Source organism: Streptomyces sp. NPDC093984, from assembly GCF_044764595.1.
Lineage (GTDB): Bacteria > Actinomycetota > Actinomycetes > Streptomycetales > Streptomycetaceae > Streptomyces > Streptomyces cynarae.
On the sequence record NZ_JBIWIM010000003.1, the window covers coordinates 514,191 to 623,400 of the forward strand.

Consider the following 109,210-nt stretch of genomic DNA (forward strand, 5'->3'; position numbering starts at 1 on the left):
CCGGCTGAAGAAGTTCGTGTGGGTCGGCGACGGGGACGGGCCGGCGTGGATGACCGGCGGCTCCTACCTGGTCGCCCGGCGGATCCGCATGAACGTCGAGACCTGGGACCGGACCTCGCTGCAGGAGCAGGAGGACGTCTTCGGCCGGGACAAGCGCGAGGGCGCCCCGGTCGGCAAGGCGAAGGAACACGACGAGCCGTTCCTGAAGGCGATGAAGCCGGACGCGCACGTGCGGCTCGCCCACCCCGACTCCAACGACGGCATCACCATCCTGCGCCGGGGTTACTCCTTCACCGACGGCACCGACGGCCTCGGCCGCCTGGACGCGGGCCTGTTCTTCCTGGCCTACCAGCGCGACGTGCGCAAGGGGTTCATACCGCTCCAGCGCAGGCTGGCGGCGCAGGACGCGCTCAACGAGTACATCCAGCACGTGGGTTCGGCCGTCTTCGCCATCCCGCCCGGCGTCCGGGACTCCGGCGACTGGTGGGGCCGCACACTGCTGTCCGAGGAGGCGTAGCCCGTGTTCTCCAACTATCTGATCGGCCTGCGCGAGGGGCTGGAGGCCAGCCTCGTCGTCTGCATCCTGATCGCCTACCTGGTCAAGACCGGCCGCCGTGACGCCCTGAGGCCGATCTGGACCGGCATCGGCATCGCGGTCGCCATCGCGCTCGGCTTCGGCTGCGTCCTCGAGTTCGGCTCCCAGGAGCTGACGTTCCAGGCGCAGGAGGCACTCGGCGGCTCCCTGTCGATCCTCGCCGTGGGCCTGGTGACGTGGATGGTCTTCTGGATGCGGCGCACCGCCCGGCATCTGAGGTCCGAACTGCACGGCAAGCTGGACGCGGCACTGGCGATGGGCACGGGCGCGCTGGTCGCCACCGCGTTCCTCGCGGTGGGCCGCGAGGGGCTGGAGACCGCCCTGTTCGTGTGGGCGTCGGTGCACGCGGCGAGCGACGGCACCCCGCGCCCGCTCCTCGGCGTCGCCCTGGGCCTCGCGACGGCCGTCTTCCTGGGCTGGCTGTTCTACCGCGGCGCTCTGAAGATCAACCTGGCGAAGTTCTTCACCTGGACCGGCGGCATGCTGGTCGTCGTCGCCGCGGGCGTGCTCGCCTACGGCTTCCACGACCTGCAGGAGGCCGGCTGGATCCCGGGCCTGACGAGCCTCGCCTTCGACATCAGCGACACCGTTCCGCCGGACAGCTGGTACGGCACGCTGCTGAAGGGCGTGTTCAACTTCCAGCCCGATCCGACGGTTCTTCAGGTCACGGTGTGGCTGCTGTACTTGATCCCGACGCTCGCGCTTTTCCTGTCCCCGGTAGGGTTCGCCTCCGGAAAGGGGAAGGTGAAGGTCACTGATGAGCAGGGAGCGCGGGGATCGCAGCCCTCGAACGCTGCGTAGTCCAGGCCGGTTCGCCCTGGCAACGGCGGCGGTGACGGTTCTGTCCGTGACGGCCAGCGGCTGCGTCGTGGTGCACGGCGAGCGGGAGGTCGTACCGACGGCGACACGCGCCGAGGCGGCCCGCGCGCTGAAGGACTTCCTCACCGCCTACAACAAGGCGGACAAGGCGTACGACCGGTCTCTGGACGCCAGTCGGGTCACCGGTGCGCTCGGCGCCATCGACGGCGGCAAACTGGAGGCCGGCCACAAGATCAGCCCGGGCGGCAACAGCGGCCATGTGCCGCTGAAGCTGACCGGCGCCAAGTTCACGATCCCGAAGAAGGCCGGCTGGCCGCGCTGGTTCGTCGCCGACACCCGCGCCAACAAGGGCAGCGCGGACGCCCATTGGCTGCTCGTCTTCACCCGCTCCGACGCGAGCAAGGTGTGGGCGGTGTCGTATCTGACGATCCTCGCGCCCGGCGACGTACCGGCGTTCAAGACGGACAAGGACGGCTGGGCCGAACCCGTCACCGCGGACGACCCGGCGCTCGCCGTCCAGCCCCGCAAGCTCAGCACCGCGTACGCGACCTATCTGCGAAGCGGCGGGGACCTGTTCGCGCCCGGCCCGCACACCTCGCAGTGGCGGGCCACCCGGCTGGAGAACGCGAGCAAGCCCGGGCTGGCCCGGCAGCACATCGACGAGTCGCTGACGAACGGCGACTACGCCCCGGTGGGGCTGCGCACCGCGGACGGCGGGGCGCTGGTGTTCTTCGCCACACACCACTACGAGAGGCAGACGGCCGCGCAGGGCGTGAACATCAACATCACCGACCCGAACATCAAGGCGCTGCTGACCGGGGAGGTCAAGCAGTCCCTGACCCTGGAGTACGTGTCGAACCAGGCGGTGCTGGACCCGAGGAAGGGCCCGGTGAAGTTCGTGAGCCGGGTGGAGGGGCTCACGGGGGCCGAGGGGGAGTAAGCGGAGGGGGAGTAAGCCGCGGACGAGCAAGGGGAGTGACGCGGCGACGGGGTCGCCGCCGGGGCTCAGCCCCGGTGCGGCCAGCCCGCCAACTCGCTCTCCTCGCCCGCGTACCGCGCGCACGCGTCGGTGAGCACCTCGAGCAGGCTCAGCGGATCAGGCAGCGCGTGCTCGGGCCCCCGCACCCACTCCACGGTCAGCTCCCCCGGCAACTGCGCCGGAGGCACCAGCACATACGACCCCCGGCAGTGCCACCGCAGTCCCGGGTGCTCGTCCATCGTCTCGGGGTGGCAGTCCAGTTCGCACGGCCACCACTCGTCCTCGTCCTCGGGCGTGCCGCGGGTCAGCGTGAAGAACAGCATGCGGCCGTCCCCGGTCGCGGCGACCGGACCCACCTCGACACCGGAGGCGAGCAGTCGGCCCAGGGCCTCCTCGCCCGCCTCGCGCGGGACGTCGAGCACGTCGTGCACCATCCCGGTGGCGGTGATGAAGTTGGCCTGCGGCTGGTGCCGGGCCCATCGCTCGATCTGCCCGCGGTCCGTGGTGGACTGCGTCTGCCAGGCGAAGGAGACCGGGTGCCGGGCGGGCGTGGGACAGCCGACGCGGTCACAGGAACAGCGGTAGCCGGCGGGGTGGGCGGCGGGCGCGAGCGGCAGCCCCGCGGCGGCGGCAGCCAGCAGCATCGCCTCACGGCCGCCGTCGCCGGCGTCCTCCTTGAGACGGGCGGGACGTCGTCCGCGCAGCCACTGGGAGATCCTGCCCTGCACGCTCGTGCGGCGGCCGAAGTCTGCGCTCATCTATCCCCTCGCCTCGCTGCTGTGTCTTGACAGCATGCCCTATGGTCCCACCATCCCGCGCGCCGGGTGACCGCCAGTTGCCTACCGGGACGGGCGGGGCGATGGGCAGGGCGATGCCAACTGCGGTGCGCGATCAGGGGACATCGCGGCATTTCATCCGGTCTGTCCGTGCGCATCGTCGTGGGAAGCGGGCCAGGCGTCGCCCCAATCCGCGTCGCGGGCGGCCCTGTAGAGCGGCCCGTGGCGCTTGGTGACCGTGTCGCGGTGCAGGGACTCGTCCGGGCCGCACAGGTCGAGGAGCACCTGGCCCTTGCGGATCTGGGGACGCCGGACCACTCGGGAGGCGGCGGGGCGCACCGGGAAACGGGCCGCGGCGACATAGCTGAACTTCTCGTCCTCGTACGCCAGCGAGCCGCCCTTGACCTGGCGGTGCAGTGAGGAACGGCTGACCCGGGCCGAGAAGTGGCACCAGTCCTCGCCGGGGGCGATGGGGCAGGCGGCGCTGTGCGGGCAGGGGGCGGCGACGTGGAAGCCGGCGCGGATCAGGCGGTCGCGCGCCTCGATCACTCGGGCGTAGCCGCCGGGGGTGCCGGGTTCGACGATCACGACGGCCTGGGCGGCGGTGGCCGCGGCGTCGACGACGGCGGCGCGGTCGGCTTCGGTCAGCTCGCCGAGGACGTACGAGACCGTGACGAGATCAGTGCTCTCTATGCTGAGCGCCGATCCGATACGAGAGCGGCGCCACTCGGCGGCCTTGAGCGCGGGATGGGCGGCGGCGATCTCCCGGCCGAGCGCCAGCGCGGGCTCGGCCCAGTCGAGCACGGTGACCGGCCGCTCCCCGCCCCAGGTGGCACTCACGGCCCAGGTCGCGGCGCCGGTCCCGCCGCCGACGTCCACGTGGCTCGCGGGCACCCAGCCGGGGGCGGCGTCCGCGAAGGCGCCGAGCGCCGCGGACACCGCCTCGAAGGTCGCGGGCATGCGGTAGGCGGCGTAGGCGACGACGTCGGAGCGGTCCCGCAGCACGGGCGCGTCGGTCGGGGTCCGCCCCCGGTAGTTCGCGATCAGCCGGTCCACGGCCTGCGCGGCCTGCCGGGACGGAAGCCCGTCGAGCAGCCGGGCGAGGGCGGCACGGAGGGCGTCGGCCGGGGAGTCGGGGGCGTTCACGTGCCGATTCTAGGCGGTGAGCGGTGCTCACTTCGGAGAGCGGCGATCCTGACGACGTAGCGGCTCGGACGACGCGAACTCACCGGCCGGTGTGGGCGAAAATGAGGCAAAACCGGCTTGCCGGGAAGAACAGGTCAGAACATGCCGGCTTGTACAGGAGAGCGATGGTGATCAGAAATGGCCCGCCAACGCAAAGTCCCCAGCTCACGCCTGCGTGACGCCGCCCGGCTGGCCCTGGCCGGTGTTCTGGCGACCGTCCTGTCGCTGGGCGCAGGTCCCGCCCGGGCCTCCGCGGACCACGTTTCGACGCTCGACGCGGCGACCCATCGGATGACCGTCACGGATCACGGCCGGACGGTGATGACCTTCACCGTAGGCTTCGGAAAGCCCGGCTTCCGCACGCCGTCCGGAACCTTCCACGTGCTGGGCAAGGATGCGGTCATCAAGATGACCTCGTGCAGCGCGAAGATCACGTGTGATCCGCGCAATCCCAACTACTACGCCCTCACAGTCCACTGGGCGGTGCGCCTGACCAGCGGCGGTGTATTCATCCATGCCGCCCCCTGGAACCATGCCATCGGCCGGACCGACATCTCCCACGGCTGCATCCACCTGAGCACGGCGGACGCCCACCGCTTCTACGATTTCAGCCGGATCGGCGACACGGTGATGGTCAAGAACACCGGCGGCCGCGCCGGCAGCCCGAGCGGCCCGTAGATCGACACAGAGCTACCGCAGGAGACGGAGCCGGCCCACGCCGGCACTCACCTACGTGAGCGGCCCTCTCTCCAGAGAGCGCCGCTCACCCCCGTATCGCCCGAGCCAGCCGATCCCCCGCCCGCGCCCGCGGCCCGTTGTCCGGCCCCCGGCGGCGCGGATGCACGGTGTTCGCCAGCAGGACCAGGAAGGTGTCCGTCGCCGGGTCCAGCACCAGTGACGTGCCCGTGAAGCCGGTGTGGCCCGCCGCACCCCGGCCCGCCAGCTCCCCCATGAACCACGGCTGGTCCACCGCGAAGCCCAGCCCCGGCGGGGTCAGCATCAGTTCGACGAAGTCGGGGCCCAGGATCCGCGCCGTCCCGTACGAGCCGCCGGCCAGCAGTGTGCGGCAGAAGACCGCCAGGTCCCGCCCCGTCGAGAAGAGGCCCGCGTGCCCGGCCACCCCGCCGAGCGCCCACGCGTTCTCGTCGTGGACACGGCCCCGCACCATCCCCCGGTCCGCCTTGGCCCACGGCCGCCGCTGGTCCTCCGTCGCCGCCGCGTGAGGGCACGGTCCGAAGCCCGTCGCGGCCATCCCCAGCGGCCGGGTGATCCCGTCGCGGAAGAGCACGTCGAGGCTGCGGCCGGTGACGCGCTCCAGGACGTACTGCAGAAGCAGCGGGTTCAGGTCCGAGTAGAGGTACGACGTGCCGGGCTCGCCCACCGGGGCCTCCGCCCGCAGCAGCGCGAGCCGCTCCTCCTGTGACGCGCAGTCATACAGCGGGAGTTCGGGCCGCAGCCCGGAGGTGTGGGTGAGCAGCTGCCGTACGGTGATCCCCGCGTGCTCCACCGCCCGGAACTCCGGCAGGTACGCCCCCACGCGCGCGTCGATGCCGAGCGTGCCCCGCTCCAGCTGCTGCACCGCGGCGACCGCCGTGAACAGCTTGGTCAGGGAGGCCAGGTCGAAGGGCGTGTCCACGGTCATCGGCACCCGTTCCTGCGGCGGCAGCTCCACACCCCGGTCGGCCTGCTCGTCGTAGGCGGCGTAGCGGACCGCCCAGCCCATCGCCTCCTCCACGGCGATCACCGGTCCCCGCCCGGCGACCACCACGGCACCGGCCGCCCAGGGGCGCTCCCCCTCGACGGCGGCGTGGACCTCGCGGACGAGAAGACGCAGTTGCTCCGCGTCGAGCCCCGCCTTCTCCGGGGTGTCGACGCGCAGTCTCGGTGCGCTCAGTTCTCCTCCCCCAAGCTCTCGGCTGCGCCCGAGCCGGGGATAGGCCCAGCCTCCGCGCCCGCGCGTGCGGTCCAGGGACGGCACAGTGCCACGAAGCAGGCGACCGCCACCAGTGCGGCCGCCAGTTGGACGACGGCCATCGGGACGGCGGTGTCCTCGCCGGCGACCCCGACGAGCGGCGAGGCGACCGCGCCGATGAGGAACGAGGTGGTGCCGAGGAGCGCCGACGCGGAACCGGCGTGGTGGCGGGTGCGCATCAGGGCGAGCGCCTGCGTGTTGGGCAGGGTGATGCCCATCGCGGACATCAGCACGAACAGGGCGGCGGCGACCGGTGCGAGGCCGACCTCGCCGAGGGCGCCCGTCGCCATCAGCAGCAGCGCGGTCGCGGCGAGGGTGACGACCGTGAGGCCGACCGCCAGGACCTTGTCGAGGCTGACCCGGCCGACCAGGATCTTGCCGTTGACCTGCCCGGCGAGGACCAGGCCGACCGAGTTGAGGCCGAACAGCAGGCTGAAGGTCTGCGGGGAGGCGCCGTAGATCTCCTGGATCACGAACGGGGACGCGGAGACGTACGCGAACAGCGCCGCGAAGGCGAAACCGCCCGCGATGGTGTAGCCGGTGAAGACGCGGTCGGCGAGGAGGGTCCGCATGGCGCGCAGGGCGGCGCCCACTCCCCCGCCACGCCGTCCCGCCGACCCCAGCGTCTCGGGCAGCCGGACCCAAACGAGCGAGGTGAGCGCGATCCCGACGAGCGTGAGGACCACGAACACGCCCCGCCAGTCCGTGACGCGCAGGATCTGGCCGCCGATCAGCGGCGCGACGATCGGAGCCACCCCGGAGATCAGCATGAGTGTGGAGAAGAACCGGGCCATGGCGACGCCGTCGTACAGGTCGCGGACGACGGCCCGGGCGATCACGATCCCGGCCGCGCCCGCGAGCCCCTGGACCAGCCGGAAGGCGACCAGGGTCTCCACCGAGGGGGCGAGGGCGCACAGCGCGGTGGCGAGGACGTAGACGACGAGGCCCGTGAGCAGTGGGCGGCGGCGCCCCCACTTGTCGCTCATCGGGCCGACCAGCAGCTGACCGAGCGCCATGCCGGCGAGGCAGCCGGTGAGGGTGAGCTGCACGGTCGCGGCGGGCGCGTGCAGGGACCTGGTGACCTCCGGCAGGGACGGGAGGTACATGTCCATGGCGAGCGGGGGCGTGGCGGTGAGGGCGCCGAGGAGAAAGGTGACCAGCAGACCGGTACGGCGCTGGACGTCGCCCCGGGTGTGCGGTGGGGCGCCGGACGGTGCTGTCTCGGGCTCGGTTATGTGGATTTCCGGCTGCTTCCTGTCGCGCGTGGTACGGCCACGCTCGAGCATGCGCTCCTCCTCGTCGTACGGTCCGCCCCTTATGTTCTCAGCTCCCACCGGTCGGACGGGATGGTGTACCGAGGGGCGGACACCCCTACGCTGCGGGCCCATGACGAACAGGGAGACGAGGATCGCCGTGGTGACCGGCGCCGGTTCGGGGATCGGGCGCGCGGTCGCCGTGGAGTTGCTGGGCGCGGGCTGGTCGGTGGCGCTCGCGGGGCGGCGGGTGGAGACGCTCGAGGAGACGGCCGCGCTCGTGCCCGGGGGCGACACGCTCGCCGTACGGACCGACGTGTCGCGGCCGGAGGAGGTCGAGGCGCTGTTCGCCGCCGTGCGTGACCGGTTCGGGCGGCTGGACCTGCTGTTCAACAACGCGGGCACGTTCGGCCCCGGTGGCGTCCCGGTCGAGGAGCTGTCGTACGACGCCTGGCGGCATGTGGTGGACACCAATCTCAACGGCGCGTTCCTGTGCGCGCAGGCGGCGTACCGGCAGCTGAAGGAGCAGGATCCGCAGGGCGGCCGGATCATCAACAACGGCTCCGTCTCCGCACACACGCCCCGCCCGCACTCGGTGGCCTACACGGCGACCAAGCACGCCCTGACCGGACTGACCAAGTCGCTGTCCCTGGACGGGCGTCCGTACCGGATCGCGGTGGGCCAGATCGACATCGGCAACGCTGCGACCGACATGACCGCGGGGATGCGGCGCGGAGTCCTCCAGGCGAACGGGGAGGTGGCCGTCGAGCCCGTGATGGACGTGGCGGATGTGGCGCGCACCGTGCGGCACATGGCGGAGCTGCCGTTGGAGGCGAACGTGCAGTTCGCGACGGTGCTGGCGACGACGATGCCGTACGTGGGCCGCGGCTGACGGGTCCGGCGCCCGGAGAGGGCATTTTGTCGACAACTCAACTTCCACAAACGGAATTGAAGACTCCGCACCATCTGGGCCTGTGACGGGCTTACGCTGAGCACATCTACACCAGAGCTTCACACTTGGAGCACTGGGATTCCGTAGGCCACACCAAGGGGGGTGGCAGCCGTTCCGTGGTCCGGCAGGGGGGACCTCGCGGGGGACCGCGAGGTACGCGCCGGACCGCGGAACGGCTGCCCATGATCCGCCCCGATCAACGCCGGTGGCGGCCGTCCTCCGCGGCTCTGCGCCGTCCGCGCCCGCGCCCACGCAGCGCGTAGACCCCGCCGGCCAGCAGTGCCGCCACTCCCCCGGCCCCGCCGACCAGCCCCCACGACGAGCCACCGTGCCCCGCGGCGCCCGCCCCGTGAGCCGACGCCTGCCGCCCCGGCGCGGGCGTCCCCCTCGCCCCGCCCTCGCTGAGCGGCTCCGCCAGGGTGCCCACGGGCTCGACCTTCCCGGCGTGCGCGAAGCCCCAGTCGAGCAGGGAGGCGGTCTCCTGGTAGACGCCGTTGCCACCGGGCTCGGGATGCATGACGGTCACGATGAGGGTACGCCCGCCGCGCGTGGCGGCGCCGGTGAAGGTGTTGCCCGCGTTGCTGGTGTACCCGTTCTTGACGCCGATGAGGCCCTTGTAGGTGCCAAGACCCCAGGCTCCGGTCAGCAGGCGGTCGGTGTTCTGGATCTGGAAGGTCTTCTTCCCGCCCGCCGGGAAGTTCGCGACGCGGGTCGAGCAGTAACCGCGGAAGTCGCCGTTCCTGAGGCCGTGGCGGGCGAACAGCGTCAGGTCGTACGCGGAGGAGAGCTGCCCGGGGTGGTCGAAGCCGTCGGGGCTCACCACATGGGTGTCGAGGGCCTGCATGTCCTCGGCCTGAGCTTGCATCTCGGCGACGGTCTTCGCGATCCCGCCGTTCATATGACTGAGGACGTGGACCGCGTCGTTGCCGGAGCGCAGGAAGACACCGAGCCACAACTGTTCGACGGTGTACGTGATTCCGGGCTTGATGCCGACGAGGCTGGACCCGGCGGGGATGTCCGCGAGGTCGGCGTCGGTCACCGTGTGGGTCTGGTTGCGCTCGAACTTCCTGAGCACGGTGTCCGCGAACAGCATCTTCAGCGTGGAGGCGGGGGCGAGCCGCCGGTGCGCGTCGCACGCGGCGAGCACCTGACCGCTGTCGTGGTCGGCGACGAGCCAGGCGCGGGCGGTGAGCTTCTTCGGCAGCGGGGTGTCCCCCTGTACCTGGACGCCGGCCAGACCCAGCCGTTCGCCACCGATGACCGGGGCCCCGGACGCGGACGCGGTCCCGGGCGCGGCCAGGGCCAGCGGCGCGGCGGCGGCGAGCCCGAGCACGGCGCGCCGCGACAGCCGCGCGTCACACGGGGAAAGCGAAGAGGAAAAACGCACCCCGGGACCGTACAAAGCGAATCCCCGGCGACACGCACCGGGGTGTTAAAGGCACGGCAAAGTCCGGGTCATGTCCGGGAAACGCCCGTGGCACAGAACACACCACCCACCAGGAGTTTCACGGCAGCACACCGTCAACGGCCGAAGAATGCGCTTCCTTGCCGAAAACCCGGTCCCGGGCGTCTTTCTCAGCCCTCACGCATTTCTTACTCAGGACCCCTCAACGGTTTCTCCCCGGCCTGTGCCGCGCCCACGACGGGCGACCGTCAGGGGGCGCGGCACGACCGTCAAGGGGCGCGACAAGACCGTCAGGGTGAGGGTGCGTGACACGACCGTCAGGGTGCGCGACACGACCGTCAGGGTGCGCTCACCGCCCCAGGATCCGGTCCACGTCGGCCAGTTGCGCGGCGGTGAGCGGTCCCTTCGCGAGCGCGCCCGCATTCTCCTCGGCCTGGGCGACCGAGCGGAAGCCCGGGATGGGGACGGTGAGCGGGCTGCGGGCCCAGATCCAGGCGAGGGCGCCCTGGGCGAGCGTACGGCCACCGCTGGTGAGGACGTCCCGGAGCGCTTCGACGCGCCGCAGCCACTCGGCGTCGGCGCCGCCGCCCTCGGTGAAGCCCGGCAGCCACGCGGGCGGCGCGTTGCGGATGTCGCCGGCCTCCAGGGCGCGTCCGGGGGTGTGCTTGCCGGTCAGCAACCCCATGGCGAGGGGGCTGCGGTTGATGCTCGCGAGGTTCGACCCCTCGCACAGGGCGAGGAGTTCGGGCGCGTCCTGGAGGATGTTCAGGCGGTGCTGGACGGCCGTGCAGTGCTCCCCCTCGGCGAACACGGCGGCGCGGGCCGGGTCGTCGGTGCTCCACGCGTACGCACGGATGAGCCCTTCCCGTACGAACTCCTCGCATGTGTCGCGGAGTTCGGCCGCGCGCTCGGGGTCCGCGTCGGACAGGTGCAGCTGGTAGAGGTCGATGTAATCGGTGTCGAGGCGGCGCAGGGAGGCGGTCAGCGCGCGGCGGGCGTACGCCGGTGAGTCGTCGCTGCCGGTGAGCAGCCGGCGTTCCTCGTCGATGAGGTTGCCCCACTTGGTGCCGATGACCACGTCGGCGCGCCGTTTGCCGAGGGCGCGCGCGAGGACGCGCTCGCTGTGGCCGGTGCCGTAGGCGTCGGCGGTGTCGAAGAAGGTGACACCGAGGTCGAGGGCACGCCGTACCGCCCGTACGGACTCCTCGTCGTCGACCTTCCCCCAGCCCAGGGGCTGTCCGTCGAGGGAGGCCCACTCACCCCCGATGGCCCAGCAGCCGAAGCCGAGGGCGCTGACCCGGATACCGCTTCTTCCAAGTGTCCTGACGTGCTCGGTGCTCTCCATGTCGGTGACCGTAGGGGTTGGAGTGCACACGAAGGCAAGCCCTTTCTCGGATGCTGTCCCCGCGGCTCGGGCGGATGCGGTTGCAGCTCGGGCGGATGCGGTTCGCGCGGATGCGGTTGCGGCTTTCGCCACCCGAACGGCGTCGTGAACAGGTCGGCCGGTGTGACGGGTGGGACGGTGAGAACGCGGAGGGGATTGTTCCTGTTGCCTGCCAGGGAGTGACCGTGACCTGTTTCGACCGACGTGACGTGGGGCTGCTGCTGCTCAGGCTGGGCACCGGCGCGGTGCTGGCGGCGCACGGCACGCAGAAGCTGTTCGGCTGGTTCGGCGGGGGCGGGCTCGAAGGCACCGGGCAGTGGATGGAGTCCGTCGGCTACCGGCCCGGGAAGCAGAACGCGCTGGTCTCCGGGCTGGTGGAGGCGGGCGGCGGCACCCTGCTGGCGCTGGGCCTCGCGACACCGGCGGCGGGCGCCGCGGTGGCCGGCGGGATGGCGGGGGCGGCTGCCGTGCACGCCCCGCAGGGGTTCTTCGCCCAGAGCGGCGGTCTCGAATACCCGGTGTCCCTCGGCCTGACGGCGGCGAGCCTGGCGGTCACCGGCCCGGGCCGGCTCTCCCTGGACGCGCTGTCCGGTCACGCCTTCAACCGCGACTGGATGGTCCCGGCGGCGTTCGCAGCGACGGCGGCGGGGACGGCACTGGTGGTCGGGGCACGGGCCAAGCGGCTGCGGCAGAAGTCGGAGGGCGAGCAGGAGGCGCTGTTCGAGGAGTGACCGTTTCCATGGCAGTCTGCGGGGATGACAGAACGGGTGACGTCCGCGGACCTCTTGAAATCGGACTCGAAGTCGGACTCGAAGTCGGACCTCTGGGAGTCGATCGACCGGCTGCACGCGTGGCTGGGCGCGAACCGTGTGCACGACGGCGCCGACGAGCTGCTGCTGCGCGTGCTGAAGCTGTCGGAAGAGGTCGGCGAGGTCGCGCAGGCGGTGATCGGCGCGACGGGCCAGAACCCGCGCAAGGGGACGTCGCACAGCTGGGAGGACGTGCAGGCGGAGCTGTGCGATGTGGTGATCACCGCGCTGGTGGCGCTGCGCACCCTGACGCCTGAGGCGCGCGAGGTGTTCACGGCGCACCTGGAGGCGGTCAGGGCGCGCTCGCTGGGCTCCTCGTCCTGAGCGTCCTGAGATGCACCACGGACACCCGAAGGACTGAGGGTGTGTCAGGAATGACACGTCCTCGTACTGTATCCGCGTGACCACCCCGGCCCTGCGCCCCCAGTCCCTGCTGCTCAGCTTCCTCGGTGACGAGGTGCTGGGCCGGGGGGTGTGCGTGTACACGGGGAGCGTCATCGAGGTGTTCCGGCGCGCCGGGGTCGGCGAACAGGCCACCCGGTCCACCCTCACCCGCATGGTCGGCCGCGGCCTGCTGTCCCGCCGCCGCGAGGGCCGCCGCACGTACGTCGGCCTGACCGACCGCTCGGAGGCGATCCTGCGTGACGGGGAGCGGCGCATCTGGAAGACGGGCGCGGTCAACCGGGACTGGGACGGCACCTGGACCCTCCTCGGCTTCTCGCTCCCGGAGTCCTGGCAGCGCCAGCGGCACGATCTGCGGTCGCAGCTGACCTGGGCGGGATTCGGGGCGCTGTTCAGCGGGCTGTGGATCGCGCCCGGCGAGGTCGATGTCTCCGGCATCGTGGCCGAGCTGGGGCTCGCGGCGCACGTGAAGGTCTTCCGGGCCCGGGCGGACACCGGCACGGACATCGCCGGAATGATCGACGAGACCTGGGACCTGGAGGAACTGGCCGCCCGCTACCGGGAGTTCGAGGCGGCCTGGCGGCCGTTCGCGTCGGGCGGCACGGACATCACCGCGGAGGACGCCCTCGCGCTGCGGCTGCGGCTGACCTCCGAGTGGCTGCAGGTGATCCGCAGCGACCCCCGGCTGCCGGTGCAGCACCTGCCGACCGACTGGCCGGCGGTCGGCGCGGAGGAGACGTTCCGGGCGGTCCACGGCCTGCTGGACGCGCCGGCCAGGGACGCGGCGCGGCGACTGATCGAGACGGTTCCGGCGGAGTAGCGGGCCTGCGGGCTCGCGATCCCGGCCGCGGCGTCGCGAAGTGATGTTGTGCACTCCATTGACGCCCGCAAGAAATCAGCCCTACATTCCCTGACGTCCCGACGTTCAGTGCACTGAGCAATCGAGCCTTCGAGCCTTAAGTCCTCCAGTCTTCAAGCCTTCGAGCCCTCGAGCCCTCGAGCCCTCGAGCAATCGCACGGTCCCTGCCCCCGAGCCGCCAGACAGGAGCCGACGCATGCGCGCCGCCCGCACTCGTCCCCGCACCCGACTCCGCATCGCCCTCGCCGCCCTGGCCACAGTGGCGTCCGCGGCCCTGACCACGCTCCCCGCCCCGGCCGCCCAGGCGGACTCGGGGGCCGCCCACCTCACCGGCACCCTCGCCGACGGCGCCACCTGGATCGCGGACGTCCCCGCCCGCTGGAACGGCACCCTGCTCCTGTTCAGCCACGGCTTCGGCCCCACCGTTGCCAAGGACGCCCCCTCCGACGCCGCGCGCACCGAGCTGCTCGCCGAGGGCTATGCGATGGCCGGGTCGTCGTACGACCCCCACGGCTCGATGTGGGCCCTGAACAGCGCCGAACGCGACCAGTTCGCCACACTCGACGCGGTCACCGCGAAGATCGGCACACCGCGGCGCACGCTGTCCGTCGGCCAGTCCATGGGCGGGCTCGTCAACGCACAGATCGCCCGTGACGGCGTCGGCCGCGTCGACGGCGCGCTCGGGCTGTGCGGCCTGGTCGCGGGCGGTACCGACCTGGACAACTACCAGCTCGACGCCGAGTACACGATCGCCCGGCTGCTCCTGCCCGGACAGGACGTCGACCTGGTCCGCTTCGGGTCGGCCGCCGACGCGGCCGCCACCGCCAAGAAGCTCACCGACGCCGTCACCGCCGCCCAGGCCACCCCACAGGGCCGCGCCCGGATCGCGCTGGCCGCCGCCTTCCTCAACCTGCCCGCGTGGGCACCCGGCGAGACCGCCCCCGCGCCGACCGACTGGGCGGGGCAGGAGGAGCAGCAGTACGCGTGGTTCGCGCAAGGCATCCTCTCCTTCGTCGAGGGCGGCCGGTACGCGATCGAGCAGTCCACAGACGGCAACAACTCCTGGAACAAGGGCGTCGACTACACCCGCCTGCTCGCCGGTTCCGTACACGCCCCGCAGGTCCGCGCCCTGTACCAAGCGGCCGGCCTGGACCTGCGCGCCGACCTGAGGTCCCTGACGGCGGGCGCCGCGATCACCGCCGACGCCGCCGCCGTACGCGCCGCCCAGCGCACGTCCTCCGCCGGCCAGGGCCTCGGCGTGCCGCTGCTGGACGTGCACACCGTCGCCGACAACCTGGTCCCGGTCGAGCAGGAGCGACGGTTCGGCGACCGTGTGCGCGCAGCCGGTGACGGGGCGCTGCTGCGGCAGGCCTACGTCCAGCGGCAGGGCCACTGCACGTTCACCACCGCCGAGACGGTGGCCGCCCTGCACGCACTGGAACACCGCGTCACCACCGGCCACTGGGACGACGCGGCGACGCCGGGCGCGCTCCAGCGGTCGGCGACCGGGCTGGGCCTGGACGGGGCGGCCTACGTCCCGTACCGGCCGGCACGCCTGACGGTCGGCCGCGACCGCCCCTGATCCCCCCGCAGCCCTGACGTACGGCACCCGCCGCCCGGCCCTCGCGCCCCCGCACCACACACCCCTCCCACACACCCCTCCCACCCACCACATCCACCTCCTACTCCCCCCTGCATCACACCCACCACTGACGTTGGGACCCGCTCATGTCCGACACCTCCTCTCCTCCGGCCTCCGCATCGGCTCCCCCGCGTGCGTCGCTCCCGATCGGCACGCTCGTCGCCGGATGTCTCGCCGTCTGCCTGGCGCAGATCGGCCTCGCCATGCCGGCCACGCTCAACGGCCTTTTCCAGGAACACCTCCACCCCGTCGGCTCCCAGCTGACCTGGATCTCGGACGCGTTCCTGCTGCCCGTCGCCGTCCTCGAACTGTCCTTCGGCGTCCTCGGCGACCTCTTCGGCCGCAAACGGCTGCTGGTCGGCGGCGCCGCGCTGCTGTGCGCGGGTGAGGTCGTCGCCGCGAGCGCGTCCGGCATCCACCAGCTGTGGGTGGGCCAGGCGCTGGCCGGCCTGGGCGCCGCCGCCCTGTTCCCGACCTCGCTCGCCATGATCGCGGCCGGCACCCACACCGGCCCCCAGCGGGCCCGCGCCATCGCCGTATGGGCATCCAGCCTGTCAGCGGGCGGCTTCCTCGCCCCGCTGCTCGGTGGCATCACGGGGACGTACGGCTCGTGGCGCTCGGCGTTCGTGGTGGTCGCGGTACTGGCCGCGATCAGCGCGCTGGTGAGCCTGTGGCTGGCCACCGACTCCCGCGCACCGGAGGGCCGATCCCTGGACATCGGGGGCCAGATCACCATCGGCGTCGGCCTCTTCGCCCTGCTGTACGCCGTCATCCAGGGACCGACGGACGGCTGGGGCTCGACCCCGGTGGTCGCAGCCTTCGTGATCGCGGCGGTGTTCGTGGCCCTGTTCGTCTACGCCGAGAGCCGAGCCCGGTCGCCGTTGCTCCGTCTGGACCTGTTCCGCAACCGCTCCTTCGCGATCGCGTCGGTCGTCGCGGTCGTGGGCATGTTCAGCTTCCTGGGCACGGCGTACGCGGCGAGCATCCGGCTGGGCCCGATCCAGCACCAGAGCCCGATGCGGACGGCGTTCGCGTTCCTGCTGCTCAACGCCATCACCCCGGTCCTCACCCCGCTGACCTCGCGACTGCTGCACCGGCTGCCGGCCCGGGCGCTGCTCACCGCCGGCCTGGCGCTGATCGCGGCGGGCGACTTCCTGGCCGCCGGGCTGGACGTCGACGACCGGGCACTGGTCTCGCTGATCCTCCCGCTCGGGCTGGTCGGCATCGGCTTCGCCTTCACGGTGTCGTCGATCACCGCGACGGCCGTCAACACGGTCCCGGTGCCGCTCGCGGGCATGGCGAGCGCGGCCACCAACCTGCTGCGCGACTTCGGCTTCACGCTTGGCCCGGCCGTCATCGGCGCGGTCGCGCTGAGCCAGGCGGCGGCCCAGGTGACCTCATCCCTGGCGACCTCGTCCTCGCTGAGCGCGGAGTCGAAGGCGGCGGCACACGAGGTCCTGAAGGAGGGCGGCCCGCTCGCCCTCAACTCGGTGCCCCCGGCCTCCCCGCCGGGCGCGGCCCGCTCCTACGCCCTGGACGCCCTCGGCCACGGCTACTCGATCGGCTTCGTGGTGTGCGGTGCGGCGGCCCTGTTCTCGGCACTGCTGGTGGTGACGGCACTGCGGGGGCGTACGGCGGAGGAGACGGCGCCGGAGCCGGAGGGGGACGGGAAGGAGCGTGCGGTGCTCGCCGCGGGGTGAGGCGGGCGACGGACGTTGTCGCGAGGCCCTGGGGCTGCTTCGGCACTCTGGGGCTTCGCGTTCGCAGCGGAGCGACGCGGCGAAAGCCGATTGACCGCGTCCCAAGCGGGCACACGATGGACATGGTCGGCGACACGGACGACGACAGGTCGATGCGTCGGCAGGGTTCGAGCGGCCACCGGACGGTGCCGCACACCGCCGATGTACGGATCGAGGCGTGGGGAGTGAGCCGGGAGAGCTGCCTGGCGGAGGCGGCGACCGGCCTCGTGGACTGCTTCGCGGACCTCTCCACAGCACGTCCCACCGCCGTGGAGCGCGTAAGACTCGCCGAGAACGACGACGACGATCTTCTGGCCGCGCTCCTTGAGGAGGTCGTCTACCGGCTGGAGGTCCACGGCCAGGTACCCGTGGACGTGGAGGCCGAGTCCGACGACGACGGGCTCGAGGTGCGGCTGACGGTCACCGGGCTGTCGGACGTGGAGATCACTGGTGCCGTACCGAAGGGCGTGTCGTGGCACGGCCTGCACATGGGCCCGGACCCGTACGGCTGGTCGTGCACGGCGATCGTGGACGTGTGAGGCAGTCGTCGACCTGTGGTTCGGACGTCGTTGCATGTGGTCAGTGGATGCCCCGTTGCCCCAACAGACGAGCCTGTTCCCTCTTCAGATCGGCGAACCGCTGCCGTGCATACGCGGCGAGCTCCTCGCTGGGGAACGGCACCAACGAGAGATGTTGGTCGTAGCTGCCCTGTGTCCACCTGGCAGCTGTGATCTCGTAGCCCGAGACATGGGCACACAGTTGAAGCAAGATCGGCGGCATCTCCGGTTCCTTCAAGAGATCTGCGTGCCTGATGACGAGATCGCGCATGGCCTGGATGTTGGGGAGGAACACGGTCGTGACCCACAGCCGCCACTCGGCGAGTTCTTCCTCGGTGGGCGGAGTCTCATGTACGAACGGCGATCTGCCGTCAGGGCGGGCGTTGCGTTCCTTGAACGCGTGAAAGCTGCGGCTGTTGGCCTCCGTGAGGGCGAACAGAGGTCCGTAGAAGTCGCTGAGCTGGCGGTTGAGGCGTGCCAGACGCTCTTGGCGCTGTGACAGGCGAAGGCCGTTGAGATAGGTGGCGACATAGCCGACGAACGCCAGTCCGATGGTGACGACCAGTGCGATCATGAAGGGCGATGCTACGGAGCAGAGCGCCTCTTGGTCAGCCGGCGGTAGCAGATGAGGGTTGCTGCGATGCCGGCGAGGGCCGGAAATGCAACGACGTCGTACGGGGCTTGTGGGGGGCTGTGGGGTTCAGCCCTTGACCACACCGAGCGGCACCAGGCGGGGCTGTGGGGTTCAGCCCTTGACCACACCGAGCGGCACCAGGCGGGCGACGATGCGGCACAGCCCGGCGCTCTCACTGGCCGCCACCACCTCGCCGACGTCCTTGTACGCCTCCGGGGCCTCCTCGGTCAGGCCGCGCCAGGAGAGCGGACGGGCGGCGATACCGTCCCGCTCGAGCCTGGCCCGCAGCTCCCTGCCGGTGATCGAGCGGGCGGCCTGGTGACGGCTCATCCGGCGCCCCGCACCGTGGCAGGTGGAGAAGAACGCACCTCCGCCAGGCACACCCGCCAGGACGTACGAGGCCGTACCCATGGTCCCGGGGATCAACACGGGCTGCCCTTGCTCGCTCAGGTCCTCGGGAAGCTCGGGATGCCCGGGCGGGAACGCCCGAGTGGCGCCCTTCCGGTGCACGCACAGCCGACGCCGCTGCCCAGCCACCTCGTGTGTCTCCAGCTTGGCGAGGTTGTGCGACACGTCGTACACGAGGGACAACCGGACGTTAGCGGCGCGACGGAAGACCCGCCGGGCGGCTTCGGTGAGCAGCTGACGGTTGGCGCGCCCGTAGTTCGCAGCGGCGGCCATCGCCCCGAGGTACGCCTGCCCCTCCGGTGAGGTGACCGGGGTGCAGGCCAGCTGCCGATCGGGCACGGCGATGCCGTACCGCGCCATGGCCTGGTCCATCACCCGCACATGATCGGTACAAATCTGATGACCGAGCCCGCGCGACCCACAGTGGATCATCACGGTCACCTGACCGCGGGCGATCCCGAAGGCGCCGGCGGCCGCCTGGTCGTACACCTCGGCGACCTGCTGAACCTCAAGAAAGTGATTGGCCGACCCGAGGCTGCCCACCTGCCCAAGCCCGCGCTCACGGGCCCGTCCGCCAACCTGCCCGACATCAGCGTCACCGACCGCTCCGCGGTCCTCACACCGGACAAGATCCCGTTCCTCACCATGCCCCTGCTCGACGGCATAACGGGCGCCGCCCTCCAGGACGCGCTCCAGTTCCCCGGGGCCGCTGGGCTTCCACACGCCGCCAGGTCCCGCGCCACGCGGAATGGCCCGGTCGAGCCCGTCCATGACCGCGTCGAGGACGGGGCGGAGCGCGTCACGATCACAGTCCGCAGCCAGCAACCGCACACCACAGGAGATGTCGAATCCCACACCTCCCGGCGACACGACACCCCCGTCGTCGACGTCGGTCGCCGCGACACCGCCGATGGGAAAGCCGTAGCCCCAGTGAATGTCCGGCATGGCGTAAGAGGCGCCGACGATACCGGGCAGCGTGGCCACGTTGACGACCTGCCCCAGCGCCTGCTGGGCGTCGCTCAGCAGAGCCCGGGAGGCGAAGACGACACCCGGGACGCGCATGTCACCGTGTCGTTCGATGCGGAAGCGGTGGGGGGCTTCTTCGAGGAGTTCCATGGTGATCTCCTGCGGTGCGTACGGCGTGGCCCACCTCGGGGCGGCTGCCGGAGCGGCACCCGCTGCACTCCGAGTTCCGCGCGGGGGCGGGGTGACTCCCCCGGTCGGCAGTGTCGGTCATCTCCGTGGCCCAGGCCCTCAGGGCTCGCCTCAGCCGACTCTAGTCAGCGTAGTGATAGCGAGCCTTGAGGATCTTGACCTCTTTGTCATCGACTCGGTAGACGAGGCGGTGTTCGTCGTCAATGCGCCGCGACCAGTAGCCGGAGAGGTCTCCTTTGAGCGGCTCGGGCTTGCCGATGCCGTTGAACGGATCGCGTTGGATCTCGCCGATGAGACGAACGACGCGGCGCACCATCTTTCGGTCGGTCTCCAGCCAGTACTGGAAGTCGTCCCAGGCGCCTGGGTCGAAGTTGACGTCCCTCACTCCTCACCAGCCAGCTCTTGGAGGTCGTCAAGGCTTTTGGTGATTCCTGTCTGGCCCGCACGGTCGCGGGCGACAGCCTCCATGAGACGGCGTGCGTTGGCCGGCGATCGCAGCAGGTAGATGGTCTCCTGCCAGGCGTCGTAGTCCTCGGCAGACATGAGTATGGCGTCGCCATGCTTGGAGTGGATACGTACGGGCGCGTGGTCGTCGTTGACCTTCTTGATCAGGGGAAAGAGCTCCTTGCGCGCCTCGCTGGCAGTGAAGGCCATGGCACCCTTCCTCTCTTAGACTGGTACGGAAAATCGTACCTGACTGGTACGGAAGTACGTACTGCTTTCACCGGGACTGGCAGCGCGAAGCGCGAACCGGCCCGCATCCGGACAGCGCAGGCCTACGCTGGGGCAACGCCCCGCACACGCCCTCCGGGAAGACCGCTTGGGCAGGTCTCCACTTTCCTGACGGCGAACGCGCCCGTCCAGTATCTGCAGGTGCAGGCACCGCTCAGCGGCCCTAGGACGGGGTCTGGACTATCTGTGGACAGGGTCGTGAGGTGTCTGCCCTACGAACAGGAAGGCCCCTGGACTTGTCCAGGGGCCTGAGACCGGTAGCGTCTGCCGCATACAGGCTGTTGAGCAAGGTGATCTCTGCGCCTCAGCCCGTCGCCGTCCGTTGCTTTGACGAGGCTCGGCGGTGTGTCGCACGGTCCAAATGGACTACCACGGTGGTGTAAAAGCGCTGCACCGCGTCATCGACGCTGCGGATGAAGCCGGACTCGGCGTTGCCGCGGCTACTCCCCATGCCCTTGAGCAAAGACAGGCGGAAGCCGGTGATGCGCGTGCCGCTGTCTTTCGGAAGCAGGTCCGCCGGCTCGGGACGGAGCCGTTCCAGCGTGCCCCGGGGGCCACCTGTCTCTCCCTCGACGAGGGTCTCGATGTGGAGGTCTGCCGGCGCCTCGGCCAAGGATCGGATGAGCCGTTTCGCCCACGCCAAGGGATACCCCTGCTCGGGTGCCGGTATCTCGATAGACGTGCGCAGTTTGCCTGTACGGAGATCCGCGCTGACCGCAAGGACACCAGGCGTTCCCTCGATGCGCAGCTCCGCCTGCAGCTTTCCTTCGCGGCACAGCTGATCGGCGAGACGGCTACGACGCGCTCCCGGATCCGTTCCCCGCTTGGCACGCTGGACCGGCAGTACTTTCTGCCCCAGCTCCCCACCCAGCCCGAGACAAACCTGGCGGATCAACCGCTCCCAACTCTCGACGACCTCCAGTGCGCGCGGATCTCCTTGGCACAGGGTTTCGTCGTCGATTCCGTTGCGCACGGGTACCCAGGCCGGGCCCATGTTCTGAAAACCATGGCAGCCGGAGTTGTCGTGCTGCAAGTAGTGCAGCAGTTCCTGGAGGAGCCAGGCATGCGCCCCACTGCCGACGCCCTCGTGCCGGATCAACATCTGCGCCTGATGCGCGACTTCGGCCCACGAAAGGTGCCAGAGCGCCACCTTGTGCTTGCGCCGTCCGTCGATTTTGACATCGACGAGTGGGCTGCCCTCGAGCGCCACGTCATTCGACAGAGTGATCACGGCCTCGTATCCACGGCGCGCAGCGATGTCCATGTACGCCTGCACCTGATCGGACTTGAGGGCGTTGCCGTTGGTCTTCGTCTCGACCAGCGCTGTCCACAGCTTTCCGGCCCGCTCGACGCGAATCACCCCGTCGGGGCGTCGCGGTGTGTCGCCGTGCGGCAGGGTGACCTCGGTGAAGGTCTCCATACGGCCTGCCGGCGCTCCGAAAGCAGCGGTGAGTCTCCTGCCAAGTTCGGGCACCTGTGCCATCACTGACAGCAGCACCGAAGTGGCCCTCATTTCACGATCCCGGTCGCTCTTGAGCGCCGACACCGGAAAGAGCCTGGCCTCCCTCCACGACTCGTTCTCCGCCAGGCTCCTTTTGGCCGCCTTGGGCAGGGTGACCTTCTTCTTCGCGGTACGCGGTCGGGCAACCGTCTTCGGTGGCTCGCCACCGTCGTCGGGCCGTCGAGGAGTCGGAACCGCCCCCAGCGTTCCTTGTGGGTTCGTCTCGTCGACCGAGGCCGGTACCGTCACGTCCATCTGATCGTCGACCGCCGCGTTGTACTCCGCTTCTACTGCGGCCGCGTCGTCCTCGATGTCGACACCGAAGTCCGTTGCCAGGCCGGCGAGACCGGCGTCGTAGCCCTGGCCGACAGCGCGGAACTTCCACCCTTCTCCGCGCCGATACAGCTCACCGAAGATGATCGCACTTACCGAGTCCACGTCGTCGATGGCAAAGCCAAGGAGGTCCTCACCGGCTCCGTCGGCCAACGACAGCCGGACATCCTGAAGTTCCCCGAAGCGCGCTCCGTCGTAGCGGCTAGCAGCGACGACTATCCGGTCGATGTCAGCCGGGACCGCAGTCAAGTCGAAGCTGATCCGGTCCTCGTTCCCGTCGGCCGTCGGCGTCTTGCCCAGAAGCTGCACACTTCCGTCGGCGGCAACCGGGTTGTTGTAGAAGTAGAAGTCGGTGTCGCTGCGAACCTTGCCGTCGGCGTTCAGCAACAGGACGGAGACGTCCGCGTCGCCCTCTCCGGTCGGGCTCCCCCAGCCCAGACTGACGATCACCGAGCCAACGTTCCCGCTCAGGGCTGCCAGCGCCACGTTCGAGCCCTTGATCATTTCATGCACAATGCCCCCCCACCCAATGCAAGCCAGGCACGAAGCCATTCCGTCCCAGCCGCCTGACACACGACACAATGTGACGCGTCACACACGGGTAACTGTAGTACCCACGAAGCTGAAGTTGGGGCGCTACCCCCTGGTCAGCCGGAGCAACGGCTTGAACCGCCCAAGTCCGGGAAGCCAGGGCTGGCGCCCGCATGGGATCAGCCGGTGATCACGGTATGGCTGCCTCCTTGTGTGGGCGCTGCATATCCCGCTCACCCCCTCGGGGCCGATAAGGGCTTCCGACAAGACCAGGCAACCGGCTCGGGGGGTGTGGTGACCGGCCCGTGCGCCATAGGCGTGTAGGTCACTCATCGTCATCCGCGTCGTCGAGGTCGAAGTCAAAGGCCAGCTGGCCTGACAGAGTGTCGTCCGGCGCGGCCTCAGCCTGGGGCTCCGTCGGGTCCACGGCCTCCTCGATCTCGTGAGGCAGAGCGTAATCGTCCGCGAGTCGCGCAAGATGGAGGATCAAGGGCAGAGCCAACCCCTCGCGACCAGCACGGTAGTCCTCGCTGAAACGCTGCTGGTGGACGAATGCGGCCCATGCCTCCGCGTCGTCACCGGGCTGAAGGCACGCGACGGTCAGTTCCAGGAGGTGCGGGTTCCAGGCGTTCGCCGTCGGCCGGTAGGCGTTGTTGCCCGAGGCGTTGGTGTGCGGAGTCAGTTTGGCGTCGTCGTTGGTGAGGTTCGGCTGCGAGCCGGACTTGCCGGTCGTGCTGTAGAAGACGCGGTCCGAGTCGCCCGGCACCCCGGGCCGCCACAACCCCATCGCGATGCCCCCGCGCTGCTGCCCCTCCAGCGCGGGGGAGAGTTCCTCCGCCTCGGCCCAGCACTGTGCCGTCTCGTCGCGGCTGCCGTCGGCGATCCGGACAACACGAAGCCGCTTGCCGTACAGACCGATCCGCTGAACGGGGCCTCCGTCGAGGCCGAGCCTGTCCCGTTCCAGACCGTCGTTCCTCAGCCACGGCCAGCGCTTCCGGACGTCCTGAGCGTGGGCCAGAACGAGCGTCGGAGTGCTGCGCAGCTGCGCGAGAGTCTTCTTGACGAAGGCCGCCACGAGGCCCGACTGCTCCGCATTGTTCCTCCTGCCTTCGACCCGTCCCGTCAAGGACTTGAGGAGTTCGGGGTACGGCACCCATTCGCGCATGTCGGCCGACTTGCCCAGCACGCACTTCGCGCCCGGCCGGATGAGCACCGCGATCGGAGTGAACTGCTGCTTGCCTGTGGTCCCGTCAAGGCGGCGTTCCACAAGGTGGAAGGCCACCTGGTTCAGGTTCGCGGGGATGCGCGTGTCGCCGAGCGTGTGCTGAGGCACCAGCCGCATACCAGTTTGGCGCAGGCCGTCAGACCAGGCCGCGGCGGCACGCAGACTTGCATCGGCGAGAGCCTCCTCCGTCTCCGCATCCGGGTCCGGTGGACGGATGAACTGGGTCACCAGGCCTGCGTCCGCGCAGCCGAGGCGGATCGCGTGCTTGGGGTCGCTCCGTCGCTTGGCATGACGGAAAGCGTCCTGCCTGTCGAGCTCAGCGTGGTGCCGTTCTTCCACTCCAGCATGGCGACCGCGAAACGCTGCGGCTGCGGGCCGTCGTGGACGAGGGAGTCCTCCGGGAGCAGATACGCGGACACGCCCTTGCCGTACGGCATGTAGACCTTGCCGGTGACGAACCGGCGCACGCCGGCGGCCACGTGGACGCGCGGGACGGGTGAAAAGGGAACGGTGCGCACGGTGATGCGGAGGGTCGCCGCGTAGTAGGCCGGCTTGCCGTCGCCGCCACCGCGCCGCCTGGGTACGTACTCGATCACGTTCGACATCAGCTCGGCGCCCCCGCTTCCCTGCGCCTGGCCCCCGTGCAGCCGGCGACCTGCCGGAACGACAGCTGCTGTTCGTACGGTTCCTGGCGTGCGATCCGTTCGGCGAGGACGTCGGGAAGCAACCGGTACACGTGGGGCGCAGGCAGAGCGGTCCCTCCGGGCGACACCTTCTGCTCGAGGAGATCGACCCTTCCGGGCCGCCAGCTGAGAGCTGCGGTGTCGAGGTCACGGAAGCAGTTCATCAGCAGGGCCGTGGTCTCGGGATCGTCGGCATCGCGCGGGAGGGGGCAGCGGCCGAGAGGACCGCCTGCAGGTCCAGAGGGTCCTGCTCGGTGACAGGCGTCCAGTCGATGTGGAACTGCTCCAGCTTCACCTTCAGGGCCGGGTTGAGCCGCGGCTCCTCGTCGTCGCTGGACCTTAGGCGGGTGCGACCGTTCTTCGCTCGCTCGATGACGACAGGCACCAGGACCAGCGGAGCGTCGATTCCCATCTCCGCTCCGTCCTCACGCCAACGAAGCATGCCGACACCGAGATTGAGGGTCCACAGGCCGTAGGCCGTGGGCCAGGCGGACCTGGTTGCGGTTGCCGTTGCGGAGGTGGGCTCGGATGTTGGAGCCCTTGATCTCGGCACGGATGACTTCGCTCAGTTTGGCGGCGGTCCGTAGCGTAGGCCGGAACTGCTTCTTCAGGACTAGGAAGTCCCAGGTGAGGGCCCGCAGTTCGGACTCCTCGACGACGATGCCGCCGATCACCATGACGGGCGGTGCTTCCGGTGTGGAGGGGCCCACCGTCTGGCCGTCGCCGGACTCATCGACGTAGCACAGGTACAAGCTCTCCTCCGCCGGAAACAACTATGGCCGCCCCAGAATCCTGAAGGGCAGCCATAGGGGTTGCTGCGCTGGGCGCAGCCTTGTTTTGATGCTGCGCCCAGCCTACGACGCCCTCACGCACGCGCGCACTACGGACGGTTACACGGTGGCGGCGATCCGCCGACCGCTCTCGACCAGTTCCCGTAGCTTGGCCCGGGTCTCGGCGTCGGTCGAGTACAGGACCGTGCCTTTCATGCCTCGGGTGAGAAGGACCTTGTAGGTGTTGCGCACGAGGCGGTTCACGACCTCGTCGCTGACGGACTTGCGGCGCAGGTCCGGGTCGCGGGAAGCCGCTCGGGCGACCAGCCAGCCGTTCTCACGCCAGACCAGGTCGGGGCCGATTATGACGCCGTTCCGGTCGTACTCGAAGCCCTGCGCCGTGTACACGCAGCCGACCTGTTCGAAGCCGGCCGGGTCGGTGGCCCACAGCGCGGCCGGAGGCGCACCGGAGACGGAGCGGTCCCCGCGTAGGTTCCAGGGCTTCTTCCAGTTGCCGATGACGACGTCGAGATGTAGCGGCTCACCGTCCCTGGGTTCTTCCTTCGCCCAAGGCCAGCAGTATCCGGCCGTCATGCGTGCACGGTCGCCACCGGCTTGGCGTGCGCGCAGGAACGCCTCGAGTTCCTCTGGGGATTCGGCCACTCGCAGGTCCATCAACCCGTCCGGCTCCCAGACGACCGGGCCGCCGTCCTCGAATCCCAGGAGGCGGTGCGTCCAGTGCACGTATGCCTCACTGCCGCCGCACCGGAACTGCGCGTCCAGTTCGATCAGCTGCCAATCCAGCTTCCGTCGCTCGGCGGCCTCGATGATCTGCGGGACGGTGCCCAGCTCGCCCGGCCGCACCACCTGGTGCTCGTCCAGCAGGAACACCGGAACGCGGGCCGCGTCGATGAGTTCCTCCACCTGCGGCTTGCCCGTGCGCAGGCGTGCCGGGGTCCACCGTTGGTTGGACGTCTCCCGGATGCGGTGCGCCTCGTCGCACAGCAGCACCTCGAGGCCGTTCCTTTCGGCATCCATGAAGTCGTTGAAGTACTTGAACAGCTTCTTCACCGCCGGCTTCCGCGCTCCCGCGACCTGCCGCATGGTGAGGGTGAAGGAGCGCGATCCTGTGGCATGCAGGGCGGTGTGGCCGTTGCATCCTGCGGCTGGTCCTGCTCACCGAGCCGCGCAAAGAGCCGGTACCGACGCTACATGGCGCCCCCGCAAGCAAACTCATGGCCGTCGAACGGATATTTACCTCGGCTTTGCGTGACTCACGGTCGTGAACCACCAGTCGGCGACTACGGTCGAATACCCGGGCACTCGACGGAGGGGGAAGACGCCAACTCATGGGAGGTAAGGACGAGATACTCGACATCAAGGTCGACGACATCAAGGCGGCGGCGCCCGTCTTCCACCGCGAAAGCGTTGCACTTGCACACTCACTGACCAAGCTGAAGCAGGGCCTGGCCGCGGCGGGTGCGCCGTGGGGTGACGACGAGCAGGGGCAGAAGTTCCACACGGCGTACGGCCCGCACGTCACGCGGATCGAGCACTCCGCGCAGATCCTCGTCGACGGCCTGGCCAGCATCCACGCGGGCCTGGTCGACATGGCCGACAAGCACATCGACAACGAGGAACGTATCCGGGGCATGTTCGGCCACCACGCCACGGGTAACGGCAAGTGAGCGTCGCGGACAAGGCCCGCAAGGTCGTCCAGGACCTGACGGGCATGTGGTGGCCGGACGCCGACGAGGACGGACTGCGGGACGCGGCCCGGGCGTGGCGGTCCTTCGCCGACGACGTCGACGACATCACGGCTGCCGCGAACAAGGCCGCCCGTGCGCTGATCGAGAACAACAAGGGCGAGTCGATCGACGCCTTCGATGCGTTCTGGCGCCGCTACTACGACGGCGGCCGGGGCTGGCTGAAGGATCTGGCGGATGCGGCCCGGGACATGGCCAGGGCGCTGGACTCCTACGCCGATGCGGTGCACGGCGCGAAGAAGCACCTGGAACACGAGCTGGAGATCGTCGGTGCCACGCTCGTCGCGGGTACCGCCCTGGCGGTGTTCACCGCCGGCATGTCCGAGGGCGCCACGGTGGCAGCGGCGGCGGGCGTGACCGAACTCGCCGCCTCTCTGGGCGTGGCGGTGACCGAAGAGGTCGCCGCCATCGCCGGCACCACCCTGGCCACCGCCGCCTTCGGTGGGGTGGAGTCCATCACCGTGGACCTGGCCGTCGCGCAGCCCACCGCCATGGCCCTGGGCGAGCAGAAGACCGGCATCAACCTCGACGAGGCCCGGCAGGCCGGCGTCTACGGCGCGCTCACCGGTGGTCTCCTCGGCGGCGCCGGCTCGGCCGTCCCCGCCGCAGGCAACGCCGACGGCTGGACGGAACTGCTGGGCGGGGTACGTATCACCTCCCTCGGGCCGGAGCTGGCCATGCCCGGCGGCGTGACCGCCAGCGCTGACGACCTGGGGGTGGCGCTGCGTACCGGCCAGGGCGGTGGCGGTTACAACGCCATTCGCCAGCCGCCTTCGTACTGCAAGCCGCTTGACGGCCTTGGGCGTGCCCAGGGCGTCGACACGACCATTACCAAGTCGATGCTCAACACAGGAAGCAAGGCCAGCAGGCGCGTGAAGCCTCCCGGCTGGCTGGGAGACGCCGGCAGCCACACGCGAGGACACCTGCTCGCGAAGTCCTTGGGCGGTGACGGGGCAGCCCCGGAGAACATCGTGATCATGTACGACAAAGCAAACAACGTGGTCATGAAGGACTTGGAACAGGAGATCTATAGGGTGGTCGACGCAGGTCACGACGTGCAGTACTCGGCGACACCCGTCTACGCGAACCCCACGGACCTGATCCCCTCCGGCGTTCACGTGACCGCCAAGGGCGGTGGCCTCGGCATCGACCAAACCATCATCAACAAGTAGGCAGCTCATGACGGATCTGGAACTCCTGGCGGCACTCCCGGCGACGGGCGAGGGGGGTGTTGTCGTCAACGACTGGGAACAGGCCGAGGCTGCACTGAAAGTCACCTTCCCCCCCGCCTTCATGCGCTTCCTGGACGTGTTCGGCGGCGCGAAGTTCGACGACTTCCTGCGCGTATATCGGGCGGGTGCTGACAACAAGAACGTCGATCTCGTGTCCCGGACGAAGGAAGTCGGGGAGAAGTTCTTCGAAATCCGTCCGCACATCCGCGAACTCCTGGCCCAACGTGGTGTACAGCCCACCCAGTTGGTCCGCTGGGGTGGAACCGACAACGCGGACGCCTGCTTCCTGATCCCCCACTCCGACCCCACAATGTGGGCCGTCCTCGTCGTGGAAGGCCGCGGCAACGACTACGACCTTTTCGAGGGTCCGGTCGAGTCCTACCTCCTACACGTCCTCCGCGGAGACCTGGTCAGCGAGGTCTTCCCGGACGACTTCCCCGATGAGCACCCTTCCTACGAGCGCAATCCCCGTATCTGAACCGCGAGGGCCCTGATCAACGAGCGGCGTCGTGCATCCCCTCGGGTGTGACTGACGATGGTGCTGCTGGCGACCTACGCGCCCAAGCTGTGCTGTGCGAGGTGGCGACGGTCTGAGGCGACTCCCAGACCGTTCGCCAGGCAAAGCCGCAGGAAGCGGCAGACGAGTCGGGCTGTACGCCGGGTTCTGTCCCGAGAGGTCCTCGCGGTCCTCTCGGTGACGGCCATCCATCTAGGACCGGCGTTGCCGCCGGTCTCGTGCGGCCTACCCGCGGACTCGGGCGGGCAGCCCTCCAGCGTCCGCGCAGAGCGCCTGTTACAGCGCTCCTTTTGACCTTGCTCCGGGTGGGGTTTACCTAGCTGCCCAGGTCACCCTGGGCACTGGTGGTCTCTTACACCACCGTTTCACCCTTACCGTGGACCGAGGTCCCCGGCGGTTTGCTTTCTGTGGCACTGTCCCGCGGGTCACCCCGGGTGGCCGTTAGCCACCACCCTGCCCTGTGGAGCCCGGACGTTCCTCGGGGAGCTCCCCGTCAGGGGGACTCCACGCGGCCGTCCGCCCGGCTCGTCTGCCGTGTGGACCATGGTACCGGGCGTGGCGCCCGCTTCGGTGCCGTGGCCACGGCCGGGCCCGCCGTCGCCAGTACCGAGCCTGCAAGGATCAGGGTGAAGGCGATCAGGATGCCTGCCGTCAGGTGCTCGTCCAGGAGTGCCGCGCCTGCCGCGACCGCTACCGCCGGGTTGACGTACGTGATCACCGTCGAACGGGTCGGGCCCGCCTCCTTGATCAGTTCCAGGAAGGCGACGAAGGCTATCGCCGTGCAGATCACGCCCAGGCCGGCCAGGGCGGCCAGGACCTGGGTGGAGGGGACGGTGGTCGGCCAGGTGGCCGCGGCCGCCGGGGCGTAGACCAGCGTCGCCAGTGTCAGGCAGGGGGCGATGAGCTGGAGGGTGGGGACGTTCTTGAGGTGGCGGGCGGCTATCAGTGGTGCGGTTGCGTAGCCGATGACCGTCAGCAGCACCTCCGCCAGGGAGCGGGCGTCTCCGCCGGTCAGGTGCGGGGCCGTGAGGACGCCGACGCCGGCCAGGCCCAGTGCCAGGCCCGTCAGCCGTCGTATGCCCAGGCGCTCCGTGTCACCGAAGAGCCGGGCCGCGACCACGCCCACTATCGGGACGCCCGCGATCAGCAGGCCCGCCGTCGAGCTGGACAGGTGCCGTTCGGCGTCGGTGAGCGTGAGCCAGGGGCCGATGATCTCGATGCACGCGAAGGCCAGCATGGGGCGCCAGTGGGCCCGTACGACCCGGGGGAGGTTCCCTTGGCGTATCGCGAACGGGAGCAGGAGCGCTGCGCCCAGGGCGCAGCGCGTGAACACCACCATGGTGGGGGACACGGCGTCCACCGCCACCTTGATCATCAGATAGGGGATGCCCCAGATCACTCCCATGAGGGAGAACAGGAACCAGCCGCGTGCAGTCATGCGGCGAGTTTCGGGCCTCTCACCCCGCCGTGTCTTGAACGCTGTTGCGGTATGCCGCCGGGGTCACCCCGAGCACGCGGCGGAACCAGCGCGTCAGGTGGGCCTGGTCGGCGAAGCCGACCAGTGGGGCCACCTCGGCGGGGCGCAGGCCGGTCTCCAGCAGGCCGCGGGCCCTGGCCACGCGGTACTGGGCGAGCCAGGCGTACGGCGGCATGCCCGTTGTCGTGCGGAAGGCGCGGAGTAGCTGGTAGCGGGACAGGCCCAGGTCCGCGGCGAGGTCGGCCAGGGAGGGTGGGGTGAGGAGTTCGTCGGCGAGGCGGTCGCGGACGGTCTGGGTGATCGAGGCGGCGCCGGGGATCGTGTCGGAGACCGGACGGGCCGTGGAGTGGCGGCGGGCCAGGGCCGTGAGCAGCCACGGCAGGCGGGACTCGGCTTCCAGGGGGTCGGGGCAGGCGCTGAGTTCGGTGTGCGTGGCGCACAGGGCGGCGACCAGTTCGGGGTCGTCGAGGAGCGGTTCGCGGAAGTGCGGCAGGCCGCCGAGGACGCCGTCGGAGAGGAGGGCGGGGTCGGCGTACAGGGCGCGGTAGGCGTAGCCGTCTGTGGCTGTGGCGGGGGCGCCGGTGTGGGTCTCGCCGGGGTCGAGGACGACGATGGTGCCGGGGCCGGTGCGGATGTGGCCGCCGCGGTAGTCGATGACCTCGGAGCCGCCGACGCAGACGCCGATGGTGAACTCCTCGTGCGCGTGCGGTGCGTAGCGGTGCTGGTCGAAGCGGGCGGTGAGGAGGTCGAGCGGCGGGCCGCCGGTGCCTAGCCGTGCCCTGGTCCACCTGGCCTGTTCCCGTACGCCCATCTCGCACCCCCGACTCGATGGGATCAGAGGAAGTCGCCGGTGTCCAGTTCGAATGAGAAGGGCTCCGGGAGGGCGAGCGGTTTGCCGAGGGGGCGGGTGCGGTGCTCGCGGTAGTCGTCCTTCTCCGGGTCACTGAACAGTGTGATCGACGAGGCCTCGCGGTCCACCAGCAGGTACAGCGGGATGCCACCACGGGCGTAGCAGCGGCGCTTCGCCTCACGGTCGGTGTTCGGCCTGGTGGCCGTCACTTCGAGGACCATGGCGACGCCGTCGCAGGGCATCCACGAGTCAGCGCCCCGATACAGCCGCAGCTTTCGGGGAGCGAAGGTGCCGTCCGGGATCACGTGGTCCTTCGGGCAGCCGCCTCCGCCCTGCAACTTCAGGCCCTTGTTCCCGGAGAACTGCATGTCGGTCCGGGACCGCCGGTACACCTGGTTCACGATCAGTTCGATGTAGTCCTCGTGGTCCCCGTCCGGCGGCGGTGTCACGACGATCTCCCCCTCGATCAGCTCTGCCCGAAAACCCTCGGGCGTGTCCAGGGCGAGAAAGCCCTCCAGCAGGACCTCTTCCTGCGTGAGCGGCTCATGGGCCATGGCAGTCATGTCACGCCCCTCCTTCGGTCGCTCGCCAGAATGGGACATCGCTGATCACCTGGCCATGAGATCGGGAACCGTTCCCTCGATCGTGGCACACGATCCTTGTTCAGGGGTGCAATGCCTGGAGTCCCCGCTTCCACGCCGCCTCCAGGTCCGCGTCCCCCGGAAACCGGCCGTGGATCTCCAGGATCACCATGCCGTGCGCGAAGGCCCAGGTGGCGCGGGCGAGGTCGAGGTCGCCGGCGCAGGCGCGCAGCAGGGGCAGGGCGGCACGGTCCTCCAGGCCGGGGGGCAGTGCGGCGCGGGGCAGGGGGCGTTCGGTGGCCAGGCAGTACAGGTGGGGGTGGGCGAGGGCGTAGGTCCGGTACGCCTCCGCCAGCGCCTGGAGGGAGCCGGGGGCGCGGGTCTCGGCTGTCTCGAGGGCCTCGGCCGTCTCGTCGAGCATCTGGGCGATCAGCTCGACCTCGACGGCGTGCTTGTCGGGGAAGTGCTTGTAGAGGGAGGGGGCCTTGATGCCGAGGTGGTCGGCGAGGGTGCGCATGGTGAGCGCGGTGGGCCCGGACTCCTCCAGAAGGGTCCGGGCCGCCGCGACGATCTCGCGGGCGCGGGGCGACAGGTGCGCCCCGGCTGTGGGGGCCGGTCGGTCAGCCACGCTGGAAGCCCTCCTTGGTGCGCAGTCCGTAGCCGAAGGCGCGATCGTACGAGATGTGGGCGAGCCAGCCGCACAGGGCCGCGAAGGCGGGCGCCCAGGCGAAGGGCGCGACCGTGTACAGCGCCATGAGGGCGAGCGGGACCAGCGCCCGGTGCATGGCGTTGTAGTACGGCACCGCGCGGGGCGCGAGCTGCCCCTTGGCCATGCGGGGCGCTTCGTCGAGGGCGACCAGGAAGGTCAGGTCGGGCAGGACGAGGAAGACCAGAGCGAGGGAGCCGGCGGTCCAGCCGTGGTTGACGGCTTCCAGGACGGCGAAGGCGGACCAGAAGATCGCGTTCGCGAGCCAGGCCGTACGGCGGACGACGGTGACGGCGGAGCGGGCGGGGCGGGCGGAGCGGGCGGGCGCGGTGGTGGCCGTACTCATGGCTGCCTCCTGGGGCCGGTCGGGCGTTCAGCCAACGCCGTTAGCCGCGACGGTAAGGCTAACGACGTTAGCCAGTCAAGGGTCCAGCGCGGGAACGGCCTTGACCCTGCCGCGACGTCAACGTCTGTACTGGTCCCATGCGGATCGGAGAACTCGCCGCGGTCGCCGGCGTCACCACGCGGACCGTGCGGCACTACCACCACCTCGGGCTGCTGCCCGAACCCGACCGGCTCGCCAACGGCTACCGCGACTACGGCCTGCGCCACGCCGTCGTCCTGGCCCGGATCCGGCGGCTGACGGAGCTGGGCCTCGGCCTCGCGGAAGTGCGGGACGTCCTCGCGGAGGACGCCGGCCGTGACCTCGCCGAGGTGCTGGCCGAGTTGGACGACGACCTGGCCCGTCAGGAGGAGGCGATCCGCGAACGCCGCTCCCGGCTGCGGACGCTCCGCGAAAAGGGCCTGCCCGCCGAGGGCCCGGTCTCCCCCGAACTGGCAGAGCTGTTCGCCGGGATGGAGGCCTTCGTGGACTCCCCCATGGCGGCCAAGGACCGTGAGGTGATGGCACTGATCGAGACGGCGGCGGAACCGGAGGAGCAGGAGCGGCTGAGAGCCGCGCTGGGGAGCGCGTTCGGGGATCCGGGCGCCGTGGAGCGGGCGCGGGAGGCGTACGCGCTCCTCGACGCGCTGGCGGACGCCGCCCCGGACGATCCGCGCGTGGACGAGGCGGTCCGCGCGGTCGCCGCCTGCATGCCCGACGGGTTGATCCCGGAGGAGGGCGTCGACCACGACCACGGCTTTATGCGGGCCCTGTACGCCGACCTGTCCCCGGCCCAGGCGGAGGTGATCCGCCGCGCCCTGCGGCACGCCGGGAAGGGCCGGACATGAACGCGGGCCCCATGAGTGCCGGTCCCGGACGAGCGGCGACCCGAATCCCCTTCGCCCTGCTCCGCCACGAACTCCGGTTGCTCGTGAGCATCGCGCACTGGACGACGCGCCGTACGCACCCCTCGGGCGAGGGGTGTGCGTACGGGTACGCACGTGGGGAGGGCGCGTTGCTGTTCGGACTGGCCTTCGTGTGCGTGGTGGAGGCGGCCGGCGCGGCGGTGCTGCTGAGGGAGTGGCCGGTCGCGCACGGGATCGCGCTCGTCCTGGACGTCTACACGGTGTTGATGGTGGTCGGCCTGCACGCCGCGTCCGTGACCCGTCCGCACGTCCTGACGCCCACCGCGTTGCGCCTGCGCCGCGCCGCCCACGTCGACCTGACCGTCCCGCTGGAGCACATCGTGGCGGTCCGGCGCGAGCTGCGCACCACTCACGAGCCGCGCGAGGGCGAGCTGGATATCCCGGTGGCGGCGCAGACGACGGTGACCCTGGAACTGAACACGCCCATCATCCACGTCTCCCTGCTGGGGCGGCCCAAGGAGGTCCACCTGATCCGGTTCCACGCCCAGGAGCCGGATCGGCTGGTGGTGGCGCTCCGCCGACAGCACCCCCCACCCCGTGACCCCGCACCCCGTGACCCCGCGCCCCCTGACGCCGCGCCCACTGACCCCCGCGCCCCCTGGCCGTGTGATCCCGTAACGCTGTAACCCCGTAACCTGGCGCAGGCCCCCCACCACCCGGTTCAAGGAGAAGACCCGTGCTCGTCCTGTTGCCGCCCTCCGAAGGCAAGGCGCCCTCCGGACGCGGTGCCCCGCTGAAGCTGGAGTCGCTGTCCCTGCCGGGGCTGACCGCCGCGCGGGAGGCCGTGCTGGCCGAACTGGTCGAGCTGTGCTCGGGGGACGAGGAGAAGGCGAGCCAGGTGCTCGGACTCAGTGAGGGGCTGCGCGGAGAGGTCGCGAAGAACGCCGGGCTGCGGACCGCCGGGGCGCGGCCCGCGGGAGAGATCTACACCGGGGTGCTCTACGACGCCCTGGACCTGGCCTCCCTGGACAGCACGGCCAAGCGGCGCGCGGCCAGGTCGCTGCTCGTCTTCTCCGGGTTGTGGGGCGCCGTCCGCGTCACGGACCGCATCCCCTCCTACCGCTGCTCGATGGGCGTGAAGCTGCCCGGGCTCGGGGCGCTCGGCACGTACTGGCGTACGCCGATGGCCTCCGTCCTGCCCGAGGCGGCCGGCGGCGGTCTGGTGCTCGACCTGCGGTCCTCCGCGTACGCGGCCGCGTGGAAGCCGAAGGGCGAGGTCGCCGGGCGTACGGCGACCGTGCGGGTGCTGCACTCCCAGGTCGTGGACGGGGTGGAGAAGCGGTCGGTCGTGAGCCACTTCAACAAGGCGACCAAGGGGCGGATCGTCCGCGCCCTGCTGACGGCCGGGGTCGCGCCGAAGGATCCGGCGGAGCTGGTCGAGGCGCTGCGGGACCTGGGGTACGTGGTCGAGGCCGAGGCGCCGGGGCGGGCGGGGAGGCCGTGGTCGTTGGACGTGGTGGTGACCGAGATCCACTGATCGGCCACCCGCCGACAGAGCGGTGGCGTTGCAGCATGTGCAATGACCTTTGCGCATGCTGTCGTTCCTGGGCAGGATGACGGCCATGACCTCGCCGCTGCCCTCGTCCTCCGCGCCCTCCGCCCCGCCCTCCGCGCCCTCCGCCGTGCCCTCCGCGCCGTCCGCCGTGCCCTCAGCCCACCCGGTGCTCGATCTGGCGCCCGTCATCCCCGTGGTCGTCGTCAAGGACGTCGCCGACGCCGTGCCGCTCGCTCGGGCGCTGGTGGCCGGTGGGCTGCCCGCGATCGAGGTGACGTTGCGTACCCCGGCCGGTCTGGAGGCGATCCGGGCGGTGTCGGGTGAGGTCGCGGGCGCGGTGGTGGGGGCCGGGACCGTCATCACGCCGGAGCAGGTGGGCGACTGCGTGGCGGCGGGTGCGCGTTTCCTGGTCAGCCCCGGGTGGACGGATGGGCTGCTGGCGGCGATGCAGGGCTCGGGGGTGCCGTTCCTGCCTGGGGTGTCGACTGCCTCGGAGGTCGTGGCGCTCCTCGAACGCGGCGTGCGGGAGATGAAGTTCTTCCCGGCGCAGGCGGCGGGCGGCACGGCGTTTCTGAAGTCGCTCGCCGGACCGCTCCCCCAGGCCCGCTTCTGTCCGACGGGCGGCATCGGACCGGCGAACGCCCCGGAGTACCTGGCCCTGCCCAACGTCGGCTGTGTCGGCGGTACGTGGATGGTCCCCGAGGACGCGATCGCCGGGCGGGACTGGGCGCGGATCGAGGGGCTTGCCCGGGCGGCGGCGGAGCTGCGGCGGCCGGTCAGCGCAGGTGCGACGTGTCGTTGAGGAGGCGCAGGCTGGCGTTGCCGTCGGCGTAGTACGCCACCGCGGACAGGGACGCGGCCGACAGCTCCATGCGGAACAGGGTCTCGGGCGGTGCGCCGAGCGCGAGCCGGACCAGGGTCTTGATGGGCGTCACGTGGGAGACGACCAGGACGGTGCGGCCCGCGTGGGAGGCGAGCAGCTTGTCCCGCGCCACGGCGACCCGGCGGGCGACGGCCGCGAAGCTCTCGCCGCCGCCGGTGGGCGCGGCCTCGGGGTCGGTCAGCCAGGCGTTCATGTCGTCCGGGTACCGCTCGCGGACCTCGCCGAAGGTGAGGCCCTCCCAGGCACCGAAGTCCGTCTCGCGCAGTCCGTCCTCGATGCCGACCTCCAGCCCGAGACGGGCCGCGACGACACCGGCCGTCTCGCGACAGCGGGCGAGGGGCGAGGAGACGACGGTCTGCACGGTCCCGCGCGCGGCCAGCACGCCGGCGACCAGTTCGGCCTGCCGTCGGCCGACCTCGGAGAGACCCGGGTCGCTGCCCCCGCTGCCGGAGAACCGCTTCTGCGGGGTCAGCGGGGTCTCGCCGTGCCGCAGCAGCACGAAGGTGGTGGGGGCGCCGAGGTCGGGCGGCGGCGCGGAGGCGACATTACGAGCGGCCCGGATGTCGGCCGCCTCCCGCTCCGTCGGGCCCACGGAAGCGTTGATCGAAGCTGCGGGAGCCTCGCGCCCAGGGCCCGTGGCGCCACCGGCGGTCAGCTCAGCCGTCGAGCCGGACGGTTCCCAGCGCTCGCCCCGCGCCCCCGCGTCCATCGCCTCGTTGGCGAGTCGGTCAGCGTGCTTGTTCTGCTCGCGCGGGATCCACTCGTAGGTAACCTGCCCGGGCGGGAAGACCGCGGCCGCCTCCATCGCCAGGGGTCTCATCGCCGGGTGCTTGATCTTCCAGCGGCCCGACATCTGCTCCACGACCAGCTTGGAGTCCATCCGCACCCGTACCCGCGCACCCGGGTCCAACTCGTGGGCCGCGCGCAGCCCGGCCAGCAGGCCCCGGTACTCGGCGACGTTGTTCGTGGCCGTGCCGATGTACTCGGCCCGTTCCAGGAGCGTCTCGCCGCTCGCCGCGTCGCGCACCACGGAGCCGTAGCCCGCGGGCCCCGGGTTGCCCCGGGAACCGCCGTCCGCCTCGACGATGAACTCCCGCACGCCGTACGCCTCTTGTCGAATCCCTATGGCCCCCATGGCCCCATGGCCCCCATGACCCCTACGGCCTCTACCGCCGCTACAGCCCCTGGTCGCCTCTTACAGGCCGGACTCCGCCGTGCGCACCAGGATCCGGCGGCAGTTCTCGCAGCGCACCACCGTGTCGGGCGCCGCCTTGCGGATCTCGTTCAGCTCGGTGATGGCCAGCTCCTGCCGGCAGCCCTGGCAGGTGCGCTGGTACAGCTTGGCCGCGCCGATGCCGCCCTGCTGCTCGCGCAGCTTTTCGTAGAGCTTGAGCAGGTCCGCCGGCACCGACGCCGCGACGACCTCGCGCTCCTTGGTCACCGACGCGACCTCGCCGTCGATCTCCTCGAAGGCGGCGTCCCGGCGCGCGGTGGCGTCGTCGATCTTCGACTGGACGGAGGCGACGCGCTCGGTCAGCTCCGCGACCCGCTCCTGCGCGGCCTCGCGGCGCTCCATCACCTCGAGGACGATGTCCTCCAGGTCGCCCTGCCGCTTGGCGAGCGAGGCGATCTCGTGCTGGAGGTTCTCCAGGTCCTTGGGCGAGGTGATCGCGCCGGAGTCGAGGCGCTGCTGGTCGCGGGCGGCGCGCTGGCGCACCTGGTCGACGTCCTGCTCCGCCTTGGTCTGCTCGCGGGCGCAGTCGCTCTCCTCCGTCTGCGCGGCCACCAGCAGGTCGCGCAGCTGGACGTGGTCCTTGGTCAGGGACTCGATCTCGGCGTGCTCGGGCAGGGACCTCCGCCTGTGCGCCAACTGCTGGAGGCGTACGTCGAGGTCCTGGACGTCGAGGAGGCGGATCTGGTCGGCGGGCGCGGCGTTCAGTTTGGGGCTCCCGTTGAGCTAGAGGTGGTATTGGACGCCGCGTGGGCGGTCCAGGGGTCGGTGACCGTCTTGGAGACGTGGACGCGAAGGTCCCATCCGTGCCGGTCGGAGATCTCGTCGAGCTGGGCGGCGGCCAGCTCGCACCAGGGCCACTCGGTGGCCCAGTGCGCCGCGTCGAGCAGCGCGAGAGGACTGTGGGCGCGGGCCTCGGACGCCGGGTGGTGGCGCAGGTCCGCGGTGAGGAAGGCGTCGACGCCCGCCGCGCGGACGGCGTCGAAGAGGCTGTCGCCGGAGCCGCCGCTGACGGCGACCGTGTGGACCACCGCCCCGGGGTCGCCGGCGACGCGGATGCCCTGCGCGGTGGCGGGCAGCCGCTCGGCGGCGCGGGCGGCCAGCTCGCGGACGGTGAGCGGGTGGTCCAGCTCGCAGACGCGGCCGAGGCCCCGGCGGCCCTCCGGGTCTGTGGTGTCCGGCACCAGGGGGCGTACGACCCTGAGGTCCAGCGCGCCGGCCAGCGCGTCGCTGACGCCGGGGTCGGCGGTGTCGGCGTTGGTGTGGGCGACGTGCAGCGCGATGTCGTTCTTGATCAGGGTGTGCACGACACGGCCCTTGAAGGTGGAGGCCGCCACCGTCGTCGTACCGCGCAGATAGAGCGGGTGGTGCGTGACCAGCAGGTCGGCGCCCAGCTTCACGGCCTCGTCGACGATCTCCTGGACGGGGTCGACGGCGAAGAGAACCCGGGAGACCTCCTGGTCGGGGTCGCCGACGACCGTGCCGACCGCGTCCCAGGACTCGGCCCGCTCGGCGGGCCACAGGTTCTCCAGCGCGGCGATGACTTCAGACAGACGGGGCACGGGGAAAAGGCTACCTGGCCCGGGGCGGTGACCCATCGGCCGCGGGTCGTTCCGGCGGGCGGCGGGAGCGGCTCGTAGGCGCCAGCTCGCCGAACCGTATGAGCACGGCTCCCGTCCAGATGTCGTCCAGACGTCGTCCAGACGTCGTTCGGTCGTCGTCCACGTCGTCCAGTCCTCGTCCAGTCGTCCTCCAGTCCACGTCCAGTCGTCCTCCAGTCCACGTCCGGTCGTCCTCCAGTCCACGTCCGGTCGTCCTCCAGTCCTCGTCCGGTCGTCCTCCAGTCCTCGTCCAGTCGTCGTCCGGTCGTGCCGAGGTGGTGAGTCGGCCGTCCGCGCGCCCCCTTGTGCAGCACAGCCGCCCCCGTTTATTCACAGGAATCCCCGCACCGACACCCTTACGTGTGAAGCGACGGCCGGGGGATGTCACGCCTGTGCGTACGAAAACTAGCTTTCTCGCCGGAGGTGACCGAATGATGACGGCCTGTGCCTTCACATCCGCCACGGCGAACGGCCCCGAAGGGGCGCCCGCGCCCGGATGCGTGATCACCGCGGACGGTTCCTATGCGGCGCGTCTCGCTCTGGACGGCGCGTCCTGGTACCCGGAGCGCTGGACCCTGGACGGCCCGGAACCGTACGCCGTACCGCTGCCCGTCAACCAGCCCGAGGAGCCCGGCACCGAAGTGCAGCCCTTGGCCGACGGGCGGGTGCTCATCCACCGCGCCGCGGCCGGGCGGCACACGTTCTCGCTGCTGTACCCGACCGGGCCGGGGACCGGGGAGCGGCTGCTGGGCACGGTGGAGTGCCCCACGGAGGAGACCCGGCTGCGGCTGCTGCCGCCCGCGCCGACGGGGGACCGCGCGTTCGCGCTGGAGGTGGGTGAGGGGGCGAGCGCGGTGTGGCTGGTGGCGGGCGGCCCCAGGGGGCCCGAGCGGGTCGCTCAGGTGCCGGGCCGGTGCTCGGGCGGGGTGTGGCTGGACCGCGCGGGCCGGCTGCTGGCCGTGGACCGCACGCCGCCGGACGGGGGTCCCACCAAGACGGTGGTGGTCGATCTGGAGCGGGACGGCGAGGTGTCGCCGCTGCTGCAGATCGCGGACGGCAGCAATGACCGACTGCTGCTCGCCGACCCGGACAGCGGCCTGCTGCTGATCCGGTCGGACGCCCCCTCACCGGGCCGGGAGCGGCTCGGCTGGGGGGTGTTGGGGAGCACGCTGCCGGTGCGTTTCCCTGAGTGCCTGCGGCTCGACCGCCCGGCGACGCCGTTCGCCATTCAGCCGGGGCAGGCGCTGACACCGGAGAGCTGCGCGGTGGCGCTACGCATAGACGGGCCGGCCGGCAGTTGGGTCGGGGTGTGGCGCCCCGCGGACCGCAGGGTGCACCAACTCGCCGCGCCGACGGGCTGGTTGGCGGGGGCGGGGCTGTGGACGCGGGACGGCGTGCTGCGGCTGCCGTACGCGACGGGTGCCGTGCGGTGCGGGGTGGCGCGGCTGGAGGTGCCCGGGCCGGCGGTCGCCGCGCCGGCCCGGGAGACGGAGGAACAGCCGGTTCCGTGGCCGCCGGAGCCCCCGGAGCCGTCCATGACGCGACCGGTCACGTTGCAGCAGGCGCTGTCGCCGCGGCGCGCCGAGGCGGCCTCGACCCCCCTCGTGTGGATCCGCAAAAGACAGGCACCGGTGGGGAGTAAGGACGGGTTCCCCGGGCACGCGCAGGGCCAGGGCGGCAGCCGCAGCACGACACCCCCGGCCCCCGGCACGGCTGTCGTTGCCGCCCGTTAGACTCGCTCGGCTGTACGAACGATCATGTTTTGACGGGGTGGACACTTCCGATGAACGACACCAGCACCACACAGCCACTGTCTGCCGAGGCCCAGGAGATCCCGGGGCACGGCAAGCACCGCGGTCCGGTCTCCGCCGAGGACCACGAGGCGGCGCCGCACGGCCGGCACCGCAAGCCGTCCGGCCAGCAGCAACAGACCGGCACAGCGGCCTGAACCGCGTCCGCTGCGTGAGGTGAGGTTCGGCAGCCGTCGTACCCGTCGGCTGCCGGGTCTCTTCGGCCCCGCCCGTCCCCGCGACGGGCGGGGCCGTCGCACAGGAGCCCCTCGCCGAGCGCTTTCGTGTTCCCCCCACGCCCCGTCGTGCCGATTTAGCTATCCCCCACGCCCGTCGTGCCGATTTCAGCGATCCCCCACGCCCCAACGTGCCGCTTTCAGCGATCCCCCGACGCCCCCTCGTGCCGCAGCCCCAGCACCTCCACCGCCGCGAACGTCTCGCCCCGCGGCCGCTCGGCGTAGTGCGGGGTGAGGAGCGCGTCGAGTTCGTCGTACGTGAAGGCGTCCTGCTTGGTGTCGAACTTCGCCCGCACCCGCGGCCGTTCGACGATCGCCACCATGCCGCCGTGGACGACGAGGAGCTGCCCGTTGACCTGCGCGGCGGCGGGTGAGGCCAGATAGCCGACGAGGGGGGCGACGTGCTCGGGCGCGAGCGGGTCGAGGCCGTCGTCCGGTGGTTCCGAGCCGGCGAACACGTCCTCGGTCATACGGGTCCGGGCGCGCGGGCAGATCACGTTCGCGGTGACGCCGTACTTGGCGAGGGCGAGCGCCGTCGACGTGGTGAGGCCGACGATTCCGCCCTTGGCCGCCGCGTAGTTGGGCTGCCCGGCCGATCCCGCCAGGAACGCCTCCGAGGACGTGTTCACGATCCGCCCGTACACCGGCCCGCCCTCCGCCTTGGAGCGGGCCCGCCAGTGCGCGGCGGCGAAGCGGGTGGTGTTGAAGTGGCCTTTGAGGTGGACCCGGACCACCGCGTCCCACTCCTCCTCGGACATGGAGAAGACCATGCGGTCGCGCAGGATGCCCGCGTTGTTGACGAGGATGTCGAGCTTGCCGAACTCCTCGACGGCCGACTCGACCAGCGCACGGGCCTGTTCGAAGTCCGACACGTCCCCGGTGTGGGCGACGGCCCGGCCGCCTGCCGCGCGGATCTCGGCGACGACCGTCTGGGCGGGGGCCGTGGAGGCCTGCCCCGACCCTCCCCCAAGCTCTCGGCTTCGCTCGAGCAGGGGGGACCCCCATCGCCCGGGCTGTCCATAGTCGTTGACGACGACGGCCGCGCCGAGCCGGGCGAGTTCCAGCGCCTCGGCCCGGCCGAGTCCGCGTGCGGCGCCGGTGACGATCGCGGACAGCCCCTCGAGTGGCAGTGACATGGGTTGCGTCCTCAGGTCTCGATGCACGTACGCAGGGCGGTGCCGGTACGCATCTGGTCCAGCGCTTCGTTGATCTCGGTCAGCGGCACCCGGTGGGTGATCAGCCCCTCCAGGTCGATGCGGCCCGCCCGCCACAGGGCGATGGTGCGCTCGTAGGAGCGCAGCACGTCGCCGCCGCCGTACAGGGACGGCAGGATCCGCTTCTCGTCGAAGAACAGCTCGAACATGTTGAGTTGGAGGAAGTCGTCCATGGCGCCCGCGCCTACGATCACCAGCGTGCCGCCGCGCCGGGTGTTCTCGTACGCCGTGCGGGCCGTGGCCGACTTCCCGACGACCTCGAAGACGTAGTCGAAGCCCTCACCGCCGGTGACCTGCTGCTTGGCGTCGGGCAGCTCGTCCGGTGACACGGCCCTGGTGGCGCCGAACCTCAGCGCCGCCTCACGGCGCGAGGCGACCGGGTCGACGGCGACGATCTCGGCGGCGCCCTTCAGCCGCGCCCCCTGGATCGCGGAGATGCCGACGCCCCCGCAGCCGATGACCGCCACCGACGAACCGGCCTCCAGATCTGCGGTGTTGAGCGCCGCGCCCAGCCCCGTCGTCACCCCACAGCCGATGAGCGCGGCGATGTCGAACGGCACGTCGTCCGGGATCGGGACCGCGCAGCCCGCGTCGACGACGACCTCCTCGGCGAAGGTGCCGGTTCCCGCGAAGCCGAAGACGTCCCCGCCGGGGCGCCTGAAGTTGGGGGTGCCCGCGTTCATGAACCCGGCCAGGCACAGCTCGGTCTGTCCGCGCCGGCAGGCGGGGCACGCGCCGCAGGCGGGCAGCCAGCACACGACCACCCTGTCCCCCTGCTTCACACGGCTCACCCCCTCGCCGACCTCGAGGATCTCCCCCGCTCCCTCGTGCCCGGGCACGAACGGCCCGGGCTGCGGCAGCACCCCGCTCATGGCGGACAGGTCCGAGTGGCACAGCCCGGTGGCGCGCACCCGGATCCTGACCCTGCCGGGGCCGAAGCCCGTCGCCTCGACGTCGTCGAGGACCTCCAGCTTGTCCTGGCCGATCTCGTGCAGTACGGCTGCGCGCATGGTGCGGCTCCCCTCGGAGGCTCGGTGGCTCAGGAGTGTTCGGCGGCTCGGTGACTCAGGACTGCTTGGACGGCTCGGCGGCTCAGCGGCTCGGCGGCTCGGCGGCTCGGCGGCTCGGCGGCTCGGCGGCTCGGCGGCTCAGGAATGCTCGACGACCGTGTCGGCGAGGACCGGCGCATCACCCCGCTCGACCGCGCCCACGGTCACCCGCACCACGCCCTGCGCCTCTTGCGCCCCGTGCGAGCCCTTCGACACCATCGCCCCCTCCGATCCCTCAGACCCCTTCGCCCCCTGCCGCCACATGCGAATGCGCAAGGTCTCCCCCGGGTACACCACCCCGGCGAACCGCGTGGCGTAAGAGCGCACCCGGGTCACGTCGCCGCCGAGCAGCGTGTCGACGACCGTCTTGAGCGTCATGCCGTAGGTGCACAGACCGTGCAGGATGGGCCGTTCGAATCCGGCGAGCTTGGCGAACTCGGGGTCGGCGTGCAGGGGGTTCCAGTCGCCGGAGAGGCGGTAGAGCAGGGCCTGGTCCTCGCGGACGGTCCGTTCGACGACCTTGTCGGGCTCGCCTGTGGGCGCATCCAGCCGGGCCGACGGCCCGCGGTCGCCGCCCCAGCCGCCCTCTCCCCGTACGAAGATCTGCGCGTCGTTGGTCCACAGCGGGCCGTCGGCGTCGGCGACCTCGGTGCGCATGACGAGGACAGCCGCCTTGCCCTTGTCGTACACGGCGGCGATGCGGGAGGTCGCCGTGGCCCTGCCCTTGACCGGGATCGGGCGGTGGATCGTCAGCGACTGGCCGCCGTGCAGGACGCAGGCGAGGTCGACGTCCACGCCGGGCATGGACAGACCGCTGATCACGCCCGGGGAGCCCGCGCCGGCGACGGTGGCGAAGCTGGGCAGGACGTGGAGCCGGGACTCGAGGGTGTAGCGCAGTTCGTCGGGGTCGGTGGCGGGGATGCCGGCGCCGATGCCGAGGTGGTAGAGCTGCACGTCCTTGGGGGTCCAGGTGATCTCGCCGGTCCGGGGTTCGGCCGCGAGGGCCAAGGCTTCGTCGATGGGCATGGGGCTCCTGACGGTCGAGACCTCGGTACGGCCGTCCGCACCGTCGGCCGCACCGAGGTCGTCACGGGCAGAACAGGAACGCGTTCCAGTCCGGCGGACCCTGTATAGCCCAGCGGTCCCGCGTTGTGAAGGCTCCTGACGTCGTGTCAGCTCCGACTACCCGGGACGGGAGCGGGGCCCGGGACGGGAGCAGGGCCCGGGACGGGAGCAGGGCCCGGGACGGGAGCGGGGCCCGGGACGGGAGCGGGACATTTGTCCTGCCGTATCGCTGACAAACGCCTCTGCCGGGCGGTACCGCCCCCCGCATAGCGTCGTACGCATGAAGAAGACGACTGGGACACCACCGGCGGTGTCCTTCACGGGGGCGGTCAAGACCTACGGTGCCCTGCGCGCCGTGGACGGCATCGACCTGCGGCTGGAGCACGGCGAGACGGTCGCGCTGCTCGGTCGCAACGGCGCCGGGAAGTCGACGACGATCTCGCTGCTGCTCGGCCTGAACGAGCCGGACGAGGGGGCGGTCGAGCTCTTCGGCGCGCCCCCGGAGCACGCCGTGCGCGCGGGCCGGGTGGGCGCCATGCTCCAGGAGGCGCGGGCGGTACCCCGGGTCACCGTGCGCGAGCTGGTCTCCTTCGTGGCCGGCCGCTACCCCGACCCGCTGCCCGTCGCCCGGGCCCTGGAGCTGGCCGGGATCGCGGACCTGGCCGGGCGGCGCGTGGACCGGCTCTCCGGCGGCCAGACCCAGCGGGTGCGGTTCGCGGTGGCGCTCGCCGGGAATCCCTCGCTGCTCGTGCTGGACGAGCCGACCGCCGCGCTGGACGTGGAGGCGCGGCACGCCTTCTGGGACTCGATGCGGGCCTACGCCCGGCGCGGCCACACCGTCCTGTTCTCCACGCACTACTTGGAGGAGGCGGACGCGCACGCCGACCGGATCGTCGTCATCGACCGGGGCCGGGTCGTCGCGGACGGCACGGGCGAGCAGCTGAGGCGGGCCGCGGGCGGCAACCTGGTCTCCTTCGACCTGGCCGGGCGCGGCACGGCGGGCCTGGAGCTGCTGCCCGGTGTGCGGTCGGTGGAGGTGCGCGGGGACCGGGCGCTGCTGCGCACGGACGACTCCGACGCGACCGTGATCGCCCTGGCAGGACTGGACGCGATACGAGGCCTGGAGGTCGTCCCGGCGTCGCTGGACGACGCGTTCCTCGCCCTGACCTCACGTGAGAAGGAGACGGTGTGATGTGGGACTACCTGCGGCTCGAGGTGCGCCGGACCCTGCGCGACGTGGGCTTTGTGGTCGGCGGGGTCGCGATGCCGGTGATGATGTACCTGTTGTTCACCAACATCGGTGACAACGACGGCAGTTGGAGGACGGCCTCCATGGTGGGCATGGCCGCGTACGGCGCGGTCGGCTCGGCGCTGAACACCGGTGGCGGGGTGGCCGAGGACCGGGCGATCGGCTGGCTGCGGCAGCTGAGGGTGACCCCGATGACCCCCCGTCAGGTCGTCGCCGGCCGGGCGCTGACCGGATCGGTGACCGTGCTGCCCGCGATCGTCGCGGTGCTCGCGGCGGGCGGACTGGTCAACGGCGTACGCCTGGCGGCCTGGCAGTGGGCGGCGATCGCGCTGCTGCTGTGGCTCGGCTCGATCCCCTTCACCCTGCTCGGCCTCGGCAACGGCTACCGGCTGACCGCCCAGACCACGGGCGTGACGAACATGATCTGCAACCTGGGTCTGGCGGTGCTCGGCGGCCTGTGGTTCCCGCTGTCCCTGTTCCCGGGCTGGCTGCGCTCGGTGTCCGCGTACACACCGACCCACCGCTTCGCCGAGCTCGGCACAGCGGTCGCGGACGGCCATGCCCCGGCCCTGGGCGCGATCGTGGTCCTCGCGGCCTGGCTGCTGGCGTTCGGTTCCTACGCTGTGCTGTCCTACCGCAGGACCGCGGGGACGATCTGATCGGGGGAACAGGGACATGTCCTGGGTGCGAAAGGTCTCGTGCCGTCTCAGTGCCTGGCAGCAGGCGCGGCAGACGTGGAAAGAGGAGACGGAGCGGTTCAAGGCCGAGCGGAAGGCCGCCCGGAAGGCCGGGAAGGTGCCCGAGAACCCGGGGCCACCGCCCACCGGATTCTCCCTGCTGCCCTGGCTGCTGATGGGGATGGGCGCCTTCTCCAACCTCTTCCAGGGCAAGACCCCCAACCCGTGGATCGGCGGTCTGGGCCTGCTCGCCTTCAACTCCTGCTACATCTACGTGGTGTTCCGGGCCTTCCACAAGCAGACGCGTCAGGCCGGGTCCACGCGGGCGGCGCTGGTCGTGATGGGCGTGGTGACCTTCGGCCTGGCCATCGGGTACGGCGGCAGTTGGCTGCTGTTCTTCCCGCTGCTGGGCCTCGCGACGGGAGCGGTCGTGCGAGGCCCTTGGCTCGGCAGGACGGGCCTCGCCCTCACCGCGGTCGCGGGTGCCGTCTCCTGCCTGCGCGACGGCTGGGACGGGCTGAACGTCGCGTACGGCACGTTCCTGTCGACGATGGTGACCGCGGCGATCCTGTCCCTCTCCGAGGCCGTACGGGAACTGCGCGCCGCCCGCGAGGAGCTGGCCCACCGCGCCGTGGAGCAGGAACGCCTGCGCTTCTCCCGGGACCTGCACGACCTGCTCGGCCACACGCTCTCGGTGATCGTGGTGAAGTCGGAGGCGGCCCGGCGCCTGGCCCCGCGTGACCTGGAGGCGGCGCTGGCCCAGGTCACGGACATCGAGTCCGTCGGCCGGCAGGCGCTCACCGAGATACGCGAGGCGGTGACCGGCTACCGCGAGGGCAGCCTCGGCACGGAACTGGACCGGGCCCGCTCGGCCCTGACCGCCGCCGGCATCGAGCCCGTGGTGCGCCGCTCCGGTCCTCCCCTGGTCTCGCAGACGGAGGCCCTGCTGGGCTGGGTGGTGCGCGAGGCGGTCACCAACGCGGTACGGCACAGCGGCGCGAACCGGTGTGAGATCACCGTCGACGGGACCTCGGAGCGCGTCCGGCTGACGGTCGCGGACAACGGGAGCGGCGCGCCCGCCGTGCCGGCCCCGGCGGGTGTCGGCGGGACGGGTCTGAAGGGCCTGACCGAACGGCTCGCGGCGGCGGGCGGCTCCCTGCGGGCCGGCCCGTCGCCGCGGGGCGGCTTCACGGTCACCGCCGAACTCCCGGTGGAGTCCGCGACGCCCGTTCAGCCGCCCCCTCAGTCGCTGTCCGCGGCGGCTACGGCGCCCAGGGCTGACTGACCACCCAGCTCACGTCGTTCGTCCATGACGTTGAGCTGTCCCAGGTGTTCGAGCCGCCGTTGCTCGCGATGTAGACGTTGTAGTCGTAGTGGCGGATGTATTTGCTCGGGTAGTTGTACGAGGCGAACGACGTCCCGGTGCCGCTCTTGCCGGTCCCCGGGCAGAACGTGGCGTCGGCTCTGAACTGCGCGGTGCCGTCCATGGGCTGCCGCAGGAGCTGGTAGTTGTAGTGCCGCAGGAAGTCGCCCGGGTAGTTCCTGGACTCGAAGGAGACGCAGGAGCTGCTCGCGAGGCCCCGGCGGACGATCCAGGTGGCGTCGTTCTTGTCGAGACTCGAACTGCTCGATGTGATCGGGGAGATGACCGCCGTGTTGTTCTGGTGGCGGATGTAGTCACCGGTGCAGCAGGAGGTGGTGGCGCGCAGCGAGATCTCGGAACCGGGGGTGAGGGAGCCGGTGGAGCCGGTCGCGCCGCCGTAGCCGACGGAGACGATGTTCGCCTGTACGGAGTCGTCGGCGGCGTCGGTCGGGATGCCGGAGGTCATCACGCCCTCGAAGAAGGACCCGATGGAGCCGTTGCTGTTGTCGCCGCCGGTGCCGAGGACGATCGCGCCCTCCTGGTGCATCGGCGAGTAGCCGCCGCCGCCCACGGTGGGTTCGCCGCCGGAATAGGTGGTGGTGAGACCGCCGGACTGGGCATTGCCGTATTTCAGCGCGAAATGGTTCTGGCCGTTGTTCTTCAGCAGCGCGGTCACGAAGGGAAGCGGTCCTGTGCCGGTGTTGGAGGTGTTCTTGCTGTAGCCGGAATCCGACTGGAACAGGCCGTTCTCCAGGTCGGCCTGGACCCAGGGGCCCTGCCCGTAGCACGGTGAGAACCAGCACTCGGTGCCGAAGTTGATGGCGTCCATGTGGCCGTTGCCGGTGTCCATGTTGTTGGTCTCGGCGTTGCCGTAGTCGAAGCAGCAGCGGCCGTTGACGTGCGTGCCGGAGGTGACCATGTACATCCCCTCGGCCTGCCCGTTGACCGCGACGCCCGAGGTCGAGTTGTCCCGGTAGCCCATGCCGGCCGAGATCTCCAGGCCGTAGACCTGGTGTCCGCCGACGGTCACCGGCAGCGCGTCCGCGGGCGCGCCGACGTCGGCCGCTCCGGCCCCGCCCGCGCCCTCGACGGTGAGGTCGTTGTGGCGGGAGGACTGGTCGTAGATCTCGGTGATGATGCAGGTCGTGCCGGAGCAGAAGGAGTCCTGGGCGGCCGCGTTGGCGTATCCGCCGGCCGCCAGCAGGCCGATGTTCGTCGTCGCGCTGTCCGAGGCGCGTTTCACCTGGTAGAGCGGGCCGTTGTACGAGGAGTAGAGCGCCCTGACGAGGCTGTGCGCGGCAACGCAGGGGGTGCCGGCGGCGGCGTAGATGTCGCACGGGAGCGAGCCCGCGGCGGCGGCCTGGGGCGCCCCTGCGCCGACCGTGAGGCCGAGGGCGAGCGCGACCACGGTCACGAACGCGGCCAGCGCGGACAGGACCGTGCTTCTGAGGCGCTGTGGCCGTGGGGGCGGGGGTGTGGGGGACACGGTGTACCTCTTCCGATTCTGGTAGGGCCGTGCGGGCGCCTTTCGAAATACCGAACGCCGTTCGGTCGAAATGCCGAACCTGTTCCCTGTCGAAATTCCGAACAGCTGCGGGAGTTGGCACGGCACAGGAATTGCCCAGGAGTTCTCCGAATGCCGAGCCGATTGTTTGACCACGGTCAGAATCCGTCAAGACTCGCGGTACGGAACAATGGAGAGTCTTTGATTGCCGGACGGCGCGGGCGAGTTGGCCGTACGGTCACGGACCCGGTCCGCTGCCCGTACTCTTGGCTCGTGGACGAGATGCCCCGAAGTCACCGGCCGACGCGATGCGTCCGGGTACTGCTTGCCGAGGACCAGGGCATGATGCGCGGCGCCCTCGCCCTGCTGCTCGGCATGGAGGAGGACATCGAGGTCGTCGCGCAGGTCGCGGCGGGTGACGCGATCGTGGACGCCGTGCTCACCCACCGCCCGGACGTGGCACTGCTGGATATCGAGCTGCCCGGGAAGAGCGGCCTGGACGCGGCGGCCGAGCTGCGGGAGGAGGCTCCGGGCTGCCGGGTGCTGATCCTCACCACCTTCGGGCGCCCCGGCTATCTGCGCCGCGCCCTGGAGGCGGGCGCCGCCGGCTTCCTGGTCAAGGACGGGCCGGTGGAGGAGCTGGCCGCGGCGATCCGCCGGGTGCTCACCGGCGAGACGGTCGTCGACCCGGCCCTGGCCGCGGCGGCCCTGAGCGCCGGCCCCAATCCGCTGACCGCCCGAGAGTGCGACGTGCTGAAGGCCTCCGTGGACGGGGCGACGGTCGCCGACATCGCCGCCAGGCTCCACCTCTCAGAGTCGACGGTCCGCAACTACCTCTCCTCCGCCATCGGCAAGACGGGCACCCGCAACCGCATGGAGGCGATGCGGGAGGCCCGGCAGCAGGGGTGGCTGTAGGGCCTTTCGCGAAGGCGGGTCAGCCCTGGCCGGTCCGCGTCCGGGGCAGCCACGCCAGCATCAGGACCGCCCCCACCAGCAGCACGTACCCGCTCGTCCGGAACGCCTCGGCGTACCCCTCCGTCAGGGCACCGGCCGAACCGCGCCCCCCGGTGCGCGTCGCCGCTATGGTGGACATCACCGCGAGGCCGAGCGAACCGCCCATGGTGCGCGAGGTGTTGACGAGCCCCGACACCAGTCCGGCGTCCCCCGGCGCGGCCCCCGATGTCGCGAGCGCGGCGAGCGGGGTACCCGCCAGGCCGGCGCCCAGCATCATCAGGATGCCCGGGAACATGATCGCCGTCGTGTACGAGCCGTCCGCCGTCATCGTCGACTGCCAGCCGAACCCGGCCGCCGCGATCAGCGTCCCGAGCACCGCCAGGTTCCGCGCCCCCACGCTCCGCATCACCTGCGGCGCGACCTTCGAGCCGAGTACCACGGCCAGTGAGCTGGGCACCAGGGCGAGCCCGGCGTCCAGGGGCGAGTAGCCGAGCACGTTCTGCGCGTACAGCGTCATGAAGAACCACATGCAGAACATCGCGGAGCCCGAGACGAACATGGCCGCGTTCGCCGAGGACACCGAGCGCACCCGCAGCAGCTTCAGCGGCATCAGGGGCGCCTTCGCCCGCGCCTCGACGGCCAGGAACAGGCCGACGAGCGCGAGCCCGGCGGCGAGCGGCACCAGCGTCGCCGCCGCCGTCCAGCCCTCCGCCTCCGTCTGCACGATCCCGTAGGCGAGCGTGCCGAGGCCCGCCGTCACCAGCAGGGCGCCCGGCAGGTCCAGACGCCGCCCGTCCCCCGCGCGGCTCTCCACGAGCCACCGTGCCGACCCGGCCAGGACGACCGCGCCGACCGGCACGTTGATCAGCAGCACCCAGCGCCACGACAGCCCGTCCACCAGCACTCCCCCGACGAGCCCGCCCGCCGCGCCGCCGCCGGCGCCCACAGCGGTCCAGGTGGCGATGGCCCGGGCCCGTGCGGCGCCCTCCGGGACCGCCGCGGTGAGCAGCGTCAGCGTCGAGGGTGCGAGCACCGCCGCCCCGAGCCCCTGTACGGCCCGGCCGACCAGCAGCTCCCAGTCCTGCTGGGCCAGCCCGCCGACGAGGGAGGCCAGCGTGAACAGGGCGAGCCCTATGAGGAACATCCGCTTGCGCCCGTAGAGGTCCCCGGCCCGCCCGCCGAGCAGCATGAACCCGGCGAAGGCGATCGCGTACGCGTTCACCACCCACTGCAGTCCCGCCGCGCTCAGCCCGAGGTCGGCCCGCATCGACGGCAGCGCCACGTTGACCACGGACACGTCGAGCACGACGAGGAACTGCCCGGCGCACGCGAGCGCGACCACCACCCAGGTGGGCGGCGCGGTACGACGGGTGGGCACGGTGTCTTCGGCGGCTCGCAGCATGCGCGCCATGCTCCCAACCCGGCCCCGCCGTCCGCATCGGGATTTCGCCCCACGCCGCCTCGGCCCTGGGACGTACGACATCCCTTGACGCATCCCCCGACGCATCCCCGGGCGGAGCCCGCGGCCACCGAGACGCATCCCCTGACACACCATCAGCAGACCGACCCCTGACGCGAGATCAGAAACCCATGAATCGGTCAAGAATTCGTTAGTACGCCAAAGCATCGGAATAGTTGCCTGTGCATACGGGGTTCATCCAGCACGTGTCCGCTCGGCCCCCCTGTCCCGAGCGACCCGTTCCGCACGACACCGACCAGGCCCGGAGGCCCCGATCCATGACGCACCCAACGACCGACCAGCCCGCGCCAAGGCCGTACGGCGCGATCGTGCCGGTGCTCGCCTTCGCGGGCATCGTGGTCGCGGTGATGCAGACGCTGCTCGTCCCGGTCATCAAGGATCTGCCCCAGCTGCTGCACACCACGCCCAGCAACGCCACCTGGGTCCTGACCTCCACCCTCCTCTCGGGCGCCGTCGCCACCCCGATCATGGGCCGTCTCGGCGACCTGTACGGCAAGCGGCGCATGCTGCTCACCAGCCTGGCCGTGATGGTGGTCGGCGCCCTGATCAGCGCCGTCACCAGCACCCTGATGCCCATGATCGTCGGCCGCACGCTCCAGGGCTTCGCGATGGGCGCGATCCCGCTCGGCATCGGCCTGATGCGTGACATGCTGCCCCGCGAGCGGCTCGGCTCGGCGATGGCACTGATGAGCTCCTCGATCGGCGTCGGAGGCGGCCTGGCGCTGCCCGCCGCCGCCCTGGTCGCCCAGCACACGAACTGGCACGCCCTGTTCTACGGCTCCGCCGGGCTCGGCGCCCTCTCCATCGTCCTCACCCTCCTCGCCGTACCGGAGTCCCCGATGCGCGCGAAGGGCTCCTTCGACCTGCTGGGCGCGCTCGGCCTGTCCGCCGGTCTGGTGCTGCTCCTGCTGCCCATCACCAAGGGCAGCGACTGGGGCTGGTCCTCCGGCACCACGCTCGGCCTGTTCGGCGCGTCCGTCGCGATCCTGCTCCTGTGGGGCGTGCTCGAGCTGCGGATCAGCGCCCCGCTGGTGGACCTGCGCACCACCGCCCGCCGCGAGGTGCTGCTCACCAACCTCGCCTCGATCATGGTCGGCGTCAGCTTCTACGTCGTCTCGCTCGTCCTGCCGCAGCTCCTTCAGCTGCCCACCGCCACCGGCTACGGCCTTGGCCAGTCCATGGTCGTCGCGGGCCTGTGCGTGGCACCGCTGGGCCTGACGATGATGTTCACCGCCCCGGTCTACGCCCGCCTGTCCGCCCGCTACGGCCCCAAGGTCACCCTGATCATCGGCCTGCTGGTCATCGCCCTCGGCTACGGCGGCGGCCTCGGCCTGATGGACGCCGCCTGGCAGACCGTGATCACCTCGGTGGTCCTGGGCGCCGGCATCGGCCTCGCCTACTCCTCGCTGCCCGCCCTGATCGTCGGCGCTGTCCCGGCCTCGGAGACGGGCGCGGCCAACGGCCTGAACACCCTGATGCGGTCCATCGGCACGTCGGTGTCGAGTGCCGTGATCGGCATGGTGCTGGCGAACACGGCCAACCACGTGAACGGTCTCGCCGTCCCGACCATGCACGGCTTCCGGGTCTCCTTCCTGATCGCGACGGCCGCGGTCGCCCTCGGTCTGCTGCTCGCCCTCTTCCTGCCCGGCCGCCGCCCCGCGGCCCGGCCCCAGCTGCGCGCGAGCAGCGAGGAGGACGCGAACCTGGAGCGCGCCGAGGAGGTGCTGCGGGGCTTCCGCGGCCGGGTCCTGGACGCCGAGGGCGCCCCGGTCGCCCGCGCCAAGGTCACGCTGATCGACCGCCGGGGCCGCCAGGCGGGCGCCACGCTGTCCGCGGAGGACGGCAGCTACACGCTGACGGTGCCGGCCGAGGGCCCGTACGTCCTGGCCGCCAGGGCCGCGGGCCACGCCCCGGTCGCCTCGTCGGCCACCCACTCGGGCGACGACCGCCCGGTGGACCTGGACCTGTCGCTTCCGGGCGAGCCGGTCCCGGTGGCGGAGGTCTGAGCAGCCCGCCGTCCACGCCACCCGCACCCCCCGTCGCCGCGCCGCCGGGGGGTGCGGCAGCATGGGGCGTCCATACGCCCGTACGACCGAAAGGACGCCCCATGCCCGCGGCGCCCAAGCCCGAGATCCTGGCCGCGTTCGAGGCCGCGAAGGGGTTCATGCCACGGCACGAGGGGCTCGCGCTGTACGAGGCCGCCGTCGAGGCGGGGCGGCTCGGGCTGCCGCTGCTGGAGGTCGGCACGTACTGCGGCCGGTCCACGATCCTGCTCGCCGACGCGGCCCGCGCCGCCGGGGTCCCGGCGCTCACCGTCGACCACCACCGTGGCAGCGAGGAGCAGCAGCCGGGCTGGGACTACCACGACCCGGAGACGGTCGACCCCGAGGTCGGCCTGATGGACACGCTGCCCACCTTCCGGCGCACCCTGCACAGGGCGGGCCTGGAGGACCACGTGATCGCACTGGTGGGCCGTTCGCCGCAGGTGGCCAGGGTGTGGAACACCCCGCTCGGCCTGGTGTTCGTCGACGGCGGCCACACCGACGAACACGCGAACGCCGACTACGAGGGCTGGGCCCCCCATGTGGCCCAGGACGGCCTCCTCGTCATCCACGACGTGTTCCCCGAGCCGGAGGACGAGTTCACCGGCCAGGCCCCGTACCGCGTCTACCTGAGGGCCCTCCAGTCCGGAGAGTTCACGGAGGTCTCGGCGAGCGACTCGCTGCGCGTCCTGCGGCGAACGCGGGCGAGGAGCGAATCGTCCCGTTAGGGTCGCAGGCATGTCGTACGTTGGACCGGACTTCGATGCCCCCGAACCCCGCCGCCCTCGGCGCGGGCCACTGACGGTGACGGTCGCGGCGCTGGTGCCCGCGGCGCTCCTCGGCTGGCTGGTCTACGAGGCGGTGGCCGACAGCGGCGGTCGATCGACGGGCGGGGCGCCCACGACCAGGTCCGCGGGGACCGCGCCGTCCGCCGCCCCGGGCTCTCCGGCCTCCCCGGCCGGTGGCGCGGAGAGCGGCGAGCAGCCGGACGCGTCGTCCACCGCACGGTCCGGTTCCAAGCCGCTCGCGGGCAAGGTCGTCGTCGTCGACCCCGGACACAACCCCGGCAACGTCCACCACACGGCCGAGATCAACCGCAAGGTCGACATCGGCACCAACTCCAAGGAGTGCGACACCACCGGCACGTCCACCAACTCGGGTTACACGGAGGCCCAGTTCACCCTGGACGTGGCGCGCCGGCTGCGCACGCTCCTGGAGCAGCAGGGTGCCACGGTGAAGTTCACGCAGGACGGCGACCGGTCGTGGGGGCCGTGCGTGGACGAGCGGGCGCGGATCGGCAACCAGGCGCACGCGGACGCGGCGATCTCCATCCACGCGGACGGCGCGGCCCAGGGCGACCGCGGCTTCCACGTCATCCTGCCGGCCTCGGTGCACAAGGGTGCCGCGGACACCCGTCGCATCGCCGGCCCCTCCCGCGACCTCGGCGAGCACGTCGCGGGCGACTTCGTCCGCGTCACCGGCAGCGCGCCCTCCAACTACGTGGGCGACGGCACCGGTCTCGTCGTACGGAGCGATCTCGGCGGTCTCAATCTGTCAACGGTTCCCAAGGTCTTCATCGAGTGCGGCAACATGCGCGACACCAAGGACGCGGCACAACTGACCAGCGGCTCGTGGCGGCAGAAGGCGGCGCAGGGGATCTCTGAGGGAATCGTGAGTTTCCTGCGCGGGTAGTGATCATCGGTTCGGACCCGGCGGACACCCCGGCCGGGCTGACGATAGTGTCATCTCTACGATGAGGGGCCACCCCCGCGCTTCGCACCGCGGCCCGAGGTCGACATGGTGACAGCGATGCCTCCACCGACGACGAGACGACAGACGAAGGACCCGAAGTGAATATCCGCTCCCTCACGAGAGGCGACGGCGTGGTGATCGGAGCAGCGGTATTGCTGTTCATCGCGTCGTTCCTCGACATCTACTCGATCGACGGGGCGCCCAGCAGCGCGGACATCCCCAGCGCCTGGGCCAGCGGACCGCTCCTGCTGAGCGTCTTCCTGGCCGGCATCATCGGCGCCGCGCTGGTCGTCGTCGCCCACGGCCTGCCGCAGGTGCCGAAGGTCGCCGGGCTCGACCTCGGGCAGTTCGGTGCCGCCTTCACGGTCTTCGCCGCCTGGAGCGCGCTCGGCAACGTCTTCGACCCGATCGGTGGTGTCGACAACCTCGGTGGCGGTGGCAGCGTCAGCGCCGGCATCGGCCTGATCCTCGGCCTCGTCGCCACTGTGGTCATGGCCGCTGCGGCGATCGCCGCGCCGCTGGTCCCGGCCCTGCAGGGCCCTCTCGTGCCGGCCCCCAAGCCCGCCGCCCCGCAGCCCTACGGCGGGCAGCCGCAGGGCGGGTACGGCTACCCGGGTGCGCAGCAGTCGCCGTACGGTCAGCCGCAGCAGGGGCAGCCTTTCGGCGGTCAGCAGCCGCAGCAGACGGTTCCCGCCGCGGACTTCTCGCCGTTCTGGTTCGCGGTGCCGGTGCCGCGCCCGCTGTTCCCGGAGGACGGCTCGCCCACGCCGATCGCCGAACTGGCGCCCGGCACCTGGTACCTGGCCGTCGAGCAGCGCGGCCCCGCCCTGGTGGCGCAGACGCAGGACGGCCGCCGCGGTGTGCTGCAGGACACGAGTGGCATCCAGCGCGGCTGAGTCCCACCGCCCGTCCGCACGGCCCTCCGCCCTTCCGGGCGGGGGGCCGTTGTCGTAGAGTCGCTGCCGCTCCTTGGACCTGATACTTCGTCAGGGATACTTCGTCAGAGAAGTGGTGGCGGCATGCGGCTCGGACTCGCGCTCGGCTACTGGGGGCGTGGCCCCGCGACGGACCACGTCACGCTGGCGCGGGAGGCGGAACGGCTCGGCTACGACTCGGTGTGGACCGCCGAGTCCTGGGGGTCGGACGCGTTCACGCCGCTCACCTGGATCGCCGCGCGGACGTCAAGGATCAAGCTGGGTACGGCGGTTGCCCAGATGGCGGCCCGCTCCCCCACCACCACGGCGATGCACGCGCTCACCCTGGACCACCTCTCGGGCGGGCGCATGATGCTGGGCCTCGGCCTGTCGGGGCCGCAGGTGGTGGAGGGCTGGTACGGGCGCCCGTTCCCGAGCTCACCGCTCACCGCGACCCGGGAGTACGTCGAGGTCGTACGGCAGGTGCTGCGCCGCGAGGCGCCGGTGGAGCTGGACGGCCGCTTCCACCCCCTGCCCTACCCGGGCCCGGAGGGCACCGGTCTCGGCAAGCCCCTGAAGCCGATCACGCACCCCCTGCGCGCCGATCTGCCCGTCCTGCTGGGCGCGGAGGGCCCGAAGAACGTGGCGCAGACGGTGCGGATCGCGGACGGCTGGCTGCCGCTGTACTGGTCGCCGACCCGCCCGGAGGTGTACGGGGCGGCGCTGACCGACCTGCGTGAGGGGTTCGTCGTGGCCCCGATGGCGCGGGTGAAGGTCTGCGACGACGTCGCCGAGGGGCTGCTGCCGGTGAAGGCGATGCTCGGCTTCTACATCGGCGGGATGGGGCACGCGGCCCGCAACTTCCATGCCGACCTGATGGCGCGCATGGGGTACGAGGAGGAGGCGCGCCGTATCCAGCGGCTGTTCCTTCAGGGGCGGCGCGAGGAGGCGGTGCTGGCCGTGCCGGACGCCTTCGCGGACGAGATCTCGCTGGTCGGTCCGCGTGAACGCATCGCGGAACGGCTGGAGTTGTGGCGCAAGGGCCCGGTGACGGACCTGCTGGCGCTGGCACCGGACCCGCACACGCTGCGGGTGCTGGCCGAGCTCAACTGACCGAAGGTGGGTAGGGCACCGCCGCGGAGCGCTGCACGGCGGTGCCCCGTTGGCCCCGTCAGCCGCGTGCGAGCTGCGCGGCGGACGGGAGCTGGTTGCGGACGGGGACGCCCGCTTTCCTGGCCGCGGCCTTCACCTTGTCGACGAGGCCGGCGTAGGACGCCGCGGCCGACTCGTCGCCCTTGCTCAGGCGGGACGGCAGGTCCTTGAGCCCGTCGACGCCCGGCGCGAGCGGGGCGAGGGCCCTGGCCAGCGCGGGGTCGCCCTGGGCGTTGCGTGCGGCGGCTCCGAGCCGGTTGCAGGCGAAGGTGCCGGCGAGTCCGGCCTTGGCCAGGGCGGTCCTGCGTCCCTTGGCGCCCTTCTTGAACGTACCGGCCTTCCACGGCTTCACGATCCACTCGTGGACCGCCCCGGCCGCGAGCCCCGCGTTCGCCGCGAACCGGGCCCTGGCGAACTTCTGCCGTTCCGCCGGGGTGGTCGGGGTGGGCGTGGGGACCGCGATGTACGCGGCGGCCCGCTGCGCGACGCTCCCGTGACCGCAGGCGGCGGCACCGGCGAACAGCGCGGAGCACACGACGAGCGCCACGGCGAGTGGGGGCACCCCCTGCTCGAAGAGCTTGGGGGAGCGTATCGGTGCGGGCACGGGAGCCTCCGGAACCGGGAAGCCGACTGATCCACCGACAGCTTCACCCACTCCGCCCGGCCTTGCCGCCCGGGCGTGGCGATCGGGTGACCCGGCTGCGCACGGTCGTCCCCGGGCCTCCAGGAGTTTGACGGGGAATCGCCGGGCAACCCGGAGGTCATGTCCCCTCGATATCGCAACGGTGCGAATCAGGCCGGTACGGTCATCGCCGTGATCGCGGACATCATGGCCGTCATCCTGGGCCTGTGGATCCTGATGTACCTGCTGAACGCGAACCCAGGCAACGATCTCGTGCAGTTCATCCACAACGCGGCGGCGTGGCTGGCCGGCTGGTCCCATGACCTGTTCACGTTCCACGAGGCGTGGGCACGGGTGGTCGCGGGCTACGGTCTCGCCGCGGTGGTCTACCTCTTCGTGGGCCACGCCATCGCCAACCGCATCCACCGTCACTGAACGCCGGCACTGAGCGCTGCCACTGAGCGCTGCCGCTGAACGCGACAGCCCCGGGGCACCCCACCGGCACCGGTAGCCCGCAAAGCTAGGCGCAGCAGTCGGTGTCCAGGCCCCGGGGCAGCTGCTCGCCGCTGAAGACGGTGCAGGTCGGTTCGTCGCCGCCCAGGGCGGCCACGGCGAGCAGCAGTGAGCCGGCCGTCCAGGTGGTGAGTTCCTCGGGCCAGACCACGCCGTCCTCGAAGACGTAGCCCGTCCAGTACAGGCCCGTCTTCGGATCCCGCAGGTGCTGGATCGACTGGAGGATCTCCAGGGCGCGGTCGGACTCGCCCATCGCCCACAGGGTCAGGGCGAGTTCGGCCGACTCGCCGCCGGTCACCCACGGGTTGGGGACGACGCAGCGCACACCGAGGCCGGGGACGACGAAACGGTCCCAGTCCGCCTCGATGCGCTCCTTGGCCTCGGCGCCCGTCAGCGCGCCGCCGAGCACCGGGTAGTACCAGTCCATCGAGTAGCGGTCCTTGTCCAGGAACCGCTCCGGGTGCCGGCGTATGGCGTGCCTGAGCGCGCCGACCGCCAACTCCCAGTCCGGCTGCGGCTCCTCGCGCTGCTCGGCGATCGCGAGGGCGCAGCGCAGCGCGTGGTGGATGGAGGAGCATCCGGTCAGCAGGGCGTCCGTGACGTCCGTGCCGTCGTCGTCCCGCTTCCAGCCGATCTGCCCGCCCGGCTGCTGCAACCGCAGCACGAACTCGACCGCCGCGTACACCGTCGGCCACATGCGGTCCAGGAACGTGTCGTCGCCGGTGGCGAGGTAGTGGTGCCAGACGCCGACGGCCACGTACGCGACGAAGTTCGTCTCCCGGCCGCGGTCGGTGATCTGCTCGGGGTCGCCGTCGGCGTAGGCCGCGTACCAGGACCCGTCCTCGTTCTGGTGGCGTGCCAGCCAGTCGTAGGCCCGCTCGGCCGCCGTGTGCTCGCCCGCCGCGTCCAGCGCCATCGCCGCCTCGACGTGGTCCCACGGGTCCAGGTGGTGCCCGCGGAACCACGGTATGGCGCCGTCCTCCCGCTGCACGGCGAGGATCCCGGCGACGGTCGCGGCGGCCTGCTCGGAGGTGAGGACCCCGGGCAGGACGAGGTGTTCTGTCCGGGGGGTGGTCACTTGGCGGCCGCCTCGGAGGTCTCGGCGGTCCCGGCGCCCGCCGCGAGAGGCGGCAGGTGCGGTTTGGTCGCGTACGCCACGAAGCTCTTGCCGATCAGCGGGTTCAGCGCCTGTTCGGCGACCCGGGTGGCGAGCGGCTTCTTCATGATGTCCCAGACGAGCAGCTTGTGGTACGCGCGCACCGGCAGCGCCTTGTCGTTGTCGACGCCGAACGCGCACTTCAGCCACCAGTACGGCGAGTGCAGCGCGTGCGCGTGGTGCGTGCCGTACGGCTTCAGGCCCGCCTCCCGCATCTTCGCCAGCAGTTCGTCGGCCTTGTAGATGCGGATGTGGCCGCCCTCGACCTCGTGGTAGGCGTCGGACAGCGCCCAGCAGACCTTCTCGGGGCCGTAGCGCGGCACGGTGACGGCGATACGGCCGCCCGGCTTGAGCACCCGGACCATCTCGGCGAGGACGCCCTTGTCGTCCGGGATGTGCTCCATGACCTCGGAGATGATCACGACGTCGAAGGACTCGTCGGGGAAGGGCAGGGCGAGCGCGTCGCCCTCCATCGCCGTCGCGGTGGCCCCGGCCGGAGCCTCGCCCGCCTCCTTCATCGCCGCGAACCACTTGGCGACCTCGCGGATCTCCTCGCCGTTCCGGTCCAGCGCCACGACCTGCGCGCCGCGCCGGTAGCACTCGAACGCGTGCCGTCCGGCACCGCAGCCGAGGTCCAGGACGCGGTCGCCCGGGGCGAGCGGGAACCGGGAGAAGTCGACGGTCAGCACGTGGCCCTGCTTTCGCGGTTGGGTACGACGATGTCTTCGGCGGCGGCTGCCGGGGCGGCGACTGCTTCGGCGGGGGCGCCCGCGACCGAGCCGAGCCGGGTCCGGGTGAGGGCGATGGCCTCGCGGTACCGCGCCACCGTCCCCTCCGCCGCCTTCGCCCAGGTGAAGTGCCGCAGCACCCGTTCGCGGCCCGCCGCGCCGAGCCGTGCCCGCAGCTCCGGGTCGGCCAGCAGCCGGCTCAGCCCGGCGGCCAGCGCTCCGGCGTCACCGGGCGGGACCGCAAGACACGTCTCCCCGTCGCGGCCCGTGACCTCCGGTATGGCACCGCCCGTGGTGGCCACCAGCGGCGTACCGGTCGCCATGGCCTCGGCCGCCGGCAGCGAGAACCCCTCGTACAGCGACGGCACGCACGCCACCTCGGCCGACCGCACCAGGTCGACCAGCTCCGCGTCGGAGATGCCCTTCACGAACTCGACGGCGCCCTTCAGCCCGTACCGCTCGATGGCCTGCGCGACGGGCCCGTCCTCGGCGCGCTTGCCGACCACGACGAGATGCGCCCCGGGGTGCTCGGTCCGGACCTTGGCGAGCGCCTCGACGAGGAAGACGAGGCCCTTGAGCGGCACGTCCGCGCTGGAGGTGGTGACGATCCGGCCCGGCACCTGCGGCACCGACGCATCCGGCGAGAACAGGTCGGTGTCGGCGCCGATGTGCACGACGTGGACGCGGTCCCGGTCGACGCCCAGGTGGTCCACGATCTCCTGGCGGGAGGTGCCGGAGACGGTGAGCACCGACGGCAGCCGGCGCGCGACCCGCTTCTGCATGCGCGTGAACGCGTACCAGCGCCGTACGGACAGCCGCCGCTGCCAGCCCTCGGCCGCGTCCAGCTCCAACTGCCGGTCCACGGTGATGGGGTGGTGGATGGTGGTCACCAGCGGCGCGCCCACATCGCCCAGCAGGCCGTAGCCGAGCGTCTGGTTGTCGTGGACGACGTCGAAGTCGCCGCGCCGGGCGCGCAGATGGCGGCGGGCGCGCAGGGAGAACGTCAGCGGCTCGGGGAAGCCGCCGGTCCACATCGTGGCGACCTCGAGGGCGTCGATCCAGTCCCGGTACTCGTCGCGCCCCGGGGTGCGGAAGGGGTCGGGCTGGCGGTACAGATCGAGGCTGGGCAGTTCGGTGAGGGACAGGCCCTGAAGGCCCTCGCCCTCGTCGAGCACCGGGTAGGGCTGCGCGCCGATGACCTCGACCCGGTGGCCGAGCCGGACGAGCTCACGGGAGAGGTGCCGTACGTACACGCCCTGACCGCCGCAGAACGGGTTCCCTTTGTACGTCAGGAGGGCGATGCGCAGCGGGCGGTCTCCCCCAAGTTCTCGACTGCGCTCGAACAGGGAGGGGCCCCCACCGGCGGCGGACCCCCCCTCGGGACCCGCCTCCCTGGCCTCAGCGGTCACTCTCGGCCCCTTCTTCCCTGCAGTTTCCCGCGAGACTACGCCGGGACGGTAATCTAGAACAAGTTACAGACTTGATCGTTCAAGAGCCTCTGAATCTACCGGCAGGTAGCCCCGCTGTGACCGGCGGATCGGGTGATTCGCGCCACGGCCGACGCCCTGCCATGCTGTCCGACCGCCACCCCTCACCGGCCTGATCATCACCCTCACCGACTGTCACGGAACGGGACCCATGCCTGCGGAAGCCAAGGTGCCAGCCAGTACCGCGCGACCGGCGGCGCAGCCGGCCTCACCTCCGCTCACCGAGCGGCAGGAGGCACGCCGCCGCAGGATCCTGCACACGAGCGCGCAGTTGGCGAGCCGGGGCGGTTTCGACGCGGTGCAGATGCGGGAGGTGGCGGAGTCGTCGCAGGTGGCGCTGGGCACGCTGTACCGCTACTTCCCCTCCAAGGTGCACCTGCTGGTCGCGACCATGCAGGACCAGCTGGAGCGCATGCACGGCACGCTGCGCAAGAAGCCGCCGGCCGGCCGGACCGCGGCCGAGCGGGTGGCGGAGACCCTGATGCGCGCCTTCCGCGCCCTGCAGCGCGAGCCGCACCTGGCCGACGCCATGGTCCGCGCCCTCACCTTCGCGGACCGCAGCGTCTCCCCCGAGGTGGACCAGGTCTCCCGGCAGACGACGGCGATCATCCTCGACGCGATGGGCCTGGACGGCGACCCGACCCCGGAACAGCTCTCGGCGGTGCGGGTCATCGAGCACACCTGGCACTCGGCGCTGATCACCTGGCTCTCCGGCCGCGCCTCCATCGCGCAGGTGAGGATCGACATCGAGACGGTGTGCCGGCTGATCGACCTCACGGACACCCGAGCGCGGGACTAGGGCGCAAGGCGCAAAAAAAGACCTACGAGACGGGTTCCGGTCGGCCTTCAGGTCTCTCGACCTTCCGGCCTGTCGACCGTCGATGTCGGCCACAGCGGAAGCCTAAGCTTCACGCCCCAGTCGGCATCTCCGGTCGAGTTCCTTCACTCGCCTCGTAGGCAATTTCTAGATTAGGACTTCTGCGGCCAGATGGAAGACCCCGAACCATGATTTTTATATTTTTTTCGGGCATATCGCCCAGACTCGACGCATGACCCGGGCTACTCCTCCGGCGGGAACACCGGCTCCCCGCTTCCAGCCAGCGTGATCGCGATGGCCTCCACCGGGCAGTTCTCCGCCGCCTGAAGGATCCGCTCCCCCGCGTCGGCGTCCGGTGCGACGGGATGGGACTGGCGGGCGGAGTCGAGGCGGAAGGTGCCGGACGCCTGGTGCACGCACTGCGCCGAGCCGATGCAGACCGAGCGGTCGACCTCGATGTGCCAGCGGTCTCCCATGGGCTACGCCTCCCCGCACCCGGCCGGCAGATGGATCATCTTGTGCTCCAGGTACTCGCCATACCCCTCGGGGCCGAACTCCCGCCCGAGCCCCGAGTTCTTGTAGCCGCCGAAGGGGCCGAGCATGTCGAGGCTGAAGGTGTTCACCGAGTACGTCCCGGTACGGACCTGCCGGGCGATCTCGATGCCGTGCTCCACGTCCGCCGTCCACACGCTGCCGCTCAGTCCGTAGTCGGAGTCGTTCGCGATCTTCACGGCCTCGCTCTCGTCGCCGTAGGCCAGCAGGCAGACGACCGGCCCGAAGATCTCCTCGCGGGCGATCCGCATGGAGTTGTCCACGTCGCCGAAGAGCGTCGGCTCCACGTACCAGCCACGCTCCAGACCCGCGGGCCGCCCGCCGCCGGTGAGGATCTTGGCGCCCTCCTCCTGGCCGATGCGGATGTAGTCGAGGTTGCGCTGCTGCTGCCGCCGCGCCACCAGCGGTCCGACCTGCGTCACGGGGTCCAGCGGGTCACCGACCACGAGGGCGCTCGCCGCGGCGGCGAAGGCGTCGGCGAACTCGTCGTAGCGCGAGCGCGGCACCAGGATGCGGGTCTGGGCGACGCAGGCCTGGCCGTTGTTCATCCAGGCGGCCGGGACGACCCCCGCCACGGTCGTCCCGACGTCCGCGTCCGGCAGCACCACGGCCGCCGACTTGCCGCCCAGTTCCAGGGTCACGCGTGTGAGGTTCCGCGCGGCGACCTCCATGACCCGCTTGCCGGCCGCGACCGAGCCGGTGAAGGACACCTTGTCGATCCCCGAATGCCCCACGAGATACTCACTGACCTCACGGTCCGCGGGCAGGATCGACAGCACGCCCTCGGGCAGCCCGGCCTCACGGGCGATCTCACCGAGGAGGTATGCGTCGAGCGGGGACTCGGGCGACGGCTTGAGCACCACCGTGCAGCCGGTGAGCAGCGCCGGCGCGAGCTTGGCGGCGGCCACGAACTGCGGCACGTTCCACGGCACGACGGCCGCCACCACCCCGACCGGCTCGCGCCGCACCAGGATCTTCCCGAGAACGCCGTCCCGCCGTTCCTCATACGTGAAGTCGCGCGCGACCGTGATCGCCGCGTCCCACACCATCATCGCGCCGAGCGCCTGCGCGAGGACGCTCCAGGAGTACGGGGAGCCGTTCTCGGAGGAGATCACGCGGGCGAGCTCCTCGTGCCGTACCGCGATCGCGTCCTTGATCCTCGTCACGACCCCGATCCGCTCGTCGAGGGTCATGCGCGGCCAGGGCCCCTCGTCGAAGGCACGGCGCGCCACGGCGACGGCCCGGTCGACGTCCTCCCGCGAGGCGTGCGGCACCCGCCCGATGACCTCTTCCGTGTGCGGGGAGACCACCTCGATGACGTCATCACCCAGGGGGTCGGTCAACTCCCCGCCGATGAACAGCTGTCCGTGTTCCACGAGCTCGGTCATGGCGACTGCCTCCTGCGGAGCCGGCGGTGCCGTTCCCTGACGGCATTTCAGAACTGATACCAGTTCTAGTTATAGTGGGCAACGGCCAAGGGCGGGCGGGGCGGAGGCGCGATGACGACGAGCCAGGGCGGGGAGCCGGTGGCGCAGAACGACCACGGCGGGGGCGTACGGTCCTTCAGGGTCCCCATCCCGGACAACCCCCTCGGCCACACACTCGTCCACGTCGTCGACACCGACCGCGGCCCGGTGCTGATCGACACCGGCTGGGACGACCCGGATTCCTGGGACGCGCTCGCGCAGGGCCTGGCGGCCTGCGGCATCTCGCCCGCGGAGGTCTTCGGCGTCGTCATCACGCACCACCACCCCGACCACCACGGCCTGTCCGGCAGGGTCCGCGAGGCCTCCGGCGCGTGGGTCGCGATGCATCCGGCGGACGCCGCGGTCGTGCGGAGGACCCGCGAGACCCGCCCCGAGCGCTGGTACGCGTACATGGCCGACAAACTGGCCGCGGCCGGCGCCCCCGAGGAGCACCTGGCCCCGCTGCGCGCAGCGCACGGCCGCCGGGACCTGCCGGGCCTCACCCCCGCGCTGCCCGACCGCGAGGTCGTCCCCGGGGAACTTCTCGACCTGCCCGGGCGCCGCCTGCGCGCGATCTGGACGCCGGGACACACACCCGGCCATGTCTGCCTCCACCTGGAGGAGGACCACCCGGCCGGACTGCCGGGTCACGGCCGCCTTTTCTCGGGCGACCACCTGCTCCCCGAGATCACGCCGCACATCGGCCTGTACGAGGACCCGGACGACACCACCGCGACCGACCCCCTCGGCGACTACCTCGACTCCCTCGAGCGCGTCGGCCGTCTGGAGCCCGCCGAGGTGCTGCCGGCCCACCAGCACGCGTTCACCGACGCGCCGGGCCGCGTACGGGAGTTGCTGGCGCACCACGGAGAGCGGTTGAGCGGGCTGCTGACCCTGCTGTCCGCCCCGCTCACCCCCTGGCAGCTCGCCGAGCGCATGGAGTGGAACCGCCCCTGGGAGCAGATTCCGTACGGCTCACGGCACATCGCGGTCGCGGAGGCCGAGGCCCATCTGCGCCGACTGGTGAAGCTCGGGCGGGCGGAGGCGGTGGCGGGGAGCGATCCGGTGGCGTACGCGGCGGTGTGAAAAAGCGCTGGCACGACGCGCTCCGCGGTTGCTACCAAGGCACATGGAACACATGGACCCCTTGGAACGCCTTCTGGCCGAACGCGCCTGTGAGCGCGTCGTCATCGACTTCGTCCGCCGCCTCGACCTGGGCGAGCCCTCCTCCGTGGCCGAGCTGTTCACCGAGGACGGCGTCTGGGAGTGGCCGGCGCCGGGAGACGGGCGGCGGTCCGAGGGACGGGAAGCACTGCGGGAGTACTTCGGGTCACGGCCGGCGGACCGGCTCTCGCGCCGGATCATGTCCAACATCCTCGTCACGGTGACGTCGGCGGACACGGCCGAGGCCACGTCGTACTTCACGACGTACCGCGTCGACGGCTACTCCGGCGCCATGGTGCCGCCCGGCCCGCCGGTCCAGGTCGGCCACTACGAGGACACGTTCCGCAAGTGGGACGGCACCTGGCTGCTCGCCTCCCGGACCCTCCACCTGCCCTTCGGCGGCCCGACCACGCGGCTGCCGGGTTAGGCCTGTCTCCCGGCCAAGACCCTGGGGCAGCGCGCGGACCGGCTTCCCGGCTTCACGCCTGCGACGCCGGTCACATCTCCACCCCCGTTCGTGCGGCGCGGGTCACATCGACCGGTTCCGCACCGTATAGCCGCTATTGGCGATACGTGACCCAAACCGTGACGAGCCCCACGTGAGCACCGTCACCTACGACCCGTGACCGTAGATCCATTGTCGTGACATGTATGCGCCAATTGCCCGCGCGACCTGCGGTTTGAGAGCCAGGTCACACGCGAGACGTTTCCGGCCGATGCGACCACAACTAGTAAAAGGGGTCATTGCGGACATCCCGTCGGCCTGCTTCTCTGGATGACGTCGCCAGGCGCCACGAGCCCACCCGGGTCGCGGCGCCGACGTATGCCCCCCACCGCGTCCCTCGTGGTTCCGGCATGTACGCGGCCACCCATGTACCCGACGAAAAAGGTTTCCTGTGACCGTCTCCTTCATCCGCCGCATCGCTTCCCCGAAGAAGGCCATCGCCGCCACCGCCGTCGCCGCGGCCGCCACCGGCGCGCTGCTCACCTCGGCGCCCGCCCAGGCCGCCACCCCGACCTCGGCGTCCGGCTCGGCCTCTTCCGCCCAGGCGATCGCGCACCAGATGATCCCGGACCCGGCGCAGTACGAAGCGTTCAACAAGATCGTCTCGCATGAGAGCGGCTGGAACCCCCACGCCACCAACGCCTCCTCCGGCGCCTACGGCCTGGTCCAGGCGCTGCCCGCCTCGAAGATGGCGTCCGCCGGCTCCGACTGGAAGACCAACCCGGCGACCCAGATCAAGTGGGGCCTGGACTACATGAACTCCCGCTACGGCAGCCCCGCCGCGGCGTGGAACTTCTGGTCCACCCACCACTGGTACTGATCGAGCCGGTCCACGCGACCACAGCGGTTCCGAGCGACCACGGGTCCCAGGCGACCACACCGGTCCCACGCGACCACGAAGGCGGCGGCCCCCGATTCCGGGGCCGCCGCCTTCGGCGTCTCCGGTCAGCGGCGCACCGTGTCGAAGAACCGCACGACCTGCGGCGCCGACACGGCGAACGACCCGAAGTGGTCCACCTGCCCCTGGTTCACCAGCCGCACCCGCCCGCCGTGCCCGGTGAGTCCGGCGGCGCAGTTGCGCGCGTTCCCGATCGGCACGTCGGTGTCGGCCGCCCCCGCGTACAGCCGCACCGGCGCCTCGGGCTTCCAGTCGCAGGTGCCGTCGGCCGCACGCATCACGGCCCGCAGCACACCGCTCGGATGCCGCATGCGCTCGTGGAAAGCGGGCGTGAGCAACTCGCTCACGCTGGGCGGCAGCGCCTTCACGACGTCCTCGTCCGCGTGGGTGCCGTCGAACAGGGCCTCCACCCGGTTCGCGTACGGGGCGCGGAACACCTCGGACGGCTTGTCGTAGAGGTGGTGCAGGCGGTTCTGCGCGACCAGCCAGTACGCGGTGTACAGCACACCGCTGGTGTCGTTGACCCGGCCGTCGAACAGCGCCGGGACCTCCTGCCCCTCGATGTCGTACGGGCCGCTGACGGGCGCCAGCGCCTTGAGCCGGAACGTCTGGCCGGCGCCCTGCCGCAGCGCGCGCCCGAGCGCCATCGCGACCTGCCCGCCCTGGGAGAAGCCCGTCACATAGACGTCGCCGCTGAGCGGCCTGCCGAGGCGGGCGGCCGCCGTACGCGCCGCGCGCAGCATGTCGACGGACGCCGTGACGGAGGAGCGGGTGTCCATGTAGGGGTGCCGGCCGGGGCCCTCGCCGAGGCCCAGATAGTCGGGCGCGGCGACGGCACGGCCGGCGCTCGCGTTCAGGTAGGAGGGGACCCGGCCGAAGTCGTCGCCCACGGAGGGGGCGTCACCGCGGTACACCATCGTGCCGTGCGTGTCGGACACCAGGTCGAGCCGGTGCGCGCCGCCGGCGGGCAGTGTGAGCAGGCCGGTGGCAGTGGTGGGTTTGCCGTACGGGTCGACGGTCCGGTACGTCAGCCGGTAGCCCGTGACGCCGTACCGCACGGTGTCCGTGGCGATGTTCCGGCCGGCCAGGAAGGTCCGTACGCCGGTGGCGTCCCGGGACACGACCGGGGTAAGCGAGACGAGGGTGCCGCGACGGGGGGCTGTCGTCTCCCGCGTGTGCGTCGCCGCGACCGCGGGGGCCGCGGCGAGGCCCGCGAGCAGGAGGGCCGCGGTGGCGGCGAGCCCGCGTCTGACCGTCCAACTCGTATGGTTCTCTTGGTGTTTGTGCGTGTTCTCCCTCATGATCCGAGGCTATGGGCCGCCCCGTCGGCCCGGACATCCGAACATCCCCCGCGTCCGGGGTGTACCTGAGTACACCGCGCCCGTCCCACTGCCCGGAGGCCCGTATGAGCACTGACACACCGGTGGAGGAACCCGGAACGCGCGGACTGCGCCTGGTCCCCGCGCTCCTGGTGATGACCGTGATCAGCGGCATCGTCGACGCGGTGAGCTACCTCGGGCTCGGGCACGTCTTCACGGCGAACATGACCGGCAACGTGGTGGTGCTCGGCTTCGCCGCCGCCGGGGCGCCCGGCTTCTCCACCTCGCACGCGGTGGTCTCACTGGGATCGTTCCTGGTGGGGGCGGTGGCGGGCGGACGCGCGGGACGGCGGTACGGCGGCGGGTCGCGGCGCGCCTGGGCCCGGCTGGCGCTCGCGGTCGAGGCGGTGCTGCTCGGGGCATCGGCGGCGGTCGCCTTCATCGCGCCGGGCACCACCACGACCAGGTACACGCTGATCGCGGTGACGGCCTTCGCGATGGGGGTGCGCAACGCGACGGTACGGAAGCTGGCCGTGCCCGACCTGACGACGACCACCGTCCTCACCTCGACCCTGACCGGGCTCGCCTCGGACTCCCGGCTCGGCGGGGGCACGGGCAGGCGCTCCCGGCGCCGCGCGGCCTCGGCGATCTCCCTGCTGGCGGGCGCGGTCCTGGGCGGCTGGTTGGTGATCCACCACGGCCTGGGCTGGCCCCTGCTGCTCACCGCGGTGGCGACGGCCGTGCTGGGGGTGGTCGCTTCCGGGCGGGAGTGACGGCGTCCCCGGCGCGCCATCGGGGCGACGACGAACCCGACAGGCAGCGCCCCGGTTCCGGTGACGGCCCGTACCGCGAGCCGATCCGGTAGGTGCCGGGCGCGGTCACCGTGAGCCGCGTGAAGCCGCCCTCCCGGCTCAGGCGCACCACCTCCTCGGTGCACAACCACGGCGAGTGGGCGAGCCGGACGGCGAGGCGGCTGCGCCGTGCGGGTCTCGGGGGAGGCAGGGGCGGGGCGTAGGGGTGATGCCCCTGCCTCCCTCGGGGCGGGCCGGCGGCGCCGGGAGGCCGGCGGCCCGGGTCCGTCAGCCCACGGTGACCGGGAGCTCCTTCACGCCGTTGATCCAGGCGGAGCGCAGGCGGCGCGGGTCGCCGGCCGGTTTGATGTCCGGCATGGCGTCGGCGAGCGCGTCGAAGATGAGGTCGATCTCCAGGACGGCCAGGGACTTGCCGAGGCAGTAGTGGGGGCCTCCGCCGCCGAAGCCGAGGTGCGGGTTGGGGTCGCGGGTGATGTCGAAGACGTCCGGGTGGTCGAAGACCTCGGGGTCGTGGTTGGCGGAGGAGTAGAAGAGCCCCACGCGGTCGCCCTTCCTGATGTGCTTGCCGCCGAGTTCGGTGTCCTGGGTGGCGGTGCGCTGGAAGGCGTTGACCGGGGTCGCCCAGCGGACGATCTCCTCGGCGGCGGTACGGGGCCGCTCCCGCTTGTAGAGGTCCCACTGGCCGGGGTGGGTGAGGAAGGCGTGCATGCCGTGCGTGATGGCGTTGCGGGTGGTCTCGTTGCCGGCGACGGCCAGCATCAGCACGAAGAACCCGAACTCGTCGGAGCTGAGGTTCCCCTCGTCCTCGGCGGCCACCAGCGTCGTCACGATGTCCTCCGCCGGGCACTGCTTGCGGTCGGCGGCCATGTTCATGGCGTACGAGATGATCTCGGTGGCCGACCGGGCGCCGACCTCCTCGGTGACGGCGTACTCGGGGTCGTCGTACGCGATCATCTTGTTCGACCAGTCGAAGATCTTGGCCCGGTCGTCCTGGGGGATGCCGATCAGCTCGGCGATGGCCTGCAGCGGCAGTTCGCAGGCGACCTGGGTGACGAAGTCGAAGGGGCCGTCCTGGGCGAGGGCCCCGTGGACGATGGCCCGGGCGCGGGCCCGCAGCCGGTCCTCCAGGGCCCGGATGGCGCGCGGGGTGAACCCGCGCTGGACGATCTGGCGGACCCGGGTGTGCTCGGGCGGGTCCATGTTCAGCATGATCAGCCGCTGGGCGTCGATCGAGTCGCGCTCGATGTGCTCGTTGAACCGGATGATCGCGGTGTTGAGGGACGAGGAGAAGATCTCCGGGTGCGTGGAGACGTACCTGACGTCGGCGTGCCGGGTGACCGCCCAGTACCCCGCGTCCTGGAAGCCCGCGAGCCCGGGCGGCTGGGGTATCCAGCACACCGGTTCGGCCCCGCGCAGTGCGGCGAACTCCGGCAGGGGCACGCGGTGGTGCAGCAGATCGGGATCGGTGAAGTCGAACCCGTCGGGCAGCGCGGGACAGGGCATGGGCGACCCCCACCATTCTGACGGCCTATCAGGAATTGCGGTGAAGGTAGTAACGGGTTCTACAAGCCGCAAGGGGCACGGCGCCCCGATTGCGTGCGAGACTCGTGCAGATCACGACTTCTGAGGCTGCACGACCCTTGCGGCCCTGGACACCCTGTCAGCAAACTGCACACAGAACTAGAACGCGTACTAGTTCTGCGTGGCGGGTGGGCCGGGACGCCCGCGCCGCGCGGGTGACCGAGGAGAGGACGAACCCCCCATGGCCGCGGAACCCGTGATCGTCGAAGCCGTGCGCACCCCCATCGGCAGGCGCGGCGGCGCGCTCGCCCATCTGCACCCCGCCTACCTCCTGGGCGAGACCTACCGTGAACTCCTCGGCCGCACCGGCATACCCGCCGACTGCGTCGAACAGGTCGTCGGCGGCACGGTGACGCACGCCGGTGAGCAGTCGATGAATCCGGCGCGCACGGCGTGGCTGACGATGGGCCTGCCCTACGAGACGGCGGCGACGACGGTCGACTGCCAGTGCGGCTCGTCCCAGCAGGCCTCGCACATGGTGGCCAACATGGTCGCGGCGGGCGTGATCGACGTGGGCATCTCATGCGGCGTCGAATCCATGTCCCGGGTGCCGCTCGGCTCCGGCTCCAAGCACGGTCCGGGCAAGCCCTTCCCCGACGAGTGGAACGTGGACCTCCCGAACCAGTTCGAGGCGGCCGAGCGGATCGCCCGCCACCGCGGCCTCACCCGCGAGAACGTGGACGCGCTGGGCCTCATCTCCCAGGAACGGGCGGCGATCGCCTGGTCGGAGGAGCGGTTCAAACGCGAGACGTTCGCCGTGCAGGTGCCGACGACGGAGGAGGAGCAGCGGGCCGGCCAGGGCATGTGGCGGCTGGTCGACCGGGACGAGGGCCTGCGGGACACGTCGATGGAGGCGCTGTCCCGCCTGAAGCCGATCATGCCGACGGCGGTGCACACGGCGGGCAACTCCTCACAGATCTCGGACGGCGCGGCGGCGATCATGTGGGCGTCGAAGCGGATGGCGCGCGCGCTGAAGCTGCGCCCGCGCGCCCGGATCGTGGCCCAGGCCCTGGTGGGTTCCAACCCGCACTTCCACCTGGACGGCCCGATCGACGCGACCAAGGCGGTGCTGGGGAAGGCCGGGATGTCCCTGAGGGACATCGACCTGGTGGAGATCAACGAGGCGTTCGCGTCGGTGGTTCTGAGCTGGGCACAGGTCTTCGACCAGGACCTGGAGAAGGTGAACGTGAACGGGGGCGCGATCGCACTGGGCCACCCGGTGGGAGCGACCGGGGCCCGGCTCATCACCACGGCACTGCACGAACTGGAACGCACCGACAAGGAGTTCGCGCTGGTGACGATGTGCGCCGGGGGTGGGCTGGCCACCGGGACGATCATTCAGCGGTTGTAGTCCAGTCGAGGAACGCCGTGAAGGTGGAGGACTCGAAAGCGAGCACCGGCCCGCTGGAGTTCTTGGAGTCGCGGACAGCTACGGTGGCGCCGGGGAGATCGGCGATCTCAACACAATCGCCGCCCTGGTCGCCGCTGTAGCTGGACTTACGCCAGTTGCTCTCCATAGCGGTCCTCCATCACTCGCCGGATCAACGCCGCCGAGTCCCTGATGGAGAGCGCGACGGCCCGAAGATGATCGTAACGGAGCGAGCAGTCCTTGACGGTGTCCGGGTTGGCGGTCGGGTGCCCGCTGCCGTAACCCTCGGTGTAGACGATGTCCGGGTCATTGGCACAGCGGTAGAGGTTGAACGAGCCTTGCAATCCCGCGTGTTCACCGGCCTCGAACGGAAGCACCTGGACATTGATCCGCGGATTGTCCTCGAACGACAACAAGTGATCGAGCTGACCTCGCATGGTCTCCCGGCCGCCAATCTCCTGATGCAAGGCGGCCTCACTGAGGACCATCCAGAGAACGGGCGGCTCCTCCGCTTCGAAGATGCGCTGCCGGGCCAGCCGTACCGCAGTGCGGTCGTCGAGGTTCTCCTTGTCCATAGCTCCCAGTACGGCACGAACGTACGCCTCGGTCTGGAGGAGGCCATGGACCACATGCGTCTGGAAGGTGCAGATCTCCATCGCCCGCGTCTCCAACTCCGCCATCTGTTGGAACCACGCCGGAAGCTGACTCCGCATCACCAGCCCGACCAGCCGCGACAGCAACCCGCCCGTCCCAAGCGCCGCATCCACCCGCTCGCTGAACTCCGGCGTAGGCAACTTCCGTGCCGTCTCGATCTGCCCCACCAGCGACCCGGTGTAGTTGACGATGTCCCCGAGCTGCTTCTGCGTCAGCCCGGCGGCCTCCCGGTGCCTGCGCAGCTCGAAGCCGTAGTAGTCGAGCGGTGAGGCGCCCGGGTCGAGGATGCTGATGTGGGTCACGCACGGCCCCTTTCGCGCAACACGGCCCACCGAGGGACCAGTTGTATCCAATCCATAGCGGAGCGTAGTCGGCCGAGGTCAAGCTCGTCCTGTGAACGACTACCTTCCCGTCGCCCTGCTGGGCCCCCTCCCCACCCGGTACCGCATGCACCTCACCGTCGGCGAGCACTCGGCGCGGCACATCCGGCGTATCGTCCGCTCGTTCCTCCAGGAGTGGGAGATGGCGGAGCTGGCGGACGCCGCCGAGCTGGCCGTGACCGAGCTGGTCGCCAACGTCGTACGCCACGTTCCCGACCGGCGCTGCACACTGCGGGTGGTGCGGCAGACGGCGGGCGTCCGGGTCGAGGTGACCGACAGCTCGCCCGAACCCCCCTCCACGCCCACTGACTTGTCACTGGATGCGGAGTGCGGCCGGGGCCTCCTCCTGCTCGACGCGGTGGTCGGCAAGTGGGGCGTGGAACCGCACGGCGCGGTGGGCAAGACCGTGTGGTTCGAGTGCGAGGCCGGGACCGTCGCTTGACGCGCGTGAGCAGCCCCGCCGGAAGGCCGGTGGGGCTACACTCCGCCGCTCGGTGTCAGCTCAGCGTGTAAGTGCCACGCCGGTTTTCGGCACGTCACCTTGAAGCACAGTGTTCTTTCCGCCACTGGAAGAACCGGTCAGGGGTGTTGGTGATGACGCCGTCGACACCCCACGACGTCGCGTTCTGCCATTTGCGTTCGCCGTCGACCGTCCAGACGAACGTCTGGACTCCGGCCGCCCGGAGCCGGGCCACCGTCTCGGGCCGGGCCGAGAGGCTGTTGACGTTCACCGCGTACGCGGTGAGGGAGAACTTCCGGGCCGTCGCCACCGGGTCCGCGTCGAGGTCGTCCCGCAGCAGCGCCAGTCTGATCTTGTACGGGGAGGCCGCCGCGTGGCGCACGATGTTCTCGTCGAAGGACTGGACCACGGTGCGGTCGGTCATTCCGGTCTCGGAGACAAGCCTCAGGACCTGGTCGACCGCCGCGGACGTCTGTGGGCCCTTGATCTCGAGGAGGAGCCGAACCGGCTGGGCCTTGACGGCGGTCAGCGCCTGACGCAGCGTCGGGACGTGCCCGCCGCCCTTCACCGTCAGCCTGGACACCTCCTGCGCGGTGAGCTCGTCGATGCGGCCGGTGCCGTCGGTCGTCCGGTCCACGGTGGCGTCGTGCATGATGACCGGTTGGCCGTCCTTGGTGAACTGCACGTCGGTCTCGACGTAGTCGGCGCCGTGACCGGCTGCCGCCTCGAAGGAGGCGATCGTGTTCTCCGGCGCGCGCCGAGGAGAACCGCGATGCCCGATGACACGGGTGCCCGAACAGTCGGCGGTAGGGCTCTTCCGCGGCTCGTGAGCCGCGGGTGTCCCTGACGTCCGGCCGGTAAGAGCAGCAACGCCCAAGGTCGCGACCACGGCCGTCGTCACCCCGATGGACAGCACATATCTGCCACGCGGTTTCGGACGGGCCGAACCTGGCGTAGGGCGCCGTCCCATGTACGAATCCCCCGTGGAAGACCTTTGAATGAAGCGATGAGCCCGACGATCCTACTCGACGGTTAACAAATTTTCACATGGGCCTCACAGCCACCTTCACGCCTCAGCTGACGCACGCCCCTCGGACGGTTCGGTTCCGGCTCCGGTACGCGAGATGGATCACAGAATGACCGGCGGGCGGCCCGGCGCAGCGGGCCCGTAACGGCTGTACATGGCATGTTTTCGCGCTCTACGCGCTGGACCGGTTACCGACCGTTATGGCGGCAAGTTCCCTTATGGTCGTTTTTCGGCTCGCCACTACGGCAAGCCTTGTTCCTGTAGCTGGTCCTGGTCCATCGCCGTGCCAGACCCTGGGCCCAGCCCGTGGCCGGACCTGCCGGCCCTCGGCGGCCGGCCCCTCGGCCCCGCCCGCGGCTCCGCGGCCCATCCCTGACCGGCCCGGCCGGCCTCTGCGGCCGACCACCGGTCCGCCGTACGGAGACGCAGCAGACGCACGCCCCGTACTACGGCGGGCCCTGCCCCTGTCCCCGTCGAAAGGTAGGCGAGCGAACCCTTGTCGGCTGCCACAGTTGCCGCTTCCCGCTCCACTCCCGTCCCCAAAGCCCCCGACGCCACCGTCACCGATCCCGCGCTGGTCAAGCGCGCCGTACAGGCCGCCGCGCTCGGCAACGCCATGGAGTGGTTCGACTTCGGCGTCTACAGCTACATCGCGGTCACGCTGGGCAAGGTGTTCTTCCCGTCCGGCAACTCCACCGCGCAGCTGCTGTCCACCTTCGGCGCGTTCGCCGCGGCCTTCCTGGTCCGCCCGCTCGGCGGGATGGTCTTCGGGCCGCTCGGTGACCGCGTCGGGCGCCAGAAGGTGCTCGCCGTCACCATGATCATGATGGCGATCGGCACGTTCTCGATCGGCCTGATCCCGTCGTACACGGCGATCGGCGTCGGCGCGCCGATCCTGCTGCTCGTGGCCCGGCTGGTGCAGGGCTTCTCGACCGGTGGCGAGTACGCGGGCGCGTCCACGTTCATCGCCGAGTACGCGCCGGACAAGAGGCGCGGCTTCCTCGGGAGCTGGCTCGAGTTCGGCACGCTCGCCGGATACATCGGCGGCGCGGGCCTGGTCACCCTGATGACGGCCCTGCTGTCCTCCCACGACCTGGTGTCCTGGGGCTGGCGGATCCCGTTCCTGATCGCCGGTCCGATGGGCGTCATCGGGCTCTACCTGCGGCTGCGCCTGGAGGAGACCCCCGCGTTCGCGGCCGAGGTGGAGAAGGCCGAGGCCGCCCGGCCCAGGGTGCCGCTGCGCGAGATGATCACCGGCCAGTGGAAGGCGCTGCTGCTGTGCATGGGGCTGGTGCTCGTCTTCAACGTCACCGACTACATGCTGCTGTCGTACATGCCGAGCTATCTGACCAGTGAGCTGAAGTACGACGAGACGCACGGGCTGCTGGTCGTGCTCGCCGTGATGGCGCTGATGATGATCGTGCAGCCCTTCGTGGGCGCGCTGACCGACCGGGTCGGCCGCCGTCCGGTGATCGCTGCGGGCTGCGCGGGTTTCCTGTTCCTGTCCGTCCCGGCGATCCTGCTGATCCGCCAGGGCAGCCTGCTCGCGGTCGCGCTCGGCATGGGCGCGCTGGGGCTGCTGCTGGTCTGCTTCACGGCGGCCATGCCGTCCGCCCTGCCGGCCCTCTTCCCGACCCGGGTCCGCTACGGCTCGCTGTCGATCGGCTTCAACGTCTCGGTGTCGCTGTTCGGCGGCACGACCCCGCTGGTGGTCACGGCGCTGATCGGCGCGACCGGGAACATGATGATGCCCGCCTACTACATGATGGCGGCGGCCGTGATCGGCGGTGCCGCGGTGTGGTTCATGACGGAGTCGGCGGGCCGCCCGCTGCCGGGTTCGGCACCGTCGCTGGAGCGGGGCGCGGAGCGCTGATCCGGTCCACCTGAGCCGACTCCCGGGTGACGTGCCGCTCGACCGGGCGGTACGTCACCCGACTGGTGGAAATCGGCTGACACGGCACCCTGCCCTGGCTATATTCGTTAGGGAGCCTAGTTAGGTGATCTAACCAGCCATATGAAAGGCATGGTGCATGAGCACAGCTCAACAGCTCTGGGACGACGTGGACGCCTACTTCACGGACCTGCTCGCCCCCGAGGACGAGGCGCTCACCGCGGCCCTGCGGGACAGCGACGCCGCTGGACTGCCGCACATCAACGTGGCGCCGAACCAGGGCAAGCTGCTCCAGCTCCTGGCCCGGATCCAGGGCGCCCGCCGCATCCTGGAGATCGGCACGCTCGGCGGGTACAGCACGATCTGGCTGGGCCGCGCCCTGCCCGCGGACGGCCGGCTGGTCACGCTCGAGTACCAGGCCAAGCACGCGGAGGTCGCCCGCCGGAACCTCGAACGAGCGGGCCTCGCCGGGATCACGGAGGTGCGCGTCGGCCCGGCGCTGGAATCGCTGCCCAAGCTGGCCGAGGAGCAGCCCGAGCCGTTCGACCTGGTGTTCATCGACGCGGACAAGGTCAACAACGCGCACTACGTCGAGTGGGCGCTGAAGCTGACCCGCCCCGGCAGCCTGATCGTCCTCGACAACGTGGTGCGCGGCGGCCAGGTCACCGACGCGGGCAGCGAGGACCCGAGCGTGCGGGGGACCCGGGCCGCGCTGGAACTGATGGCCTCGAACCCGAAGTTGAGCGCGACGGCGGTGCAGACGGTGGGCAGCAAGGGGCACGACGGGTTCGCGCTGGCCCGGGTGGTGGGCTGACCACCCGGGCAATCCTCAGGCCTCCTGGTAGAAGCCCACGTTGACGCTGCGCGGGGCGGTGCGGTCCTGGATGACCAGCTCCCCGGAGGCGCCCTGCGGGAGCTGGACCGCCCCGCCGTAGGGCAGGGGCTGCGCGGGGTGTCCGGCGAGGGTGAGCAGGACCTCGGAGGAGGGGTCGGGCTGGGAGCCACGCAACCAGGTGACCTGCCAGGCACCGTCGGGGCCGCACTGGAACTCCAGATGGACGCGGGAGACGAACAGCCAGTCGTCGGGGGTCGCCAGCCGGCACACGGACCTGTCCCGGCCCACCCGCAGCACGGTGCCCGGGTCGCTGGGCGCGTCGGCCATCTGCATGCCGGCCGTCGCCCCGGCGTCCGCCGCGGAGACCGAGGCCATGGTGAGTTCGAGCACGTGCGCTCCTTCGGGTGCGGCGGTTCAAGTGTGCTGCGGTCCGGCCCGATTGGCGTGCCGCGCCGGAATGATAATTCGCCCGATCGCCCCGTCGGGTGACGTCCCGCACAATGAACCCATGACCGAGCGCAAGCCACCCGGTGTCAGCTTCGAGTCGTTCGCCGACAAGCAGATCCGTGACGCCCAGGCACGAGGTGAGTTCGCGAACCTCCCCGGCGCCGGCGAGCCGTCACCGGGCGTCAGCGACACGGCGTACGACGAGCTGTGGTGGATCAAGCGCAAGATGGCCCGCGAGGGGATCTCGGTCCTGCCGCCGACACTGGCCCTGCGCAAGGAGGCGGAGGACACGCTGGCGGCGGCCGCTCAGGCACCGTCGGAGCGGGTGGCGCGGCGACTGGTCGAGCAGCTGAACGTGAAGATTCGCGACATGATGTTCAAGCCGCCGCCGGGCCCGCCGCTCGGCCTGAAGCCGTACGACGTGGAGGCGGTCGTCGAGGAGTGGCACGAACGCCACGGGGGGCGCTCGGGAGCGGGGTGAGCGCCCGGGAGCGGGTCCGGGGAAGCGGCGAGTTTCACGGCATCGGGGCCGTAGTGCACTTTCTGCGCGAGGTGATCTGGATGGCGCAGGCCCCACAGCGGCCGTCGAGTCAAGCGGCTGCCGGGCCGACGCGGTGACACAGCGAGCGGGGCCGGCCCGGAGGTGTCGTCCGGGCCGGCCCCGCTCGCCGGGGGCCGCTCACTTTCCGGGGCGGCCCCGCTCGCCGGGGGCCGCTCACATGTTCAGCAGCCGCTCCGCCGTCGCCCGGTAGTCCCGGAGCGCCAGGCGCAGCTGTTCCGTGTCGCCCGTCGGGTGGGCGGCGTCGCCCGTTTCCTGCCAGGACGCCTTAAGGGTCCGGCGCCGGGAGGACACGGCCTCCGCGATGCGCGAGGCGACCTCCTGGACCACCTGGTCCGCCTCCTCGACGGCCTCCTTGGGCCGGTCGACGAACCTGCCGACCGCGTGCTGCAACCGCAGCTCGAACTTGTCGCACTCGTCGCGCGGCAGCAGCCGGGGCTCCCGGGAGGAGCCCGCCGCACCCGGCCGGGACTCACCGGTGTCGGGCCGGAACTCCGCCGCCGACCGGGGCTCACCCGCCCCGGACCGGTACTCGCCCGCGACCCCGGACTCCCCTGCCTCCGGCCGGAACTCCGCGCCCGACCGGCGCTCATCCGTCTCGGGGCGGAACTCCGCCGCCGATCGGGGCTCTCCGGTGTCGGGCCGACGCCCCGTCGCTTCCGGGCGCTCGGCGGCGCCGCCCGGTGTCCATTCCGTCATCACGCTCAACTCCCCTTCACATGCTGCCTGTGGAACGCCCACGGCAGACGGGACTGCCCGGCGTTGCCGGCGGCGTGCCGGGGCGTCTTCTCCGTGGGGCCGGCCGACTGCCGGCGCGGGGGTGCCACCAGGTCCTCGAAGAGCGCACGCGCCTCCAGCATGGCCTCACGCATCTCTTCCGTGTCCGAGCCGTCCGCGGAGATGCCGGTGTCCGGGGCGTGGGCGGCCCGGTGCAGCCGGCGGTAGCCGTGGACGTGGTGGGCGTGGTGCACGGACAGCGCGTCGAGCTGCTCCTCGTAGTGCGCGCCGTCCGGGAAGCCCCGCACGCCCGCCAGCTCGGCGAGCAGGCGGTCCGCCTCGGCCACCGCCTCACCCGGGGAGTCGACGAAGCGCTCCTGCGCGGCCGCCCAGCGCGCCGCGTACCGTTCGCGCTCGGCCGGCTCCAGCGGGTGCTCGTTCAACGCGCCGTACTTGTTCAGCCGCTCGGTCAGTTCGCGCTCCGCGGCCTTGGTGTCGCCGTCGTGCCGGGCCACGGTCCGCTCGTACTCCGGTCCGAAGCGGCGCTTCAGGCTCCGACCTCCGACCGCGCCCCGGGCCCGTGGGGACACGGCGGCAGCGCCCGCTAGGGCGGCCGCCACGATCACGATCACGATCAGAGCGATGATCCAGCCTGTGGACATGGGTGCCTTCCGGGGTCGCCTTCAGGTCTTACGGCCCGGCGGGCCGTCTCCCGCCCGGGTTGCCCGGACGGCCGCCCCCAAACGAGCCGCCCGGCCACGTGCCGCCGGAAGGCCGGGGGGCACGCACGTAATTCGTTTGCGCGCACCTCCCGGGCCCTTTGGAGAATGTCCCGCATGAGCTGGACCATCGCCCCGGAACCCTTCGACTCCCCGGTCGCCGCCGCCCTGTGGCGGGCGTACTACACGGAGGTCAGCGACCGCTGGTACCTGCTGCACGAGGGGCGTCGCACGGACCCCGACGAGCTGGAGCGTGAGATAGCCGCCGACAGGGGCGACTACCTGGCGCCGCCCGGCGGGGTGCTGCTGGTGGCCCGTCACGACGGCCGCCCGGCGGGCATGGCGGGCGTTCGCCTGATGGATCCGGCGACCGCCGAGCTCAAGCGGGTCTTCGTGCACCCGGACGTGCGCGGCAAGGGCGGCGCCCCGCTCCTCGTGACCGCCGCCGAGGACGCGGCCCGCGCGCTGGGCGCCGGGCGTATGGTCCTCGACACCCGCGGCGACCTGGTCGAGGCCCGGGCCCTGTACGCCCGCCTCGGCTACGTCGAGACGGCGCCGTACAACGACAACCCGTACGCGGAGCACTGGTTCGGCAAGCCACTGGTCTGATCGTCCGCATCCGGGGCCGGCCGGCGACTGCTCAGGAGAGCCGCTAGGTGTGCTGTCCCGGGACGTTGGTGACAGGCGACAACGCCGCAGATGCGCGTGCCAGGCCCCGCGAGCCCGGCCTGATCCAAAAGAGAGGCCCTAGACGGCCCGGCCGAGCTGTCCCGGCGTCGTCGAGCCGTTGTGCGGGCGTTCCGCGTCCGAGCCGCACAGCTCCGCGTTCAGTTCCTGGACCAGCTTGATCAGGTCGGTGGGGCGGTCGGGGCCCCACCAGTCGCCGAGCAGTTCGGCCAGGGACTCCTCACGCGCCTCGGCGAGGCGGTCGGCGACCTCGCGGCCCTGTTCGGTCAGCACCAGGTCGAGCCCTTCGCGCACCCCGAGGCGCCGCTCCTCCACCTGCCGTGCGGCGGCGATGATGACGTGCAGCGGAACCGAGCTGCGCTCGGCGAGCAGCGCCGGCTCGGCCCAGCCGTGCTTCTTCATCCGCAGCAGCAGCCAGCTCGTCGCGGGCAGCAGGTCGTACCCGGCCCGCCGGGTGATCTTCTCGTAGATCTGCCGGCGCCCCTCCCGGGAGCCGAGCAGGGACAGCGCGCGACTGGCCTCCTCGTACGACGAGCGGTGCACCGGGTTGCTCGCCAGGGTCTCCGACACGTCCGGTGCCGTGACCGAGCCGCGCAGCTTGTCCTCGCGCAGGAACCAGGCCAGGACGAAGCCGAGGAGGGCGACCGGGGCGGCGTAGAGGAAGACGTCGGTGATGGAGGAGGAGAACGCGTGCAGCACGGAGGGCCGGACGGTGGGCGGCAGGGCCGCGATACCGCGCGGGTCGGCCTTCAGGGCGGCCGGGCTGACGCCCGGCGGGAGCGGATGCCCGGCGAGCGCGGCCACGAGCTTGTCGGCGAGGCGGCCCGCGAAGACCGTGCCGAAGACGGCCACGCCGAACGAGGCGCCGATGGAGCGGAAGAAGGTGGCGCCGGAGGTGGCGACGCCCAGGTCCTCGTAGGCGACGGCGTTCTGCACGATCAGCACCAGCACCTGCATGACGAGACCGAGGCCGAGGCCGAAGACGAGGAAGTAGCCGCTCATCTCGGCGGTGCTGCTGTTCTCGGTGAGCCGGTGCAGCAGGAGCAGGCCGATGGTGGTGACGGCGGTGCCCGCGATCGGGAACACCTTCCAGCGGCCGGTGCGGCTGACGATCTGGCCGGAGGCGGTGGAGGACAGCAGCATGCCGGCCACCATCGGCAGCATGTGCACCCCGGACAGGGTGGGGCTGATGCCGTGGACGATCTGCAGGAACGTCGGCAGGTACGTCATCGCGCCGAACATCGCGAAGCCGACGATGAAGCTGATGACGGCGGAGAGCGTGAAGGTGCGGACGCGGAAGAGCTTCAGGGGCAGGACGGGTTCGGCGGCGCGGCGTTCGACGAGGAGGAACGCCACGAGCAGCACGGCGCCGAGGGCGGCCAGGCCGGCGATCTGCGGTGAGCCCCACGCCCAGGTGGTCCCGCCGAGCGAGGCCACGAGGACCAGGCAGGTGGCGACGGAGGCGATGAGGAGGGTGCCGAGGTAGTCGATGACGTGCCGTTCGGCCTTCCGTGGGATGCGCAGGGCCGTGGCGATCACGGCGAGGGCGATCACACCGACGGGCAGGTTGACGTAGAAGACCCAGCGCCAGCTGAGGTGCTGGGTGAACAGGCCGCCGAGCAGCGGGCCGAGGACGCTGGTCGCACCGAAGACGGCACCGAACAGGCCCTGGTAGCGGCCCCGCTCCCGGGGCGGGACGATGTCGCCGACGATGGCCATCGACAGCACGATGAGCCCACCGCCGCCGAGGCCCTGCAGGGCGCGGAAGCCGATCAGCTCGGGCATGTTGCGTGCCATGCCGCACAGCGCGGAGCCGATCAGGAAGAGCACGATCGCGGCCTGGAACAGCTTCTTGCGCCCGTACTGGTCACCGAGCTTGCCCCACAGGGGGGTGGCCGCGGTGGAGGCGAGCAGATATGCGGTGACCACCCAGGACAGATGCTCCAGACCGCCGAGGTCGCTGACGATGGTGGGCAGCGCGGTGGAGACGATCGTCTGGTCGAGGGCGGCCAGCAGCATGCCGAGCAGCAGTGCGCCGATGGACACGAGGACGCCGCCGTGCACGCTGTCGTCGCCGGGCGCGTGGCGTGCGGCGACGGAGCCGCCGGTGCCCGCACCGGTGGCGGTGCCGGGTATGGCCGGTTCCGTGGGACGCGTGCCCTCTCCCGCCGCCCTGCCCTGGGTGTCATCGGTCATGAAGGCCTCCCGTGGACGGTCGTACGACCTCCGTGCGCTGTCGTCCATCGTGCACTCTCATCGTGGTGGGTGTGACCCGTTATGGCCTGTTGAGTCCTGATGGGAGGGAGGAATTCCGGGGGCTGCCGGGAGATTCGGTGAGGGAGATCTGCATAATTTCTGGAATTCGGCGGGGAGGGGACCCACGCGTGAACGGACCGAACGGACAGGCCTGTCCGGAGTGCGCGGCACCGCGACGAGGGGACGGCACACCGTCGTGCGGATGCACCCGGCGGGCGGCCGAGGCACTCCAGGAGGCGCGCACGGCGGAGGCGGCAGCGGCGGAGGACTTCGATCCGCTGCGCATCAGGCCGTATGTGGAGCTGGGGGACGAGACGGTACGACTGGGGGCCGTACCGGAGGAGCCGGACGCGACGGTGCGACTGGGCGCCGTATCGGATGTATCGGATGCGATGCCGCAGTCGGCTGCCGTGTCGGGCGAGCCGGACGCGACGGTGCGACCGGACGCCGTACGGGACGAGCCGGACGCGACGGTGCAGTCGGCTGCCGTACCGGACGTGACGACGGCTCTCCCGGCCGTGCCCGACGAGGAGGACCGGGCCGCCGCCGCCCCCACGGACGCCGAGCCGCGGCCCCGGCGCCTTCGGCGCACCGTCCTGCTGACCACCGGGGGTGCGATGGTCGCGGTCGTGGCGGCGGCAGGTTACGCGAGCGGGCTGTTCTCCTACGACCCTCCGAAGCGGGACGGTGCGCTGCCGCAGGAGGTACGGGCGAGCGTGCCGGAGGCGTCGGCGGCGGCCGGTACGTCGGCGCCGCCCGCAACGGTGTCCAAGGCGGCGCCCCCGCCGAGCAGGAAGCGGTCGCCGAGTGCGAGCCCGTCGCCGTCGTCGTCACCGTCACCGTCGAGCCCGTCCACCACGCCGTCCACGTCGCCGACCCCGAGCGGCACACCGACGACCGCACCGCCCACCGCAACGGCGTCGCCGGGCACGCACGCCCAGCCCCACCAGAGCGCCTCCGTCCTCCGCACCGGCGACCAGGGCCCGGAGGTCAGGGAACTGCAGCTCCGCCTGCGCCAACTCGGCCTGTACCTGGGCCCCGCGAACGGCACCTACGACGCCCAGGTGGAGAGCGCGGTCCGCAACTACCAGATCAGCCGGGGCATCACACAGGACGAGCCAGGGGTGTACGGGGCGGCAACGAGAGCAAGGCTGGAAGCGGAAACGACGCGGCCGTAGTCCGCGGCTTCCGCCGCGAGGCCGGGCCCTGTGGTCGGAACTCCCGCGCGCGAGCGGTCCGTCAGGCGAGGTGGAGCCGTATCGTGCCGTCCCCGGCGGTGTCCACCCGCACCCCGGTCAGGTCCGCCACCAGCGCGTCCGGTCCGTGCAGCCCCGCACGGGGGCCGACTCCCACCACCCGCATCCCCGCGGCGCGTCCCGCCGCGATGCCCGCTCCCGAGTCCTCGAAGACCACGCAGTCCTCCGGGGCCACGCCCAGTTCCGCGGCGCCCTTCAGGAAGCCCTCGGGGTCGGGCTTGCTCGCACCGACCGACTCGGCGGTGATCCGCACCGGCGGCAGTTCCAGACCCGCCGCCGCCATCCGCGCGGTCGACAGGGCCACGTCGGCCGAGGTCACGAGCGCGTGCGGCAGCCCCCGCAGCGCGTCCAGGAACTCCCGGGCCCCGGGGATCGCCACGACCCCGTCCATGTCCGAGGTCTCCTCGGCGAGCATGCGGGCGTTGTCCGCCAGGTTCTGCTCGACGGGCCGGTCGGGCAGCAGCAGCGCCATCGACGCATGGCCCTGCCGGCCGTGCACCACCTTCATCACCTCGTCGCCGTCCAGGCCTTGCCGGTCGGCCCAGCGGCGCCAGATCCGCTCCACGACGGCGTCGGAGTTGACGAGGGTGCCGTCCATGTCCAGCAGGAGGGCGCGGGCGGTGAGCACGGTGGTGGCCGTCATCGGCAGCTCCAAGACACGGCGGAGGGGGCCGTACGTACGGGCCCCGCGGGGACAAGGCGGCCCCGCCCGCCGGTCAGGGGAAGCGGGCGGGAGCCACTTTGTTCCTCCACGGTACAAAACCCTCGGCGATCCCGCCAGCGTTCCCGCCAAGACGTCACCGGCCGTTCGCCGCCCGGTCACCCCCGCCGGGCCCATCGACGTCACCGGGCCACGGCCTCGTACAGGCTCCACACCCCGAGCGTCAGCATCACCAGCGCCGCGATCTTCGTGATCAGCCCCAGCGGCACCCGCTTCATCAGCGCCTTGCCGCCCACGATGCCGAGCCCCGCGACGGCCCACAGCCCGAGCACCGCGCCGAGGCCCACGGACAGCGGGTCGTCGTAGCGGGCCGCGAGGTTCGCCGTCATGATCTGGGTCAGGTCGCCGAACTCCGCGACCAGGATGAGCATGAAGCCCGTACCGGCCACCTTCCAGAAGGACTGGTCCTGCGGCTTGCGGATCTCCTCGTCGCCGTCCCCCTTCTTCAGCAGCAGCATCGCGGCACCGCCCAGGAAGAGCACACCCGTCAGCGCGTGCACGAGCCGCTGCGGCAGCAGGGTCAGCGCGCTGCCCGCCGCGACGGCGAGCACGACGTGCAGCGTGAAGGCGGCGGCGACACCGGCGAAGACGTAGGAGGCGCGGTACCGGGTGCCGAGGACGAGTCCGGCGAGGGCCGTCTTGTCCGGCAGCTCGGCCAGGAAGATGACGCCGAAGACGAGCGCCAGGACGGTGATGCTGATCAACGTTCCTCAATCAGTCGGGGCCGCCCCGCCGAGAGTGCTGTGAACGCTGCGACACCTCGGCACGGCAGCACACGGATCGCCCGCTGCCGTACGGCACGGGCGTGCACTGCTTGCCGAAGGTCTCGCTGGCCGACCCCTGATCGAGGTCCGCCTCCGGGCGCCGGCTCAGCGGAACTGAGCAGTGTGTCGACGGTCCGGCGAAGAGCTACTCCCCTTCTGCGCCGCCCATCGTACGGGACGGCACAACCCACACCAAAGGGTGCCGGTCACATGTCCGGCCCCGCTGCACCCCTTGTCGTGTCATGTTCGCGTCATTAGCTTCTTACCAAACACACACCTGGAGGCAACACGCCCCCGCGAGCATTCCCTCGCTCGCACCTCAACAGCCCCACACGACAAGGAAGTTGGCATGCCCAAGGTCTACGCGCGTCGACGCGTCAGCATACTCGCCGCTCTTACCGGGCTCATAGCCTGCGTCGGACTCTTCAACGGCCCGGCCGCCTCCGCCGCCCTCCCCACCCCGGTCAGCGGCGCCACCGCCCGCAGCTACCTCGCCTCGCTCACGGTGGCCACCGAGAACCGCACCGGCTACAGCCGCGACCTCTTCCCGACCTGGATCACCATCAGCGGCACCTGCAACACCCGCGAGTACATCCTCAAGCGCGACGGCTCCAACGTCGTCACCGACTCGTCCTGCGCCGCCACGAGCGGCAGCTGGTACTCCCCGTACGACGGCGCGACCTGGTACGCCGCCTCCGACGTCGACATCGACCACCTGGTCCCGCTCGCCGAGGCCTGGGACTCCGGCGCGAGCAAGTGGACGACGTCCCAGCGCCAGGCCTTCGCCAACGACATCACCCGTCCGCAGCTGCTCGCGGTCACCGACAACGTCAACCAGGCCAAGGGCGACCAGGACCCGGCCACCTGGATCCCGTCCCGGTGGTCGTACGTCTGCACCTACGTCCGCGCCTGGGTGCAGGTGAAGTACTACTACGACCTCTCCGTCGACTCCGCCGAGAAGAGCGCGCTGCAGAACTACCTCGCGAGCTGCTGAGCCGCCTCGCGGGCGCCGAGCCCAGCGGGCCCGCCGACGCGCCGGGGACCGCGGAGCCACCGCCCCGCCCCCGGCCGCGCCGCGCGAGCGGCCGGGGGTTCGGCGGCCGGGCCGACCTGAGACACCGTCAAAGACACTCGGTCCCTGTCAAAGACACTCCGTCCCTTGCCCGTTGAGTGACGCAATCACGACGGCATGCGACGGGGATCAGCCATCGACGGGATGTTGAACTTGCAAGTATTGATTAGGGCTGCCTAACCTGGGGGCTCACTCGGTTTCCGTCCCCCAGACCGGTCCGTTCGCGGACCGGACCAGACCGAAGGAGCCCCCCACATGACCGCACGCCTCAACCAGGCACAGCCCTACGCCCTCGGACTGTTCCGCATCGTCGTCGGCCTACTCTTCGCCTGCCACGGCGCCGCCTCGCTGTTCGGCGTCCTCGGCGGCGCGGCGGGCACCAACGGCGGCACCGTCCCTACCGGGACCTGGCCCTTCTGGTACGCCGCGGTGATCCAGCTGGTCGCCGGCGCCCTGATCCTTGTCGGTCTCGGCACCCGCGGTGCCGCGTTCATAGCGTCCGGCTCGATGGCGTACGCGTACTTCGACGTCCACCAGTCCAACGCCCTGTGGCCGATCCAGAACGGCGGCGAGCTGCCGGTGCTGTTCTGCTGGGCCTTCCTCCTGCTGGTCTTCACCGGCTCCGGGGCGCTCGGCCTAGACCGCCTGTTCGCCTCCCGGTCGGCGGCCGGCGAGAAGAAGCGGGCGGCGGAGCCCGTCGCGGCCTGATCGAGTTCCGTACGGACGGCGGCGCCCGCTTGCGGGCGCCGTCGGCGTGTTCGGCCTGTGCGGCGACCGCTTCGGGCGCGAGTCCGCTGGTGCGGCGACCGCTTCGGCCTCCGGCCGCTGGTGCGGCGACCGTCTCAGGCCCCCTCCGCACCGTCAGTCACCCCCGCCGCGTACGCTGTACGGCTGTCGAAGGCCGCTCCTGCCGCTCCCCCGCCACATCGCGGCACGTGGTTGCCGCTGGGGAGTCGTACGGGGAGTTCCGGTGATGGAGAGCGTGGGGTCGCTGGCCGGTGGTCCCTGGATCTACCCCGTGGTGGCCGTGTCGGTCCTGCTGGACGTCTTCCTGCCGCTGCTGCCGAGCGGTGTGCTGGTGATCACGGCGGCCGCCGGTTCCGCCGTCGGGCGGATACCGGACATCGTCGGGCTCACGTTGTGCGCGGCCACGGCGTCGGTCCTCGGCGACCTGGTGGCGTACGGCCTGGCCTGGCGCGGCGGTGAGCGTCTGGACCGCGCCATCGCCCGCTCCCGTCGCCTGACGCACGCACAGGAACGCCTCGGTGCGGCACTCGCGCGCGGCGGCGGCGCACTGGTGATCGTCGCCCGGTTCGCGCCCGCGGGCCGCTCACTCGTCTCGCTCGGCGCGGGCGCCGCCCACCGCCGCGCCCGCGAGTTCCTGCCCTGGTCGGCGCTGGCGGGCATCGCCTGGGCCGTCTACAGCGTGGCCCTCGGCTACCTGGGCGCCCAGTGGCTGGGCGCGAGCTGGCTGGCGACCGGCGTCTCGGTCGCGGCGCTGTTCGCGGCGGGCGCGGGCGCGGCCCACCTCATGCGCGGCCCGGCGTCGTCGAAGTAGCCTGCCGGGGCTGCCCGCCACGCACCTCGAGGCCGGCGAGCAGCTCCGCGGTCGCCGCGGCGACCGCGTCCACCGCGTGCTCGAACACCTCGCGGTTGTGGGCGGCAGGGGCACGGAACCCGGAGACCTTGCGCACGAACTGGAGCGCGGCGGCGCGGATCTCCTCCTCCGTGGCCTGATCGGGCAGGGCGGGCGGGCGGAGCGTCTTGATGCTGCGGCACATGACTCCAGTGTGGCCTCCTCGCCCCACGAGGCGAGGAGGGTTTCCCCTTCCGGCGGCGTCAGAGCGCGTGCGTCTTGGCCAGCAGCTCCAGGACCTCGGCCGTCGTGCCGGACTCGCCCAGGCGGGGGAAGATCCGCTCGAGGCTGTTCCGGTGCGCCTCCAGGGAGGCGTCGGCCATGGCGTCGGTGGCCGGCCTCGGTGAGGGTGACCAACTGGCGGCGGCCGTCGTCGGGGTCGGGGCTGCGCCGGACGGTTCAACTGTCCAGTTCGGACTGCGCAGGTTCACCTGAAGATTGACGGAGCCACATCCCGGGCCGGACGCGTGATCAACGAGACGGACGTCCGTTCGAGTGAACCGAGGGAAGAGGGTCGCACCCGAAAATCGAACAGGCGTAGCATTGGCCTGTGGCTGCGAGCTATGAGTTTCCGAGTGACCTCCTGGCCGGCCAGGAGGAGTTGCATCAGGTCCGGGCAGAGCTCCTGGCCCTGCTGAAGCGGCTGCCGTGGTCGGTCGAACCGCTGGACGGATTCAGCGACGACACCGGCTGGCGCAAGGTGGAGCGCCCCGCCTCCCCGGGTTGGACCGAGGACGAACAGGCGGAGGTGGAAAAGCTCCGCCGGCGCGAGCGGGAACTCGCGGTGTTCGTCTCCTGCCACCGCTTCTGGGACGAGGTGGCGGCCGAGAACAGGATGGACGCGCGGACGCGCCTGAAGCACGTGCACGAGGACGAGGGGAACGACGACCAGAAGGAGAACTGAACGCGAAGACCCCGGCCGGGAGCGGCCGGGGTCTTCGGGCTCGCGTGACGGTTTCGCCTGAAGGGGAGCCGCAGGCGGCGCTGTGTGGCTGGTCGGCCATCAACCACGTCAACGGCTCAGTGCGCCGACCGGATCCGACGTCGCGACACCCGCGCTCGGCCTCGGCGTCACCGATAGTCCTCCGGGTGGCCCTGCATCCACGTATTGATCTTGTCGCGCGTGCCGGCGAGCAGGCTCTGGTGCTTCTTGAGGTTCTCGAAGGACCTGTCGTCGCCCAGTTCGGCCCGCAGTTTCGCGATCCACGCGAGGGGTTCCTCGAAGTGTCCGGACCCCTGAGGGTCGGCTTTCATCGCCTCGTCGAGGCTGCTGAGCTCATCGAGCAGGCGCCCCAGGAAGTACTCGCAGTTCCCCGGGGTCGTGCACCCGTCGTTGTAGGTGGCCTGGAGCCGGGCGAACACATCGCGGACCTTCTCCGCGCTCGGTGCCGGTTCCGCCGCGCTCGGGGCGGACGGCACCTGGGTCGCGGGGGCCGATGCCGCCTGACGGACATCACGGGCGGGCGACTCCTCACCGGACGTCGTGCCTGGGCTGCTGGAGCAGGAGAGCAACAATGACGCCAGGACCACGACGAGCGTGGAGCCGCCGAAAGCCTGCCGTGCGCGCGTGCTGATCATGCCGCGTACGACCCCCTGGCGGGCTCCCTGGTTGTGCTGCCCGCCGGAACTGCACTGCGATTGCCAGTTCGTACATCGCGTCGGGAATACCCCCATGGGGTATATCGTTCGGGGAGCGAAGACCTGAGCGTGCGAGGGAATCGAGGGGAATCGAGCGATGGACCACAGCGCACATGAGCACGGACACGGGCACGGGCACGGGCACGAACATCACGAGCAGCATGCACTTGGCACCTCTTGGCGTACGGCCGCACAAGCCACGCTCCACTGCCTCACCGGCTGCGCCATCGGCGAAGTCCTCGGCATGGTCATCGGCACCGCCGCCGGCCTGCACAACGCGGCCACCGTCGTCATCTCCATAGCGCTGGCCTTCGTCTTCGGCTACGCGCTCACCATGCGCGGCGTGCTGCGCGCCGGGGTGCCGGTCCGGCAGGCGCTCAAGGTCGCGCTGGCCGCAGACACCGTCTCCATCGCCGTGATGGAACTGATCGACAACACCGTCATGGTGGGCGTGCCCGGGGCCATGGACGCCGGTCTCGGCCAGGTCCTCTTCTGGGCTTCGCTCGGCCTTTCCCTGGCCCTGGCCTTCGTACTGACCACTCCCGTCAACCGGTGGATGATCGGCCGCGGCAAGGGCCATGCCGTCGTCCACGCCTACCACTGACCCGCGCCCGACACAGGAGAGCCCCGGAAGTGGCCTGCACAGGCACTTCCGGGGCTCTCCCGCGATCATCCGGTGGGCGCGGACGGTTTCGAACCGCCGACATCCTGCTTGTAAGGCAGGCGCTCTACCCCTGAGCTACGCACCCGAGACGAGTCGACAGCCTACATTGCCGGAGGGGATGCCTCGCAAACGCGTAACCGGGGGATATCCCCACCCCCGATCCGGGAGCACGCCGGATCCTCGCGGGAGCCGTGGCTCCGTACCGTCGAAGTACTTCGGCGTTGAGGGCGTCCCGCCCTCCGGCTCAGGGGGAACATCATGGCTCGTACGACGGTGCCCGCGCGGCGCACCCGAGTGGTCGCCCGAGTGGTCGCCGTCGCGGGGCTCGCCGCCGTGCTCATCGGCACCGTCGCCGCCTGCGGGAACGACGCCCGCGACGACCCGCACCCGGACCACGCGGCCTTCGCGCTGCACGGCCGTACGCTGACCGTCGACTCCGACGACTCGGCGTTGGAGATCGTCTCGGCCGATGTGGACAAGGTGCAGGTCACCCGTTGGTTCCGGGGGACGGTCGTGGTGGGTGGGGATCCGCGTGTGACCTGGGCCATGAAGGGCGACCGGCTCGTGCTGCGGCTGAAGTGCTCGGGGATCGTCGCGGACTGTTCCGCGCGGCATCGGATCAAGGTGCCGCGCGGGGTCGCCGTCACGGTGGAGGACGGTGACGGGAGCGTGCGGGCGGAGGGCTTCGCCACGGCGCCGGACATCCGGACGCGGGACGGATCGGTGCGGGTGAGCGACTCCACGGGACCACTGGCGCTCGCCAGCGACGACGGGTCGGTGCGCGCGACAGGCGTACGGTCGCGGCGTGTGCGGGCGGCCACCAGCGACGGGTCGGTGAGTCTGGAGTTCCGTGACGTGCCCGACCGGGTGGAGTCCAGCAGCCACGACGGGTCGGTCGCCATCGCGCTGCCGCACAGCACGTATCGCGTGACGACGCACTCCGCCGACGGCTCCGTCCACGTGTCCGTCCCGACGGAGGCGAAGAGCTCCCACCTGATCGACGCCCGGACCCGTGACGGGTCGGTCAGCGTACGGACGGCGGGCTGAGCCGGCCGTCGCCGGCACGGCACACCGCCAACCGACCGTCGCGGTGCCGCACACCGCCAACCGACCGTCGCGGTGCCGCACACCGCGAACCGGCCGCCATGAGTCCGGCGGCACCGCGAACCGACCGGCCCGTGTGTTCGTCCTCTACCGGTGGGAGAATGTCACCGGGCAGGGTGGATCACGGTACGGGAGAGGGATGTGACGGCGACACCACGGCAGGAGTCCGACCGCGTCGCTCGGCCCGTCTCCGGAGTCCTCCTCCTCCCTCTCCTCGTCGCCCTCGTCCTCCCCGCCGCCTTCGCCTCGGGCGGTACCCGGCGGTGGTTCGGGGGGCGGGGCGAGGCTCAGCGGGCCGAGGCTCAGGGGGCCAAGGACGCGGCCGCCGAAGCGTTCTACGAGCTGGACACCGCTCAGCGGGATGTGCGGATCTCCGTCGAGACCATCACCGCTGTCGACGACTCCCCGGCCGCCCGCCGTGCCCTCGCCGACTTCGAGGCGCTCGGGCGGCGGATCGACGAGGTCAGCCACCGGTACATCCAGGCCGTGGACGCAACGGATCTCGACCGGGTGGATCTGGAGGCCTCCGCCGCTTCCCGGGCTCGGGCGGATCTCACCGCCGCCAGGGACGAGCTGGTCCGGGTCAAGCAGGAGCTGGATCGGTTCGCCCAGGGTCTCGGGCCGCTGCTCGACAAGGCCGAGACCCGGCTGGCCCGTCTCGCTCCGGCCGTGGAGCGCGCCCGGCAGGCGCTGCTCGCCGCCAGCAACGCCCTTGACGGGGTACGGGGTTCCGGGCTGAAGGCCGACGACCTGGCCGCCCGGCTGGCCGCCCTCGGCCCGGAGCTGACCAAGCTGAACCAGGGCGCGGGGCAGCACGGGGTGCAGCAGACGCTGGAGCGTGCCGAGCGGGTCACGCGGGAGGCGGCGGCGGTTCGGGCCGAGGCCGAGCGGCTGCCGGAGAAGGCGGCCGAGATCGACCGCCGGCTGGTGTCGCTGCGTACCCGGGCGGAGGCGCTGACCACGCGGGCCGGGCAGGTCGAGCCCGTGCTGAGCGAGCTGCGGCGCAGGTTCGCGGCGGCCTGCTGGCAGGATCTCCAGCACGTGCCGGAGCAGGCCGTCGAGAACGTAAAGCAGGCCGAGCTCAAACTGCGGCAGGCGCGGGGCGCGCGTGACGCACAGCGCTGGGCGGACGCGACCTCGCTGCTGTCGACCGTACGGGCGCTGCTGAACACCACCGACGAGGCCGTGTCGGCCGCCGGGGAGCGTCTGCGGCGGCTCAACGCCGTGCAGAAGGATCCGGAACAGGAGATCGAGCGCACCCGGTTCGCGATCCGGGACGCGCAGCGGCTGGCGATGGCGGGCCGTACGACGCCCGATCCGCGGCACGCCCGCCCGCTCGACGAGTCGGTGGCGCGGCTGGAGCGCGCGATCGCCACGCTGGAGGGCCGCCACCCGGACTACTGGCACTTCCTGACGGAGACCGAGGCGGTGCGGCAGACGGTCGCCCAGGTCGTGGTGCGGATCCGGGAGGAGCGGGGAGCCGGCCACTGAGCCCGGCCCCCGCCCCGGAGGACCACCGGTCAGGTGCGGTAGGCGTAGTAGTACGCGTTCGGGTAGGCAGCGATGAGGCTCGCCACCGACCTGCGGAGGGTGTTGTTGGAGTGGTACGTCACGTACGGGACGCCGCCGCTCTTGTAGGTGACGATCATCGTGTGGTCCTTGGACCCGTCCCGGTCGAAGTCCATCTGGAGCACGTCGCCGACTTCGAGCTGGTAGACGTTGGCGAGCGGCTTGGTCCGCTTGGAGTTCTGGGCGAACCAGGACCACTCGTTGACGCCGACGAACGAGTCCGACTGGATGTCGGCGTTGCCGAACCACTTCGTGTAGTCGTACACGTAGCCGGGAACGTGCTTCCAGCCGCCCGCCTTCAGGGACTGGCTGACGAAGTTGGTGCAGTCGCCGCCCGCGCCGTGCCCGTTGTAGTCCGGGTAGTCCTTGTTGTAGACCTTCCAGTACTTCTCGGCGTAGGCCGCCATGGCCTTGTAGTCGTAGGCGGTGCCGGTCTTCGGGACCGCGGCGGGGTTACGGGTCGTGGCCGCACGGGGGGCGTTCGGCATGCCGCCGTCGTCCGCGGTGGTGGGCGCCTTGACGGACGGCTTGGACAGCGTGTTCACCGCCATGCCCGCGTCGGTGTCGCGGATGCCGGTCAGCTGCCAGGTGCCCTGCCGGTCGGCCTGGAACGTCAGCTGGTGGTGGGCCTGGAAGCCGGTGGTCGTCGGCCCGTTGCCCTTGGCCTTCTCGTACGTCAGGGTGGTGGTCTCGGTGACGTCGACCGTGGCGTGCCGGCCCTTCACCCGCGTCCGGTCCAGCGAGACCGTGGTGTCGGCGTTGCTGTACTTCTCACCCAGCGCGGCGAGGCGGGACTTGCGGCCGCGCAGCGTGGACAGGGCGGAGTCCTCCTGGTGCGACAGCGTGGACGACAGGCGTACGTCGCCGGAGAAGCGGGACGCCAGCGGCTTGCCCCGTCCGCTGTCGCTCTTGTCGACCAGGGCGTCCGTACGGTCGGTGAAGACCGCGTCCGCCAGCCGCTGGAAGGTGGCCCTGGTCCCCGGGTCCACCGTGGGCTCCGCGACGCTCGCCGCGTTCGCGCCCCAGTTGGGCAGCAGCGCGGCGCCGGCGACGACCGATGCGGCGGCCGCGGTGACTATGGTCGCGCGGCGCCGCTTACGGCTCAATCTTCTTGATTTCAATGATGTTCCCCTCTACCACCGGTACTCCGATACCGGGGGCCGCATCTTCGCACGGCGTGTGTGGCTTGTGTGAAGGGGGTGGCCCAAGAGGCCTGGCGGAACGCCCGGTTGTCACTGTACGACGGTCGCCCAGTCCGGCGACTGCCCCGGGTCGAGGGTGCGGAGCCGCTCGAGGGTGGCGGGCTTCTGCACGTCCAGCCAGTCGGTCAGCTCCTTGAAGGACACGCACTTGACGCCCTCCTTCGTGCAGACGTTCTTGACGACCTGGTCGATGGCCTTCATGTAGATGCCGCCGTTCCAGTTCTCGAAGTGGTTTCCGATGAACAGGGGCGCCCGGCTGCCGTAGTAGACGCGGTTGAAGCCGGCCATGTAGGAGTCGACGGTCTGCCGCTCCCACTGGGTGTACTTCGTGGGGTCGCCGTTGGTCTCACCCTTGGACTGGTTGTAGAGGAAGTTGAAGTCCATCGAGAGGCCCTGGTACTTGCCGCCCTCGTAGGGGAGCATCTGCAGCGGGAAGTCCCAGATGCCGTTCTTCTTCGTCGGCCATATCTGGAAGTCGCCCGGGGAGCTCGCGTCGTAGCGCCAGCCGTAGCTCTTCATGGCCTTCAGCAGGTTGGGCTGGCCCTCCAGGCAGGGTGCGCGGCCGCCGGTGACCTCCCTCTGGAAGTCGAAGGGCAGCGGCGCGATGTTCTTGTCGCCGGTGTTGGTCTTCCAGTTCTGCACGAAGGAGTAGAACTGGTCGATCTCGCTCTTCCACTCCTCCACGCTCCAGTCGCCGCCGCCCTTGGCGCCGCAGAAGTGGCCGTTGAAGTGGGTGCCGATCTCGTTGCCCTGGTCGTACGCCAGGCGCAGTTGCTGCAGGGTGTCGCGAATGTGCTCGTCGGTGGCGTAGTCGATCGCCGCGGCGCCCACCGGGTGCTGCGGCGGGTGGTAGAGGTCCTTCTTGCTCTTGGGCAGCAGGTAGATGCCCGTGAGGAAGAAGGTCATGTGGGCGTTGTACTGCTCGGCCATCTCCCGGTAGTGGGAGAAGAGGTGGTCGTCGCCCTCCAGTGCGCCGTCCCAGGAGAAGACGACGAACTGGGGTGGTTTCTCGCCGGGTTTGAGCGGTTTCGGCTTCAACTGGCCTTTCTGCGGGCCGGTGTACGAGGTGGAGCCGTCACCGATGATCTTCGTCTTGCCGTCCCACTTGGGTTCCGTGGTGGGCCGGGGAGTGAATCCTCTGCCGATGCTGTTGCCGGCGTCCGCCGTGGCGGTCGCCGCGGTGCTGTCCGGCCGGGACACCGCCAGGAAGGTCACCGTCACCGACGCGACGGCGAGGAGGGCCGCCAGCGTCATGAAGCTCGGGCGGCTCTTCCACTGGTCGATGCGGGACGAGCGAGGGCGGCGGCGACGGCCGTTTCTCGTGGTCATGGGCGGCTCGTTCTCCGAGGAGGAAGGTGGGGGGTGGCGTGCTCGGCCGGTGGCGTCAGCCGAGCGGACTCATGGCCGCGGACCAGATGCCGTAGGGGGCGCCGTCCTTCGGCGGGCCGGCGACTCCCTTAAGCGGCAGTGGTTCGAGGCTCTTGGACAGGTCCATGCGGTAGGCGACCACCGCGGTGGACACGGACCGGGCCGTGCCCACGTACCAAGAGGCCGTGTCGTCCTGGGCGGTTCCGGCCTTCCCGGCGACCTGCGCGGAGGCGGACGCCGCGCCCGGGTGGGCGGCGCGGAAGGAGTCCTTGAGCGCCTCGGTGACCTCCCCGGCCACCTGGGCGCCCACCGCGCGGCGGGGCTTCGGCGCGTTCAGGGACACCGTGGCGCCGTTGCGGGTGACGCGCCGCACCGAGTACGGCTCGGTGTGCGTGCCGCCCGCGGCGAACGTGGCGTATCCGCTCGCCATCCGGATCGCGCTCGGCGTGGAGTTGCCCAGGGACAGCGCGGGCACCTGGGGTCCCATGCTGTCGGGCAGCAGCCCGGCCGCCTCCGCCGTCTCGCGCACCTTGTCGAGGCCGGTGTCCATGCCGAGTTGCATGAACGGCGTGTTCACCGACTGGGCGAGGGCCTGGCGCAGGGTGATGTGCCCGTACGACTTGTTTCCGTCGTTGTGGGCGGAGACCTTCTTGCCGCTGCGGTCCCAGTAGGGCCCCTCGGGGGTGGTGACGGGGATGTTGTCACGGCCGTCGTAGACCGACTCCGGGGTGACCGGGGTCGCGGGCCCGCCGCGCGTCTTGTGGACGCCGTGTTCCAGGCCGGCGGCGTAGACGAACGGGAGGAAGGCGGAACCGGCCGGTACGGTGGCGGCGTTGGACTCGTTGTAGCCCTGGGTGCGGTGGTCGGGGCCGCCGTAGACGGCCAGGATCCGGCCGTCGGTGCTCACCGAGGCGGCGCCGAAGTGGGCGGTCGGCGCCGTGTCCGGGTGGTCCTTCCGCGCCTGTTTGCGTGCCTTGTTGACGGCGTCGGTGAGCGTCCCCTCCCGCTTGCGGTCGAAGGTGGTGTAGATCTGGTAGCCGCCGAGGTCGAACTGCTGGTCAGAGATGTGCGCGGCCTTCTTGGCGTAGCTCGACGCCAGCTCCACCAGGTAGTCGCTCTGCTGACCGGTGTCATAGAGCGGGGCCTGCTTGAGCGGCTCGGGGAAGGTCGCGTACTTGGCCCGCTCGGCCTTCGACAGCTTGCCGAGCCTGACCATGCGGTCGAGGATCCACTTCCAGCGTTCGACGGCCCGGTGGTGGTTGGCCTTGCCGAGGGTGGGGTCGTAGAGGCCGGCACCCTTGAGCAGGGAGGCGAGGAAGGCGGCCTGACTCGCGTCGAGCTGGCTCACGTCCTTGCCGTAATAGGCCTGGGAAGCGCGCTGGATGCCGTAGGTGCCGCGGCCGAACCAGCTGGTGTTGAGGTATCCCTCGAGGATTTTGTCCTTGCTCATCCTGTTGTCGAGCTTGAGGGCGATCATCGCCTCGGTGAATTTGCGGCTGATGGTCTGGTTCTGCGTCAGATAGACGTTTTTCACATACTGCTGGGTGATGGTGGAACCGCCTTCGGTATCCCCCTCGCCGACCGTCTTCCACAGGGCGCGGGTGATGCCTTTGACGGATATGCCGGGGTCGGAGTAGAAGCTTTCGTTCTCCGCCGCCAGCACCGCCCAGCGGACCTGCTCGGGTATGTCCTTCAGCGGCATGGCCTGTCGCTGCACCCAGCCGGTGCGGGCCATGGGCGTGCCGTCGGACCAGAAGTAGACGTTGTCCTGCTGGGTGGCGTACGAGTTGAGGTTGTCCGGTATGTCGGTGACGGCGTACGCGACGACCAGGAAGACGCCGCTCAGACCGAAAGAGGTGAGCACGGCGCCGAGCCACTGCCGCCATGAGGGCATCCAGCGGCGCCAGCCGACGCGGCCCGGCCGCGGATAGACGGGCCTGAGCCGGCGGGCGTACGGGGTCAACCGCTGGGCGTACGGTGTCAGTTTGCGGACGTACGGCGTCACGAACGAGGTGACACGGGCGAGGGCGGAGGGGCGTGCGGCCTTGCGCCGCTCGCTCCGAGACCTGGGCGCCTCCGGCGGGCGGGGCATCCGCAGTTGCATGGTCTCGTCCGGGGCCACGGGCCTGACGGCCTTCAACTGCATGGTCTCGTCCGGCGCCGGGAGCGCGACGGCCTTCAACTGCATGGTCTCGTCCGGCGCGAGGGGCCTGACGGCCTTCAACTGCGTGCTCTGGTCCGGCGCCGGGGCCCTGACGGCCTTCGACTGCGCGGCCTGGTCCGGCGCCACGGGTTCGGCGGCCCTCAACTGCGCGGCGTCGTCGGCATCGGAAGGCGCCCCGGCTTTCAACTGCATGGTGACGTCCGGGTCGAAGGGCGCCTGCGACGGGTCGTCGGCCCCGGTGCGGCGGTCCGTACGACGGTCCGGACGGCCGCCGTCCTGGCTAGCCACGGCACGCCCCGGTGTGCGGACGGCTCTGGGACGGCCTGTCACCTGTTCGATGCCATGCCTCGGTCACGACTGCGTCTCCCTCCGCACTCGGAATTGCACGCGCGGTAGATGCAGCGGCCGGACATGCGGCAGCGAGCCCCCCTCCCCGACCTTGCGGCTCATCGCGGCTTCCTTAAATTAGCAGCGACCTTTGTGATGTCCTCGATCAGGTACCGGCCAGTAGGTGGTCACGGAGAGAATATTAAGGAGATCTTGAGGAGATCGTGCGGCATTCACAAAGCGGTGCGGAGCGCCGGAAGTCCTGTGATCGCCGGTGAGCGCCCGTTAATCTGTGCACATGCCACGCTATGAGTACCGCTGCCGTACCTGCGGCGACACGTTCGAACTGAGCCGTCCGATGGCGGAGTCCTCCGCCCCCGCGAACTGCCCGCAGGGCCACGACGACACGGTGAAGCTGCTGTCCACCGTGGCGGTCGGCGGCACGGCGTCCGCACCGGCGCCCGCACCGAGGGCGGGTGGTGGCTCGGGGGGCGGCTGCTGCGGCGGCGGTTGCTGCGGCTGAAACGCCGTCAGCGATGGCTGCTGCCGTCAGCGGCGGCTGCCGCAGGCCGAGGCGCCGTCAGCGGCGGCGGGCCAGGGTCAGGCCGTCCGCGATCGACAGCATCACGCTGTCCACCCGGTCGTCCGCCTTCACATGGGCGTTGAAGTCCCTGATCGCCGCGGCGAGCCCGGTGGCGTCCGGGTCCGTCACGCCGCCGTGGTAGAAGACGTTGTCGACCACCAGCAGCCCGCCGGGGCGCGTGCGCGGCACGAGTTCGTCCCAGTAGGCGACGTAGTTGTCCTTGTCCGCGTCGATGAACGCCATGTCGATGTGCGGCTCGGCCGGCAGCCCCCGCAGCGTCTCCAGCGCGGGGGCGATCCGCAGTTCGATCCGGTCGGCCACGCCCGCCTTCTCCCACGCCTCCCGCGCGTGCCGCGTCCACTCCTCGGAGACGTCGCAGGTCAACAGCGTCCCGCCGGGCGGCAGCGCCTGCGCCATGGACAGCGCCGACAGCCCGGTGAAGGTCCCGACCTCGACGATCCGCCGCGCCCCGGTCAGCCGCACCAGGAAGGCCAGAAGCGGCCCCTGCTCCTCGGCGACCTGCTTGCCGGCCACCAGCGGCAGCTGCGTGTGGGTGACCTCGACGAGCATCCGCTGCACGGGGTCCAGCGGCGGGTTGTGGCCGAGCATGTACCCGTACAGCTCGTCCGTCAGCGGCGTCCCGTTCCCCTTGGCCACCCGGCCCTCCTCCTTTTCGGCTCCTTCGCCTCCGGGGCGCCGCAGTACCGATATGCGCCTACCGGCGCGTGGCGGTGTCGAGGGCGCGCCCCTACGGCTCACTCGCGGCGGACTCGGCGGCCAAACCCCCGGAGGCTCCCGGCTCCCCTCCACCGTAGCCTCGAAGGTCCCCGTGCCGGGACCGGTCAGGCCTCCTTGGTCGCCTTCAGGAACTCCCGCAGGATCCGCTCCCCGGCCACCACGCCCCGCTCCGGCAGCGCGCCGATCCCGGGGGCCGTCCAGCCGCTGTCGGCCAGTTCGCCGTGGCCCGGGCGCCAGCCGCGGTCCACGGCGAGCAGCAGGTCGGCGTCGAGCAGCGAGTCCCCGGCGGCCAGCGTCAGCGTGGCGCCGGTGCGGCGGGCGACCTCGCGCACGGCCGCGCTCTTGGTGAGCGGCTTGGGAACCGCGTAGATCTTGCGGCCCTGCAGCGACACCGTCCAGCCCCGGTTCTCCGCCCAGACGGTCAGTTCCTTCACCCATTCCTCGGGCAGCAGCTCCCGCTCGACGACGAGGTAGGCGAACAGGTCCTCCGCGACCCGGTGCTTGCGCACCCAGACGGGGTCTGCGGTGGCCGCCAGATGCTCGCGCACCTCGGCCAGCGGCGCGCACTCGTCCGCCAGCCGGGCCAGCACCGCGGCGTGCCAGTCGAGGTCCGTGACGCCGTCGACGAGCAGATGGCCGCCGTTCGCGCAGATCGCGTACGCGGGGGTGGGGCCCGGCAGGTTGATGCGCTGGTACTGCTTGCGGGTGCGGGTGGTGGTCGGTACGAACACCGCCCGGTCGCCGAGGTCGGTGAGCAGCCCGGCCGCGGTCTCGGTCATGTACGACAGCGGCCTGCTCTCGTGGACCTCCACGCACAGCAGCCGGGGCGCCCGCGCGTCCGGCATGGTCAGTGCGAGCGCCGCGGAGGAGTAGATCAGGGTGCGGTCGAGGTCGCTGGCGACCAGTACGGGGCTCATCCGGCCACCGCCTTGCCGTCGGCGCCCGTCGCGCCCCGCGTGTACCGGGGGTGGATCAGCCCCACGCAGGTGTACGGCAGCCCGTCGACCTCCTCCACCGGCACGCCCCGCTGGGCGGCCAGCAGGCGCACATGGTCGAGGTCGGCGCCGGCCCCGGCGCGGGCCAGGATCTTCCACGGCACCCGGCGCAGCAGCACGCGCGTGGTCTCGCCGACGCCCGGCTTGACCAGGTTCACGTCGTGGATGCCGTACTCCTCGCTGATGCGCTCCACGGCCGCCCAGCCCTCCCAGGTGGGCGTACGGTCACCGGCCAGCAGTTCCTTGGCCTGGAGATCGACCGCCTCCTCGACCTCGGTGAAGCGGGCGGAGACGGCGTCGAGGAAGGCCACCGAGACATCGGCTCCCGCCAGCTCGCGGTAGAACTTCGCGCCGTGGTAGTCGTGCGGGCCGACCAGGTCGGCGCGCAGCACCGTGCGGGAGATCAGGCCGGAGACCGTGGAGTTGAGACAGGCGGACGGGATGAGGAAGTCCTCCCGGGTGCCGTACGTCCGTACGCACGAGCCCGGGTCGGCGAGCACCGCGATCTCCGGGTCGAAGCCGGTGATGCCGTCGGGCGCCTCGAACTCCCTGATCGCCTCGGCGAGTTCCCGGGCGATGGCGCCCTTGCCGGTCCAGCCGTCGACGAAGACGACGTCGCTGGGGTCGTACCGGTCGGCGAGGTAGCGCAGCGCGTTGGCGTCGATGCCGCGGCCGCGCACGATGGACACCGCGTAGTGCGGCAGGTCGAGGCCGTGCCGGTGCTGCGCCCAGCGGCGCATGAGGACCCCGACGGGGGTGCCGGCGCGGGCCAGGGAGACCAGGACGGGCCGTGGCGACCGCTCGGCGAGGATCGTCTCGGTGACCACTCCGACGGCCTGGGCCAGACGGGTGGCCGAGGCATCGAGGGCCGTGTGGAACAGCTCCTGGTACTGCTCGCTCGGCTGGTACTCCACCGGCAGCGACTCCGCGTAGTGCGCGCCGCCGCTCTGGATGGCCTCCTCGCGCTCCTCGGTCGGCGCCTCCAGGGTGACGTCCGAGAGGTCCTGGAGCAGCCAGCCGACCTCGTCGGGCGCGTACGAGGAGAAGGCGGGGCCGCGGAGGGGCTCGGGCAGCATGGCGGAACTTTCTGACGAGGCGGCGACGCGCGGGGGCGGCGCGGGGACGTAGGCGGGGACGACCGCGAGCAGGACGTGCGGGGTGTGCGCGGCGAGCCGGTCCAGGAGCCCACCGGGGGCGTGCAGTCGGGGGGTGTCGGCCACGGAGTCCACGACCGCGACGACGGCGTCGAAGCCGGCGCCCGCGACGTTGTAGGCGTAGCGCTCGCCGGGGCCGTCGGCCGGGTCGTCGTGCGCGGGGAACACGATGCGGGTGCGTATCGCGTAGCCGGGGTCGTCGACCGCGAGGACGGGCGAACGGGTGGTGGTGGAGTAGCGGACCTCGGCGGGCACCGTCTCCTCCAGCTCGCGGGCGAGCCTGAGCGGCGCGTACATCAGCTCCTCGAAGCCGAGTACGAGGACGCGGCGGGCGCCCGCGGGCAGTGCCCGGGCGAGCCGCGCCGCCATCGCGGGCAGTGCGCGCTCGAGGCGGGAGCGGTGCTCGGGGGTGAAACCGTGCCGTCCGCCGTCGGGCAGCCCGTGGGGCCAGCCGAGGTCGACGCGGGTGATCGTCCCGTGGGCCTTTGCGTGGCGCACGGGCGTCTCGTGCCGGGCGACCAGTTCCTGCCCCTTCTCCAGGACGCCCTCGGGCAGCTTCACCGAGCCCGAGGCCGCGGCCACCAGGTCCACGCGGGCGCCGATCTGCCGGGCGAAGTCCTCGAGCCGGCCCAGATCGGCGGGCGAGCGCAGGTCGACCAGGGCGACGACGACGTACCGCTCGCGCGGGTACCGCTCGTGCAGGTCGCGGATCGTGTTCATGACCGTGTTGCCGGTGGAGAACTCGTCGTCGACCAGGACGAGCGGACCGTCGCCCGCCAGCAGCGCCGGGTCTTCCGGGAGCAGCAGGTGCGAGGTGGCGTGGGAGTGGGACTCCTCGAAACCGCCGGCGCGTGCGACGCCGTCGACGGGGCGGCGGGTGGAGTGCAGGTAGGGCACCTGGCCGAGGCCGTCCGCGACGGAGTGGCCGAGTCCGGTGGCCGTCTCCGCGTACCCGAGGACGACCGCTCGGCCCGCCTCCTGCTCCCCCAGCAGGTCCCGCACCCGCCGGCCGAGCGCCACCCCGTGGCCGTGGACGACGGACGGGGACTGCGGGACGTGTTTGCCCAGCACGTTGGAGACGAGCAGGTGGGCCCGCTTGGGGTTGCGGCGCAGCGCGAGCCCCAGCAGTTCCGTCAGCCGCTCGTCGCCGACGAGTTCGACCCCGAGCCGCTCGGCGACCCAGGTCCCGGACCAGACCACGTTCTTCATCGGTTCCTTCACGGCTGTCACTGCGGCAGCCCGGCGGCCAGCAGCTCGACGAAGCCGACGTTCTCGTTGGCGACGCCGAAGACCTCGGCGCGGCGCAGGGTGCGCTCGGCCCAGGCGCGGTGCGGCTTCACCTCGTTCATCTTGTTGGTGTAGGCCGAGCGCAGGACGCCGCCGCCGAGTCGCTCGGGCCGCAGGATGTCCTGGGCGTCGCTGTACTCCTCGTGGCTGACGACCGACAGCGCGTGCACCGGCATCACGTGCGAGGGGTGGATGCAGGTCTTGCCGAGCAGGCCGTTGGCGCGGTCGAGGGCGATCTCGCGCAGCAGCCCGTCCATGTCGTGCTCGATCAGCGTCTCGCGCAGTTCCTCGACGTGGCCCTCGAGGAAGGGGCTGCGGCGCAACTGCGGTTTGAACATGCGCTCCTGGACCCGGAAGTACTCCCACACGGGCCCGGTCACCGTGAACCCGGTGCCGTCGGCGCGGCCGAGGACGTTGACGACGTCGGCGATCACGGAGGCGACGATCTGGACGTCGTAGGCGGTCATGTCGGGGGCCCGGCGCAGACCGTACGAGGAGCAGAAGTCGGTGACGCCGAGGCGCAGCGCGAGGACGCGGTCGCGCCACTTGTCGACCGTGCGGAAGATCCCGTCCAGGGTCTCCCGGCGCGACTCCAGGTAGAGCAGGTCGGGCGACTCGAGGACGGGCATGGCGAACAGGCGGCGCCCGCTCGCCGTCTCGGCCGTGGTGAGCGCCTCCAGGAAGGGGACGCCGCGTTCCTCGGTGAACTTGGGCAGCACGAAGCCGGACAGCAGCCGGACGGCCGGGCCGAGCCGGGCGACCAGGTCCGGGATCTGCTCCGGGACGCGGACGCGGACGAAGAGCAGCGGGAGTTCGGCGTCCGTGGGGGTCCCCCCTGCTCGAGCGGAGCCGAGAGCTTGGGGGAGCGAGGCCAGGTCGGTGAACTGCCGGACCAGGTTCTCCTCCGCGGGCGCGACCTCCGCGTCGTCGATGGAGTCCTCCAGGCACAGCACCATGGAGACGACACCGCGGGCCGCCTGCTTGACCACGTCGTCGGCCAGGTGCGGGCGGGTCGCCGGACTGTAGAGGGTGGCGCCGAGGGCCGCCGCGAGAACGGGGGCGGGCGAGTCGGCGGTGAAGACGGCCGGCTCGCGGTAGAAGAGGCGCTGCCGCTCCTCAGGGGCGATGTGCCCGAAATGACGCATATGACTCCCCCGTGATGCAGGACTGCCCGGAAAGACGTGGCCGGTAATAGTACGTACAACTCCGTGTCATGAGTTCCCCTCGGGCATGAAGTTCAGGTAACTCGGCCGTGTCGACGACCGTGCGGAGAGCAGGCGGACGGATGGCCCCCGCGTTGTCGTGATCAGGACGGAGAGGGCAGGATGACGGGCATGACGCACGCGATGCTGAAGGGGTCGAACGTACTGCTCGAGGCCACGGCGGTACGGGCGGTGCTGCGCTGGGCGCCGGGGCAGGGCGTGCCCGAGGTCGACGCCTCGGCGCTGCTGCTGGGTTCCGACGGTCGTGTGCGGTCCGACGAGGACTTCGTCTTCTACAACCAGCCCCGGCATCCGTCCGGAAAGGTACGTCTGCTCGGGAAGAAACGGGAGACGGACGGGCTGACCGACACCATCCAGACGGACCTGGCGGGCGTGGAGCCCGGGGTGGGGCGGATCCTGCTGGTCGCCTCGGCGGACGACGTCACGTTCGACCGGGTACGGGGGCTACGGATCCTGCTGTACGACGCGGGGGTCTCCGAGGGGGAGCCGCTGGCGTACTTCGACGTCAAGCCGGAGACGGGCGCGGAGACGGCGCTGATCTGCGGGGAGCTGTACCGGCGGGGGGAGAACTGGAAGTTCCGGGCGCTGGGTGAGGGATACACCAACGGGCTGAAGGGCCTCGCGAACGACTTCGGCATCTCGGTGGACGAGTCGGAGGAGGCGGCGGCGTCGGCCGTGCCGGACATGCCGGACGTCCCGGTTCCCGCGCCGGAGTCGCCGGTCCCCGTGTCGGAGGCGTCGGTGCCGTTGCCGCCGGAGCGGCCGGTGGGGGCGCCTGCGGCGTACGGGTACCCGGCGGAGGCGGGGACTGCGGTCGTGGCTGCGCCTGCGACTGCTTCGGCGCAGCCCGCGTACGGGTATCCGCAGCCGGCGTACGGGTATCCGCAGACTGCGCCGGTGCCCGCGTACGGGTATCCGCAGACGGCTGTGCCGGTGCCGGACCCCGACTTCAAGCTGCCGCCGCAGGGGCCGCAGTTCATCGGGCGCCAGGGGTAGACGCACCCGGTGGCTCCGGTTGCCCGGGGGTTGGTTCCACCGCTCGGCGGTACGAGGCGCCTCCCCCGGCGGGGGTACCCACAGCGCCCACCCGTGCCGCCCTGGGGGTCCCCCCAGGCCGTGCCGTTGAGGCTCCGGGGGAGGCACGGTCGCCCCCGCAGCCACGACGGCCGACGCTTGCCCGCAGCCCGCGTACGGCGGCTACGCCTTGGTCTTGTAGCCGCGGCCCCACTGGAGGCCCCAGCCGTACAGGCGGTCCAGTTCCGCCTGGAAGCCGTAGACGAACCTCACCTCTCGACGGACGATGAGCTCGCCCTTGACGTTCTCGATGAGGACGACCGCGCAGGAGCGGGCCTGGGGGTGGCGTTCGTCCAGGCCGATCTCGATGCGGGGGCCGCTGCTCGGGTAGAGCGTGACGTGGGCGTGGGTACGGTCGAACGCCGGCGTCTGGTCGTAGATGTAGACGAAGATCAGCAGCCGCTTGAAGTCGTCCCGGTGGTCGAGGTTGACGAAGATCGTCTCACCGGAGCCGGAGCCGAACCGGTCGTCGCCGCTGAGCTTGATGTACGGCGGGTCGTTGAGCTCCCCGAAGAAGCTGCCCAGCGGCTGCACCACGCCCTTCGTGCCGTCGCTCAGCTCGTACAGGCACCCCAGGTCGAGGTCGACGTTGACCATGCTCTGGGTGTGCGCCTGCACGACCTCGGGGGTGAAGAACCGCAGCGGGTTGCGGAGCAGGCTGCCGCGCTCGGGGCCGCCTATGTCGGACGTCCGCATGCGCCACGACAGGTTGATGCGCAGGTTGCCGCTCGCCGCGCCCTGCTTGGTGAGCGAAACCCGGTGGTGCCGCTTGGTCAGTTCGATCGCGTTGGTCGCCGCGCTGCCCGAGTCGAAGTCCATCGCGCGCCCGCGCCACACGCCGTCCCAGAAACCCATGCCCGCCCCCTGCACCTACACGTCCCACCGGTTCCACAGCCGCGGGGCGGCCGTCGAGGACGCCTCCTCGCGACCGCCCCGCACAGAGCGTTCCTCACCCCGCGTCCCATCACACCCCGGACGAGACCTCAGTCTTCTCGTCCGAGGCCGTCGCTTTTCCCTCGGCCGCGGCGAGCGCTCGGTTGCGGCGCACGGAGGACCAGAAGGACGCTGCGATCAGGACGACGCCGACGAGGCCGGTGACCACCTCGTTGATCTCGTACTGGATGGTGACCAGGAGGATCACGGCGAGCGCGCCGATCGCGTAGTGGGCGCCGTGCTCCAGGTAGACGTAGTCGTCGAGGGTGCCCTGGCGGACCAGGTAGACCGTCAGCGACCGCACGTACATCGCGCCGATGCCGAGGCCGAGCGCCATCAGGACGATGTCGTTGGTGATGGCGAACGCGCCGATCACACCGTCGAAGGAGAAGGACGCGTCCAGGACCTCCAGGTAGAGGAACATGAAGAACGCGGCCTGGCCGGCCAGGAGCACCGCCGAGCGCGGCTTGCCGCTGCGGGCGGCCTCTTCCTCCTCCTCGTGCTCGCGCTCCTCCTCTTCCTCGAGCTTGTCCTCGAAGTAGCCGGAGAGACCGCCGACGATCATGTAAGTGATCAGACCGGCGATACCCGAGATGAGCACCGTCTGCGCCTTGTCGACGTGCGCGCCGCCGTGCTGGTGGGCGTGGGCCGCGAAGGTCATGGAGGCGATCAGCAGGACGATCAGCGAGATGCAGACCGACAGCATGTCGACCTTGCCGAGCTTGGCGAGCGGACGCTCGATCCAGCGAAGCCACTGGATGTCCCGGTCCTCGAAGATGAAGTCGAGGAAGATCATCAGCAGGAACATGCCGCCGAACGCCGCGATCGCCGGGTGGGCGTCGGTGACGAGCTGCTGGTACTGGTCCTTGTCCGTCAGCGCGAGGTTGACGGCGTCCATGGGGTTCTTCTTCGCGGTGACGGCGACGATGACGACGGGGAAGACCAGTCGCATGCCGAAGACCGCGATCAGCACGCCGACCGTGAGGAAGATCTTCTGCCAGAAGGCATTCATCTTCTTCAGGATTCCGGCGTTGACCACCGCGTTGTCGAAGGACAGCGAGATCTCGAGGATGGAGAGGATCGCCACGATGCCGAAGGCGGTCCACCCCCCATAGAGGACCGCCAGGGCCAAGCCGACCGCGGTGACCACGAACGACCAGCCGAAGGTTTTCAGAAGCACTGGCTACCCAATCCGTATGTGTACGGGGCTACCCGTCGCCGTACCCGGCTTTACCCAACATTGACCACCGAGTCTAGAGGGGTCCCGGTCCGGCCGGGACATGTGGTCCAGCCGGACTGGGACATCGCAGGTCCGGGAGGGCGAAGGCCTGGAGGCGCACAAAGCGGAGAGCCCCTTTACGAAACGTTCACTCCGAAGTCCAGAGCGATGCCGCGCAGGCCGGACGCGTACCCCTGACCCACGGCACGGAACTTCCATTCGCCGCCGTGGCGGTAGAGCTCGCCGAAGATCATGGCCGTTTCGGTGGAGGCGTCCTCGCTCAGGTCGTAACGGGCGAGCTCCTGGCCGTCGGCCTGGTTGACGACGCGGATGAAGGCGTTGCTGACCTGGCCGAACGTCTGGCCGCGCTCATCGGCGAGGTGGATGGAGACCGGGAAGACGATCTTGTCGCACTGGGGCGGGACCTTGGAGAGGTCCACCAGGATGCTCTCGTCGTCGCCCTCACCCTCACCGGTGAGGTTGTCGCCGGTGTGTTCGACGGAGCCGTCGGGGCTCTTGAGCTGGTTGTAGAAGACGAACCACTCGTCACCGAGGACCCGACCGCCGCTGCACAGCAGTGCGCTGGCATCGAGGTCGAAGGGGGCCCCGGTGGTGGAGCGCGCGTCCCAGCCGAGCCCGATCATCACCTGCGTGAGGTTCGGCGCGGCCTTGGACAGGGAGACGTTGCCTCCCTTGGCGAGCGTGACGCCCATGATCCTGATCCTCCCCGGTACGTGGTTGCCCCGGGGGCGAGAACCCCCGGTGGCCGGGGGTTGGTCCCCCGGTCGCGGGGGTTCCTCCCCCGGTGGCCGGGGTCGGTGCCCCGGTGATGAGACTGGCCCCGCACTTGGGCTCGGCCCCCGTGCTTGGGCTCGGGCCCGGTACTGGGACTCCGCCCCCGTGCTAGGGCTTCGCGCTACTGATGGGTTGGCCCCACCGGTGGGTTGGCCCCACTGGTGGGTTGGCCGCGGCGATGGAGTTGCCCCCGGCGATGGGGGTTCCTCCCCCCGGCCGATCGCGGGCTCCCCCCGGTGGTCCTGGTTTCTCCCCCGGTGGCCGAAGGGGAAACCCTCGGCGGCCGGAGGCTTGGTGCCGCGCGGGCGGAGTCGTCGCAGGCCGGAGGCAGGGCGGCGAGCCCCGAGGGGCACACGGCCCGCGCGGAGCAGACGGCTCCCCGCACCGCCCGCACCGGACGGTGCGGAGGAGTCCGTGGGCCGGCGCGCCCGGGTCAGACGTTGACGCCGAAGTCCTGGGCGATGCCCCGCAGGCCCGAGGCGTAGCCCTGGCCGATGGCGCGGAACTTCCACTCGGCGCCATGGCGGTACAGCTCGCCGAACACCATGGCGGTCTCCGTGGACGCGTCCTCGCTCAGGTCGTAGCGCGCGATCTCCTGCTGGTTGGCCTGGTTCACCACGCGGATGAACGCGTTGCGCACCTGGCCGAAGGACTGCTGACGGTTCTCGGCGTCGTAGATCGAGACCGGGAAGACGATCTTGTCGACGTCCGCCGG

At 71.1% G+C, this 109,210-nt stretch carries 109 protein-coding genes, 1 tRNA gene, 1 other RNA gene and 3 pseudogenes (2 of these 114 only partly in view); 51 read left to right on the forward strand and 63 right to left on the reverse strand.

Annotated elements, in window-relative coordinates; all coding sequences use genetic code 11:
* The 3 genes in view from efeB to ACIRC0_RS14460 are tightly spaced (at most 46 nt apart) and all read left to right on the forward strand, a layout consistent with a single transcriptional unit that may run on beyond the window.
* Positions 1–517: the 3' portion of an iron uptake transporter deferrochelatase/peroxidase subunit gene (efeB, locus tag ACIRC0_RS14450; protein WP_403615784.1), read on the forward strand. 734 nt of this gene lie to the left of the window's left edge; 517 of the gene's 1,251 nt are visible here — the last part of the coding sequence; the start codon falls outside the window, past its left edge; the stop codon is at positions 515–517.
* 3 nt (positions 518–520) lie between these two features.
* Positions 521–1,396, forward strand: a complete 876-nt coding sequence (gene efeU / locus ACIRC0_RS14455; protein WP_403615786.1) for an iron uptake transporter permease EfeU — start codon at positions 521–523, stop codon at positions 1,394–1,396.
* 46 nt (positions 1,397–1,442) lie between these two features.
* Positions 1,443–2,354 (forward strand): hypothetical protein, encoded by a 912-nt coding sequence (locus ACIRC0_RS14460; protein WP_403615788.1) that lies wholly within the window; start codon positions 1,443–1,445, stop codon positions 2,352–2,354.
* Between the two features lie 65 nt (positions 2,355–2,419).
* Here the strand turns inward: ACIRC0_RS14460 and ACIRC0_RS14465 are convergent, their stop codons facing one another.
* Together ACIRC0_RS14465 and ACIRC0_RS14470 are read right to left on the reverse strand one after the other, a co-directional pair.
* Complete coding sequence (locus ACIRC0_RS14465) at positions 2,420–3,151, reverse strand: bifunctional DNA primase/polymerase (protein WP_403615790.1); 732 nt, start codon at positions 3,149–3,151, stop codon at positions 2,420–2,422.
* A 153-nt stretch (positions 3,152–3,304) separates the two neighbouring features.
* Positions 3,305–4,315: a small ribosomal subunit Rsm22 family protein gene (locus ACIRC0_RS14470; RefSeq protein WP_403615792.1), complete on the reverse strand. Its 1,011-nt coding sequence runs from the start codon at positions 4,313–4,315 to the stop codon at positions 3,305–3,307.
* A 177-nt stretch (positions 4,316–4,492) separates the two neighbouring features.
* Here ACIRC0_RS14470 and ACIRC0_RS14475 point away from each other — a divergent pair, with 177 nt between their 5' ends.
* Positions 4,493–5,032 (forward strand): L,D-transpeptidase, encoded by a 540-nt coding sequence (locus tag ACIRC0_RS14475; protein ID WP_403615795.1) that lies wholly within the window; start codon positions 4,493–4,495, stop codon positions 5,030–5,032.
* A gap of 85 nt (positions 5,033–5,117) precedes the next feature.
* Here the strand turns inward: ACIRC0_RS14475 and ACIRC0_RS14480 are convergent, their stop codons facing one another.
* Together ACIRC0_RS14480 and ACIRC0_RS14485 are read right to left on the reverse strand one after the other, a co-directional pair.
* A complete protein-coding gene (locus ACIRC0_RS14480; protein ID WP_403615797.1) occupies positions 5,118–6,332 on the reverse strand; it encodes a serine hydrolase domain-containing protein in 1,215 nt (404 codons plus the stop codon).
* On the reverse strand, positions 6,245–7,612 hold the full coding sequence (locus ACIRC0_RS14485; protein ID WP_403616492.1) for a multidrug effflux MFS transporter: 1,368 nt from the start codon (positions 7,610–7,612) through the stop codon (positions 6,245–6,247). The genes ACIRC0_RS14480 and ACIRC0_RS14485 overlap by 88 nt, the downstream gene beginning before the upstream one ends.
* Before the next feature lie 100 nt (positions 7,613–7,712).
* Between ACIRC0_RS14485 and ACIRC0_RS14490 the strand changes: the two genes are divergently transcribed.
* Positions 7,713–8,471, forward strand: coding sequence for an SDR family oxidoreductase (locus ACIRC0_RS14490; RefSeq protein ID WP_403615800.1), 759 nt, complete (start codon positions 7,713–7,715; stop codon positions 8,469–8,471).
* A gap of 256 nt (positions 8,472–8,727) precedes the next feature.
* Here the strand turns inward: ACIRC0_RS14490 and ACIRC0_RS14495 are convergent, their stop codons facing one another.
* Both ACIRC0_RS14495 and ACIRC0_RS14500 read right to left on the reverse strand, forming a co-directional pair.
* Entirely contained in the window at positions 8,728–9,918 is a 1,191-nt protein-coding gene (locus ACIRC0_RS14495) for a D-alanyl-D-alanine carboxypeptidase family protein (protein WP_403615802.1), read from the reverse strand.
* Between the two features lie 367 nt (positions 9,919–10,285).
* Entirely contained in the window at positions 10,286–11,281 is a 996-nt protein-coding gene (locus ACIRC0_RS14500; RefSeq protein ID WP_403615804.1) for an aldo/keto reductase, read from the reverse strand.
* Positions 11,282–11,505: 224 nt separating this feature from the next.
* Between ACIRC0_RS14500 and ACIRC0_RS14505 the strand changes: the two genes are divergently transcribed.
* The 6 genes from ACIRC0_RS14505 to ACIRC0_RS14530 all read left to right on the forward strand — a co-directional run bounded on the left by ACIRC0_RS14505 (position 11,506) and on the right by ACIRC0_RS14530 (position 17,310).
* The gene (locus tag ACIRC0_RS14505) at positions 11,506–12,051 is read left to right on the forward strand and encodes a DoxX family protein (RefSeq protein ID WP_403615807.1); all 546 of its coding nucleotides are present in this window, start codon (positions 11,506–11,508) and stop codon (positions 12,049–12,051) included.
* A 24-nt stretch (positions 12,052–12,075) separates the two neighbouring features.
* Positions 12,076–12,453, forward strand: a complete 378-nt coding sequence (locus ACIRC0_RS14510) for a MazG-like family protein (RefSeq protein ID WP_403615810.1) — start codon at positions 12,076–12,078, stop codon at positions 12,451–12,453.
* A gap of 70 nt (positions 12,454–12,523) precedes the next feature.
* Entirely contained in the window at positions 12,524–13,351 is an 828-nt protein-coding gene (locus ACIRC0_RS14515) for a PaaX family transcriptional regulator C-terminal domain-containing protein (RefSeq protein ID WP_403616495.1), read from the forward strand.
* Between the two features lie 235 nt (positions 13,352–13,586).
* The gene (locus ACIRC0_RS14520; protein WP_403615812.1) at positions 13,587–14,972 is read left to right on the forward strand and encodes an alpha/beta hydrolase; all 1,386 of its coding nucleotides are present in this window, start codon (positions 13,587–13,589) and stop codon (positions 14,970–14,972) included.
* 146 nt (positions 14,973–15,118) lie between these two features.
* Entirely contained in the window at positions 15,119–16,732 is a 1,614-nt protein-coding gene (locus ACIRC0_RS14525) for an MFS transporter (protein ID WP_403615814.1), read from the forward strand.
* A gap of 122 nt (positions 16,733–16,854) precedes the next feature.
* Positions 16,855–17,310, forward strand: coding sequence for an archease (locus tag ACIRC0_RS14530; protein ID WP_200417762.1), 456 nt, complete (start codon positions 16,855–16,857; stop codon positions 17,308–17,310).
* A 40-nt stretch (positions 17,311–17,350) separates the two neighbouring features.
* Here ACIRC0_RS14530 and ACIRC0_RS14535 read toward each other — a convergent pair whose 3' ends face one another.
* From ACIRC0_RS14535 to ACIRC0_RS14585, 11 genes and pseudogenes are all read right to left on the reverse strand, one after another.
* Entirely contained in the window at positions 17,351–17,902 is a 552-nt protein-coding gene (locus ACIRC0_RS14535; RefSeq protein ID WP_403615818.1) for a hypothetical protein, read from the reverse strand.
* A gap of 171 nt (positions 17,903–18,073) precedes the next feature.
* Positions 18,074–19,486 (reverse strand): RtcB family protein, encoded by a 1,413-nt coding sequence (locus tag ACIRC0_RS14540; RefSeq protein ID WP_403615820.1) that lies wholly within the window; start codon positions 19,484–19,486, stop codon positions 18,074–18,076.
* A 160-nt stretch (positions 19,487–19,646) separates the two neighbouring features.
* Positions 19,647–19,910: a Txe/YoeB family addiction module toxin gene (locus tag ACIRC0_RS14545; RefSeq protein ID WP_403615822.1), complete on the reverse strand. Its 264-nt coding sequence runs from the start codon at positions 19,908–19,910 to the stop codon at positions 19,647–19,649.
* The gene (locus tag ACIRC0_RS14550) at positions 19,907–20,179 is read right to left on the reverse strand and encodes a type II toxin-antitoxin system Phd/YefM family antitoxin (protein ID WP_263229610.1); all 273 of its coding nucleotides are present in this window, start codon (positions 20,177–20,179) and stop codon (positions 19,907–19,909) included. The genes ACIRC0_RS14545 and ACIRC0_RS14550 overlap by 4 nt, the downstream gene beginning before the upstream one ends.
* Before the next feature lie 382 nt (positions 20,180–20,561).
* On the reverse strand, positions 20,562–22,595 hold the full coding sequence (locus ACIRC0_RS14555; protein WP_403615824.1) for a TerD family protein: 2,034 nt from the start codon (positions 22,593–22,595) through the stop codon (positions 20,562–20,564).
* 352 nt (positions 22,596–22,947) lie between these two features.
* The gene (locus ACIRC0_RS14560) at positions 22,948–24,186 is read right to left on the reverse strand and encodes an RNaseH domain-containing protein (protein ID WP_403615826.1); all 1,239 of its coding nucleotides are present in this window, start codon (positions 24,184–24,186) and stop codon (positions 22,948–22,950) included.
* The gene (locus ACIRC0_RS14565) at positions 24,072–24,452 is read right to left on the reverse strand and encodes a pPIWI_RE module domain-containing protein (RefSeq protein ID WP_403615829.1); all 381 of its coding nucleotides are present in this window, start codon (positions 24,450–24,452) and stop codon (positions 24,072–24,074) included. The genes ACIRC0_RS14560 and ACIRC0_RS14565 overlap by 115 nt, the downstream gene beginning before the upstream one ends.
* The gene (locus tag ACIRC0_RS14570; RefSeq protein ID WP_403615831.1) at positions 24,452–24,694 is read right to left on the reverse strand and encodes a pPIWI_RE module domain-containing protein; all 243 of its coding nucleotides are present in this window, start codon (positions 24,692–24,694) and stop codon (positions 24,452–24,454) included. Before ACIRC0_RS14570 ends, ACIRC0_RS14565 begins: the two co-directional genes overlap by 1 nt.
* Positions 24,694–24,972: a DUF4011 domain-containing protein gene (locus ACIRC0_RS14575; protein WP_403615834.1), complete on the reverse strand. Its 279-nt coding sequence runs from the start codon at positions 24,970–24,972 to the stop codon at positions 24,694–24,696. Before ACIRC0_RS14575 ends, ACIRC0_RS14570 begins: the two co-directional genes overlap by 1 nt.
* Complete coding sequence (locus ACIRC0_RS14580) at positions 24,956–25,282, reverse strand: DUF3800 domain-containing protein (protein WP_403615837.1); 327 nt, start codon at positions 25,280–25,282, stop codon at positions 24,956–24,958. The genes ACIRC0_RS14575 and ACIRC0_RS14580 overlap by 17 nt, the downstream gene beginning before the upstream one ends.
* Before the next feature lie 138 nt (positions 25,283–25,420).
* Positions 25,421–26,452: pseudogene (locus tag ACIRC0_RS14585) on the reverse strand (DNA/RNA helicase domain-containing protein); the annotation flags it as partial.
* Positions 26,453–26,649: 197 nt separating this feature from the next.
* Here ACIRC0_RS14585 and ACIRC0_RS14590 point away from each other — a divergent pair.
* From ACIRC0_RS14590 to ACIRC0_RS14600, 3 genes are read left to right on the forward strand one after another with little or no spacing between them, the layout of a single operon-like run.
* Positions 26,650–26,988, forward strand: coding sequence for a WXG100 family type VII secretion target (locus ACIRC0_RS14590; protein ID WP_403615839.1), 339 nt, complete (start codon positions 26,650–26,652; stop codon positions 26,986–26,988).
* A complete protein-coding gene (locus ACIRC0_RS14595; protein WP_403615841.1) occupies positions 26,985–28,238 on the forward strand; it encodes a DNA/RNA non-specific endonuclease in 1,254 nt (417 codons plus the stop codon). The genes ACIRC0_RS14590 and ACIRC0_RS14595 overlap by 4 nt, the downstream gene beginning before the upstream one ends.
* A gap of 7 nt (positions 28,239–28,245) precedes the next feature.
* A complete protein-coding gene (locus tag ACIRC0_RS14600) occupies positions 28,246–28,776 on the forward strand; it encodes a hypothetical protein (RefSeq protein WP_403615843.1) in 531 nt (176 codons plus the stop codon).
* A 159-nt stretch (positions 28,777–28,935) separates the two neighbouring features.
* On the opposite strand, the gene rnpB is transcribed toward ACIRC0_RS14600, so the two are convergent.
* The 6 genes and pseudogenes from rnpB to ACIRC0_RS14630 form a co-directional block, all read right to left on the reverse strand.
* An RNA gene (rnpB, locus tag ACIRC0_RS14605) (RNase P RNA component class A) lies at positions 28,936–29,343 on the reverse strand.
* A gap of 130 nt (positions 29,344–29,473) precedes the next feature.
* Positions 29,474–30,253: pseudogene (locus ACIRC0_RS14610) on the reverse strand (DMT family transporter); the annotation flags it as partial.
* A 19-nt stretch (positions 30,254–30,272) separates the two neighbouring features.
* A complete protein-coding gene (locus ACIRC0_RS14615) occupies positions 30,273–31,103 on the reverse strand; it encodes a helix-turn-helix domain-containing protein (protein WP_403615846.1) in 831 nt (276 codons plus the stop codon).
* Between the two features lie 23 nt (positions 31,104–31,126).
* Entirely contained in the window at positions 31,127–31,705 is a 579-nt protein-coding gene (locus ACIRC0_RS14620; RefSeq protein WP_403615848.1) for a Uma2 family endonuclease, read from the reverse strand.
* A gap of 100 nt (positions 31,706–31,805) precedes the next feature.
* Positions 31,806–32,315, reverse strand: a complete 510-nt coding sequence (locus tag ACIRC0_RS14625) for a TetR/AcrR family transcriptional regulator (RefSeq protein ID WP_403616497.1) — start codon at positions 32,313–32,315, stop codon at positions 31,806–31,808.
* A gap of 28 nt (positions 32,316–32,343) precedes the next feature.
* Complete coding sequence (locus ACIRC0_RS14630) at positions 32,344–32,775, reverse strand: DUF4260 family protein (RefSeq protein WP_403615850.1); 432 nt, start codon at positions 32,773–32,775, stop codon at positions 32,344–32,346.
* Between the two features lie 137 nt (positions 32,776–32,912).
* On the opposite strand from ACIRC0_RS14630, the gene ACIRC0_RS14635 reads away from it, so the two are divergent.
* The 4 genes from ACIRC0_RS14635 (at position 32,913) to eda (ending at position 36,034) form a co-directional block, all read left to right on the forward strand.
* Positions 32,913–33,659, forward strand: a complete 747-nt coding sequence (locus ACIRC0_RS14635; RefSeq protein WP_403615852.1) for a MerR family transcriptional regulator — start codon at positions 32,913–32,915, stop codon at positions 33,657–33,659.
* Positions 33,660–33,670: 11 nt separating this feature from the next.
* Entirely contained in the window at positions 33,671–34,363 is a 693-nt protein-coding gene (locus ACIRC0_RS14640; protein WP_403615854.1) for a hypothetical protein, read from the forward strand.
* 50 nt (positions 34,364–34,413) lie between these two features.
* A complete protein-coding gene (yaaA, locus tag ACIRC0_RS14645) occupies positions 34,414–35,214 on the forward strand; it encodes a peroxide stress protein YaaA (RefSeq protein WP_403615856.1) in 801 nt (266 codons plus the stop codon).
* Between the two features lie 85 nt (positions 35,215–35,299).
* Complete coding sequence (eda, locus tag ACIRC0_RS14650; protein WP_403615857.1) at positions 35,300–36,034, forward strand: bifunctional 4-hydroxy-2-oxoglutarate aldolase/2-dehydro-3-deoxy-phosphogluconate aldolase; 735 nt, start codon at positions 35,300–35,302, stop codon at positions 36,032–36,034.
* Here eda and ACIRC0_RS14655 read toward each other — a convergent pair.
* From ACIRC0_RS14655 to ACIRC0_RS14665, 3 genes are all read right to left on the reverse strand, one after another.
* Entirely contained in the window at positions 36,009–37,214 is a 1,206-nt protein-coding gene (locus ACIRC0_RS14655; RefSeq protein ID WP_403616499.1) for a bifunctional RNase H/acid phosphatase, read from the reverse strand. The genes eda and ACIRC0_RS14655 overlap by 26 nt on opposite strands.
* A 96-nt stretch (positions 37,215–37,310) precedes the next feature.
* Positions 37,311–38,054 carry a zinc ribbon domain-containing protein gene (locus ACIRC0_RS14660; RefSeq protein WP_403616502.1) on the reverse strand — a complete coding sequence of 248 codons (744 nt, stop codon included), beginning with the start codon at positions 38,052–38,054 and terminating at the stop codon, positions 37,311–37,313.
* A complete protein-coding gene (locus ACIRC0_RS14665) occupies positions 38,051–38,908 on the reverse strand; it encodes a Nif3-like dinuclear metal center hexameric protein (protein WP_403615860.1) in 858 nt (285 codons plus the stop codon). The genes ACIRC0_RS14660 and ACIRC0_RS14665 overlap by 4 nt, the downstream gene beginning before the upstream one ends.
* Before the next feature lie 473 nt (positions 38,909–39,381).
* On the opposite strand from ACIRC0_RS14665, the gene ACIRC0_RS14670 reads away from it, so the two are divergent.
* Together ACIRC0_RS14670 and ACIRC0_RS14675 are read left to right on the forward strand one after the other, a co-directional pair.
* Entirely contained in the window at positions 39,382–40,680 is a 1,299-nt protein-coding gene (locus ACIRC0_RS14670; RefSeq protein ID WP_403616504.1) for a hypothetical protein, read from the forward strand.
* Between the two features lie 50 nt (positions 40,681–40,730).
* Positions 40,731–40,895: a hypothetical protein gene (locus ACIRC0_RS14675; RefSeq protein WP_366029189.1), complete on the forward strand. Its 165-nt coding sequence runs from the start codon at positions 40,731–40,733 to the stop codon at positions 40,893–40,895.
* A 218-nt stretch (positions 40,896–41,113) separates the two neighbouring features.
* On the opposite strand, the gene ACIRC0_RS14680 is transcribed toward ACIRC0_RS14675, so the two are convergent.
* The 3 genes from ACIRC0_RS14680 to ACIRC0_RS14690 all read right to left on the reverse strand — a co-directional run bounded on the left by ACIRC0_RS14680 (position 41,114) and on the right by ACIRC0_RS14690 (position 44,262).
* Positions 41,114–42,109, reverse strand: coding sequence for a 3-oxoacyl-ACP reductase (locus ACIRC0_RS14680; RefSeq protein ID WP_403615862.1), 996 nt, complete (start codon positions 42,107–42,109; stop codon positions 41,114–41,116).
* Between the two features lie 11 nt (positions 42,110–42,120).
* Complete coding sequence (locus ACIRC0_RS14685; RefSeq protein ID WP_403615864.1) at positions 42,121–43,197, reverse strand: Zn-dependent alcohol dehydrogenase; 1,077 nt, start codon at positions 43,195–43,197, stop codon at positions 42,121–42,123.
* A 138-nt stretch (positions 43,198–43,335) separates the two neighbouring features.
* On the reverse strand, positions 43,336–44,262 hold the full coding sequence (locus ACIRC0_RS14690; protein ID WP_403615866.1) for a MaoC/PaaZ C-terminal domain-containing protein: 927 nt from the start codon (positions 44,260–44,262) through the stop codon (positions 43,336–43,338).
* 319 nt (positions 44,263–44,581) lie between these two features.
* Here ACIRC0_RS14690 and ACIRC0_RS14695 point away from each other — a divergent pair, with 319 nt between their 5' ends.
* The 3 genes from ACIRC0_RS14695 to ACIRC0_RS14705 are packed head-to-tail and all read left to right on the forward strand — an operon-like array spanning position 44,582 to position 47,512.
* The gene (locus ACIRC0_RS14695; protein ID WP_403615868.1) at positions 44,582–45,493 is read left to right on the forward strand and encodes an ABC transporter ATP-binding protein; all 912 of its coding nucleotides are present in this window, start codon (positions 44,582–44,584) and stop codon (positions 45,491–45,493) included.
* Entirely contained in the window at positions 45,493–46,209 is a 717-nt protein-coding gene (locus tag ACIRC0_RS14700; protein WP_403615871.1) for an ABC transporter permease, read from the forward strand. The genes ACIRC0_RS14695 and ACIRC0_RS14700 overlap by 1 nt, the downstream gene beginning before the upstream one ends.
* A gap of 16 nt (positions 46,210–46,225) precedes the next feature.
* A complete protein-coding gene (locus tag ACIRC0_RS14705; RefSeq protein WP_403615874.1) occupies positions 46,226–47,512 on the forward strand; it encodes a sensor histidine kinase in 1,287 nt (428 codons plus the stop codon).
* On the opposite strand, the gene ACIRC0_RS14710 is transcribed toward ACIRC0_RS14705, so the two are convergent.
* A complete protein-coding gene (locus tag ACIRC0_RS14710) occupies positions 47,490–49,076 on the reverse strand; it encodes an alpha-L-arabinofuranosidase B (protein ID WP_403615877.1) in 1,587 nt (528 codons plus the stop codon). The two genes, ACIRC0_RS14705 and ACIRC0_RS14710, sit on opposite strands and share 23 nt — an antisense overlap.
* A 300-nt stretch (positions 49,077–49,376) precedes the next feature.
* On the opposite strand from ACIRC0_RS14710, the gene ACIRC0_RS14715 reads away from it, so the two are divergent.
* Positions 49,377–50,009: a response regulator gene (locus ACIRC0_RS14715; RefSeq protein WP_403616506.1), complete on the forward strand. Its 633-nt coding sequence runs from the start codon at positions 49,377–49,379 to the stop codon at positions 50,007–50,009.
* A 19-nt stretch (positions 50,010–50,028) separates the two neighbouring features.
* Here the strand turns inward: ACIRC0_RS14715 and ACIRC0_RS14720 are convergent, their stop codons facing one another.
* Positions 50,029–51,450, reverse strand: coding sequence for an MFS transporter (locus ACIRC0_RS14720; RefSeq protein ID WP_403615880.1), 1,422 nt, complete (start codon positions 51,448–51,450; stop codon positions 50,029–50,031).
* Between the two features lie 335 nt (positions 51,451–51,785).
* Between ACIRC0_RS14720 and ACIRC0_RS14725 the strand changes: the two genes are divergently transcribed.
* The 5 genes from ACIRC0_RS14725 (at position 51,786) to ACIRC0_RS14745 (ending at position 57,349) form a co-directional block, all read left to right on the forward strand.
* Positions 51,786–53,534: an MFS transporter gene (locus ACIRC0_RS14725; RefSeq protein WP_403615883.1), complete on the forward strand. Its 1,749-nt coding sequence runs from the start codon at positions 51,786–51,788 to the stop codon at positions 53,532–53,534.
* A gap of 101 nt (positions 53,535–53,635) precedes the next feature.
* Positions 53,636–54,298: a class I SAM-dependent methyltransferase gene (locus ACIRC0_RS14730; RefSeq protein ID WP_403615885.1), complete on the forward strand. Its 663-nt coding sequence runs from the start codon at positions 53,636–53,638 to the stop codon at positions 54,296–54,298.
* Positions 54,299–54,308: 10 nt separating this feature from the next.
* A complete protein-coding gene (locus tag ACIRC0_RS14735; RefSeq protein ID WP_403615888.1) occupies positions 54,309–55,262 on the forward strand; it encodes an N-acetylmuramoyl-L-alanine amidase in 954 nt (317 codons plus the stop codon).
* 158 nt (positions 55,263–55,420) lie between these two features.
* Entirely contained in the window at positions 55,421–56,218 is a 798-nt protein-coding gene (locus tag ACIRC0_RS14740; protein WP_403615891.1) for a hypothetical protein, read from the forward strand.
* Between the two features lie 123 nt (positions 56,219–56,341).
* Entirely contained in the window at positions 56,342–57,349 is a 1,008-nt protein-coding gene (locus ACIRC0_RS14745; RefSeq protein WP_403615893.1) for an LLM class F420-dependent oxidoreductase, read from the forward strand.
* A gap of 58 nt (positions 57,350–57,407) precedes the next feature.
* On the opposite strand, the gene ACIRC0_RS14750 is transcribed toward ACIRC0_RS14745, so the two are convergent.
* The gene (locus ACIRC0_RS14750; protein WP_403615895.1) at positions 57,408–57,992 is read right to left on the reverse strand and encodes a hypothetical protein; all 585 of its coding nucleotides are present in this window, start codon (positions 57,990–57,992) and stop codon (positions 57,408–57,410) included.
* A 159-nt stretch (positions 57,993–58,151) separates the two neighbouring features.
* Here ACIRC0_RS14750 and ACIRC0_RS14755 point away from each other — a divergent pair, with 159 nt between their 5' ends.
* The gene (locus tag ACIRC0_RS14755; protein WP_388986942.1) at positions 58,152–58,445 is read left to right on the forward strand and encodes a hypothetical protein; all 294 of its coding nucleotides are present in this window, start codon (positions 58,152–58,154) and stop codon (positions 58,443–58,445) included.
* A gap of 85 nt (positions 58,446–58,530) precedes the next feature.
* On the opposite strand, the gene ACIRC0_RS14760 is transcribed toward ACIRC0_RS14755, so the two are convergent.
* Genes ACIRC0_RS14760 through ACIRC0_RS14770 form a run of 3 tightly spaced genes read right to left on the reverse strand, consistent with a single transcriptional unit; the run spans position 58,531 to position 61,816 of the window.
* Positions 58,531–59,601 carry a prenyltransferase/squalene oxidase repeat-containing protein gene (locus ACIRC0_RS14760; RefSeq protein ID WP_403615898.1) on the reverse strand — a complete coding sequence of 357 codons (1,071 nt, stop codon included), beginning with the start codon at positions 59,599–59,601 and terminating at the stop codon, positions 58,531–58,533.
* A complete protein-coding gene (locus tag ACIRC0_RS14765; protein ID WP_403615901.1) occupies positions 59,598–60,368 on the reverse strand; it encodes a class I SAM-dependent methyltransferase in 771 nt (256 codons plus the stop codon). The genes ACIRC0_RS14760 and ACIRC0_RS14765 overlap by 4 nt, the downstream gene beginning before the upstream one ends.
* Positions 60,362–61,816: a glycosyltransferase family 4 protein gene (locus ACIRC0_RS14770; protein ID WP_403615904.1), complete on the reverse strand. Its 1,455-nt coding sequence runs from the start codon at positions 61,814–61,816 to the stop codon at positions 60,362–60,364. Before ACIRC0_RS14770 ends, ACIRC0_RS14765 begins: the two co-directional genes overlap by 7 nt.
* Before the next feature lie 229 nt (positions 61,817–62,045).
* On the opposite strand from ACIRC0_RS14770, the gene ACIRC0_RS14775 reads away from it, so the two are divergent.
* On the forward strand, positions 62,046–62,693 hold the full coding sequence (locus ACIRC0_RS14775; RefSeq protein WP_403615906.1) for a TetR family transcriptional regulator: 648 nt from the start codon (positions 62,046–62,048) through the stop codon (positions 62,691–62,693).
* Between the two features lie 260 nt (positions 62,694–62,953).
* Here the strand turns inward: ACIRC0_RS14775 and ACIRC0_RS14780 are convergent, their stop codons facing one another.
* Together ACIRC0_RS14780 and ACIRC0_RS14785 are read right to left on the reverse strand one after the other, a co-directional pair.
* Complete coding sequence (locus ACIRC0_RS14780; RefSeq protein WP_403615909.1) at positions 62,954–63,187, reverse strand: ferredoxin; 234 nt, start codon at positions 63,185–63,187, stop codon at positions 62,954–62,956.
* A 3-nt stretch (positions 63,188–63,190) separates the two neighbouring features.
* Positions 63,191–64,651, reverse strand: a complete 1,461-nt coding sequence (locus ACIRC0_RS14785) for an aldehyde dehydrogenase (protein ID WP_403615912.1) — start codon at positions 64,649–64,651, stop codon at positions 63,191–63,193.
* A 111-nt stretch (positions 64,652–64,762) separates the two neighbouring features.
* On the opposite strand from ACIRC0_RS14785, the gene ACIRC0_RS14790 reads away from it, so the two are divergent.
* The 3 genes from ACIRC0_RS14790 (at position 64,763) to ACIRC0_RS14800 (ending at position 67,218) form a co-directional block, all read left to right on the forward strand.
* On the forward strand, positions 64,763–65,815 hold the full coding sequence (locus tag ACIRC0_RS14790; protein ID WP_403615915.1) for an MBL fold metallo-hydrolase: 1,053 nt from the start codon (positions 64,763–64,765) through the stop codon (positions 65,813–65,815).
* A gap of 52 nt (positions 65,816–65,867) precedes the next feature.
* The gene (locus tag ACIRC0_RS14795; RefSeq protein WP_403615918.1) at positions 65,868–66,320 is read left to right on the forward strand and encodes a nuclear transport factor 2 family protein; all 453 of its coding nucleotides are present in this window, start codon (positions 65,868–65,870) and stop codon (positions 66,318–66,320) included.
* Between the two features lie 469 nt (positions 66,321–66,789).
* Positions 66,790–67,218: a transglycosylase SLT domain-containing protein gene (locus ACIRC0_RS14800; RefSeq protein WP_200417146.1), complete on the forward strand. Its 429-nt coding sequence runs from the start codon at positions 66,790–66,792 to the stop codon at positions 67,216–67,218.
* 125 nt (positions 67,219–67,343) lie between these two features.
* Here ACIRC0_RS14800 and ACIRC0_RS14805 read toward each other — a convergent pair whose 3' ends face one another.
* Positions 67,344–68,597 carry an alpha/beta hydrolase gene (locus tag ACIRC0_RS14805; RefSeq protein ID WP_403615921.1) on the reverse strand — a complete coding sequence of 418 codons (1,254 nt, stop codon included), beginning with the start codon at positions 68,595–68,597 and terminating at the stop codon, positions 67,344–67,346.
* A gap of 104 nt (positions 68,598–68,701) precedes the next feature.
* Between ACIRC0_RS14805 and ACIRC0_RS14810 the strand changes: the two genes are divergently transcribed.
* Complete coding sequence (locus ACIRC0_RS14810) at positions 68,702–69,388, forward strand: YoaK family protein (protein ID WP_403615924.1); 687 nt, start codon at positions 68,702–68,704, stop codon at positions 69,386–69,388.
* Between the two features lie 306 nt (positions 69,389–69,694).
* Here ACIRC0_RS14810 and ACIRC0_RS14815 read toward each other — a convergent pair whose 3' ends face one another.
* Positions 69,695–70,930 (reverse strand): cytochrome P450, encoded by a 1,236-nt coding sequence (locus ACIRC0_RS14815; protein ID WP_403615926.1) that lies wholly within the window; start codon positions 70,928–70,930, stop codon positions 69,695–69,697.
* A gap of 259 nt (positions 70,931–71,189) precedes the next feature.
* Here ACIRC0_RS14815 and ACIRC0_RS14820 point away from each other — a divergent pair, with 259 nt between their 5' ends.
* A complete protein-coding gene (locus ACIRC0_RS14820) occupies positions 71,190–72,359 on the forward strand; it encodes a steroid 3-ketoacyl-CoA thiolase (RefSeq protein ID WP_403615928.1) in 1,170 nt (389 codons plus the stop codon).
* Here the strand turns inward: ACIRC0_RS14820 and ACIRC0_RS14825 are convergent.
* The gene (locus ACIRC0_RS14825; RefSeq protein WP_403615930.1) at positions 72,343–72,525 is read right to left on the reverse strand and encodes a DUF397 domain-containing protein; all 183 of its coding nucleotides are present in this window, start codon (positions 72,523–72,525) and stop codon (positions 72,343–72,345) included. The two genes, ACIRC0_RS14820 and ACIRC0_RS14825, sit on opposite strands and share 17 nt — an antisense overlap.
* On the reverse strand, positions 72,506–73,333 hold the full coding sequence (locus tag ACIRC0_RS14830; RefSeq protein ID WP_403615933.1) for a helix-turn-helix domain-containing protein: 828 nt from the start codon (positions 73,331–73,333) through the stop codon (positions 72,506–72,508). The genes ACIRC0_RS14825 and ACIRC0_RS14830 overlap by 20 nt, the downstream gene beginning before the upstream one ends.
* Positions 73,334–73,424: 91 nt before the next feature.
* Here ACIRC0_RS14830 and ACIRC0_RS14835 point away from each other — a divergent pair, with 91 nt between their 5' ends.
* Positions 73,425–73,853, forward strand: a complete 429-nt coding sequence (locus ACIRC0_RS14835; protein ID WP_403615936.1) for an ATP-binding protein — start codon at positions 73,425–73,427, stop codon at positions 73,851–73,853.
* 94 nt (positions 73,854–73,947) lie between these two features.
* Here ACIRC0_RS14835 and ACIRC0_RS14840 read toward each other — a convergent pair whose 3' ends face one another.
* Positions 73,948–74,760 (reverse strand): glycerophosphodiester phosphodiesterase, encoded by an 813-nt coding sequence (locus tag ACIRC0_RS14840; RefSeq protein WP_403615939.1) that lies wholly within the window; start codon positions 74,758–74,760, stop codon positions 73,948–73,950.
* Between the two features lie 634 nt (positions 74,761–75,394).
* On the opposite strand from ACIRC0_RS14840, the gene proP reads away from it, so the two are divergent.
* Positions 75,395–76,771 carry a glycine betaine/L-proline transporter ProP gene (proP, locus tag ACIRC0_RS14845; RefSeq protein WP_403615942.1) on the forward strand — a complete coding sequence of 459 codons (1,377 nt, stop codon included), beginning with the start codon at positions 75,395–75,397 and terminating at the stop codon, positions 76,769–76,771.
* A gap of 157 nt (positions 76,772–76,928) precedes the next feature.
* Positions 76,929–77,603: an O-methyltransferase gene (locus ACIRC0_RS14850; RefSeq protein WP_403615945.1), complete on the forward strand. Its 675-nt coding sequence runs from the start codon at positions 76,929–76,931 to the stop codon at positions 77,601–77,603.
* A gap of 15 nt (positions 77,604–77,618) precedes the next feature.
* On the opposite strand, the gene ACIRC0_RS14855 is transcribed toward ACIRC0_RS14850, so the two are convergent.
* On the reverse strand, positions 77,619–78,014 hold the full coding sequence (locus ACIRC0_RS14855; RefSeq protein WP_403615948.1) for a hypothetical protein: 396 nt from the start codon (positions 78,012–78,014) through the stop codon (positions 77,619–77,621).
* A gap of 118 nt (positions 78,015–78,132) precedes the next feature.
* Between ACIRC0_RS14855 and ACIRC0_RS14860 the strand changes: the two genes are divergently transcribed.
* Positions 78,133–78,552 (forward strand): DUF1992 domain-containing protein, encoded by a 420-nt coding sequence (locus tag ACIRC0_RS14860; RefSeq protein WP_403615951.1) that lies wholly within the window; start codon positions 78,133–78,135, stop codon positions 78,550–78,552.
* 234 nt (positions 78,553–78,786) lie between these two features.
* Here the strand turns inward: ACIRC0_RS14860 and ACIRC0_RS14865 are convergent, their stop codons facing one another.
* Together ACIRC0_RS14865 and ACIRC0_RS14870 are read right to left on the reverse strand one after the other, a co-directional pair.
* Positions 78,787–79,329 carry a hypothetical protein gene (locus ACIRC0_RS14865; RefSeq protein WP_403615953.1) on the reverse strand — a complete coding sequence of 181 codons (543 nt, stop codon included), beginning with the start codon at positions 79,327–79,329 and terminating at the stop codon, positions 78,787–78,789.
* A gap of 5 nt (positions 79,330–79,334) precedes the next feature.
* Positions 79,335–80,009, reverse strand: coding sequence for a hypothetical protein (locus ACIRC0_RS14870; RefSeq protein WP_403615956.1), 675 nt, complete (start codon positions 80,007–80,009; stop codon positions 79,335–79,337).
* A gap of 174 nt (positions 80,010–80,183) precedes the next feature.
* On the opposite strand from ACIRC0_RS14870, the gene ACIRC0_RS14875 reads away from it, so the two are divergent.
* Positions 80,184–80,675: a GNAT family N-acetyltransferase gene (locus ACIRC0_RS14875; protein ID WP_403615958.1), complete on the forward strand. Its 492-nt coding sequence runs from the start codon at positions 80,184–80,186 to the stop codon at positions 80,673–80,675.
* 138 nt (positions 80,676–80,813) lie between these two features.
* Here ACIRC0_RS14875 and ACIRC0_RS14880 read toward each other — a convergent pair whose 3' ends face one another.
* The gene (locus ACIRC0_RS14880) at positions 80,814–82,949 is read right to left on the reverse strand and encodes an MDR family MFS transporter (protein WP_403615960.1); all 2,136 of its coding nucleotides are present in this window, start codon (positions 82,947–82,949) and stop codon (positions 80,814–80,816) included.
* 188 nt (positions 82,950–83,137) lie between these two features.
* On the opposite strand from ACIRC0_RS14880, the gene ACIRC0_RS14885 reads away from it, so the two are divergent.
* A complete protein-coding gene (locus ACIRC0_RS14885; RefSeq protein WP_403615962.1) occupies positions 83,138–84,187 on the forward strand; it encodes a peptidoglycan-binding protein in 1,050 nt (349 codons plus the stop codon).
* Positions 84,188–84,248: 61 nt separating this feature from the next.
* Here the strand turns inward: ACIRC0_RS14885 and ACIRC0_RS14890 are convergent, their stop codons facing one another.
* The gene (locus ACIRC0_RS14890) at positions 84,249–84,908 is read right to left on the reverse strand and encodes an HAD-IA family hydrolase (protein ID WP_403615965.1); all 660 of its coding nucleotides are present in this window, start codon (positions 84,906–84,908) and stop codon (positions 84,249–84,251) included.
* A gap of 200 nt (positions 84,909–85,108) precedes the next feature.
* Complete coding sequence (locus tag ACIRC0_RS14895) at positions 85,109–85,690, reverse strand: TMEM165/GDT1 family protein (RefSeq protein WP_403615968.1); 582 nt, start codon at positions 85,688–85,690, stop codon at positions 85,109–85,111.
* A 409-nt stretch (positions 85,691–86,099) separates the two neighbouring features.
* Here ACIRC0_RS14895 and ACIRC0_RS14900 point away from each other — a divergent pair, with 409 nt between their 5' ends.
* From ACIRC0_RS14900 to ACIRC0_RS14910, 3 genes are all read left to right on the forward strand, one after another.
* Complete coding sequence (locus tag ACIRC0_RS14900; RefSeq protein WP_403615970.1) at positions 86,100–86,744, forward strand: HNH endonuclease family protein; 645 nt, start codon at positions 86,100–86,102, stop codon at positions 86,742–86,744.
* Positions 86,745–87,077: 333 nt separating this feature from the next.
* Positions 87,078–87,530: a DoxX family protein gene (locus tag ACIRC0_RS14905; protein ID WP_403615973.1), complete on the forward strand. Its 453-nt coding sequence runs from the start codon at positions 87,078–87,080 to the stop codon at positions 87,528–87,530.
* 262 nt (positions 87,531–87,792) lie between these two features.
* Positions 87,793–88,380 carry a DedA family protein gene (locus ACIRC0_RS14910; protein WP_403615975.1) on the forward strand — a complete coding sequence of 196 codons (588 nt, stop codon included), beginning with the start codon at positions 87,793–87,795 and terminating at the stop codon, positions 88,378–88,380.
* On the opposite strand, the gene ACIRC0_RS14915 is transcribed toward ACIRC0_RS14910, so the two are convergent.
* Positions 88,352–88,603: a DUF2277 domain-containing protein gene (locus ACIRC0_RS14915; protein ID WP_403615978.1), complete on the reverse strand. Its 252-nt coding sequence runs from the start codon at positions 88,601–88,603 to the stop codon at positions 88,352–88,354. The genes ACIRC0_RS14910 and ACIRC0_RS14915 overlap by 29 nt on opposite strands.
* A gap of 58 nt (positions 88,604–88,661) precedes the next feature.
* Positions 88,662–88,793 (reverse strand): annotated as a pseudogene (locus tag ACIRC0_RS14920) (hydrolase); the annotation flags it as partial.
* Between the two features lie 215 nt (positions 88,794–89,008).
* Here ACIRC0_RS14920 and ACIRC0_RS14925 point away from each other — a divergent pair.
* Positions 89,009–89,362, forward strand: coding sequence for a hypothetical protein (locus tag ACIRC0_RS14925; protein ID WP_403615981.1), 354 nt, complete (start codon positions 89,009–89,011; stop codon positions 89,360–89,362).
* Positions 89,363–89,529: 167 nt separating this feature from the next.
* Here ACIRC0_RS14925 and ACIRC0_RS14930 read toward each other — a convergent pair whose 3' ends face one another.
* Positions 89,530–90,036 carry a hypothetical protein gene (locus tag ACIRC0_RS14930; protein WP_403615984.1) on the reverse strand — a complete coding sequence of 169 codons (507 nt, stop codon included), beginning with the start codon at positions 90,034–90,036 and terminating at the stop codon, positions 89,530–89,532.
* Positions 90,037–90,193: 157 nt separating this feature from the next.
* Here ACIRC0_RS14930 and ACIRC0_RS14935 point away from each other — a divergent pair, with 157 nt between their 5' ends.
* Positions 90,194–90,700, forward strand: a complete 507-nt coding sequence (locus tag ACIRC0_RS14935; protein ID WP_403615987.1) for a DUF4396 domain-containing protein — start codon at positions 90,194–90,196, stop codon at positions 90,698–90,700.
* 73 nt (positions 90,701–90,773) lie between these two features.
* Here ACIRC0_RS14935 and ACIRC0_RS14940 read toward each other — a convergent pair.
* Positions 90,774–90,845, reverse strand: a tRNA-Val gene (locus tag ACIRC0_RS14940).
* Between the two features lie 173 nt (positions 90,846–91,018).
* Here ACIRC0_RS14940 and ACIRC0_RS14945 point away from each other — a divergent pair.
* Together ACIRC0_RS14945 and ACIRC0_RS14950 are read left to right on the forward strand one after the other, a co-directional pair.
* Positions 91,019–91,807 carry a DUF4097 family beta strand repeat-containing protein gene (locus ACIRC0_RS14945; protein ID WP_403615989.1) on the forward strand — a complete coding sequence of 263 codons (789 nt, stop codon included), beginning with the start codon at positions 91,019–91,021 and terminating at the stop codon, positions 91,805–91,807.
* A 198-nt stretch (positions 91,808–92,005) separates the two neighbouring features.
* Positions 92,006–93,355, forward strand: coding sequence for a hypothetical protein (locus ACIRC0_RS14950; protein WP_403615991.1), 1,350 nt, complete (start codon positions 92,006–92,008; stop codon positions 93,353–93,355).
* A 29-nt stretch (positions 93,356–93,384) separates the two neighbouring features.
* Here the strand turns inward: ACIRC0_RS14950 and ACIRC0_RS14955 are convergent, their stop codons facing one another.
* The 3 genes from ACIRC0_RS14955 to ACIRC0_RS14965 all read right to left on the reverse strand — a co-directional run bounded on the left by ACIRC0_RS14955 (position 93,385) and on the right by ACIRC0_RS14965 (position 98,191).
* Complete coding sequence (locus tag ACIRC0_RS14955; RefSeq protein ID WP_403615993.1) at positions 93,385–94,539, reverse strand: amidase domain-containing protein; 1,155 nt, start codon at positions 94,537–94,539, stop codon at positions 93,385–93,387.
* Positions 94,540–94,665: 126 nt separating this feature from the next.
* Complete coding sequence (locus ACIRC0_RS14960; RefSeq protein ID WP_403615996.1) at positions 94,666–95,964, reverse strand: hypothetical protein; 1,299 nt, start codon at positions 95,962–95,964, stop codon at positions 94,666–94,668.
* 55 nt (positions 95,965–96,019) lie between these two features.
* Complete coding sequence (locus ACIRC0_RS14965; protein WP_403616508.1) at positions 96,020–98,191, reverse strand: transglycosylase domain-containing protein; 2,172 nt, start codon at positions 98,189–98,191, stop codon at positions 96,020–96,022.
* Positions 98,192–98,792: 601 nt separating this feature from the next.
* Here ACIRC0_RS14965 and ACIRC0_RS14970 point away from each other — a divergent pair.
* The gene (locus ACIRC0_RS14970; protein WP_366024281.1) at positions 98,793–99,017 is read left to right on the forward strand and encodes a zinc ribbon domain-containing protein; all 225 of its coding nucleotides are present in this window, start codon (positions 98,793–98,795) and stop codon (positions 99,015–99,017) included.
* 57 nt (positions 99,018–99,074) lie between these two features.
* On the opposite strand, the gene ACIRC0_RS14975 is transcribed toward ACIRC0_RS14970, so the two are convergent.
* The 4 genes from ACIRC0_RS14975 to ACIRC0_RS14990 all read right to left on the reverse strand — a co-directional run bounded on the left by ACIRC0_RS14975 (position 99,075) and on the right by ACIRC0_RS14990 (position 104,396).
* Positions 99,075–99,734 carry an O-methyltransferase gene (locus ACIRC0_RS14975; RefSeq protein ID WP_403615999.1) on the reverse strand — a complete coding sequence of 220 codons (660 nt, stop codon included), beginning with the start codon at positions 99,732–99,734 and terminating at the stop codon, positions 99,075–99,077.
* Positions 99,735–99,919: 185 nt separating this feature from the next.
* The gene (locus tag ACIRC0_RS14980; RefSeq protein ID WP_403616002.1) at positions 99,920–100,732 is read right to left on the reverse strand and encodes an HAD family hydrolase; all 813 of its coding nucleotides are present in this window, start codon (positions 100,730–100,732) and stop codon (positions 99,920–99,922) included.
* A complete protein-coding gene (locus ACIRC0_RS14985) occupies positions 100,729–103,173 on the reverse strand; it encodes a phosphoribosyltransferase (RefSeq protein ID WP_403616005.1) in 2,445 nt (814 codons plus the stop codon). Before ACIRC0_RS14985 ends, ACIRC0_RS14980 begins: the two co-directional genes overlap by 4 nt.
* A 17-nt stretch (positions 103,174–103,190) precedes the next feature.
* Positions 103,191–104,396, reverse strand: a complete 1,206-nt coding sequence (locus ACIRC0_RS14990) for an HpcH/HpaI aldolase/citrate lyase family protein (protein ID WP_403616008.1) — start codon at positions 104,394–104,396, stop codon at positions 103,191–103,193.
* 189 nt (positions 104,397–104,585) lie between these two features.
* On the opposite strand from ACIRC0_RS14990, the gene ACIRC0_RS14995 reads away from it, so the two are divergent.
* Positions 104,586–105,470 (forward strand): TerD family protein, encoded by an 885-nt coding sequence (locus tag ACIRC0_RS14995; RefSeq protein WP_403616011.1) that lies wholly within the window; start codon positions 104,586–104,588, stop codon positions 105,468–105,470.
* A 201-nt stretch (positions 105,471–105,671) separates the two neighbouring features.
* On the opposite strand, the gene ACIRC0_RS15000 is transcribed toward ACIRC0_RS14995, so the two are convergent.
* From ACIRC0_RS15000 to ACIRC0_RS15015, 4 genes are all read right to left on the reverse strand, one after another.
* Positions 105,672–106,403, reverse strand: a complete 732-nt coding sequence (locus ACIRC0_RS15000) for a Tellurium resistance (RefSeq protein ID WP_403616014.1) — start codon at positions 106,401–106,403, stop codon at positions 105,672–105,674.
* A gap of 109 nt (positions 106,404–106,512) precedes the next feature.
* Positions 106,513–107,661 (reverse strand): DUF475 domain-containing protein, encoded by a 1,149-nt coding sequence (locus tag ACIRC0_RS15005; protein WP_403616017.1) that lies wholly within the window; start codon positions 107,659–107,661, stop codon positions 106,513–106,515.
* A 176-nt stretch (positions 107,662–107,837) separates the two neighbouring features.
* The gene (locus ACIRC0_RS15010; RefSeq protein WP_403616020.1) at positions 107,838–108,413 is read right to left on the reverse strand and encodes a TerD family protein; all 576 of its coding nucleotides are present in this window, start codon (positions 108,411–108,413) and stop codon (positions 107,838–107,840) included.
* Between the two features lie 515 nt (positions 108,414–108,928).
* Positions 108,929–109,210, reverse strand: partial view of a TerD family protein gene (locus ACIRC0_RS15015; protein ID WP_366024289.1) — the end only. It continues 294 nt past the right edge of the window; only the last 282 of its 576 coding nucleotides appear in the window; its start codon lies beyond the right edge, outside the window; its stop codon occupies positions 108,929–108,931.

What these genes read in the sequence shown, in the direction of transcription:
- ACIRC0_RS14465 (WP_403615790.1), bottom strand. Translation starts at nt 3,151, where the DNA reads ATGAGCGCAGACTTCGGCCGCCGCACGAGCGTGCAGGGCAGGATCTCC.
- ACIRC0_RS14475 (WP_403615795.1), top strand. Translation starts at nt 4,493, where the DNA reads ATGGCCCGCCAACGCAAAGTCCCCAGCTCACGCCTGCGTGACGCCGCC.
- ACIRC0_RS14485 (WP_403616492.1), bottom strand. Translation starts at nt 7,612, where the DNA reads ATGCTCGAGCGTGGCCGTACCACGCGCGACAGGAAGCAGCCGGAAATC.
- ACIRC0_RS14490 (WP_403615800.1), top strand. Translation starts at nt 7,713, where the DNA reads ATGACGAACAGGGAGACGAGGATCGCCGTGGTGACCGGCGCCGGTTCG.
- ACIRC0_RS14500 (WP_403615804.1), bottom strand. Translation starts at nt 11,281, where the DNA reads ATGGAGAGCACCGAGCACGTCAGGACACTTGGAAGAAGCGGTATCCGG.
- ACIRC0_RS14510 (WP_403615810.1), top strand. Translation starts at nt 12,076, where the DNA reads ATGACAGAACGGGTGACGTCCGCGGACCTCTTGAAATCGGACTCGAAG.
- ACIRC0_RS14520 (WP_403615812.1), top strand. Translation starts at nt 13,587, where the DNA reads ATGCGCGCCGCCCGCACTCGTCCCCGCACCCGACTCCGCATCGCCCTC.
- ACIRC0_RS14525 (WP_403615814.1), top strand. Translation starts at nt 15,119, where the DNA reads ATGTCCGACACCTCCTCTCCTCCGGCCTCCGCATCGGCTCCCCCGCGT.
- ACIRC0_RS14530 (WP_200417762.1), top strand. Translation starts at nt 16,855, where the DNA reads ATGGTCGGCGACACGGACGACGACAGGTCGATGCGTCGGCAGGGTTCG.
- ACIRC0_RS14535 (WP_403615818.1), bottom strand. Translation starts at nt 17,902, where the DNA reads ATGATCGCACTGGTCGTCACCATCGGACTGGCGTTCGTCGGCTATGTC.
- ACIRC0_RS14540 (WP_403615820.1), bottom strand. Translation starts at nt 19,486, where the DNA reads ATGGAACTCCTCGAAGAAGCCCCCCACCGCTTCCGCATCGAACGACAC.
- ACIRC0_RS14550 (WP_263229610.1), bottom strand. Translation starts at nt 20,179, where the DNA reads ATGGCCTTCACTGCCAGCGAGGCGCGCAAGGAGCTCTTTCCCCTGATC.
- ACIRC0_RS14555 (WP_403615824.1), bottom strand. Translation starts at nt 22,595, where the DNA reads ATGATCAAGGGCTCGAACGTGGCGCTGGCAGCCCTGAGCGGGAACGTT.
- ACIRC0_RS14565 (WP_403615829.1), bottom strand. Translation starts at nt 24,452, where the DNA reads ATGTCGAACGTGATCGAGTACGTACCCAGGCGGCGCGGTGGCGGCGAC.
- ACIRC0_RS14570 (WP_403615831.1), bottom strand. Translation starts at nt 24,694, where the DNA reads ATGAACTGCTTCCGTGACCTCGACACCGCAGCTCTCAGCTGGCGGCCC.
- ACIRC0_RS14575 (WP_403615834.1), bottom strand. Translation starts at nt 24,972, where the DNA reads ATGCTTCGTTGGCGTGAGGACGGAGCGGAGATGGGAATCGACGCTCCG.
- ACIRC0_RS14590 (WP_403615839.1), top strand. Translation starts at nt 26,650, where the DNA reads ATGGGAGGTAAGGACGAGATACTCGACATCAAGGTCGACGACATCAAG.
- ACIRC0_RS14600 (WP_403615843.1), top strand. Translation starts at nt 28,246, where the DNA reads ATGACGGATCTGGAACTCCTGGCGGCACTCCCGGCGACGGGCGAGGGG.
- ACIRC0_RS14615 (WP_403615846.1), bottom strand. Translation starts at nt 31,103, where the DNA reads ATGGGCGTACGGGAACAGGCCAGGTGGACCAGGGCACGGCTAGGCACC.
- ACIRC0_RS14620 (WP_403615848.1), bottom strand. Translation starts at nt 31,705, where the DNA reads ATGACTGCCATGGCCCATGAGCCGCTCACGCAGGAAGAGGTCCTGCTG.
- ACIRC0_RS14630 (WP_403615850.1), bottom strand. Translation starts at nt 32,775, where the DNA reads ATGAGTACGGCCACCACCGCGCCCGCCCGCTCCGCCCGCCCCGCCCGC.
- ACIRC0_RS14635 (WP_403615852.1), top strand. Translation starts at nt 32,913, where the DNA reads ATGCGGATCGGAGAACTCGCCGCGGTCGCCGGCGTCACCACGCGGACC.
- ACIRC0_RS14640 (WP_403615854.1), top strand. Translation starts at nt 33,671, where the DNA reads ATGAGTGCCGGTCCCGGACGAGCGGCGACCCGAATCCCCTTCGCCCTG.
- eda (WP_403615857.1), top strand. Translation starts at nt 35,300, where the DNA reads ATGACCTCGCCGCTGCCCTCGTCCTCCGCGCCCTCCGCCCCGCCCTCC.
- ACIRC0_RS14670 (WP_403616504.1), top strand. Translation starts at nt 39,382, where the DNA reads ATGACGGCCTGTGCCTTCACATCCGCCACGGCGAACGGCCCCGAAGGG.
- ACIRC0_RS14675 (WP_366029189.1), top strand. Translation starts at nt 40,731, where the DNA reads ATGAACGACACCAGCACCACACAGCCACTGTCTGCCGAGGCCCAGGAG.
- ACIRC0_RS14680 (WP_403615862.1), bottom strand. Translation starts at nt 42,109, where the DNA reads ATGTCACTGCCACTCGAGGGGCTGTCCGCGATCGTCACCGGCGCCGCA.
- ACIRC0_RS14685 (WP_403615864.1), bottom strand. Translation starts at nt 43,197, where the DNA reads ATGCGCGCAGCCGTACTGCACGAGATCGGCCAGGACAAGCTGGAGGTC.
- ACIRC0_RS14690 (WP_403615866.1), bottom strand. Translation starts at nt 44,262, where the DNA reads ATGCCCATCGACGAAGCCTTGGCCCTCGCGGCCGAACCCCGGACCGGC.
- ACIRC0_RS14695 (WP_403615868.1), top strand. Translation starts at nt 44,582, where the DNA reads ATGAAGAAGACGACTGGGACACCACCGGCGGTGTCCTTCACGGGGGCG.
- ACIRC0_RS14700 (WP_403615871.1), top strand. Translation starts at nt 45,493, where the DNA reads ATGTGGGACTACCTGCGGCTCGAGGTGCGCCGGACCCTGCGCGACGTG.
- ACIRC0_RS14705 (WP_403615874.1), top strand. Translation starts at nt 46,226, where the DNA reads ATGTCCTGGGTGCGAAAGGTCTCGTGCCGTCTCAGTGCCTGGCAGCAG.
- ACIRC0_RS14715 (WP_403616506.1), top strand. Translation starts at nt 49,377, where the DNA reads ATGCCCCGAAGTCACCGGCCGACGCGATGCGTCCGGGTACTGCTTGCC.
- ACIRC0_RS14720 (WP_403615880.1), bottom strand. Translation starts at nt 51,450, where the DNA reads ATGCTGCGAGCCGCCGAAGACACCGTGCCCACCCGTCGTACCGCGCCG.
- ACIRC0_RS14725 (WP_403615883.1), top strand. Translation starts at nt 51,786, where the DNA reads ATGACGCACCCAACGACCGACCAGCCCGCGCCAAGGCCGTACGGCGCG.
- ACIRC0_RS14730 (WP_403615885.1), top strand. Translation starts at nt 53,636, where the DNA reads ATGCCCGCGGCGCCCAAGCCCGAGATCCTGGCCGCGTTCGAGGCCGCG.
- ACIRC0_RS14735 (WP_403615888.1), top strand. Translation starts at nt 54,309, where the DNA reads ATGTCGTACGTTGGACCGGACTTCGATGCCCCCGAACCCCGCCGCCCT.
- ACIRC0_RS14745 (WP_403615893.1), top strand. Translation starts at nt 56,342, where the DNA reads ATGCGGCTCGGACTCGCGCTCGGCTACTGGGGGCGTGGCCCCGCGACG.
- ACIRC0_RS14755 (WP_388986942.1), top strand. Translation starts at nt 58,152, where the DNA reads ATGTCCCCTCGATATCGCAACGGTGCGAATCAGGCCGGTACGGTCATC.
- ACIRC0_RS14775 (WP_403615906.1), top strand. Translation starts at nt 62,046, where the DNA reads ATGCCTGCGGAAGCCAAGGTGCCAGCCAGTACCGCGCGACCGGCGGCG.
- ACIRC0_RS14780 (WP_403615909.1), bottom strand. Translation starts at nt 63,187, where the DNA reads ATGGGAGACCGCTGGCACATCGAGGTCGACCGCTCGGTCTGCATCGGC.
- ACIRC0_RS14785 (WP_403615912.1), bottom strand. Translation starts at nt 64,651, where the DNA reads ATGACCGAGCTCGTGGAACACGGACAGCTGTTCATCGGCGGGGAGTTG.
- ACIRC0_RS14790 (WP_403615915.1), top strand. Translation starts at nt 64,763, where the DNA reads ATGACGACGAGCCAGGGCGGGGAGCCGGTGGCGCAGAACGACCACGGC.
- ACIRC0_RS14795 (WP_403615918.1), top strand. Translation starts at nt 65,868, where the DNA reads ATGGACCCCTTGGAACGCCTTCTGGCCGAACGCGCCTGTGAGCGCGTC.
- ACIRC0_RS14805 (WP_403615921.1), bottom strand. Translation starts at nt 68,597, where the DNA reads ATGAGGGAGAACACGCACAAACACCAAGAGAACCATACGAGTTGGACG.
- ACIRC0_RS14810 (WP_403615924.1), top strand. Translation starts at nt 68,702, where the DNA reads ATGAGCACTGACACACCGGTGGAGGAACCCGGAACGCGCGGACTGCGC.
- ACIRC0_RS14815 (WP_403615926.1), bottom strand. Translation starts at nt 70,930, where the DNA reads ATGCCCTGTCCCGCGCTGCCCGACGGGTTCGACTTCACCGATCCCGAT.
- ACIRC0_RS14820 (WP_403615928.1), top strand. Translation starts at nt 71,190, where the DNA reads ATGGCCGCGGAACCCGTGATCGTCGAAGCCGTGCGCACCCCCATCGGC.
- ACIRC0_RS14825 (WP_403615930.1), bottom strand. Translation starts at nt 72,525, where the DNA reads ATGGAGAGCAACTGGCGTAAGTCCAGCTACAGCGGCGACCAGGGCGGC.
- ACIRC0_RS14850 (WP_403615945.1), top strand. Translation starts at nt 76,929, where the DNA reads ATGAGCACAGCTCAACAGCTCTGGGACGACGTGGACGCCTACTTCACG.
- ACIRC0_RS14860 (WP_403615951.1), top strand. Translation starts at nt 78,133, where the DNA reads ATGACCGAGCGCAAGCCACCCGGTGTCAGCTTCGAGTCGTTCGCCGAC.
- ACIRC0_RS14865 (WP_403615953.1), bottom strand. Translation starts at nt 79,329, where the DNA reads ATGACGGAATGGACACCGGGCGGCGCCGCCGAGCGCCCGGAAGCGACG.
- ACIRC0_RS14870 (WP_403615956.1), bottom strand. Translation starts at nt 80,009, where the DNA reads ATGTCCACAGGCTGGATCATCGCTCTGATCGTGATCGTGATCGTGGCG.
- ACIRC0_RS14875 (WP_403615958.1), top strand. Translation starts at nt 80,184, where the DNA reads ATGAGCTGGACCATCGCCCCGGAACCCTTCGACTCCCCGGTCGCCGCC.
- ACIRC0_RS14880 (WP_403615960.1), bottom strand. Translation starts at nt 82,949, where the DNA reads ATGACCGATGACACCCAGGGCAGGGCGGCGGGAGAGGGCACGCGTCCC.
- ACIRC0_RS14890 (WP_403615965.1), bottom strand. Translation starts at nt 84,908, where the DNA reads ATGACGGCCACCACCGTGCTCACCGCCCGCGCCCTCCTGCTGGACATG.
- ACIRC0_RS14900 (WP_403615970.1), top strand. Translation starts at nt 86,100, where the DNA reads ATGCCCAAGGTCTACGCGCGTCGACGCGTCAGCATACTCGCCGCTCTT.
- ACIRC0_RS14905 (WP_403615973.1), top strand. Translation starts at nt 87,078, where the DNA reads ATGACCGCACGCCTCAACCAGGCACAGCCCTACGCCCTCGGACTGTTC.
- ACIRC0_RS14915 (WP_403615978.1), bottom strand. Translation starts at nt 88,603, where the DNA reads ATGTGCCGCAGCATCAAGACGCTCCGCCCGCCCGCCCTGCCCGATCAG.
- ACIRC0_RS14930 (WP_403615984.1), bottom strand. Translation starts at nt 90,036, where the DNA reads ATGATCAGCACGCGCGCACGGCAGGCTTTCGGCGGCTCCACGCTCGTC.
- ACIRC0_RS14935 (WP_403615987.1), top strand. Translation starts at nt 90,194, where the DNA reads ATGGACCACAGCGCACATGAGCACGGACACGGGCACGGGCACGGGCAC.
- ACIRC0_RS14945 (WP_403615989.1), top strand. Translation starts at nt 91,019, where the DNA reads ATGGCTCGTACGACGGTGCCCGCGCGGCGCACCCGAGTGGTCGCCCGA.
- ACIRC0_RS14960 (WP_403615996.1), bottom strand. Translation starts at nt 95,964, where the DNA reads ATGACCACGAGAAACGGCCGTCGCCGCCGCCCTCGCTCGTCCCGCATC.
- ACIRC0_RS14965 (WP_403616508.1), bottom strand. Translation starts at nt 98,191, where the DNA reads ATGCAGTTGAAGGCCGTCGCGCTCCCGGCGCCGGACGAGACCATGCAG.
- ACIRC0_RS14970 (WP_366024281.1), top strand. Translation starts at nt 98,793, where the DNA reads ATGCCACGCTATGAGTACCGCTGCCGTACCTGCGGCGACACGTTCGAA.
- ACIRC0_RS14980 (WP_403616002.1), bottom strand. Translation starts at nt 100,732, where the DNA reads ATGAGCCCCGTACTGGTCGCCAGCGACCTCGACCGCACCCTGATCTAC.
- ACIRC0_RS14985 (WP_403616005.1), bottom strand. Translation starts at nt 103,173, where the DNA reads ATGAAGAACGTGGTCTGGTCCGGGACCTGGGTCGCCGAGCGGCTCGGG.
- ACIRC0_RS14990 (WP_403616008.1), bottom strand. Translation starts at nt 104,396, where the DNA reads ATGCGTCATTTCGGGCACATCGCCCCTGAGGAGCGGCAGCGCCTCTTC.
- ACIRC0_RS14995 (WP_403616011.1), top strand. Translation starts at nt 104,586, where the DNA reads ATGACGCACGCGATGCTGAAGGGGTCGAACGTACTGCTCGAGGCCACG.
- ACIRC0_RS15000 (WP_403616014.1), bottom strand. Translation starts at nt 106,403, where the DNA reads ATGGGTTTCTGGGACGGCGTGTGGCGCGGGCGCGCGATGGACTTCGAC.
- ACIRC0_RS15010 (WP_403616020.1), bottom strand. Translation starts at nt 108,413, where the DNA reads ATGGGCGTCACGCTCGCCAAGGGAGGCAACGTCTCCCTGTCCAAGGCC.